The sequence below is a fragment of the Pseudomonas fluorescens genome, from assembly GCF_000967965.1.
Lineage (GTDB): Bacteria > Pseudomonadota > Gammaproteobacteria > Pseudomonadales > Pseudomonadaceae > Aquipseudomonas > Aquipseudomonas grandcourensis.
Window position 1 is genome coordinate 1 of the sequence record NZ_LACC01000024.1, and the last position, 114,506, is coordinate 114,506.

The 114,506-nt window shown below is 60.7% G+C and carries 104 protein-coding genes and 2 pseudogenes (1 of these 106 running past the window's edge); 67 read left to right on the plus strand and 39 right to left on the minus strand.

Annotated features, from left to right (window positions below; translation table 11 throughout):
- Positions 1–520: 520 nt before the first annotated feature.
- The 9 genes from VC35_RS19365 (at position 521) to VC35_RS19405 (ending at position 10,465) form a co-directional block, all read left to right on the plus strand.
- Positions 521–1,339 carry an ABC transporter substrate-binding protein gene (locus VC35_RS19365; protein ID WP_046042020.1) on the plus strand — a complete coding sequence of 273 codons (819 nt, stop codon included), beginning with the start codon at positions 521–523 and terminating at the stop codon, positions 1,337–1,339.
- A 10-nt stretch (positions 1,340–1,349) separates the two neighbouring features.
- Positions 1,350–3,128 carry a cis-3-hydroxy-L-proline dehydratase gene (lhpI, locus tag VC35_RS19370; RefSeq protein ID WP_046042126.1) on the plus strand — a complete coding sequence of 593 codons (1,779 nt, stop codon included), beginning with the start codon at positions 1,350–1,352 and terminating at the stop codon, positions 3,126–3,128.
- On the plus strand, positions 3,121–3,786 hold the full coding sequence (locus VC35_RS19375; RefSeq protein WP_046042021.1) for an amino acid ABC transporter permease: 666 nt from the start codon (positions 3,121–3,123) through the stop codon (positions 3,784–3,786). The genes lhpI and VC35_RS19375 overlap by 8 nt, the downstream gene beginning before the upstream one ends.
- Before the next feature lie 10 nt (positions 3,787–3,796).
- Positions 3,797–4,447, plus strand: a complete 651-nt coding sequence (locus VC35_RS19380) for an amino acid ABC transporter permease (RefSeq protein WP_046042022.1) — start codon at positions 3,797–3,799, stop codon at positions 4,445–4,447.
- A complete protein-coding gene (locus VC35_RS19385; RefSeq protein ID WP_046042023.1) occupies positions 4,440–5,162 on the plus strand; it encodes an amino acid ABC transporter ATP-binding protein in 723 nt (240 codons plus the stop codon). Before VC35_RS19380 ends, VC35_RS19385 begins: the two co-directional genes overlap by 8 nt.
- A gap of 115 nt (positions 5,163–5,277) precedes the next feature.
- Positions 5,278–6,306, plus strand: coding sequence for a trans-3-hydroxy-L-proline dehydratase (locus VC35_RS19390; RefSeq protein ID WP_008018645.1), 1,029 nt, complete (start codon positions 5,278–5,280; stop codon positions 6,304–6,306).
- Between the two features lie 126 nt (positions 6,307–6,432).
- Positions 6,433–7,350, plus strand: coding sequence for a dihydrodipicolinate synthase family protein (locus VC35_RS19395; RefSeq protein WP_046042025.1), 918 nt, complete (start codon positions 6,433–6,435; stop codon positions 7,348–7,350).
- A 73-nt stretch (positions 7,351–7,423) separates the two neighbouring features.
- The gene (abaF, locus tag VC35_RS19400) at positions 7,424–8,821 is read left to right on the plus strand and encodes a fosfomycin efflux MFS transporter AbaF (RefSeq protein WP_046042026.1); all 1,398 of its coding nucleotides are present in this window, start codon (positions 7,424–7,426) and stop codon (positions 8,819–8,821) included.
- A gap of 63 nt (positions 8,822–8,884) precedes the next feature.
- Positions 8,885–10,465: an aldehyde dehydrogenase (NADP(+)) gene (locus tag VC35_RS19405; RefSeq protein WP_046042028.1), complete on the plus strand. Its 1,581-nt coding sequence runs from the start codon at positions 8,885–8,887 to the stop codon at positions 10,463–10,465.
- Positions 10,466–10,608: 143 nt separating this feature from the next.
- Here VC35_RS19405 and VC35_RS19410 read toward each other — a convergent pair whose 3' ends face one another.
- Positions 10,609–11,616 (minus strand): Ldh family oxidoreductase, encoded by a 1,008-nt coding sequence (locus tag VC35_RS19410; protein ID WP_046042029.1) that lies wholly within the window; start codon positions 11,614–11,616, stop codon positions 10,609–10,611.
- A gap of 376 nt (positions 11,617–11,992) precedes the next feature.
- Here VC35_RS19410 and mexE point away from each other — a divergent pair, with 376 nt between their 5' ends.
- Genes mexE through VC35_RS19425 form a run of 3 tightly spaced genes read left to right on the plus strand, consistent with a single transcriptional unit; the run spans position 11,993 to position 17,859 of the window.
- Positions 11,993–13,246, plus strand: coding sequence for a multidrug efflux RND transporter periplasmic adaptor subunit MexE (gene mexE, locus VC35_RS19415; protein ID WP_046042030.1), 1,254 nt, complete (start codon positions 11,993–11,995; stop codon positions 13,244–13,246).
- Positions 13,247–13,258: 12 nt separating this feature from the next.
- The gene (locus VC35_RS19420; protein WP_046042031.1) at positions 13,259–16,438 is read left to right on the plus strand and encodes an efflux RND transporter permease subunit; all 3,180 of its coding nucleotides are present in this window, start codon (positions 13,259–13,261) and stop codon (positions 16,436–16,438) included.
- Positions 16,438–17,859 (plus strand): efflux transporter outer membrane subunit, encoded by a 1,422-nt coding sequence (locus VC35_RS19425; RefSeq protein WP_046042032.1) that lies wholly within the window; start codon positions 16,438–16,440, stop codon positions 17,857–17,859. Before VC35_RS19420 ends, VC35_RS19425 begins: the two co-directional genes overlap by 1 nt.
- A 197-nt stretch (positions 17,860–18,056) precedes the next feature.
- On the opposite strand, the gene VC35_RS19430 is transcribed toward VC35_RS19425, so the two are convergent.
- Genes VC35_RS19430 through VC35_RS19440 form a run of 3 tightly spaced genes read right to left on the minus strand, consistent with a single transcriptional unit; the run spans position 18,057 to position 21,352 of the window.
- Complete coding sequence (locus VC35_RS19430; RefSeq protein ID WP_046042033.1) at positions 18,057–19,022, minus strand: HlyD family secretion protein; 966 nt, start codon at positions 19,020–19,022, stop codon at positions 18,057–18,059.
- 4 nt (positions 19,023–19,026) lie between these two features.
- The gene (locus VC35_RS19435) at positions 19,027–19,227 is read right to left on the minus strand and encodes a DUF1656 domain-containing protein (RefSeq protein ID WP_032829912.1); all 201 of its coding nucleotides are present in this window, start codon (positions 19,225–19,227) and stop codon (positions 19,027–19,029) included.
- Positions 19,217–21,352 (minus strand): FUSC family protein, encoded by a 2,136-nt coding sequence (locus VC35_RS19440; protein WP_046042035.1) that lies wholly within the window; start codon positions 21,350–21,352, stop codon positions 19,217–19,219. Before VC35_RS19440 ends, VC35_RS19435 begins: the two co-directional genes overlap by 11 nt.
- A 215-nt stretch (positions 21,353–21,567) precedes the next feature.
- Between VC35_RS19440 and VC35_RS19445 the strand changes: the two genes are divergently transcribed.
- The 3 genes and pseudogenes from VC35_RS19445 to VC35_RS19450 all read left to right on the plus strand — a co-directional run bounded on the left by VC35_RS19445 (position 21,568) and on the right by VC35_RS19450 (position 24,571).
- Positions 21,568–22,623 (plus strand): tetratricopeptide repeat protein, encoded by a 1,056-nt coding sequence (locus VC35_RS19445; protein WP_046042036.1) that lies wholly within the window; start codon positions 21,568–21,570, stop codon positions 22,621–22,623.
- 116 nt (positions 22,624–22,739) lie between these two features.
- Positions 22,740–22,895, plus strand: a pseudogene (locus VC35_RS29565) (ATPase domain-containing protein); the annotation flags it as partial.
- A 5-nt stretch (positions 22,896–22,900) separates the two neighbouring features.
- Entirely contained in the window at positions 22,901–24,571 is a 1,671-nt protein-coding gene (locus VC35_RS19450) for a response regulator (protein ID WP_080925341.1), read from the plus strand.
- Positions 24,572–24,575: 4 nt separating this feature from the next.
- Here the strand turns inward: VC35_RS19450 and VC35_RS19455 are convergent, their stop codons facing one another.
- The 5 genes from VC35_RS19455 to VC35_RS19475 all read right to left on the minus strand — a co-directional run bounded on the left by VC35_RS19455 (position 24,576) and on the right by VC35_RS19475 (position 31,117).
- Positions 24,576–24,953 carry a response regulator gene (locus tag VC35_RS19455; RefSeq protein WP_007970583.1) on the minus strand — a complete coding sequence of 126 codons (378 nt, stop codon included), beginning with the start codon at positions 24,951–24,953 and terminating at the stop codon, positions 24,576–24,578.
- Positions 24,954–25,030: 77 nt separating this feature from the next.
- On the minus strand, positions 25,031–26,212 hold the full coding sequence (locus tag VC35_RS19460) for a hybrid sensor histidine kinase/response regulator (protein ID WP_046042040.1): 1,182 nt from the start codon (positions 26,210–26,212) through the stop codon (positions 25,031–25,033).
- Entirely contained in the window at positions 26,206–26,799 is a 594-nt protein-coding gene (locus VC35_RS19465) for a chemotaxis protein CheB (protein ID WP_046042041.1), read from the minus strand. The genes VC35_RS19460 and VC35_RS19465 overlap by 7 nt, the downstream gene beginning before the upstream one ends.
- A complete protein-coding gene (locus VC35_RS19470) occupies positions 26,796–27,611 on the minus strand; it encodes a CheR family methyltransferase (protein ID WP_404942364.1) in 816 nt (271 codons plus the stop codon). Before VC35_RS19470 ends, VC35_RS19465 begins: the two co-directional genes overlap by 4 nt.
- A 17-nt stretch (positions 27,612–27,628) precedes the next feature.
- On the minus strand, positions 27,629–31,117 hold the full coding sequence (locus VC35_RS19475; protein WP_046042043.1) for a response regulator: 3,489 nt from the start codon (positions 31,115–31,117) through the stop codon (positions 27,629–27,631).
- A 259-nt stretch (positions 31,118–31,376) separates the two neighbouring features.
- On the opposite strand from VC35_RS19475, the gene VC35_RS19480 reads away from it, so the two are divergent.
- The 12 genes from VC35_RS19480 to VC35_RS19535 all read left to right on the plus strand — a co-directional run bounded on the left by VC35_RS19480 (position 31,377) and on the right by VC35_RS19535 (position 43,794).
- Positions 31,377–31,739: a response regulator gene (locus tag VC35_RS19480; RefSeq protein ID WP_046042127.1), complete on the plus strand. Its 363-nt coding sequence runs from the start codon at positions 31,377–31,379 to the stop codon at positions 31,737–31,739.
- 74 nt (positions 31,740–31,813) lie between these two features.
- Positions 31,814–33,112 carry a glycosyltransferase gene (locus VC35_RS19485; RefSeq protein WP_046042044.1) on the plus strand — a complete coding sequence of 433 codons (1,299 nt, stop codon included), beginning with the start codon at positions 31,814–31,816 and terminating at the stop codon, positions 33,110–33,112.
- A 109-nt stretch (positions 33,113–33,221) separates the two neighbouring features.
- Entirely contained in the window at positions 33,222–34,127 is a 906-nt protein-coding gene (locus tag VC35_RS19490; RefSeq protein ID WP_046042045.1) for an AraC family transcriptional regulator, read from the plus strand.
- 255 nt (positions 34,128–34,382) lie between these two features.
- Positions 34,383–35,693, plus strand: coding sequence for an ABC transporter substrate-binding protein (locus tag VC35_RS19495; RefSeq protein ID WP_046042046.1), 1,311 nt, complete (start codon positions 34,383–34,385; stop codon positions 35,691–35,693).
- Between the two features lie 184 nt (positions 35,694–35,877).
- Entirely contained in the window at positions 35,878–36,804 is a 927-nt protein-coding gene (locus VC35_RS19500; RefSeq protein WP_046042047.1) for a carbohydrate ABC transporter permease, read from the plus strand.
- A gap of 8 nt (positions 36,805–36,812) precedes the next feature.
- Entirely contained in the window at positions 36,813–37,643 is an 831-nt protein-coding gene (locus VC35_RS19505; RefSeq protein ID WP_046042049.1) for a carbohydrate ABC transporter permease, read from the plus strand.
- Positions 37,644–37,677: 34 nt separating this feature from the next.
- Positions 37,678–38,781: an ABC transporter ATP-binding protein gene (locus tag VC35_RS19510; RefSeq protein WP_046042051.1), complete on the plus strand. Its 1,104-nt coding sequence runs from the start codon at positions 37,678–37,680 to the stop codon at positions 38,779–38,781.
- Positions 38,782–38,797: 16 nt separating this feature from the next.
- Positions 38,798–40,270, plus strand: a complete 1,473-nt coding sequence (locus VC35_RS19515) for a mannitol dehydrogenase family protein (RefSeq protein ID WP_046042052.1) — start codon at positions 38,798–38,800, stop codon at positions 40,268–40,270.
- Between the two features lie 74 nt (positions 40,271–40,344).
- A complete protein-coding gene (xylB, locus tag VC35_RS19520; RefSeq protein ID WP_046042053.1) occupies positions 40,345–41,850 on the plus strand; it encodes a xylulokinase in 1,506 nt (501 codons plus the stop codon).
- Positions 41,851–41,856: 6 nt separating this feature from the next.
- Positions 41,857–42,801: a carbohydrate kinase family protein gene (locus VC35_RS19525; RefSeq protein ID WP_046042054.1), complete on the plus strand. Its 945-nt coding sequence runs from the start codon at positions 41,857–41,859 to the stop codon at positions 42,799–42,801.
- Between the two features lie 240 nt (positions 42,802–43,041).
- Positions 43,042–43,308, plus strand: coding sequence for a DUF2790 domain-containing protein (locus VC35_RS19530; protein WP_046042055.1), 267 nt, complete (start codon positions 43,042–43,044; stop codon positions 43,306–43,308).
- A gap of 90 nt (positions 43,309–43,398) precedes the next feature.
- The gene (locus VC35_RS19535) at positions 43,399–43,794 is read left to right on the plus strand and encodes a hypothetical protein (RefSeq protein ID WP_046042056.1); all 396 of its coding nucleotides are present in this window, start codon (positions 43,399–43,401) and stop codon (positions 43,792–43,794) included.
- Here VC35_RS19535 and VC35_RS19540 read toward each other — a convergent pair.
- Complete coding sequence (locus VC35_RS19540; protein WP_046042057.1) at positions 43,791–44,057, minus strand: DUF1652 domain-containing protein; 267 nt, start codon at positions 44,055–44,057, stop codon at positions 43,791–43,793. The two genes, VC35_RS19535 and VC35_RS19540, sit on opposite strands and share 4 nt — an antisense overlap.
- Positions 44,058–44,335: 278 nt before the next feature.
- Here VC35_RS19540 and eco point away from each other — a divergent pair, with 278 nt between their 5' ends.
- A complete protein-coding gene (eco, locus tag VC35_RS19545) occupies positions 44,336–44,818 on the plus strand; it encodes a serine protease inhibitor ecotin (RefSeq protein WP_046042058.1) in 483 nt (160 codons plus the stop codon).
- Positions 44,819–44,869: 51 nt separating this feature from the next.
- Here eco and ilvA read toward each other — a convergent pair whose 3' ends face one another.
- From ilvA to lpxO, 4 genes are all read right to left on the minus strand, one after another.
- Positions 44,870–45,883 (minus strand): threonine ammonia-lyase, biosynthetic, encoded by a 1,014-nt coding sequence (ilvA, locus tag VC35_RS19550; protein WP_080925342.1) that lies wholly within the window; start codon positions 45,881–45,883, stop codon positions 44,870–44,872.
- Positions 45,884–46,087: 204 nt separating this feature from the next.
- On the minus strand, positions 46,088–47,251 hold the full coding sequence (locus VC35_RS19555) for a PQQ-dependent sugar dehydrogenase (RefSeq protein WP_046042059.1): 1,164 nt from the start codon (positions 47,249–47,251) through the stop codon (positions 46,088–46,090).
- A 67-nt stretch (positions 47,252–47,318) separates the two neighbouring features.
- The gene (locus VC35_RS19560) at positions 47,319–47,678 is read right to left on the minus strand and encodes a hypothetical protein (protein ID WP_046042060.1); all 360 of its coding nucleotides are present in this window, start codon (positions 47,676–47,678) and stop codon (positions 47,319–47,321) included.
- A 229-nt stretch (positions 47,679–47,907) separates the two neighbouring features.
- A complete protein-coding gene (gene lpxO, locus VC35_RS19565) occupies positions 47,908–48,807 on the minus strand; it encodes a lipid A hydroxylase LpxO (RefSeq protein WP_046042061.1) in 900 nt (299 codons plus the stop codon).
- A 488-nt stretch (positions 48,808–49,295) separates the two neighbouring features.
- Here lpxO and VC35_RS19570 point away from each other — a divergent pair, with 488 nt between their 5' ends.
- Complete coding sequence (locus tag VC35_RS19570) at positions 49,296–50,882, plus strand: ABC-F family ATPase (RefSeq protein WP_046042062.1); 1,587 nt, start codon at positions 49,296–49,298, stop codon at positions 50,880–50,882.
- A 282-nt stretch (positions 50,883–51,164) separates the two neighbouring features.
- Positions 51,165–52,352, plus strand: coding sequence for an MFS transporter (locus VC35_RS19575; protein WP_046042063.1), 1,188 nt, complete (start codon positions 51,165–51,167; stop codon positions 52,350–52,352).
- 32 nt (positions 52,353–52,384) lie between these two features.
- Here VC35_RS19575 and VC35_RS19580 read toward each other — a convergent pair whose 3' ends face one another.
- Positions 52,385–53,422, minus strand: a complete 1,038-nt coding sequence (locus VC35_RS19580; protein ID WP_046042064.1) for an alpha/beta hydrolase family protein — start codon at positions 53,420–53,422, stop codon at positions 52,385–52,387.
- A gap of 167 nt (positions 53,423–53,589) precedes the next feature.
- Positions 53,590–54,201 (minus strand): FMN-dependent NADH-azoreductase, encoded by a 612-nt coding sequence (locus VC35_RS19585; RefSeq protein ID WP_046042065.1) that lies wholly within the window; start codon positions 54,199–54,201, stop codon positions 53,590–53,592.
- A gap of 131 nt (positions 54,202–54,332) precedes the next feature.
- On the opposite strand from VC35_RS19585, the gene VC35_RS19590 reads away from it, so the two are divergent.
- Together VC35_RS19590 and VC35_RS19595 are read left to right on the plus strand one after the other, a co-directional pair.
- Positions 54,333–55,241, plus strand: coding sequence for a LysR substrate-binding domain-containing protein (locus VC35_RS19590; RefSeq protein WP_046042066.1), 909 nt, complete (start codon positions 54,333–54,335; stop codon positions 55,239–55,241).
- Complete coding sequence (locus VC35_RS19595) at positions 55,238–55,597, plus strand: MmcQ/YjbR family DNA-binding protein (protein ID WP_046042067.1); 360 nt, start codon at positions 55,238–55,240, stop codon at positions 55,595–55,597. Before VC35_RS19590 ends, VC35_RS19595 begins: the two co-directional genes overlap by 4 nt.
- A 12-nt stretch (positions 55,598–55,609) precedes the next feature.
- Here VC35_RS19595 and VC35_RS19600 read toward each other — a convergent pair whose 3' ends face one another.
- Together VC35_RS19600 and VC35_RS19605 are read right to left on the minus strand one after the other, a co-directional pair.
- Positions 55,610–56,038 (minus strand): DUF1294 domain-containing protein, encoded by a 429-nt coding sequence (locus tag VC35_RS19600; RefSeq protein WP_046042068.1) that lies wholly within the window; start codon positions 56,036–56,038, stop codon positions 55,610–55,612.
- The gene (locus tag VC35_RS19605; protein WP_046042069.1) at positions 56,035–56,865 is read right to left on the minus strand and encodes an undecaprenyl-diphosphate phosphatase; all 831 of its coding nucleotides are present in this window, start codon (positions 56,863–56,865) and stop codon (positions 56,035–56,037) included. Before VC35_RS19605 ends, VC35_RS19600 begins: the two co-directional genes overlap by 4 nt.
- Positions 56,866–57,159: 294 nt before the next feature.
- Between VC35_RS19605 and pnuC the strand changes: the two genes are divergently transcribed.
- The 8 genes from pnuC (at position 57,160) to VC35_RS19645 (ending at position 63,415) form a co-directional block, all read left to right on the plus strand.
- Positions 57,160–57,723, plus strand: coding sequence for a nicotinamide riboside transporter PnuC (pnuC, locus tag VC35_RS19610; RefSeq protein ID WP_046042070.1), 564 nt, complete (start codon positions 57,160–57,162; stop codon positions 57,721–57,723).
- Entirely contained in the window at positions 57,720–58,244 is a 525-nt protein-coding gene (locus VC35_RS19615) for an AAA family ATPase (RefSeq protein WP_046042071.1), read from the plus strand. Before pnuC ends, VC35_RS19615 begins: the two co-directional genes overlap by 4 nt.
- Before the next feature lie 392 nt (positions 58,245–58,636).
- The gene (locus VC35_RS19620) at positions 58,637–59,038 is read left to right on the plus strand and encodes a hypothetical protein (protein ID WP_263290370.1); all 402 of its coding nucleotides are present in this window, start codon (positions 58,637–58,639) and stop codon (positions 59,036–59,038) included.
- 1 nt (position 59,039) lies between these two features.
- Positions 59,040–59,618, plus strand: coding sequence for a hypothetical protein (locus tag VC35_RS19625; RefSeq protein ID WP_046042073.1), 579 nt, complete (start codon positions 59,040–59,042; stop codon positions 59,616–59,618).
- A gap of 64 nt (positions 59,619–59,682) precedes the next feature.
- Positions 59,683–60,537 carry a hypothetical protein gene (locus VC35_RS19630; RefSeq protein ID WP_046042074.1) on the plus strand — a complete coding sequence of 285 codons (855 nt, stop codon included), beginning with the start codon at positions 59,683–59,685 and terminating at the stop codon, positions 60,535–60,537.
- A gap of 61 nt (positions 60,538–60,598) precedes the next feature.
- On the plus strand, positions 60,599–61,279 hold the full coding sequence (locus tag VC35_RS19635; RefSeq protein WP_046042075.1) for a C39 family peptidase: 681 nt from the start codon (positions 60,599–60,601) through the stop codon (positions 61,277–61,279).
- A 44-nt stretch (positions 61,280–61,323) separates the two neighbouring features.
- Positions 61,324–62,067 carry a hypothetical protein gene (locus VC35_RS19640; protein WP_046042076.1) on the plus strand — a complete coding sequence of 248 codons (744 nt, stop codon included), beginning with the start codon at positions 61,324–61,326 and terminating at the stop codon, positions 62,065–62,067.
- Between the two features lie 46 nt (positions 62,068–62,113).
- Complete coding sequence (locus VC35_RS19645; RefSeq protein ID WP_046042077.1) at positions 62,114–63,415, plus strand: transporter; 1,302 nt, start codon at positions 62,114–62,116, stop codon at positions 63,413–63,415.
- A gap of 54 nt (positions 63,416–63,469) precedes the next feature.
- On the opposite strand, the gene VC35_RS19650 is transcribed toward VC35_RS19645, so the two are convergent.
- On the minus strand, positions 63,470–64,795 hold the full coding sequence (locus tag VC35_RS19650) for a sigma-54 dependent transcriptional regulator (protein ID WP_046042078.1): 1,326 nt from the start codon (positions 64,793–64,795) through the stop codon (positions 63,470–63,472).
- A gap of 342 nt (positions 64,796–65,137) precedes the next feature.
- Between VC35_RS19650 and VC35_RS19655 the strand changes: the two genes are divergently transcribed.
- The 3 genes from VC35_RS19655 to nhaB all read left to right on the plus strand — a co-directional run bounded on the left by VC35_RS19655 (position 65,138) and on the right by nhaB (position 68,560).
- Entirely contained in the window at positions 65,138–65,404 is a 267-nt protein-coding gene (locus VC35_RS19655) for a hypothetical protein (protein ID WP_007970062.1), read from the plus strand.
- A 285-nt stretch (positions 65,405–65,689) separates the two neighbouring features.
- The gene (locus VC35_RS19660; RefSeq protein WP_046042079.1) at positions 65,690–66,979 is read left to right on the plus strand and encodes an NHL repeat-containing protein; all 1,290 of its coding nucleotides are present in this window, start codon (positions 65,690–65,692) and stop codon (positions 66,977–66,979) included.
- A 78-nt stretch (positions 66,980–67,057) separates the two neighbouring features.
- On the plus strand, positions 67,058–68,560 hold the full coding sequence (gene nhaB / locus VC35_RS19665) for a sodium/proton antiporter NhaB (protein ID WP_046042080.1): 1,503 nt from the start codon (positions 67,058–67,060) through the stop codon (positions 68,558–68,560).
- 47 nt (positions 68,561–68,607) lie between these two features.
- Here the strand turns inward: nhaB and zwf are convergent, their stop codons facing one another.
- Both zwf and gnd read right to left on the minus strand, forming a co-directional pair.
- Entirely contained in the window at positions 68,608–70,131 is a 1,524-nt protein-coding gene (gene zwf, locus VC35_RS19670) for a glucose-6-phosphate dehydrogenase (protein WP_046042081.1), read from the minus strand.
- Complete coding sequence (gene gnd / locus VC35_RS19675; RefSeq protein ID WP_046042082.1) at positions 70,128–71,108, minus strand: phosphogluconate dehydrogenase (NAD(+)-dependent, decarboxylating); 981 nt, start codon at positions 71,106–71,108, stop codon at positions 70,128–70,130. The genes zwf and gnd overlap by 4 nt, the downstream gene beginning before the upstream one ends.
- Before the next feature lie 272 nt (positions 71,109–71,380).
- Here gnd and VC35_RS19680 point away from each other — a divergent pair, with 272 nt between their 5' ends.
- Positions 71,381–71,563 carry a DUF6026 family protein gene (locus VC35_RS19680; protein ID WP_046042083.1) on the plus strand — a complete coding sequence of 61 codons (183 nt, stop codon included), beginning with the start codon at positions 71,381–71,383 and terminating at the stop codon, positions 71,561–71,563.
- 206 nt (positions 71,564–71,769) lie between these two features.
- Positions 71,770–71,979 carry a hypothetical protein gene (locus VC35_RS19685; protein WP_046042084.1) on the plus strand — a complete coding sequence of 70 codons (210 nt, stop codon included), beginning with the start codon at positions 71,770–71,772 and terminating at the stop codon, positions 71,977–71,979.
- Between the two features lie 81 nt (positions 71,980–72,060).
- Here VC35_RS19685 and VC35_RS19690 read toward each other — a convergent pair whose 3' ends face one another.
- From VC35_RS19690 to zapE, 3 genes are all read right to left on the minus strand, one after another.
- On the minus strand, positions 72,061–72,552 hold the full coding sequence (locus VC35_RS19690) for a GNAT family N-acetyltransferase (protein WP_046042085.1): 492 nt from the start codon (positions 72,550–72,552) through the stop codon (positions 72,061–72,063).
- Between the two features lie 116 nt (positions 72,553–72,668).
- Positions 72,669–73,250: a DinB family protein gene (locus VC35_RS19695; protein ID WP_046042086.1), complete on the minus strand. Its 582-nt coding sequence runs from the start codon at positions 73,248–73,250 to the stop codon at positions 72,669–72,671.
- A 26-nt stretch (positions 73,251–73,276) separates the two neighbouring features.
- Positions 73,277–74,395, minus strand: a complete 1,119-nt coding sequence (zapE, locus tag VC35_RS19700; RefSeq protein ID WP_046042087.1) for a cell division protein ZapE — start codon at positions 74,393–74,395, stop codon at positions 73,277–73,279.
- A gap of 157 nt (positions 74,396–74,552) precedes the next feature.
- Between zapE and VC35_RS19705 the strand changes: the two genes are divergently transcribed.
- Complete coding sequence (locus VC35_RS19705; protein ID WP_046042088.1) at positions 74,553–75,605, plus strand: aldo/keto reductase; 1,053 nt, start codon at positions 74,553–74,555, stop codon at positions 75,603–75,605.
- Between the two features lie 114 nt (positions 75,606–75,719).
- Here VC35_RS19705 and speB read toward each other — a convergent pair whose 3' ends face one another.
- Positions 75,720–76,679 (minus strand): agmatinase, encoded by a 960-nt coding sequence (speB, locus tag VC35_RS19710; protein ID WP_046042089.1) that lies wholly within the window; start codon positions 76,677–76,679, stop codon positions 75,720–75,722.
- Between the two features lie 20 nt (positions 76,680–76,699).
- Positions 76,700–77,791 carry a polyamine ABC transporter substrate-binding protein gene (locus VC35_RS19715; RefSeq protein ID WP_046042090.1) on the minus strand — a complete coding sequence of 364 codons (1,092 nt, stop codon included), beginning with the start codon at positions 77,789–77,791 and terminating at the stop codon, positions 76,700–76,702.
- Between the two features lie 101 nt (positions 77,792–77,892).
- Here VC35_RS19715 and VC35_RS19720 point away from each other — a divergent pair, with 101 nt between their 5' ends.
- From VC35_RS19720 to VC35_RS19730, 3 genes are all read left to right on the plus strand, one after another.
- Positions 77,893–78,786 (plus strand): LysR family transcriptional regulator, encoded by an 894-nt coding sequence (locus VC35_RS19720; protein WP_046042091.1) that lies wholly within the window; start codon positions 77,893–77,895, stop codon positions 78,784–78,786.
- A 164-nt stretch (positions 78,787–78,950) separates the two neighbouring features.
- The gene (locus VC35_RS19725; protein ID WP_046042093.1) at positions 78,951–80,057 is read left to right on the plus strand and encodes an enoyl-CoA hydratase/isomerase family protein; all 1,107 of its coding nucleotides are present in this window, start codon (positions 78,951–78,953) and stop codon (positions 80,055–80,057) included.
- Positions 80,058–80,060: 3 nt separating this feature from the next.
- On the plus strand, positions 80,061–81,212 hold the full coding sequence (locus tag VC35_RS19730) for an acyl-CoA dehydrogenase family protein (RefSeq protein WP_046042094.1): 1,152 nt from the start codon (positions 80,061–80,063) through the stop codon (positions 81,210–81,212).
- A 124-nt stretch (positions 81,213–81,336) separates the two neighbouring features.
- Here the strand turns inward: VC35_RS19730 and VC35_RS19735 are convergent, their stop codons facing one another.
- The 6 genes from VC35_RS19735 to VC35_RS19760 all read right to left on the minus strand — a co-directional run bounded on the left by VC35_RS19735 (position 81,337) and on the right by VC35_RS19760 (position 88,119).
- Positions 81,337–82,110: an enoyl-CoA hydratase gene (locus VC35_RS19735; RefSeq protein WP_046042130.1), complete on the minus strand. Its 774-nt coding sequence runs from the start codon at positions 82,108–82,110 to the stop codon at positions 81,337–81,339.
- Between the two features lie 30 nt (positions 82,111–82,140).
- Positions 82,141–83,268, minus strand: coding sequence for an acyl-CoA dehydrogenase (locus tag VC35_RS19740; protein WP_046042095.1), 1,128 nt, complete (start codon positions 83,266–83,268; stop codon positions 82,141–82,143).
- A gap of 142 nt (positions 83,269–83,410) precedes the next feature.
- The gene (locus VC35_RS19745) at positions 83,411–84,604 is read right to left on the minus strand and encodes an acetyl-CoA C-acyltransferase (protein ID WP_046042096.1); all 1,194 of its coding nucleotides are present in this window, start codon (positions 84,602–84,604) and stop codon (positions 83,411–83,413) included.
- Positions 84,605–84,616: 12 nt separating this feature from the next.
- Positions 84,617–85,378 carry an SDR family NAD(P)-dependent oxidoreductase gene (locus VC35_RS19750; RefSeq protein WP_046042097.1) on the minus strand — a complete coding sequence of 254 codons (762 nt, stop codon included), beginning with the start codon at positions 85,376–85,378 and terminating at the stop codon, positions 84,617–84,619.
- 16 nt (positions 85,379–85,394) lie between these two features.
- Complete coding sequence (locus VC35_RS19755) at positions 85,395–87,059, minus strand: AMP-binding protein (RefSeq protein WP_046042098.1); 1,665 nt, start codon at positions 87,057–87,059, stop codon at positions 85,395–85,397.
- Positions 87,060–87,195: 136 nt separating this feature from the next.
- Positions 87,196–88,119: a carbon-nitrogen hydrolase family protein gene (locus tag VC35_RS19760; protein ID WP_046042099.1), complete on the minus strand. Its 924-nt coding sequence runs from the start codon at positions 88,117–88,119 to the stop codon at positions 87,196–87,198.
- An 84-nt stretch (positions 88,120–88,203) separates the two neighbouring features.
- Between VC35_RS19760 and VC35_RS19765 the strand changes: the two genes are divergently transcribed.
- Entirely contained in the window at positions 88,204–89,112 is a 909-nt protein-coding gene (locus VC35_RS19765) for a LysR family transcriptional regulator (protein WP_046042100.1), read from the plus strand.
- A gap of 9 nt (positions 89,113–89,121) precedes the next feature.
- On the opposite strand, the gene VC35_RS19770 is transcribed toward VC35_RS19765, so the two are convergent.
- Positions 89,122–89,376 (minus strand): hypothetical protein, encoded by a 255-nt coding sequence (locus tag VC35_RS19770; RefSeq protein ID WP_007970091.1) that lies wholly within the window; start codon positions 89,374–89,376, stop codon positions 89,122–89,124.
- Between the two features lie 164 nt (positions 89,377–89,540).
- On the opposite strand from VC35_RS19770, the gene VC35_RS19775 reads away from it, so the two are divergent.
- Positions 89,541–89,858, plus strand: a complete 318-nt coding sequence (locus VC35_RS19775) for an ElaB/YgaM/YqjD family protein (protein WP_046042101.1) — start codon at positions 89,541–89,543, stop codon at positions 89,856–89,858.
- A 57-nt stretch (positions 89,859–89,915) separates the two neighbouring features.
- Here VC35_RS19775 and VC35_RS19780 read toward each other — a convergent pair whose 3' ends face one another.
- Positions 89,916–90,956, minus strand: coding sequence for an Ldh family oxidoreductase (locus tag VC35_RS19780; protein WP_046042102.1), 1,041 nt, complete (start codon positions 90,954–90,956; stop codon positions 89,916–89,918).
- A 233-nt stretch (positions 90,957–91,189) separates the two neighbouring features.
- On the opposite strand from VC35_RS19780, the gene VC35_RS19785 reads away from it, so the two are divergent.
- The gene (locus VC35_RS19785) at positions 91,190–96,022 is read left to right on the plus strand and encodes a dermonecrotic toxin domain-containing protein (protein ID WP_046042104.1); all 4,833 of its coding nucleotides are present in this window, start codon (positions 91,190–91,192) and stop codon (positions 96,020–96,022) included.
- Positions 96,023–96,238: 216 nt separating this feature from the next.
- Positions 96,239–97,240, plus strand: a complete 1,002-nt coding sequence (locus VC35_RS19790) for a FecR family protein (protein ID WP_046042105.1) — start codon at positions 96,239–96,241, stop codon at positions 97,238–97,240.
- Between the two features lie 57 nt (positions 97,241–97,297).
- On the opposite strand, the gene pvdQ is transcribed toward VC35_RS19790, so the two are convergent.
- Complete coding sequence (gene pvdQ / locus VC35_RS19795; RefSeq protein ID WP_046042106.1) at positions 97,298–99,646, minus strand: bifunctional acylase PvdQ; 2,349 nt, start codon at positions 99,644–99,646, stop codon at positions 97,298–97,300.
- A 249-nt stretch (positions 99,647–99,895) separates the two neighbouring features.
- On the opposite strand from pvdQ, the gene VC35_RS19800 reads away from it, so the two are divergent.
- A complete protein-coding gene (locus VC35_RS19800) occupies positions 99,896–100,267 on the plus strand; it encodes a fe2+ zn2+ uptake regulation protein (protein WP_046042107.1) in 372 nt (123 codons plus the stop codon).
- 8 nt (positions 100,268–100,275) lie between these two features.
- Here VC35_RS19800 and VC35_RS19805 read toward each other — a convergent pair whose 3' ends face one another.
- Positions 100,276–100,464: a hypothetical protein gene (locus VC35_RS19805; RefSeq protein ID WP_007970993.1), complete on the minus strand. Its 189-nt coding sequence runs from the start codon at positions 100,462–100,464 to the stop codon at positions 100,276–100,278.
- Positions 100,465–100,620: 156 nt separating this feature from the next.
- On the opposite strand from VC35_RS19805, the gene VC35_RS29570 reads away from it, so the two are divergent.
- The gene (locus tag VC35_RS29570; protein ID WP_185754815.1) at positions 100,621–100,758 is read left to right on the plus strand and encodes a hypothetical protein; all 138 of its coding nucleotides are present in this window, start codon (positions 100,621–100,623) and stop codon (positions 100,756–100,758) included.
- Positions 100,759–100,765: 7 nt separating this feature from the next.
- Here the strand turns inward: VC35_RS29570 and VC35_RS19815 are convergent, their stop codons facing one another.
- Entirely contained in the window at positions 100,766–101,692 is a 927-nt protein-coding gene (locus VC35_RS19815; protein WP_046042109.1) for a LysR family transcriptional regulator, read from the minus strand.
- A gap of 117 nt (positions 101,693–101,809) precedes the next feature.
- On the opposite strand from VC35_RS19815, the gene VC35_RS19820 reads away from it, so the two are divergent.
- The 8 genes and pseudogenes from VC35_RS19820 (at position 101,810) to VC35_RS19850 (ending at position 106,470) form a co-directional block, all read left to right on the plus strand.
- Positions 101,810–102,805 carry an aldo/keto reductase gene (locus tag VC35_RS19820; RefSeq protein WP_046042110.1) on the plus strand — a complete coding sequence of 332 codons (996 nt, stop codon included), beginning with the start codon at positions 101,810–101,812 and terminating at the stop codon, positions 102,803–102,805.
- A 211-nt stretch (positions 102,806–103,016) separates the two neighbouring features.
- Positions 103,017–103,463, plus strand: a complete 447-nt coding sequence (locus VC35_RS19825) for a DUF411 domain-containing protein (protein ID WP_046042111.1) — start codon at positions 103,017–103,019, stop codon at positions 103,461–103,463.
- Positions 103,463–103,897, plus strand: coding sequence for a YqaA family protein (locus VC35_RS19830; RefSeq protein ID WP_046042112.1), 435 nt, complete (start codon positions 103,463–103,465; stop codon positions 103,895–103,897). The genes VC35_RS19825 and VC35_RS19830 overlap by 1 nt, the downstream gene beginning before the upstream one ends.
- 85 nt (positions 103,898–103,982) lie before the next feature.
- Positions 103,983–104,180, plus strand: a pseudogene (locus VC35_RS19835) (alpha/beta fold hydrolase); the annotation flags it as partial.
- 11 nt (positions 104,181–104,191) lie between these two features.
- Complete coding sequence (locus tag VC35_RS30045) at positions 104,192–104,314, plus strand: alpha/beta fold hydrolase (protein ID WP_185754816.1); 123 nt, start codon at positions 104,192–104,194, stop codon at positions 104,312–104,314.
- A 303-nt stretch (positions 104,315–104,617) separates the two neighbouring features.
- Positions 104,618–105,160 carry a tetratricopeptide repeat protein gene (locus VC35_RS19840; RefSeq protein WP_046042114.1) on the plus strand — a complete coding sequence of 181 codons (543 nt, stop codon included), beginning with the start codon at positions 104,618–104,620 and terminating at the stop codon, positions 105,158–105,160.
- 66 nt (positions 105,161–105,226) lie between these two features.
- A complete protein-coding gene (locus VC35_RS19845) occupies positions 105,227–105,709 on the plus strand; it encodes an RNA polymerase sigma factor (protein ID WP_404942365.1) in 483 nt (160 codons plus the stop codon).
- A complete protein-coding gene (locus tag VC35_RS19850) occupies positions 105,709–106,470 on the plus strand; it encodes an anti-sigma factor (protein WP_046042116.1) in 762 nt (253 codons plus the stop codon). The genes VC35_RS19845 and VC35_RS19850 overlap by 1 nt, the downstream gene beginning before the upstream one ends.
- A 22-nt stretch (positions 106,471–106,492) precedes the next feature.
- Here the strand turns inward: VC35_RS19850 and VC35_RS19855 are convergent, their stop codons facing one another.
- The gene (locus VC35_RS19855) at positions 106,493–107,794 is read right to left on the minus strand and encodes an ATP-binding protein (protein WP_046042117.1); all 1,302 of its coding nucleotides are present in this window, start codon (positions 107,792–107,794) and stop codon (positions 106,493–106,495) included.
- Positions 107,795–107,798: 4 nt separating this feature from the next.
- Positions 107,799–108,500, minus strand: a complete 702-nt coding sequence (locus VC35_RS19860; RefSeq protein WP_007985461.1) for a response regulator — start codon at positions 108,498–108,500, stop codon at positions 107,799–107,801.
- A 221-nt stretch (positions 108,501–108,721) separates the two neighbouring features.
- Between VC35_RS19860 and VC35_RS19865 the strand changes: the two genes are divergently transcribed.
- The 4 genes from VC35_RS19865 to VC35_RS19880 all read left to right on the plus strand — a co-directional run.
- Positions 108,722–109,879: an efflux RND transporter periplasmic adaptor subunit gene (locus tag VC35_RS19865; RefSeq protein ID WP_046042118.1), complete on the plus strand. Its 1,158-nt coding sequence runs from the start codon at positions 108,722–108,724 to the stop codon at positions 109,877–109,879.
- A gap of 15 nt (positions 109,880–109,894) precedes the next feature.
- Positions 109,895–112,993 (plus strand): efflux RND transporter permease subunit, encoded by a 3,099-nt coding sequence (locus VC35_RS19870; protein WP_046042119.1) that lies wholly within the window; start codon positions 109,895–109,897, stop codon positions 112,991–112,993.
- 180 nt (positions 112,994–113,173) lie between these two features.
- Positions 113,174–113,815 carry a DUF1345 domain-containing protein gene (locus VC35_RS19875; RefSeq protein ID WP_046042120.1) on the plus strand — a complete coding sequence of 214 codons (642 nt, stop codon included), beginning with the start codon at positions 113,174–113,176 and terminating at the stop codon, positions 113,813–113,815.
- A 75-nt stretch (positions 113,816–113,890) separates the two neighbouring features.
- Positions 113,891–114,506, plus strand: the 5' portion of a protein-coding gene (locus VC35_RS19880; protein ID WP_046042121.1) for an AraC family transcriptional regulator. The gene runs 224 nt beyond the window's last position; only the first 616 of its 840 coding nucleotides appear in the window; its start codon is at positions 113,891–113,893; its stop codon lies off the right edge, out of view.

Consider the following 114,506-nt stretch of genomic DNA (forward strand, 5'->3'; position numbering starts at 1 on the left):
CCATCGGCCATCCATGGCCGGGGGCGGCTAACCCGGCATCCATGCCGGGTTGCCCACTGCGCAGAACCTGCGCTCGGCCTCACGAGGGGGCGCACACCGCAACAGCGTCCGAGGCGGCCTACCGGCCGGCCTGATCGCGATCATCGTCGTGTTTCTTCCGCAGAAATTGGCGTATGTCCGTTAATAGCATCTGTACGCGGTCGGTGTAGGAGCTAGCGAAGCCTGCGATCCTTTGATCTTCAGCAATCGTTCTGACATCGGTGGTTCAACGCCGCACACAGCATTGACCAGTGTTCCTTAAAGGGGCGCCCGCGCTACCGCTGCTCCCATATGTAACACCTGCCCCCGATACCTTGGCGTCACCGTGCCTCGGGTTGCACCGCTACAAAACCTCTACGCCAAGGCCTGACAACTAATTCACCCCTCGGACTGGAATTAGGCACGCTGATTGCTATTGTTAATATCGTATACGAAATCCCCAATACGATTTTCAACAGCACTTCACATCAACGAGGCCTCTATGAAAAACCCCGCATTTGCCGTAGCCCTCAGCGCTGTTCTCAGTACCTCCTTTATCGCCACTGCCCAGGCCGACAAGCTCGACGACATCATCGGCTCGGGCAAGCTGCGTTGCGCCGTGACCCTGGACTTCCCGCCCATGGGCTTTCGCGATGCCAGCAACTCGCCTGCCGGCTTCGATGTGGACTATTGCCGCGACCTGGCGAAGATCCTCGGGGTCGAGGCCGAAGTGGTGGAAACGCCGTTCCCGGATCGCATTCCGGCACTGGTCTCCGGGCGGGCTGACGTGATCGTCGCGTCCACCTCCGACACCCTCGAACGCGCCAAGACCGTTGGCCTCACCGTGCCCTACTTTGCCTTCCAGATGGTGGTGCTGACCCGCGACGACACCGGCATCAACGGCTTCGACGACCTCAAGGGCAAAGCAGTGGGCAACACCAGCGGCACCTATGAGGCCATCGCCTTGGAGAAAGACGTGAAGAACTGGGGCTCGGGCAGTTTCCGAGCCTACCAGTCGCAGAGTGATACCCTGCTAGCCGTCGCCCAAGGCCACATCGATGCCACCGTGGTCACCAACACCGTGGCCGCCGCCACCCTCAAGTCGGGCAAATACAAAAACCTGAAAGTCGCCGGTAACGCCCCGTACGTCATCGACTACGTGTCCCTGGGTGCCAAGCGCAGCGAGTTCGGCCTGCTCAACTACCTCAACCTGTTCGTCAACCAACAGGTGCGCACCGGTCGCTACAAGGAGCTGTTCGTTAAATGGGTTGGCACCGAGATCCCGCCGACCAACCTGACCGTACCTCAGGTCTACTACTGAGATGTCCGGCATGCCTAGGCCAATGTCTCTGACCGGGCGCAGCCTGGTGGCGGGTGCCGCGCAAGGCGCCCTGCTGTTCGCCGATGTCGGCTTGAGTTTCTGGGGCGGAGTCGATCCCTGCACGGGTGAAGTCATCGACCGCCATCACCCGCTCAGCGGCCAACACCTGGCCGGCCGCGTGCTGGCGATTCCCAGTGGTCGCGGCTCGTGCACCGGCAGCAGTGTGTTGATGGAACTGATCAGCAACGGCCATGCACCGGCAGCACTGGTGCTGGCCGAACCCGACGAGATCCTGACCCTGGGTGTGCTGGTGGCGCAGACTATTTTTGCCCGTTCCCTGCCGGTGCTGTGCATCGGCAGGGAGGCCTTCGCCGCTTTACGCGGCCAGGCTTTCGCCCGAGTCGAAAATACAACGCTGAGCCTGTTCGATCACCTGCCGAGCGATGCCTGGCAGGGACTCGACAGCCCATTACCCAACACCGACACCACCGCCTCGATCGCGCTCACTGAGCACGATTGGGCGCTGCTCGACGGCCAGCATGGCAAAGCCGCGCAGATGGCCATGCAGATCGTTCTGCGCATGGCCGAACTGCAAGGTGCCAGCAGCCTGGTGGATGTCACTCAAGCGCACATCGACGGCTGCATTTATACGGGACCGGCGAGCCTGCGTTTTGCCGAACAATTGGTGCAATGGGGCGCCAAAGTACGAGTGCCCACCACCCTCAATTCAATTTCCGTCGACCAGCGCCGTTGGCGCGAACTGGGTATCGACCCGGCACTGGGTGAACCGGCCAGTGCCTTGGGCGATGCCTATATGGCGATGGGCGCACAGCTCAGTTTCACCTGCGCGCCGTACCTGCTCGACACTGCACCGAAGGCTGGCGAGCAAATCGTCTGGGCGGAATCCAATGCGGTGGTCTACGCCAACAGCGTGCTCGGTGCACGCACCCTGAAATACCCGGATTACCTGGACATCTGCATCGCCCTCACCGGCCGCGCGCCGCTGATCGGCTGCCACCTGGACGCTCAACGCAAGGTCCGGTTGCAGATCGAATTGCCCGCCCTCGGTGAACTGGACGATGCCTTCTACCCGTTGCTGGGTTATCACATCGGTGCGCTGGCCGGCAGCCGCGTGCCGCTGGTGCTGGGACTGGAAAAACGCAAGCCGAGCCTGGACGACCTCAAAGCCTTTGGCGCGGCTTTCGCCACCACCTCGGCGGCACCGCTGTTCCATATCGCCGGGGTCACCCCGGAGGCCATTGACCCGGCGCAGGTGCTGGATGCGGACACTTCCATTCCCGTGGAAAAAATCCGCTTGAAAGACCTGCTGCTCAGCTGGCGCGAACTCAACAGTGCTCGCGATAACCGGGTGGATGTGGTGTCGCTGGGTAACCCGCACTTTTCCCTCAGCGAGTTCGCTCACCTGGCGCGACTGTGCCGGGGACGGCACAAACACCCGGATGTGGTGCTTGCCATCACCTGCGGCCGTGCGGTGCTGGAGCAGGCCCGCGAGGCCGGGCACATCGCCGTGAACGAAGCTTTTGGCGCGACCTTGGTCACCGACACCTGCTGGTGCATGCTCGGCGAACCCGTAATCCCCCTGGCGGCTAAAAACCTGATGACCAACTCGGGCAAATACGCCCACTACGCACCGGGCCTGGTCGGCCGCAAGGTGCACTTCGCCAGCCTTGCCGAATGCGTCGACGCCGCCTGCACCGCCACAGCCAGCGGACGTTTGCCGGCCTGGTTACAACCTGCTGCCCTACTGGAGAGCCCTGCGCATGTTTGACTACAGCTTCCAATGGCGCTCCGCCCTGCGCGCCCTGCCGGACATGCTTGCCGGTGCCATCGTCACCTTCGAAACCGCCGCACTGTCGATGATCTTCGGCGTGCTGATCGCCTTGGCCCTGACGGTGATGCGCGAAGCCAAACACCCGTTATTGCGCGGTTTCGGCAACGGCTGGGTATCGATCGCGCGCAACACCCCGTCGCTGTTCCAGATCTACATCCTCTACTTCGGCCTCGGCTCGCTGAACCTTCATGTCAGTTCATGGTTCGCCCTGCTGGCCGGGATCACCTTCAACAATGCAGGGTATCTGGCGGAGAACTTTCGCGGCGGCCTCAAAGCGGTTCCCCACACACAAGTGCGTGCGGCGCGTTCCCTCGGCATGAGTGCCTTCCAGGCCTATCGCATGATCATCGTCCCGCAACTGCTGCGGATCGTGTTCTACCCACTGACCAATCAGATGGTCTGGGCGGTGCTGATGACCTCGCTGGGGGTGATCGTCGGGCTGAACAATGACCTGACGGGGGTGACCCAGGAATACAACGTCAAAACCTTCCGCACCTTCGAATACTTCGCCATCGCAGCGGGGCTGTATTACCTGATTGCCAAGGCAATCGTTGCGGCAGCCCGGCTGATGGCCTGGCGGTTGTTCCGTTATTGAGGAGCTGTCCATGTTTTCCACCGATTTTTCCTCCAATGACCTGATGTTCCTGCTCAACGGTGCGTGGGTCACGATGCAACTGACCTTCTGGTCGATCATTCTCGGCTCCGTGGCTGGGTTGTTCTTCGGCCTGCTGCGCGCCTTGTTGCCTCGGGCCAGCCTGCCGCTGGCGTGGGTGCTGGACGTGTTTCGCAGCGTGCCGTTGCTGATCCAGTTCGTGCTGTTCAACTCGCTCAAAAGCATCGTCGGTTTGAACATCAGTGCCTTCAGCGTCGGCTGCATTGTGCTGGGGGTGTATGCCGCGGCGTACTTCACCGAGATCGTGCGTGCCGGCGTACTGGCGGTGCCGTTTACCGTGCGCCGGGCCAGTCGTTCGTTGGGCCTGAGCTTCTTGCAGGACTTGCGCTGGATCGTCCTGCCAATGGCCACTCGGGTGGCGTTCCCTGGCTGGCTGAACCTGGTGCTCGGCGTGATGAAAGACACCGCGCTGGTGATGTGGATCGGCATCGTCGAACTGCTGCGCGCCTCGCAAACCATCGTCACCCGCATCCAGGAACCTCTGCTGGTGCTGTGCATCGCGGGCCTTATCTACTACGTCATGAGCCTGGTGGTCGCACGCCTGGGCGCTCGTCTGGAAAGAAGGTGGCAAGAAAATGATTGAGATCGACAACGTACATAAATCCTTCGGCAACCTCGAAGTGGTCAAGGGCGTCAACCTGACGGTGAACAAGGGCGAAGTGGTGTCGATCATCGGCGGCTCCGGCTCCGGCAAATCGACCCTGCTGATGTGCATCAACGGCCTGGAACCGATCCAGAAAGGCAACATCCGCGTTGACGGCGTCGAGGTCCATCACAGCGCCACCGACCTCAATCGCCTGCGGCAGAAAATCGGCATCGTGTTCCAGCAATGGAATGCCTTTCCGCATCTGACGGTGCTGGAAAACGTCATGCTCGCACCGCGCAAAGTGCTGGGCAAAAGCAAGGCCGAAGCTGAAGAGTTAGCGGTGAAGCAACTGACTCACGTCGGTCTGGGCGACAAGTTCAAGACCTTCCCTGGCAAGCTGTCCGGTGGACAGCAGCAACGCATGGCCATCGCCCGGGCCCTGGCCATGTCGCCGGATTACATGCTGTTCGACGAAGCCACTTCGGCACTCGACCCGCAACTGGTCGGCGAAGTGCTGGACACCATGCGCATGCTTGCCGAAGACGGCATGACCATGGTGTTGGTGACCCACGAAATCCGCTTTGCCCGGGACGTGTCCGACCGTGTGGCGTTCTTCCGCAATGGCCTGGTGCATGAGATTGGTTCGCCGGATCAGGTGATTGGCAATCCGGTGCATGCGGAAACAGCGGCGTTTCTCAAATCGGTGAAATAACTAACGGCCCAATCGCGAGCAGGCTCACTCCTACAGGGTTAGCGGTGCATATCGAACAGTGTAGGAGCGAGCCTGCTCGCGATGAGGCCCGCACGGACAAAACAAGGATCAAGTCATGCGTTCATCAAAAGTCATTCATGTAGTCAGCTGCCACGCCGAAGGCGAAGTCGGCGACGTGATCGTGGGCGGTGTCGCCCCGCCGCCCGGCGCCACCGTGTGGGAACAGTCGCGCTGGATCGCCCGGGACGAAACCCTGCGCAACTTCGTCCTCAACGAACCCCGCGGCGGCGTGTTCCGCCACGTCAACCTGCTGGTCCCGGCCAAGGACCCACGGGCGCAGATGGCCTGGATCATCATGGAACCGGCGGACACCCCACCGATGTCCGGCTCCAACTCGTTGTGCGTCGCCACCGTATTGCTCGACAGCGGCATCCTGCCCATGACCGAGCCGCAAACCCGCCTGGTGCTGGAAGCGCCCGGCGGCCTGATCGAAGCCGTGGCCGACTGCCGGGATGGCAAGGTGCAACGGGTGGAAGTGAAAAACGTGCCGTCCTTCGCTGATCGACTGGATGCGTGGATTGAAGTCGAAGGCATCGGCTCGCTGAAGGTTGACACCGCTTATGGTGGCGACAGTTTTGTGATTGCCGATGCCAAAGGCCTGGGTTTCTCCATCCGCCCGGATGAAGCGGCCGATCTGGTGGCGGTCGGGCTGAAAATCACTCGAGCGGCCAACGAACAACTGGGCTTCGTGCATCCGCTGAATCCCGAGTGGTCGCACATTTCCTTCTGCCAGATCGCCGCGCCCATCGTCCATGAGAACGGCATCGCCACCGGCGCCAATGCGGTGGTGATTCAACCGGGCAAGATAGACCGCTCCCCCACCGGCACTGGTTGCTCGGCGCGCATGGCGGTGTTGCAGGCCAAAGGCTTGATGCAGGTTGGCGAGCGCTTTGTCGGCCGTTCGATTATCGGCTCCGAGTTCCACTGCCGCATTGATTCGCTGACCGAAGTCGCCGGCCGCGCCGCGATTTACCCGTGCATTTCCGGCCGGGCGTGGATCACCGGCACCCATCAATTGCTGCTCGACCCAAGCGATCCGTGGCCACAAGGCTATCGCCTGTCCGACACTTGGCCCGGCGCCTGATCACGCAATCCCTGAACCCCCAGACCAACGGCCAGTAAAAACCCCTGAAAACCAAAAAAAACACTAGCCGAGCATGGTCATTTTAAATATCGTATACGAAATACAATTAACGAACCGGAGGCAACAATGAGCAAGCGCATTAACTGGAGTGGCGTCTTCCCCGCAGTGACCACTCAATTCAACGATGACTTCTCCATCAACCTGGAAAAAACCCATCAGGTGATTTCCAACGTGATCCGCGACGGCGTGTCCGGCCTGGTGGTCTGCGGCTCGGTAGGTGAAAACACCTCGCTGAGCGCCGAAGAAAAAATCGCCGTGACTGAAGTGGCCGTCGATGCCGCCCGTGGTCGCGTGCCGGTGATTTGCGGCGTGGCAGAGTTCACCAGCATACAAGCGGCCAAGGTCGCCAATGCCGTACGCCGGGTCGGCGTCGATGGCGTGATGCTGATGCCGGCGCTGGTCTACGGTTCCAAGCCGTTCGAGACCGCCGAGCATTACCGCTACGTGGCGAAAAACGCCGACGTGCCGCTGATGGTCTACAACAACCCGCCTATCTATAAGAACGACGTCACCCCGGACATCCTGATTTCCCTGGCCGACTGCGACAACGTGGTGTGCTTCAAGGACTCTTCCGGCGACACCCGCCGCTTCATCGACGTGCGCAACGAAGTCGGTGACCGTTTCGTGCTGTTCGCCGGCCTCGACGACGTGGTGCTGGAAAGCATCGCCGTGGGTGCCGAAGGTTGGGTCTCGGGCATGTCCAACGTGTTCCCGAAAGAGGGCGAAACCATCTTCCGCCTGGCCAAGGCCGGTCGTTTCGCCGAAGCCATGCCGATCTACGAATGGCTGATGCCGATCCTGCACCTCGATGCCCGTGCCGACCTGGTGCAGTGCATCAAGCTGTGTGAAGCCATCGCCGGTCGCGGCAGCGCTTTGACCCGTCCGCCACGCCTGGCCCTGCCGGAAGCCGACCGCGTATTCGTCGAGCAGATCATGGCCAAGGCGTTGGCGAGCCGCCCGGAACTGCCGGACGTCGGTCTCTGAGTGATTGCCGGGCGGGCCTTTACCGGCCCGGCCCGGCTGCCCGTTTTTTCGCGCCTTAACAAGGTACGTCAGCATGTCGAATCCTCAGCACACGCAAAGCGCAACCACACCCTCGGGACTCAAACGCGTAGTGGCCGCCGCCATGGCTGGCACCGTCGCTGAATGGTATGAATTCTTTCTCTACGGCACCGCCTCGGCGCTGGTCTTCGGTCAGCTGTTCTTCCGCCAGACCGACAGCCCCGTCGACGGCATCATCGCCGCCTTCGCCTTGTACGCGGTCGGCTTTCTCGCCCGGCCGTTGGGCGGTTTGGTATTCGGTCACTACGGTGACAAATTCGGCCGCAAACGCCTGCTGCAACTGAGCCTGGTAGTGGTCGGCATCACCACCTTCCTGATGGGTTGCCTGCCTGGCTTCGACCAGATCGGTTACGCAGCCCCGGTGCTACTGGTGCTGTTGCGGTTGATCCAGGGCTTCGCTTTCGGTGGCGAATGGGGCGGCGCGATTCTGCTGGTGTCCGAACACTGCCCGGACAATCGTCGGGGCTTCTGGGCCAGTTGGCCGCAAGCCGGGGTGCCGGCCGGCAACCTGGTGGCCACGGTCGCCCTGCTGCTGTTGTCGTCGAACCTGTCAGAACAACAGTTCCTTGCCTGGGGCTGGCGCGTGGCGTTCTGGTTCTCGGCGGTAGTCGTGTTGATCGGTTACTGGATTCGCACCAGCGTCGATGACGCGCCGATCTTCAAGGAAGCCCAGGCCCGTCAGGCACAGACCAAACAGCAACAGCTCGGTGTAGTGGAAGTGCTGCGTCATCACTGGCGTTCGGTGCTGGTGGGAATCGGCGCACGCTTTGCCGAGAACATCCTCTACTACACCGTGGTGACGTTCTCGATTACCTATCTGAAACTGGTGGTGCACAAGGACACTTCGCAAATTCTGCTGCTGATGTTCGGCGCGCACCTGGTGCACTTTTTCCTGATCCCGCTGATGGGCTATCTGTCGGACATCGTCGGGCGCAAGCCGGTGTACCTGACCGGCGCGGTGCTCACAGCGTTCTGGGGTTTCATCGGTTTCCCGATGATGGACACCGGCAACAACTGGCTGATCATGGCCGCCATCACCCTGGGCCTGGCCATCGAGTCGATGACTTATGCGCCTTACTCGGCGCTGATGGCTGAAATGTTCCCGACCCACGTACGCTACACCGCTCTGTCCCTGTGCTACCAGGTGGCGCCGATCTTCGCCGGTTCCCTGGCACCACTGATCGCCATCACCTTGCTCAACAAGTACCACAGCTCGACTCCGATCGCCTGGTATCTGGTGGGCGCTGCGCTGATTTCCGTGGTGGCTGTCGGGGTGACCCGCGAGACCCGTGGCAAGTCATTGCGCCAGGTGGATGCCGAGTCGGCGGCGCGGGTTGCTGCCGTGGACGCAGCCGTGCCAGCCACCCCGCGCCGGGGTGACTCTTTGGCTTGATGGCCCTGAAAGATCGCAGGCTGCGGTCTTTTGCCCTTACCCTTTCCAGACCGGAGATTTTCAATGCTCGAAATCCTTGGCCACAACTACATCGGCGGAGCGCGCAGCGCCGTCGGCGGCATCATCCTGAACAGCCATGACGCCAGCACCGGCGAAGCACTGCCCTACTCTTTCGTGCAAGCCACCGCGCAAGAAGTCGATGCGGCCGTCCAGGCCGCTGCGGCCGCCTATCCGACCTTTCGTAATTTGCCGGCGACGCGCCGGGCGCAATTCCTTGAAGCCATCGCCGCGCAACTGGATGCCCTGGATGACGAGTTCGTTGCCCTGGTGACCCGTGAGACCGCCCTGCCCAGCGCCCGGATTCAGGGCGAGCGCGGCCGCACCAGCGGCCAGATGCGTCTGTTCGCTCAGGTCCTGCGTCGGGGCGACTTCTACAGCGCGCGCATCGACCGTGCCCTGCCGGAGCGTCAGCCGCTGCCACGGGTTGACCTGCGCCAGTACCGGATCGGCGTCGGCCCGGTGGCCGTGTTCGGCGCGAGCAATTTTCCGTTGGCCTTTTCGACTGCTGGCGGCGATACCGCAGCGGCCCTGGCCGCCGGTTGCCCGGTGGTGTTCAAGGCCCACAGCGGGCACATGGCAACCGCCGAATGCGTGGCCAATGCGATCCTGCGCGCCGCCGAGCAGACCGACATGCCCAAGGGTGTGTTCAACATGATCTACGGCGCTGGTGTCGGTGAAGCGCTGGTCAAGCACCCGGCGATTCAGGCCGTCGGTTTCACCGGCTCGCTCAAAGGTGGCCGTGCCCTTTGCGACATGGCCGCCGCACGGCAACAACCCATCCCGGTGTTCGCCGAGATGAGCAGCATCAATCCAGTGTTGGTATTGCCCGAAGCCTTGCGCGCGCGGGGCGAGAAAATCGCCGGTGAACTGGTGGCATCGGTGGTCCAGGGTTGCGGGCAGTTCTGCACCAATCCGGGGTTGGTCATTGGTATTCGCGCCCCTGAATGGACGGCGTTCTCTGCCCGAGTAAGCAACCTGATGGCCGCACAACCGGCGCAAACCATGCTCAATGCTGGCACCCTCGACAGCTATGAAAAAGGGCTGCGGGCCTTGCTCGAGCATCCGGGCGTGACGCACCTGGCGGGCCACGACCAGTTGGGCAATCAGGCGCGGCCGCAACTGTTCAAGGCCGACGTCAGCCTGCTGCTCAATGGGGATCCGCTGCTACAGGAAGAAGTGTTCGGGCCGACCACCATTATCGTTGATGTGGCGGACAAGGTTGAGCTGCGGCAGGCGTTGAACAGCTTGCACGGGCAACTGACTGCGACATTGATTGGCGAAGCATCGGATCTTCAGACCCATGCAGACCTGCTGGTACTGCTGGAACAAAAAGTCGGCCGGGTACTGTTCAACGGTTACCCCACCGGGGTCGAAGTCTGCGATGCCATGGTCCATGGCGGGCCTTACCCTGCAACCTCCGACGCCCGTGGCACGTCGGTTGGCAGCCTGGCCATCGAGCGATTCCTGCGTCCGGTGTGCTACCAGAACTGCCCGGACGCCTTGCTACCCGACGCCTTGAAAAATGCCAACCCGCTGGGGATTGCACGGCTGGTGGATGGCAGCAGCCAACGCGACTCAATCTAGAAAACCGCACAAAGAACTGTGGGAGCGAGCCTGTAGGCGAAAGGGCCATCAGCTTCAGCCTCTTCGTTGACTGACACGCCGCCTTCTCGAGCAAGTCGGATCGCCGCACCGCCGCTCCCACAGGATTGAGCACGTTGATTCAATCAGGCGAGCAAGGCCTTGAGGTCGTTGTACAGCGCCTCGGGAATTTGCACGCCTTCCACCAGGCTGCGTACCCGCGCCGCGTAACGTCGTTGCGACGGTAAGCGTGCGCCCTGCCCTTCAATGCCCTGGAACAATGTTTCGGCCCGGGCCAAATGTTCTTCAGTGGCGTCCCCCAGAAAGCGCCGAGGGTCCAGGGCGATGATCAACTCGCCATGGTACGGCGACGACTTGCTGCCCCCGTCGTAAGCCAACGACTCGGCACTGGTCAGGTCACCAATCAGCGGCCCGGCAATCAACTCCACCATCGCCGCCAGCGCCGAACCCTTGTGCCCGCCGAACGTCAGCATCGCGCCGCTGTCGAGCACCACGTTGGCGTCGGTGCTCGGCTGGCCTTGGGCGTCGACGCCCCACCCTTCGGGAATCGCCTTGCCGGCACGCCGGTGCAGTTCGATATCACCACGGGCAATCGCGCTGGTGGCGAAGTCGAACACAAACGGATCTTGCCCCGCACGCGGCCAACCGAAGGCAATGGGATTGGTGCCGAACACCGGCAGTCGTCCTCCAGCCGGCGCCACCCAGGCGTGGCTCGGATTACACGCCAGTGCCACCAGACCGGCAGCCGTCAGCTGCTCGATCTCCACCCACAGCGCCGAGAAATGTACACAGCGGTTGATTGCCAACGCCGCAATGCCGTTGGCCCGGGTTTTCTGCGCCAGCAACGGCAACCCCGCCTGAAACGCCAACTGCGAAAACCCACCACCAGCATCCACCCGCACAATCGACGGCGCCTGGTCGATCACCTGTGGCTCGGCATCGGCTGACACCTTGCCGGTCCGCAGGGAATTCACACACCCCAGAATCCGGTACAAACCGTGGGAGGCACAGCCATCACGTTCGCCAGCAATCACCGTCGCCGCCACCGCTTGTGCATGGGCCAGATTAAAACCGTTGTGCAACAAGATCGATTCGGCCAACTCACGGGCTTCGATCAGGGTCAGTCGGATCATGGTCATCTCCTTGGACAGACCGGTCAGAGTGGTCTATCCGAGGCGTTATGGCTTGATGGGTTTGGGCATTGGCGGTGACGAAATTGGCATAGCGCAGGCCGTTGGACCCCGTTAATCCAATGGCTGATGAGATCCAGTGTGGGAGCGAGCCTGCTCGCGAAGGCCACACCTCTGTTTCAAGACTGATTGATGCTTTTGCGGCAACACAGAATTGCCATCGACCTGATTGATAGACCTCTGCGCAAGGCGCAGGCTAGAGAGCTGATTTGGCCTCTCATATCATTCCGAATGATAGTTACCTTCGCCCCATTCGATTCGTGAGATACAAACCCGCCGCGCATCATTCGCCAATCTCAATACATTGGCGGATGCATCCATGGAACAGTCACTCAAACATTTGCGCTTCCCGTTGGCTTTGTTGGCCGTAGTGGTGATCAGCGCCTGCGGCAAGGCCCCGGAAACCGCCGCCAGCATGCCTGCGGCCAAGGTCAGCGTGGCCAAGGTGCTTGAACAACCGGTCAACGAGTGGGACGAATTCACCGGCCGCCTCGAAGCGCCGGAAACCGTCGAAATTCGTCCACGGGTCTCCGGCCAGATCGATGAAGTGGCGTTCACTGAAGGCGCCCTGGTCAAGAAAGGCGACCTGCTGTTCCAGATCGACCCGCGTCCGTTCCAGGCTGAGGTCCGCCGCCTCGAAGCCCTGGTTGCACAATCGCGCGCCAATGCCACCCGCAGCGAAAACGAAGCCCAGCGCGGTGAGCGTCTGCGCACCAGTAATGCCATTTCCGCCGAGCTGGCCGATTCGCGCACCAGCGCCGCCCAAGAAGCCCGTGCCGCCGTCGGTGCCCTGCAAGCGCAACTGGACCTGGCCAAACTGAACCTGAGCTTCACCCGCGTGACTGCTCCAATCAGCGGCCGCGTCAGCCGTGCCGAAATCACCGCCGGCAACCTCGTAACTGCCGACACCACCCCACTGACCAGCGTGGTCTCCACCGACAAGGTGTACGCCTACTTCGACGCGGACGAGCGTGTATTCCTCAAGTACACCGAGCTCGCTCGCCAGGGCAAGCGAGGCGCCACGACCCCGGTCTACATGGGACTGTCCAATGAAGACGGCAACCCGCACCAGGGCGTGATGAACTTCGTCGACAACCAGGTCAACCCGAAGACCGGCACCATCCGTGGCCGCGCCGTGTTCGACAACAGCGATGGCAGCTACACCCCGGGCCTGTATGCACGCCTGAAACTGGTGGGCAGCGGCACCTACAGCGCCATGCTGATCAATGACGAAGCGGTCGGCACTGACCTCGGCAAGAAGTTCGTGCTGGTGATGGATGCCGACAACAAGACCGCCTACCGCGCGGTGGAGCTGGGTCCGAAGATCGAAGGTCTGCGCATCGTGCGCAACGGCCTGAGCAAGGACGACACCATCATCGTCAAGGGCCTGCAACGGGTACGCCCTGGTTCACCGGTCACCCCTGAAGTGATTCCGATGGCCAGCGAACAAACCCTCGCGGCACTCGCACAACAACGCCAAGCGCTGGAAGCCAGCAACCTGCCCCAAGTCGCGCCTGCCAAGGTTGCGCCGGGTACGGCTGTGAAACTGGCTGCCACGACCCCACGCGGTTAAGGGATTTTTACGATGAATTTTTCCCAATTCTTCATTTCGCGGCCGATCTTCGCAGCGGTGCTGTCGCTGCTGATCCTGATCGCCGGTGCGATCTCGCTGTTCCAGCTGCCGATCAGCGAATACCCGGAAGTGGTGCCGCCGACCGTGGTGGTCCGCGCCAACTTCCCGGGTGCCAATCCCAAGGTCATCGGTGAAACCGTGGCCGCGCCCCTGGAGCAGGCCATCACCGGCGTTGAGAACATGCTGTACATGTCCTCGCAATCCACCGCTGACGGCAAGATCACCCTGACCATCACCTTCGCCCTGGGTACTGACCTGGACAACGCGCAGGTGCAGGTGCAGAACCGCGTGACCCGCACCGAACCGAAGCTTCCCGAGGAAGTGACGCGCATCGGTATCACCGTGGACAAGGCGTCACCCGACCTGACGATGGTGGTGCACTTGACCTCGCCGGACAAACGCTACGACATGCTGTACCTGTCCAACTACGCCCTGCTCAACATCAAGGATGAGCTGGCGCGCCTGGGCGGTGTCGGTGATGTGCAGTTGTTCGGCATGGGCGATTACTCCCTGCGTGTGTGGCTCGATCCGAACAAGACCGCTTCGCGCAACCTGACCGCCACCGATGTGGTCACGGCGATTCGTGAACAGAACCGCCAGGTAGCGGCCGGTGCCCTGGGTGCGCCTCCTGCACCAAATGCCACGGCATTCCAGTTGTCGGTCAACACTCAGGGCCGTCTGGTGTCCGAGGAAGAGTTCGAGAACATCATCATTCGCTCTGGCGACAACGGTGAAATCACTCGCCTCAAGGACATCGCCCGCGTCGAACTGGGCTCCAGCCAATACGCCCTGCGTTCGTTGCTGAACAACCAGCCGGCGGTGGCGATCCCGATCTTCCAGCGCCCTGGCTCCAACGCCATCGAGATCTCCAACGAAGTGCGGGCCAAAATGGCCGAGCTGAAGAAGAGCTTCCCCGAAGGCATGGATTTCAGCATCGTCTATGACCCGACGATCTTCGTGCGCGGTTCGATCGAGGCGGTGGTTCACACCCTCTTCGAAGCGCTGATCCTCGTGGTGCTGGTGGTGATCCTGTTCCTGCAAACCTGGCGCGCCTCGATCATTCCATTGGTCGCTGTGCCGGTATCGCTGATCGGTACCTTTGCCGTGATGCATCTGTTCGGTTTCTCGCTCAACGCCTTGTCGCTGTTCGGCCTGGTGCTGGCGATCGGTATCGTGGTGGACGATGCCATCGTGGTGGTGGAGAACGTCGAACGGAACATCGAACTTGGATTGACCCCGGTCGAAGCCACCAAGCGCGCCATGCGTGAAGTGACAGGTCCGATCATTGCCACGGCGCTGGTGCTGTGTGCGGTGTTTGTTCCGGCGGCGTTCATTTCCGGCCTGACCGGCCAGTTCTACAAGCAGTTCGCCCTGACCATCGCGATTTCCACGGTGATCTCGGCCTTCAACTCCCTGACCCTGTCGCCGGCCCTGGCCGCGGTATTGCTCAAGGGTCACGACGCGCCGAAAGACCGTTTCTCCAAGGTGCTGGACAAGATTTTCGGTGGCTGGTTGTTCCGTCCGTTCAACCGCTTCTTTGAAAAGGCCAGTCATGGTTACGTCGGCACCGTTGCCCGTGTGATCCGCTCAAGCGGCATCGCCCTGCTGCTGTACGCCGGCCTGATGGTCCTGACCTTCTTCGGCTTCTCCAGCACCCCGACCGGTTTCGTACCCGGCCAGGACAAGCAATACCTGGTGGCCTTCGCGCAACTGCCGGATGCCTCGAGCCTGGACCGTACCGAAGACGTGATCAAGCGCATGTCCGAGCTGGCGCTGAAACAGCCTGGCGTGGAAAGTGCCGTGGCCTTCCCTGGCCTGTCGATCAACGGCTTCACCAACAGCCCGAACGCCGGCATCGTGTTCGTGACTCTGAAACCGTTCGACGAACGTAAAGACCCGAGCATGTCCGCCGGTGCGATTGCCGGTGCCTTGAACGGCCAATACGCGAACATCCAGGAAGCCTACATGGCGATCTTCCCGCCGCCGCCGGTACAAGGCCTGGGCACCATCGGTGGTTTCCGTCTGCAGATCGAAGACCGGGGCAACCTGGGCTACGAAGAGCTGTACAAGGAAACCATGAACATCATCAACAAGAGCCACAGCGTTCCGGAGCTGGCTGGCTTGTTCACCAGCTACACGGTGAACGTGCCCCAGGTCGATGCCGCCATCGACCGCGAGAAAGCCAAAACCCACGGCGTGGCCGTCAGCGACATCTTCGACACCCTGCAGATCTACCTGGGTTCGCTGTATGCCAACGACTTCAACCGCTTCGGTCGCACCTATCAGGTCAACGTCCAGGCCGAACAACAGTTCCGCCTCGAATCCGACCAGATCGGCCAGCTGAAAGTGCGTAACAACAAGGGCGAGATGATCCCGCTGGCGACCTTCATCAAGGTCAGCGACACCTCGGGCCCGGATCGCGTGATGCACTACAACGGTTTCATCACCGCTGAAATCAACGGTGCGGCAGCCCCCGGCTACAGCTCCGGCCAGGCCGAAAAAGCCATCGAGAAACTGCTCAAGGAAGAACTGCCCAACGGCATGACCTACGAATGGACCGACCTGACCTACCAGCAGATCCTGTCCGGTAACACTGCGCTGTTCGTGTTCCCGCTCTGCGTACTGCTGGCGTTCCTGGTACTGGCGGCTCAATACGAAAGCTGGAGCCTGCCACTGGCGGTGATCCTGATCGTACCGATGACCCTGCTGTCGGCCATCACCGGGGTGATCGCTTCCGGTGGCGACAACAACATCTTTACCCAGATCGGCTTGATCGTATTGGTGGGGCTTGCCTGTAAGAACGCGATCCTGATCGTCGAGTTCGCCAAGGACAAACAGCTGGAAGGCCTCAACCCGCTGGCCGCGGTCCTGGAAGCTTGCCGCCTGCGTCTGCGGCCGATCCTGATGACTTCCTTCGCATTCATCATGGGTGTTGTGCCCCTGGTGTTCTCCAGCGGTGCCGGTGCTGAAATGCGTCATGCCATGGGTGTAGCGGTGTTCTCTGGGATGCTCGGGGTGACCTTCTTCGGTCTGTTGCTGACGCCGGTGTTCTACGTACTGATCCGTAACTTTGTCGAGCGCGGCCAGGCACGCAAAGCCGCCAAGGCCGCCCTGAAGCTGGAGTCGCATTGATGAGTTTGAAAGCCTTCCTGCCGAGCCTGCTGGTACTGGCCCTGAGTGCCTGTGCCGTGGGCCCGGACTACAAGACGCCAACCACCGAGGCGGCCCACATCACGGCCGCCACCGATGGCGCCGCCGGCCAGAAGAATTTTGACCGTTCGCGTTTCGAAGGCATCTGGTGGCAGCAGTTCGAAGACCCGACTCTCAACCAGCTGGTGACGAAATCCTTGCAAGGCAACCGTGATTTGCGCGTCGCCTTCGCCCGCTGGAAAGCGGCGCGGGCGATCCGCGACGACGTCAGCAACGACGCCATGCCGACCATCACCAGTCGCGTCAGCAGTGACCTGGGCAAAGGCCAGATTCCGGGCCAGACCACCGACCGGGTCAACAGCGAACGCTATGATCTGGGCCTGGACATGGCCTGGGAAATCGACTTGTTCGGTCGCATCCAGCGCAACCTGGAGTCGGCCAACGCCGAGCAACAGGCGTTCGAGGCCGACCTGTACCAACTGCAAGTCACCATGATTGCCGAGCTGGTGGATTCCTACGGTCAACTGCGCGGCGCGCAGTTGCGGGAGAAAATTGCCCTGGCCAACCTGGAGAACCAGCAGGAGTCGCGCAAGATCACTGTCAGCCTGCGTGATGCCGGCGTCGGAGACCAGCTCGATGTGGAGCGCGCCGATGCGCGACTGGCGTCGGTCGAAGCCAGCGTGCCGCAATTGCAGGCCGAGCAAGTCCGGCAGAAAAACCGTATCGCCACCCTGCTGGGTGAACGTCCGGACATGCTGAGCGTGGACCTGAGCCCGAAAGACCTGCCGGCGATCGCCAAGGCTTTGCCGATCGGTGATCCGGGTCAACTGCTGCAACGCCGTCCGGACATTCTCAGTGCCGAACGCAAACTGGCTTCGGCCACGGCGCGTATCGGCGTGGCCAAGGCGGATCTGTTCCCTCGGGTCAGCCTCAGCGGCTTCCTTGGCTTTACGGCCGGGCGCGGTTCGCAGATCGGCTCCTCGGCGGCCAACGCCTGGGCGCTGGGTCCGAGCATCACCTGGGCTGCGTTTGACCTGGGCAGCGTCAAGGCCCGTTTGCGCGGCGCCGACGCCGATGCCGAAGGCGCCCTGGCGACCTACGAGCAACAAGTGTTGCTGGCCCTGGAAGAATCGGAAAACGCTTTCAGTGACTACGGCAAACGCCAACAGCGCCTGATCTCGCTGATTCGCCAGAGCGAGTCCAGCCGCTCGGCTGCCGACCTGGCGGAGATCCGCTACCGCGAAGGCACCGCCGATTTCCTCGTGCTGCTCGACGCCCAGCGTGAACGCCTGGCGGCCGAAGACACCCAGGCCCAGGCTGAAGTCGACCTGTATCGCGGCATCGTCGCGATCTACAAGGCCCTCGGTGGCGGCTGGCAGCCGGAGACGGTGGCCAGCAGGTAATGCGGTTTTAAAGCGCTCCTTTGGTTGGCCGCAACCAACCAATTTCCTTGCCCTGCGTCTCATTCGGTCGCGGGGCTTTTTTTTGAATCCGCCACCAACCCATGTAGGAGCGAGCCTGCTCGCGATAGCGGTGTGTCAGTCGACATCATCTTCGAATGTGAGTCCGTCATCGCGAGCAGGCTCGCTCCTACAGGGGGTCAGTGCTGGTCTTTGGAGCTGTGGTTTTCCTGGACGGTCACAGTGGCGGTAGTCCCCGCTCTCAGGTTGTTTTTACCGGCATAGTCGGCATCGATCTCGATCCGCACCGGCACCCGTTGCGCCAGTTTGATCCAGGTGTAACTGGGGTTGATGTTGGCCAGCAGACGGCCACCGGGCAGGTTTTCCCGGTCGGCGATGGCGAAGGCAATGCTCTGCACTTTGCCGCCGAACGTTTCGCCACTCATCAACTCGATCTTGACCCGATCACCCTCCCCGATCCGCGGCAACTTGGTTTCTTCGAAGTAACCGCTGACATAGAACGATTCACTGTCCACCAGCGCCAGCAAGGGACCGCCGGCCGAGGCGTAGTCGCCCTCCCGGGTCAACAGGTTGGTGACATAGCCGGTCACCGGGGAGACGACATGGGTACGCTGCAAGTCGAGCTCGGACTGGGTCAAGGCCGCTATAGCCAGTTGCACGTTGGCCTGGGCCAACACCAGATTGGCCTGGTTACGCAGCAGGTCTGCCTGGGCCACAGACACATCGGTGTTGGCCTTCTCCCACTCTTCACCGGAAATCGCCGAACGATCCTTGAGCGTGCGCCGACGCTGCTCCTCGCTCTGGCGTTGTTTGAGCAAGGCTTCGCTGGCGGTAATGGCCGCCTGGGCCTGCCCCAGCGAAGCTTTCGCCACCTCCACCGCGCGTTTGGAATGCTCCACCGCGAGGGTGTAACGCGCCGGATCGATCTCCAGCAGCGCCTGGCCTTTGTTCACATGCTGGTTGTCCTGCACGGCCAGGCTGACGATTCGCCCCGAAACGTCGGCGGACAAGGTCACCACATCGGCACGCACCCGGGCATCCCGGGTCCAGGGCGCGCGGGTGTAATGCTCCCAGGCGAACCAGCCCAGGATGAAGGCCAGCAGTACCACCGCTACCGTCGAGAGTCGGGAAAGGATGTTCTTCAAGGCATCAGGCTCCCATGACCAGAATCAGCGTGGCGCAGACGCAGGCGTACAGCGCGCCTTCGAACAACGCCTCGTGCCAGACGAACTGCAGCACGCCGAGGCGCCGCAACGTCCAGTCCAGCAGCAGGAAAATCGGCAAGCCCAGCAGCAGCGCCTGGGCAATCGGGGGCAGATAGGCACCACCCACTTCCAGATCAATGGGCAAGGACAGGGTCTCCTTCAAGGCCTGAGGGTTGAAAGTAGCCGCGATAGCGTTCGACGAACGAGACCACGATCAACAGCGCCACGCGCATGCGAAACACCGACCACAAGTGCTCATGGACATCGGTATGCAGGGCATCCAGGTCGTCGCCCAGGGTGTGAAGGCTATCAAGCACCAGCGCCACTTCGACCCCGGGCCGGCCGGCGACCAGCCTGCCTGTTTCCCGGACTGTCGAAAACAGGCGACTTTGCAGATCCGGGCTCAGCAGTGCGTTGTTCTGCCCCTGCTGTCTGAGCTGATTCAAGGCAATACCCAGTGCCATGCAGGCCAGGCTGACTTGAAACAGTTCGCGCGATTGTGGCTCCCGGGTCGCGGGCAGTAGCCCCAGCATCATGGTCAGGCGGTCAACCATGCGGCTCTCGAAGGCAAACTGCTGCTCATCGGTCGCCGAGGTTTTCAGCAAGGCGTACACCTGCTCGCCGTTCTCTTTGTGGAGCCGGCGCATGCGCAAATCCGGCATGTACGGAAAGATCAGCGCATAGACACTCAAGGCCAGTACGGTCGCGCAGGTATAGGCCCCGGCAAACTCGAACCACTGGATGGCGGTGTTTTGCCCGATCCCTACGTTCAACGGGCCAAGCAACAAAAACGTCGTGAGCCCCAGGCCAATGCCGGTACCTGTGGTGGGTGGGCTGGCCAATCCCACCGCTACGGCGTAGAGCAAGGGCACCAGCAGCAACGCAAGCATCTCGAAATTGCTGATCATCGGCACAAACAGAAACTGAAGGAGCGCCGAGGCCACCAGTGCCAGCCCGAATCCCCGGGCATAGCTTTGCACCGCCAGCAGCGGCCGGGGAAACGTCGACATCAGCGAGCACAGGATGCCCAACAGCACCATCCCGCCTCGGGCACCGTCCCAGCCGGTTTCGATCCAGATCAGACCGGCGATCAACAGTGCGGAAAAGGCCCGGATGGCGTTCATGGTCGCCAGGGTAAAGTCCAGGTGCAGCGGGTTTTCCCGCCCGCGATACACGCTGCTGGCCGGACGCCCGCTCTGGATGGCATCGCTCAATTCCAGAATCTGCTCAAGCTGCTGTAGCAGGCGCGCCTGTTCCCAGCGCAGCGACCAGGCCAGCGAGCGCAAGGTGGCCGGTAGCGGCTCGGTCAATTGTTCGGCCCTGTAGGCGAGCTCATCAAAGCGTTGTTGCAGCGAGGTGAAATGGTGGCGCTTTTCACTGGACAGCGAACGCCCCTCTTGCGCCAGCTCATCGAGAAAGGCCAGTTCTTCGGCGCGCAGCCGTTGAATCTCTTCAGGCAACTCGCCCTCCCAGCGCTCGGTCAACAGCAGCCGCTGGTGGCGCAAGGCAGTCAGCCGCGCGGTCAATAGCACCAGTTGGTTGCCCAGCAGTTGCACCAGACCGTTGGCACTGCGTAACCGTGGTGCATCGAAGTACATGTGTCGACGCACGCCCTCCAGGCCGCTGATCTGGCCCAGCAGCTGCATTTGCCGCTGTTGGAAGTCAGCCTCGCTCTCCTCTGTGCGGATGACGGCGCTGGCGTGGGTCGCCAGCAACCGGGTGATTTGATCGATCCTGGCGAAGTAATCCCGGGCCACGGCCTCTGGCCTGGCGGTGAGCAGGCTGACCACGCACACGCAGGCAACCGCCAGCAAGGTTTCGGTGAGGCGGGTCACCGCCAGTAAAAAGGTGCCGTCCTGATCGGGAATCGCCAGCAACGCGATGACCACGGCGGTGTAGCCACTGAGTACGAATGCCCCGGAACTGGTGTAGCGCAACAGCGTGCCACCGGCAGTGCACAGCGCCAGCCACAGGGCCAGGGTGGTGATGAACGGCAACGGTGCCTGGGGAAATATCGCCATGATTGCCACCGCTACGACGGCCCCCGTGGTGGTACCGATGACTTGGCCAAAACTGCGGGCCAGCACCATGCCGCCCAGTGGCTGGCTGATGATGACCACGGCCATGATCGACCACTTGGGCTGGTCCAGGTCGAACAGAAACGCCAGGTACAGGGTCAACAACCCGGCCGCGATGGTTCGCAGGGCAAACAGCAACACCCCGGGACCGGGGTTGAGCATGGCCTTGAAGTACTGCAACAACCCTTGCATGGGAACACTCGTCGAGACACCTCCAGCAAGCGTAGTCACTGCTGCGGGGCCTCGACAGGTTTTGCTGTCGACGCAGCTTGCAGGTCCATCGATAGTCGGCTGAAGGGCTGTTCAACCGTTTGAATCAAGCGTGAACGTCGTCAAGGTTTGACTCAAGGCCTGGCCTGACCGAAGCTGGCGCCTTTGCAAAAGCTTGCCAGCTTCCGGATTCCTGCATGCCCAAGTCCCGCCGCATTCTGTTTATCAGCCTCTTCGCCCTGCTCGTCATCGGTTTTGCGTGGTTTTCCCTGCGCGATACCACCCCGGTGGTTCCCGAAGCCATCCAGCATGGCTACAGCGAAGCGCTGGCGGCTGCCCGTGCCGGTCAACCGGGTGCCGCGCGGGTGCTCTATCAGCAATTGGCCCGTCCGGACCTGTCCCCCAAGCGTCGTATCTGGTTGCATGCCGAACTGCCCAACTACCCAAGCTCGGTGGCCCTGAAGCTGGCGGATGCCGACTTGCAGAACGAGTCGCCCGACGTACGTATCGCGGCGATCAGGAGCATCAGCGGCCTGGTCCCGAACGGCCAGCGCAGTCTGCTGCTGGGCCCATTGCTCGAAGACAGCGAACAAAGCGTGCGGCTGGAAGCCATCAACGCGCTGCTGGGGTTGTCCCCGGATGACCTGGGTTTGTATTTCGGGCCGCTGGAACAAGCCATCGATGCCTGGGAGCAAGTGCTCAGGAGCGAGCCACAAAGCGCTGAAAACCAATACCAGCTGGCCCGACTGCATTTGCACAACGCCGAACTCAAGGAAGCGCAACAGGCGCTGGACAACACCCTGCGCCTGGCGCCGGACAACCTGCCGGCGCTGGTGCTGCAAATCGAAGTGCTGGATAAACAGGGCCAAAACGACGCCGCCCGGCAACTGTTGGCCAGGCAACTGCAGGCACAGCCCAACTCCGCCTACCTGCAACATGCCCTGGGGCTCTGGCTGCTGCATCACGAGCAAAGCGAATTCGCCCTGCTCGGCCTGTCCAAGGCCGTCGAACTTGAGCCCAATAACCGCGATTACCGCTACGACCTGGCCACCACGTTGCACGGTGAGCAGGAGCTCGAAGCGGCGCAGAAACAGTTGCAGGAAGTCGTTCAGCGACATCCCAACGATCGCAAGGCTCGGGTGCTGCTGATCAATTACTGGAAGGAAAGCGGGCAGCTGCAAAACGTGCAGGTCCTGTTGGCCCAACTCGAACAGATGAACCCCGATGATCCGGCGTTGCAACAAGGGCTTTGACCCCGACTGAAATTTCGTTGAACCGTCGTCCTGGCCAGGGGTCAAGTGAAAAGGCAGCCTATTGCCATACGTCGCAATGGCAGCCTCGTTGACCTTGGCCATATGAGGACGCTTGTTTGTCTCTATCCAACGATTTGAACCGAGCCAAGGCCGCCACCGGTATCGAAGGTCTGGACGATATCCTCAACGGCGGATTGTCCCGTGGTCGTGTGTGTTTACCGGGAGGCGAGTTCCGCCAGGACGCCTTGTCCCATGGATGGCAACTGGACAATATCCCGTGAAGGCCGTACAAGCGCCACCCGAACGCGCCATCATCCTTGCACCGCGGGGGCGCGACGGCCAGATTGCCTTGATGATGCTCAAAAAAGCAGGGTTCCACGGGGTGATCCGTCACGATCTGCCGGGATTGTGCGCCGAAGTGGAGCACGGTGCCGGGCTGTTGCTGATCTCTTGCGAGGCACTGTTGGGCCGTGATCTCGAACCGCTGATCCGGCTGATTGAACAACAGCCCGCGTGGTCGGACCTGCCGATCGTGTTGATGACACACCATGGTGGCCCGCAACAGAACCCGGCATCATGCTTCGGCGCGCAATTGGGCAACGTCACCTTCCTTGAACGACCTTTTCACCCTGTCACACTGATCAGTCTGGTCAACACCGCCTTGCGCGGGCGTCGACGACAGTACGAAGCCAGGGATCGCCTGATTGACTTGAGCCAAAGCAAATTGCGCCTGCAAAACACCCTCGAAACCCTTGAACAGCAGGTGGAGGAGCGCACCGCGCAACTGCGCCACAACGAAGAAGTGCTGCGCCAGTCGCAGAAAATGGAAGCCGTCGGCCAGCTCACCGGCGGCATCGCACATGACTTCAACAACATGCTGACCGGCATCATCGGCAGCCTGGAGTTGTTGCGTCGACGTCTGGCCCGGGGGCGAACCGAAGACCTGGACAGCCTGATCGACCTGGGGGTGACGTCGGCCAACCGCGCGGCAGGCCTGACGCACCGCCTACTGGCGTTTTCCCGGCGCCAGTCGCTGGACTCCAAACCCGTGGAGATGAACAGCCTGGTGATCTCCATGGATGAACTGCTGCAACGCAGCATCAACGAAACCATTTGCCTGGACATGCAACTGGACGAACAGCTGTGGGTGGCCGAAGCCGACCCCAATCAACTGGAAAGCGCCCTGCTCAACCTGGTAATCAATGCCCGCGATGCCATGCCCGATGGCGGCAAGCTGCTGGTCTCGACCTCCAACCAGCACTTTGACGAGGACTTCACTCAAGGCCAGAGCAATCTCGATGCGGGTGACTACGTGGTACTCAGCGTCACCGACACCGGCTGTGGCATGCCGCAAAGCACCATCAACCGCGCCTTCGACCCCTTCTTCACCACCAAGCCCATCGGCCAGGGCACCGGGCTGGGGTTATCGATGATCTATGGTTTCAGCAAACAGTCTGGAGGTCACGTCGCCATCCACAGCGTCGTGGGCGAAGGCACCACGGTGAGCCTGTTTCTGCCACGTTTTGGTCGAGACCTGCCCCTGGATCATCCATTGGACGTCGAACATTCACCTTTCGCCAACAATGGCGAGACGGTGTTGATTGTCGAAGACGATCCGGCGGTGCGGGTGCTGGTCAGTACAGTGTTGAGCGATCTGGGTTATGCCTTCGTCGAGGCCTGTGATGGTGATAGCGCCGTGCCGATACTCGATTCGCCTCAGCGCATCGACCTGCTGATCAGCGATGTCGGCCTGCCCGGCATGAATGGCCGGCAACTGGCGGAAATCGGCCGACAACTGCGGCCCGACCTCAGGGTGCTGTTCATCACCGGCTACGCCGAACACGCCGCGGTGCGCGGCGGGTTCCTCGATCCGGGCATGCAGATGATCACCAAGCCGTTTACCTTCGACCTGTTGACGGCCAAGGTCAGGGAGATGATCAGGGTCTGAACGCTTACGAAAGCATGTCCTGCATCAATTCCTGCAATTTATCCAGATCGAAGGGTTTGTCCAGGATCGGCGCCTTGCGTGTGATCGGGCTGTCGGTTTCTCGGATTTCCTGGGCATAGCCGCTGATGAAAATCACCTTGAGTTCCGGTCGCAGCTTCACGGCGGGCTCGGCGATCTGCACGCCGGAGATTCCTCCGGGCAGGCGGAAGTCGGTGATCATCATGTCCAGGTGCGGTTTGCTCGCCAGGATCTCGAAAGCCTGTTCGCCGTTTTCGGCCTGCAACACGCGGTAACCTTCGCCCGACAGATAAGCGGACAGCACCATCAGAATCGAGGGGTCGTCCTCGACGACGAGTACTACATCTTGTGCATCTTCGCTCATGGGAAGCCTTTGTTCGGTCAATTGCTGCTGATACGACCGTGGGGTCGATCAGAGGTTGCGTTTACCTGGCTGTTTTCCTACAGCGGCAGACAAACGCGAAACAAGGCGCCTTCGCCAATCCTGCTCTGGACGGTAATAGTACCGCCATGGGCGGCCACAATCTGTTCTGAAATAAACAACCCCAGGCCCAGACCGGCGACGGCGTGTTTGGCCGATACCCGCTCGAACTGCTGGAAGATCCGCTTCTGATTTGCCTCGCTGATGCCGATCCCTTGATCCTGCACGTCCATCAGCGCCTGGCCACCTTCACTGTAGACCTTCACCGAGATCGGGCTCTTGGCTCCGTAGCGCAAGGCGTTGGTCAACAGGTTGGAAATGACCTGTTCAATACGAAACTCGTCCCAGTTTCCGATCACCGGTTGCGCGGCATCGAGCGAGACCGAGGCCTCGGCGGCGTCGATCTGCTGGGAAAAGTTGTGCAAAACGTCGTGAACCAGCGTCGAAAGGTCAACGCGCGTCGGACGGATCGACAACTTGCCGGTGCGAATGCGCGAGACATCGAGCATGTCTTCGATCAAGCGGATGAGGCTTTTGATCTGCCGCTCGTCGCGGTCGACCATCGCGTGCATCTTGTCCAGGGTAAACGCGGCGGCGTTGTCCCGGGCCAGGTGCATCTTGCGTAGCTGGGTTTCAAGGATCAGTCCGTTGAGCGGCGTGCGCACTTCGTGGGCGACGATGGACATGAAGTCATCGCGCATGCGCACCGCCTGCTCCAGTTCCAGTTGAGTACTTTGCAGTTGCTTGAGCAGGGTCTCCTGTTCGCGGCGACTTTGCTCAAGGGCCAGCACTTGCTCCTTCATCGCCTTGCTCTGGCGATACAGGTCGACGAACACACTGACCTTGCTCTTGACCGCCTGGATGTCCAGCGGCTTGTGCAGGAAGTCCACGGCTCCGCTTTCATAGCCCTTGAACGCGTAGTTCAGTTCACGCCCGGCGGCGCTGACGAAAACGATCGGGATGTTCCTGGTCTTTTCCGTGCCACGCATCAACTCGGCCAACTCGAAGCCATTCATGCCGGGCATCTGCACATCGAGGATGGCCAAGGCGAATTCGTGTTGCAACAACAGGGACAAGGCTTCGTCGGCGCAAAGGGCCTTGTAGACGATGCGGTCCTCACGCTTGATCAGTGCTTCGAGCGCCAGCAGATTCTCCGGTAGATCGTCCACGATCAGCAGTTTGGCCTTGATATTACTCAGCATGCGATTCGTTCCAGTTCGACAAGCAAACGGCCGATGCCACGTACAGGAAGTATGTGGTCCGGCTGGTGCATCTCCAGGGCGGCCTGGGGCATGGTGGCGACCTGAGCCTCTTGCGGGTCTTGCACGATGGTCAGGCCACCGCGCTGCTTGACCAGGGCCAGGCCGCGCGCGCCATCGCGGTTGGCGCCGGTGAGCAGTACCGCCGCCAGATTGGCGCCGTACGCATCGGCGGCCGATTCGAACAGGTAATCGATGGCGGGTCGCGAATGATGCACGCGAGGCTCCAGGCTCAGGGAAAAGCTGCGGTCCCGCTCCACCGACAGGTGATAACCGGGCGCGGCGAAATACAGTGTGCCGGCTTTGACCGGGGTCTTGTCGCACGCTTCCAGCACCGGCAGGGCAACCCGGCGAGAGAACACGTCCGCCAGCTGGCTGCGGCGCTCGTCCGGCATGTGCAGCACGACAATGATTGGCAGTGCGAAGCCTTCGCGCAGCGGGCCGAGGATGTTCAACAGCGCCTCGACGCCACCGGCGGAGGCACCGATCACGATCGCTTCGATCGCCGGCAACTTCGTTGCACTGTTCATGATTTTCGATAGATCCGTTCTTGTTTGACCAACGGTTCGAACTGATCGCCGAAGGCTGAGAAATCCGGGGTTTCCTTACTGCCCAGTACCAAAAAACCGCGATGGCAGAGGGACTCATGAAACAGTCCGAATGCCCGATCCTGAAGTTTTTTATTAAAGTAAATCAGTACGTTACGACATGAAATTAATTGAGTTTCGGAAAATACGCTGTCCGTTGCCAGGCTGTGATCGGCGAAGGTCACGTTCTCGCGCAGGGTCTTGTCGAAAATCGCGTACCCATAGGCCGCCGTATAGTAGTCGGCAAACGAACTCTGGCCACCGGCCTGCTGGTAATTAGCAGTGTAGGCGCGGACGTTCTCCATCGAGAAAATCCCTTGCTTGGCCTTTTCCAGCGAGCGCGGATTGATATCGGTGGCATAGATGATCGTGCGGTCCAGCAGGCCCTCTTCGCGCAACAGAATGGCCATCGAATACACCTCCTCACCGGTGCTGCATCCGGCGATCCAGACTTTGATCGAGGGGTAGGTTCGCAGCAGCGGCACCACTTCCTTGCGGATGGCCAGGAAGTGCGAGGGGTCGCGAAACATCTCGCTAACCGGAATGGTCAGCAACTGCAGCAGTTGCATGAACGCGGCGGGGTCGTGCAGGACCTTATCCTGCAATGCCGAGATGGTGTTGCACTCGAACTGGCTCAACGCATGGTTGACCCGGCGCTTGATCGAAGCGCCGGAGTAATCTCGAAAATCGTAGCTGTACTTGAGGTAGATCGCCTCGATCAACAACCGCAGTTCGATTTCGCTGTTTCGCTCCACTGAAAAACTGCCCTCCACTAGATCCGTTCCATCTTCGGTAACCACACGCGAATCAGCGAAAACAGGCGATCGAGATCGATGGGCTTGGCCAGGTAATCGTTGGCGCCGGCCTGCAGGCAGCGCTCCTGATCGTCCTTCATGGCCTTGGCCGTCACCGCGATGATCGGCAGCTTGCGCCAGCGCGGGTCCTTGCGGATTTCAACGGTGGCTTCAAAGCCATCCATTTCCGGCATCATCACGTCCATCAACACCAGATCGATGTCTTGCACCTCATTGAGTCGTTCAATCGCTTCGCGGCCGTTGCGGCCAATGACCACGACTGCGCCCTTATGCTCCAGGGCGCTGGTGAGGGCGAAAATGTTGCGCACATCGTCATCCACCAGCAGCACCTTGCGGCCTTCGAAGACCTTGTCGCGGCTGCGGGCGACCTTGAGCATCTTCTGCCGTTCATGGGACAACCGTGATTCGACTTTGTGCAGAAAAAGCGTCACCTCATCCAGCAACCGCTCTGGCGAGCGTGCGCCCTTGATGATGATCGAACGCGAATACTTGCGCAGTTCGGCCTCTTCATCCCGGGTCAGGTTGCGCCCGGTATAGACGATGACCGGCGGAAAGGAGCAGATGTCTTCGGTGGACATGCGCTTGAGCAAGTCATTGCCGAGCATGTCCGGCAACTTGAGGTCGATGATCATGCAATCGAAGACCGACGTGCGCAGCAGGTCCAGCGCCTCCTGAGCCAGGCCAACGGCGGTGATCTCGATGTCATCGTCGCCGATCAGGCGGGCAATGCTGTCGCGCTGCAAGTCGTCGTCCTCGACCAGCAGCACGCGCTTGACCTTCTGGGTCAACTTGGCCTCGAGGCGTGCAAACACGTCCTTGAGTTCCTCGCGGGTGGTCGGTTTGACCGCATAGCCAATGGCGCCCATGTGCATCGCCGCCTCGACCCGGTCTTCGACCGAAATCACATGCACCGGGATGTGCCGGGTTTCGGCGTGTTCCTTCAGGCGTTGCAGCACGGTCAGGCCGGAATGATCCGGCAGGCGCATGTCCAGCAGGATCGCATCGGGGATGAACGCCTTGGCCAGTTCGTAGCCTTCGTCGGCACCGTGGGCCACCAGGCATTGATAACCCAGTTCATGGGCCAGGTCGTAGAGGATGTGCGCAAAGTTCGCCTCGTCCTCCACCACCAGAATGCAGCGGGTGGTGAACGGCCCCTTGTTGCGATCGTCGTCGAAACGCGGAATGTCAACTTCGGCCACCAAAGGCGACAACGTAGGCGGCAATACACTCGGCGCTGCCGCAGGAGCGGCTCGCATCGGTTCGACAGGCACTTCGCCAGGTTCCACGTACTGCTGCGGCAAGACCAGGGTAAACACACTGCCCTGCCCCGGCGTGCTGGTCACACTGATGGAGCCGCCGAGCAAGGCCGCCAGGTCACGGGAAATCGACAAGCCCAGCCCGGTGCCGCCGTAACGCCGATTGGTGGTGCCATCGGCCTGACGGAACGCTTCGAAAATGCTTTCGTGCTGATCCACATCGATGCCGATTCCGGAATCGCGGATGCTGAACACGATGCCGTCATTCGGCGCCGTGGCGACGGACAGGCCGACGCTGCCGCTTTCAGTGAACTTCACGGCGTTGGACAACAGGTTCTTGAGCACTTGCTCCAGGCGCTGGCGGTCGGTGAACAGCATCAGCGGCGCACCGCCCTGCACATCCACCTGGAAATCCAGCTGCTTGTCCGTGGCCAATGGCTGGAACAGGCCGCGCAGGCCATCCACCAGCCGGGCGACGCTGGTGTTCTCTGGATGGATCTCCAGCTTGCCGGCCTCGACCTTGGAAATATCCAGAATGTCGTTGATCAGGTGGAGCAAGTCATTGCCGGCGGAGTAGATCGACTCGGCGAATTTGACCTGCTCGGCAGTGAGGTTTTCTTCCGGGTTTTCCGCCAGCAACTTGGCCAGGATCAACGAGCTGTTGAGCGGCGTACGCAACTCATGGGACATGTTGGCGAGGAATTCGGACTTGTACTTGCTCGAGCGCTGCAATTCTACTGCGCGATCTTCGAGCTGGATCTGGGCCTGATTGAGTTCGGTATTCTTCAGATCCATGGCGTCGCGTTGCTCGGCCAGTACTTCTGCCTGCTCGGCGAGTTGTTCGTTGGTCTGCTCCAGCTCCACCTGCTGGGTTTCCAGGTGAGCCTGGGACTCTTTGAGAATCCGCGACTGCTCTTCAAGCTCTTCGTTGGCGGTCTTGAGTTCTTCCTGCTGAACCTGCAATTCTTCGTTGAGTTGCTGGGTTTCGGCCAGTACCTCCTGCAAACGCTGGCGATAGCGTGCCGCCTCGATCGAGGTGCCGATGTTGCCGGCTATCAGCTCAAGCAATTCAACGTCACGGTCCGTCAGTGGACGCAGAAAGCCCAACTCGATCACGCCATTGATCCGCTCGTCGTCGCTGGTTGGCACCACCAGCACACTGCGGGGCAAACCGTCACCGAGGCCCGAGCTGACCTTGAAGTAATCCCCCGGGACCTCGTCCAGGCGAATCAGCCGTGCCTGCTGCGCCACCTGGCCGACAATGCCTTCGTCGCTGTAGATCTGCTGTTCACGATCCTCCTGCTCACGGGAAAAACCGTAGGTGGCGATGCGCCTGAGGCCGCCGTGGTCTTCGCGCACATAAATGGCCGCCACGGCGGTGCCCAGGTACTGCGCGCAGAATTGCAGGATGTTGCGACCCAGCATGCTCAGGCTCAATTGTCCCAGCACTTGCTCGGCCAGCTCGGTCTGGCCGTTGCGCAGCCAGGCCTGTTGCTCCAGGTGATGGGCGCTGGCCTGTTGGGCGGCAAGGTTGACGCTGTAGTTCTGCGACAGGGTCAACAAATCGCGGCGCCCGACATACGACAGCAACCCGCTGACCCCGGCTATGAACAACAGGTAGAGGCTGATGCTCGTGATCGTGGTGCGCCGCACTTCATCATTGCGCGATGCGCGCAACTGTTGCTCGGTGTCGATCACCGCCTCGAACTGCTTGCGAATTTCATCGGTCAGACGTTTGCCGCGTCCGGCCTTGACCACGGCGCGATAATCGCCGTTGCTGCGCTGCAAATCGATCATCGATTGCGCGTAGTTGGTCCACTCCTGCTGCAAGGCCTGCAACCGTAACAAGCGATCAGTCTGCACCGGATTGTCGGCGGTCAGTTCGAGCAAGGAGTTGAGTTCCACGGCGATGCGCGGCTTGGCGGTTTCGTAGGGATCGAGGAAGTGTTCTTCGCCACTGAGCAGGAAACCGCGCATCCCGGTTTCCAGGTCCACGGTCAACTTCACCGCTTCATTGGCGTTATTGATCACCCGGTCGGTGTGTTCCACCCACTGGATCGTCGACAACAAATAGGTGATCAGCGACACGAAGAACACGGCGCTGATGAGACCCAGACCCAACGGCAGGCTGATGTTGCGACTCAGGAGTTTACGAAATCGTTGCTCATCAACCGAGGACGCGGAGGTCATGGGGCAGGCCTTGTCGAACTGTCAGAATGCAAGGAGTTTGCCCCAAAACTGGCACATTGATCCAATTTTCTGACATGTTTGCGCGCAAGGTCCTACATTCCGCTGCTCCCGTTCCAGTGCACGGGTTATCCTTGCCTGACCTGCGCCGCCAATCCTTTTTCCAACGCATTGGGAACTTGTCGGGATCCGCCACTTGCTCATGCAAGAGGCCGGTGATTTCCAGCGCCCGGCAATGCCAATCTTTTTCGGGGACTCGACTATGTCATCCGCCAACGCCTCCACCATCCTCGTCGTCGAAGACGATGCCATCGTGCGCATGCTGATCGTCGACGTACTGGAAGAGCTGGAATTCAAGGTGCTGGAAGCCGATGGCAGCGAACAGGCGCTGGAGACGCTCAAGGACGTGAGCCAGCAAATTGACCTGATGATGACTGATGTTGGCCTGCCGGTCATGGACGGCCGCGAACTGGCCACCCTCGCCCGCACGTTACGCCCCGACCTGCCCATCCTGTTCGCCAGCGGTTATGCCGAAAACATCGAAGTGCCTGTCGACATGCACGTGATCGGCAAACCCTTCTCCATTGATCAGTTGCGCGACATGGTCAAAGGCATTCTCGGGTGACCCTGCGCTGTGCTGTGGTTTAATGCGCGGCTTTTTCGTCCCTGCCCTGTCTTCGCTTCAAGGAAATCCTGTACATGATTGAGCCCCGCGCAACCAAAGTCCTGGTCATTGGTTACGTCTGGCCCGAGCCCCGCTCTTCCGCGGCCAGCGGGCATGTCATGCAGATTCTCGAGGTTTTCCTGGAACATGGCTGGGACATCACGTTCAGCAGCCCGGCAGGCTTCGGCGAGCAACGCGCAGACCTGACAGCGTTGGGTATTCGCGAAGTCTCCATCGAGCTGAACAACAGCAGTTTCGACGCATTCATCAGCGAACTGGCGCCGGACATCGTGCTGTTCGATCAATTCATGATGGAGGAACAGTTCGGCTGGCGGGTCGAGAAGCATTGCCCCGATGCCTTGCGCGTGCTCGAAAGCTGCGACCTGCAAAGCCTCCGGCAGGGTCGGCATCAACGCCTCAAGGAGCGCTTGAAGGCCAGTGACGACAACAATGACTTCAGCGACCTGTTCGCCCCAGCGTCGCGCGACGAATTTGAACACATGGCCAATACCGATATGGCGAAGCGCGAAATCGCCTCATTTTATCGTTGTGATTTGACGCTGATGGTTTCCGAAGTGGAAATCGAATTGCTGGCCGAGCAGTTCCGGTTTCCCCGCTCCCTGTTGCACTGGTGCCCGTTGATGGTCGATGTTCCGACTCGTGCGCCGGTACCCTTTGAAGACCGGGCACACTTTCTACATATCGGTAACTTTCGCCATGCACCCAACTGGGATGCGGTGCTCTGGTTGAAAACCGCTATCTGGCCGCTGATTCGCGAGCAGATACCCGGCGCTCAATTGCATATCTATGGTGCCTACACACCACCCAAGGCGACTGCCCTGCATAACCCGGCCCAGGGTTTTCATGTCATGAACTGGGCAGAAGACGCCTTGCAAGTCATGTCGTCGGCGCGGGTTTGCATGGCGCCTCTGCGTTTTGGCGCGGGAATCAAAGGCAAGATTGTCGATGCGATGCTCTGTGGCACACCGAATGTGACGACGCCAGTCGGCGCCGAGGCGATGCATGGCGAAGAGGCATGGCCCGGTGCAGTGACCCGTTCGGCACGTGAGTTCGCCGATCATGCCGTGCAACTGCACAACGACAAGACTCGCTGGCAGGATGCCCAGGCGCACGGACAAACCCTGCTTGCCGGCCGCTACCGCAAATCCGTTCATGGCCCGGCCTTGATCCAGCGGCTGGTCGATTGCCAACGGGATATGGTCAACATCAGACGAGATAACTTTACCGGCAGCATGCTGCGTCATCACCAGCACAAGAGCACTCAATACATGGCGCAATGGATCGAGGCGAAAAACCGACTGAATCAGGAGTAGCTCGCCCTCCTTGAGCGCGCCTTGCACGAACAGACGCATCGGCGGTAGTAGCGCTATCGATCCGGCAAGAGGCATGATCCGGACGGGATAACAACACAAGCGCCCTGACATGACCCGCACCGCCAGAGTCACCGATCCTTCCTATGAGTTGATGGACGACCACAACGGCTTGTCCATCATCTACCGCCAGCATGGTTTCCCCTGCCCGCTGGTGCGCTGGCATTTCCACAAGGAATACGAGCTGCACCTGATCGTCGCCAGTTCCGGCAAGGTGTTCATCGGCGACTACATCGGCAACTTCTATCCGCAAACTCTATTCCTGACCGGTCCCAACCTGCCCCACAACTGGATCAGCCAGGTCGCCGAGAATGAAGTGGTGCCCAAGCGCGACATGCTGGTCAACTTCACCGACGAGTTGTTCGACAGCGGCTATCAGGTGTTCGCCGAACTCAAGGCCCTGGCACCGCTGCTGGAGCGCGCGCAGTACGGCATCGAGTTTCGTTGCAAGCACACCATCGGCAAGGCGATGGATCTGATGCAGCGCATTGCCGATACCACCGGTGTGACCCGTCTCGGGCACTTTTTCATTCTGCTGGAATTGCTCGCGGCCACCGACGACTACCAATTGCTCTCTGGCGCCACAACCCCGCAACTGGCCGACGAGCACAACATCGATCGCACCAACCGCGCAGTGGATTACATTTTTGCCCACTACGCCCGGGATTTGACGCTGGAGGAAGTCGCAGATCATCTGGGCATGAAACCGACTTATTTCAGCCGGGTATTCAAGCAGGCCACCGGGCGCAATTTCATTGAATTCGTCAATCGCCTGCGCATCAGCAAGTCCTGCGAGTTGCTGGCCGATGGCGACAAGCCGGTGACCGATGTCTGCTTCGAATCGGGCTTCAACAATATTTCCAACTTCAACCGACGCTTCCAGCAACTCAAGGGCATGACGCCTTCGCATTACCGGCGGTTGGTGGTGCAGCGGTTGACCGAGCAAAACCTGGGTTGACCCCTCACATCCCACAGGTACAGCGCTAAGCCTTGAAACCTGTACGGATTCAATACCCCTCCTTCGCTGAAAAGCTCTTCCCAGCGCCCAACACCCAACACTTCAGTGCAAAAAAGTATCGATCAAGGTGCGATGGATGATTTGTCTCGCCTGCCATTGAAGGATGTAATCAGCACAGATTCTTCCCTCCGCAGGAAGACACAAAAACAATAACTGTCCTTCTGTCTCCCGCCGGGTGCAGAAAAGGAGTGCACGATGCAACCTTCGGTAAAAGCCCTGCTTGCCCTCACCTGCATGACCCTCAGCAGCGTCACCCTTGGTGCGCAGACCCTGACCATCGCCACCGTCAACAACAGCGACATGATCCGCATGCAAAAGCTCTCGAAAACCTTCGAGGCCGAGCATCCGGACATCAAGCTCAATTGGGTGGTCCTCGAAGAAAACGTCCTGCGCCAGCGCCTGACCACCGACATCGCCACCCAAGGCGGGCAGTTCGACGTGCTGACCATCGGCATGTACGAAGCCGCACTCTGGGGCGCCAAGGGCTGGCTGGAGCCGATGAGGGATTTGCCGGCCAGCTATGCCCTCGACGACGTGTTCCCGTCGGTGCGCGAAGGCCTGTCGGTCAAAGGCTCGCTGTACGCCCTGCCGTTCTACGCCGAGAGCTCGATTACCTATTACCGCACCGACCTGTTCAAGGACGCTGGCCTGACTATGCCCGAGCGTCCGACCTGGGAGCAGATCGGTGAATTCGCCGCCAAACTGAACAAACCCGAGCAGGAACAGTACGGTATCTGCCTGCGGGGCAAGGCTGGCTGGGGCGAGAACATGGCGCTGATCAGCACCGTGGCCAACGCCTATGGCGCGCGCTGGTTCGATGAAAAGTGGCAGCCGGAATTCAACGGCCCCGAATGGAAAAACGCGCTGAACTTCTATGTCGACACCATGAAGCAATCCGGCCCGCCGGGGGCGTCGAGCAACGGATTCAATGAAAACCTGGCGCTGTTCAACAGCGGTAAATGCGCGATCTGGGTCGATGCCAGCGTCGCCGGCTCGTTCGTCACCGACAAGTCCCAGAGCAAGGTCACCGATCACGTCGGCTTCACCTATGCGCCGCATCAGGTCACTGACAAGGGCTCGGCCTGGTTGTACTCCTGGGCGCTGGCCATTCCGACCAGTTCCAAGGCCAAGGACGCGGCGAAAACCTTCAGCGCCTGGGCCACGTCCAAAGAATACAGCGCACTGGTCGCGGAAAAAGACGGCATCGCGAACGTGCCACCGGGCACCCGGGCCTCGACCTACAGCGAGGCGTACATGAACGCCGCGCCGTTCGCCAGGGTCACGCTGGAGTCGCTCAAGGCCGCGGACCCGAGCAAGCCGGGCGCCAGGCCTGTGCCGTACATCGGCATCCAGTTGGTGACCATTCCCGAGTTCCAGGGCATTGGTACCCAGGTCGGCAAATCCTTCTCGGCGGCGCTGATCGGCCAGACCACGGTCGACCAGGCCTTGGCGGCAGCCCAGCAAACCACCGAGCGCGAGATGAAGCGCGCGGGTTATCCCAAGTAACCCTTCAGTACTCATTTTTGTGGCGAGGGAGCTTGCTCCCGCTGGGCTGCGAAGCGGCCCCAAACCCAGCAACAGTGTCTTTTCTGACAGGACACTTTCGCCAGGTTTACGACTGCTTCGCAGCCGAACGGGAGCAAGCTCCCTCGCCACAAGTAACTCGCCGAATAACGAGCAAGTGATCACCATGAATACATCAACTGCCAAAGCTCACATGGACATTGCCCAACCCCAGCGCAAAAGCCGCGTGGCCAATCCCGGCTGGTTCCTGGTCAGCCCTTCGGTGGCCTTGCTGCTGTTGTGGATGATCGTACCGCTGGGTATGACCGTCTACTTCTCGACGATTCGCTACAACTTGCTCAACCCCGGCGAGAACGAGTTCGTCGGGCTGGAAAACTTCACCTACTTCCTCACCGACTCGGGCTTCCTGCCCGGCGCCACCAACACCTTGTTGCTGGTGGGCAGCGTGCTGCTGATCAGTGTGGTGTTCGGCGTGCTGATCAGTGCGCTGCTTGAGGCCAGTGAGTTTTTCGGTCGCGGCATCGTGCGGGTGATGCTGATCTCGCCGTTTTTCATCATGCCCACGGTGGGCGCGCTGATCTGGAAGAACCTGATTTTCCATCCGGTGTCGGGGATTCTCGCCTACGTCTGGAAGCTGTTCGGTGCGCAACCGGTGGACTGGCTGGCGCACTACCCGCTGCTGTCGATCATCATCATTGTCTCGTGGCAATGGCTGCCCTTCGCGATCCTGATCCTGATGACCGCCATGCAGTCCCTCGACCAGGAACAGAAAGAAGCCGCGCGCCTCGATGGTGCCGGGCCCATCGCGATTTTCTGGCACCTGACCCTGCCACACCTGGCGCGTCCGATTGCGGTGGTGGTGATGATTGAAACCATCTTCCTGCTCTCGGTGTTCGCCGAAATCTTCACCACCACCAACGGCGGCCCCGGCTACGCCTCGACCAACCTCGCCTACCTGATCTACAACCAGGCGCTGGTGCAGTTCGACGTCGGCATGGCCTCGGCGGGCGGCCTGATCGCCGTGGTCATCGCCAACATCGCCGCGATCATCCTGGTGCGGATGATTGGCAAAAACCTGACCGACAAAGCCTGAGGCCTGCCATGACTCTTCAACAATCCCGTCGTTTGCAAAGCCTGCTGCTCGGTACGTTGGCCTGGGCCATCGCCATCGTGATTTTCTTTCCGATCTTCTGGATGGTACTGACCAGTTTCAAGACCGAAATCGATGCCTTCGCCACACCGCCGCAGTTCATCTTCATGCCGACGCTGGAGAACTACCTGCACATCAACGAGCGCAGCGACTATTTCAGCTTTGCCTGGAACTCGGTGGTGATTTCCTTCAGCGCCACGGCCCTGTGCCTGCTGATCGCGGTGCCGGCGGCCTACTCCATGGCGTTCTACGAAACCCAGCGCACCAGAGGCACGCTGCTGTGGATGCTCTCCACCAAGATGCTGCCGCCAGTGGGTGTGCTGATGCCGATCTATCTGCTGGCCAAGAGTTTCGGCCTGCTCGACACGCGGATCGCGCTGATCGTGATCTACACGCTGATCAACCTGCCGATCGTGGTCTGGATGATTTACACCTACTTCAAGGACATCCCCAGGGACATCCTCGAAGCCGCGCGGCTGGACGGCGCGACGCTGGCCCAGGAAATGCTGCGGGTGTTGCTGCCCATCGCCAAGGGCGGCCTGGCATCCACGGTGCTGCTGTCGCTGATCCTGTGCTGGAACGAGGCCTTCTGGTCGCTGAACCTGACCTCATCGAAAGCCGCACCATTGACCGCATTGATCGCTTCGTACTCAAGCCCCGAAGGGCTGTTCTGGGCCAAGTTGTCGGCTGTCTCGACCCTGGCCTGTGCGCCGATCCTGATCTTCGGCTGGGTCAGCCAGAAACAACTGGTGCGCGGCCTGTCGTTCGGCGCCGTGAAATAGCCCTCAAAAGAATAAGCACAAAAGGAGCGCCACCATGGCCAACCTGAAAATCAAGAATCTGCAAAAAGGCTTCGAAGGCTTTTCCATCATCAAGGGCATTGACCTGGAAGTGAATGACAAGGAGTTCGTGGTCTTCGTCGGCCCGTCGGGGTGCGGCAAATCCACGCTGCTGCGACTGATCGCGGGGCTGGAGGAAGTCAGCGGCGGCACCATCGAGCTCGACGGTCGCGACATCACCGAAGTGAGCCCGGCCAAGCGCGACCTGGCGATGGTGTTCCAGACCTACGCCCTGTACCCGCACATGAGCGTGCGCAAGAACATGTCGTTCGCCCTCGACCTGGCCGGCGTGGCGAAAGCCGAAGTGGAGAAGAAGGTCAGCGAAGCAGCGCGCATCCTCGAACTGGGGCCGATGCTGGAGCGCAAGCCCAAGCAACTGTCCGGCGGCCAGCGCCAGCGCGTGGCGATTGGCCGGGCCATCGTGCGCAACCCGAAAATCTTCCTGTTCGACGAACCGTTGTCCAACCTCGATGCTGCCCTGCGGGTACAGATGCGACTGGAACTGTTGCGCCTGCACAAGGAACTGCAAGCCACGATGATCTACGTGACTCACGATCAGGTCGAAGCGATGACCATGGCCGACAAAGTGGTCGTACTCAATGGCGGCAAGATCGAGCAAGTCGGTTCGCCGCTGGACCTCTATCACCAGCCGGCCAACCTGTTCGTCGCCGGTTTCCTGGGCACGCCGAAGATGGGTTTCCTCAAAGGCAAGGTCACCCGCGTCGACAGCCAGGGCTGCGAAGTGCAACTGGACGCCGGAACCCGCGTCAGCCTGCCCTTGAGCGGCAGGCATCTGAGCGTCGGGAGTGCGGTGACGCTGGGCATTCGCCCGGAGCATCTGGAGCTGGCCAAACCCGGCGATTGCACCTTGCAGGTCACCGCCGATGTCAGCGAACGCTTGGGCAGCGACACCTTCTGCCACGTCCGGGTGGCATCCGGCGAAGCCCTGACCCTGCGCGTTCGCGGCGATCTGGCCAGCCGCTACGGTGAAACCCTGAGCTTGCACCTGGATGCGCAACACTGCCATTTATTCGATGCCGACGGCGTGGCGTTGACCCGCCCGCTGCGCGTTGCTGCCTGATTTCAGAGAGCCTGCGATGAAACTGAATAAACACAACCTCAGCCGCCTCGCCCCTGAAGTGGTCCTGCCCGCCTACGCCCTGGGCGAGACCCGCCAAGGCATCGCACACATCGGCGTCGGCGGTTTCCACCGAGCCCATCAGGCTTACTACACCGACGCCTTGATGAATACCGGCGAAGGCCTGGACTGGGCCATCTGCGGTGTCGGCCTGCGCGCTGAAGACCGCCGCGCCCGTGACGACCTTAGGGATCAGGATTACCTGTTCACCCTGTTCGAACTCGGCGATAGCGACGACACCGAAGTGCGGGTGATCGGCGCCATCCGCGACATGCTGCTGGCCGAGGACGGTGCCCAGGCATTGATCGACAAATTGGCCAGCCCCGAGATCCGCATCGTCTCGCTGACCATCACCGAAGGCGGGTATTGCATCGACGACAGCACCGGCGAGTTCATGGCGCACTTGCCGCAGATCCAGCATGACCTGGCGAACCCTGACGCCCCGAAAACCGTGTTCGGTTTCCTCTGCGCCGCACTGGCCAGGCGCCGCGCCGCCGGCACAGCGGCCTTCACCCTGATGTCCTGCGATAACCTGCCGCACAACGGCGCCGTCACCCGCAAGGCCCTGCTGGCTTTCGCCGCCTTGCACGACAGCCAATTGCGCGACTGGATCGACACCAACGTCAGTTTCCCCAACGCCATGGTCGACCGCATCACGCCGATGACCAGCACCCACCATCGCTTGCAACTGGCGGACCAGCATGGCGTGGACGATGCCTGGCCGGTGGTCTGCGAACCCTTCGCGCAATGGGTGCTGGAAGACCGGTTCGTCAACGGTCGCCCGGCCTGGGAAAGGGTCGGCGTGCAATTCACCGACGACGTCACGCCCTACGAAGAAATGAAGATCAAGCTGCTCAACGGCAGTCATCTGGCGCTGACCTACCTGGGGTTCCTCAAGGGTTACCGCTTCGTCCACGAGACCATGAACGACCCGCTGTTCGTGCGCTACATGCGCACCTACATGGATCTGGACGTGACGCCACAGCTGCCGGCGGTGCCAGGAATCGACCTGACCGAGTACAAGAACACCCTGGTGGCGCGCTTCTCCAATCAGGCGATTGCCGACCAGCTTGAACGGGTGTGTTCGGACGGCTCGTCGAAGTTTCCGAAATTCACCGTACCGACCATCAACCGCTTGATCGCCGATGGCCGCGAGACCAAGCGCGCGGCGTTGGTGGTGGCGGCGTGGGCGCTGTACCTCAAGGGCGTGGATGAGCATGGCGAGACCTACGCGATTGCGGATCCACGGGCGGCATTCTGCCAGGCGCTGGTGGCCGATGATGTGTTGATTACCCAGCGTTTGCTGGCGGTCGAGGAGATTTTTGGTACGGCCATTGCGCGCTCGCCGGAGTTTGTCGCGGCGTTTGAGTGGTGTTGCAACAGCTTGCGGGAGGTTGGGGTTTCGCGGACGTTGGAGCGGGTGCTGGCTTAAGGTCGGTGGTGTAGCGACTGCCGTCTTCGCGAGCAGGCTCGCGATAAGGGCTTACTGATATCCAAGGATCTTGCATGACAACCCAACAACTATTCCTCGGCATCGACTGCGGCACCCAGGGCACCAAAGCGGTCATCCTCGACGCCGTCAGCGGCGAGGTGCTGGGCCAAGGCGCAGCCACCCACACGATGATCAGCGGCCCCAACGGCCGTCGCGAACAGGACACCGGCCAGTGGCTGGAAGCCTTCGCCACCGCCACCCGCCGCGCCTTGCTCGCGGCCAAAGTCGATGGCCAGTCTATTCTCGGCATTGGCGTGTCCGGCCAGCAACATGGCCTGGTGCTGCTCGACGATCAGGGCAAGGTGTTGCGCCCGGCGAAACTCTGGTGTGACACCGAAACGACCCCGGAGAATGACCGACTGCTCGCGCACCTGGGTGGTGAAAAGGGTTCTCTGGAACGCCTCGGCGTGGTCATCGCGCCGGGCTACACCGTATCCAAGCTGTTATGGACCAAAGAGCAGCATCCCGAGGTGTTCTCCCGGATCGCCGGCATTCTGCTACCCCATGATTACCTCAACCATTGGCTAACCGGCCGCAGTTGCAGCGAATACGGCGATGCCTCGGGCACCGGGTATTTCAATGTGCGTACGCGCCAGTGGGATTTGCAATTGCTGCGTGACATCGACCCCAGCGGACGCCTGCAAGCGGCGCTGCCGGAGCTGATCGATCCCCACCAGGCAGTCGGTACAATTCTGCCGGGCATTGCCGAATACCTGGGCATCAACCCGAAGGCCCTGGTCTCCAGCGGTGGCGGCGACAACATGATGGGCGCCATCGGCACCGGCAACATCCAGCCCGGTGCAATCACCATGAGCCTGGGCTCGTCGGGCACGGTGTACGCCTATGCCGATCAGCCGTACGTCGCCGTGGATTCCGCAGTTGCCACGTTCTGTTCTTCCAGTGGCGGCTGGCTGCCTTTGATCTGCACCATGAACCTGACCAATGTCACCAGCCTGATTCGTGACCTGCTGGACCTCGACATCGATCAGTTCAACGAACTGGTTGCCCAGTCGCCGATAGGTGCCGAGGGCGTTTGCATGCTGCCGTTCTTCAACGGAGAGCGGGTGCCTGCCCTGCCCCATGCCAGTGCCAGCCTGTCGGGGCTGACCATGACTAACCTGACCCGGGCCAACCTGTGCCGCGCGGTGGTCGAAGGCACGACGTTCGGTTTGCGTTACGGACTGGACCTGCTACGCCACAATGGCTTACAAAGCCGCAGCATTCGGCTGATCGGCGGCGGGTCAAAAAGTGCGGTCTGGCGGCAAATCGTCGCCGACACCATGAATACGCCGGTGATCTGCACCGAACAAAGCGAGGCTGCGGCCTTGGGTGCGGCGATTCAGGTGGCCTGGTGCGTATCCCGGGCGAACGGGCGCGAAGACAGCCTGGCGCAATTGTGCGAGCGCTGCGTGAAACTCGACCCGGTCAGTGAAACCCTGCCGGTCGCCGACAATGTGCAAGCCTGCCAGCAGGCGTATGAACGCTATCAACAGCAAGTCGCAACCCTAATTAAAGAGTGAACAACTATGTACCTGGTGTGTGGCGAAGCGCTGTTCGATTTTTTCAGTGAAAACGACGCCAGTGGTGTGGCGTCCAAAGTGAATTTCAAGGCCATTGCCGGTGGCTCGCCGTTCAACGTGGCGGTGGGCTTGCGCCGCTTGGGCGTGGACGCGGCGCTGTTGGCCGGGTTGTCCACCGACTACCTGGGCCGGCGCCTGCTGCAAGTGTTGCAGGATGAGGGCGTGTGCCAGGACTACCTGCTGGATTTTGCCGCGCCGACCACACTGGCGATGGTCGCGGTCGGGGCCAATGGCTCGCCGCAGTACAGCTTCCGTGGCGAAGGCTGCGCGGATCGACAATTGCAACCGGAGCACCTGCCGACACTCGGGCCTGAGGTACGCGGCCTGCATATCGGCTCGTTTTCCCTGGTAGTGCAGCCGATTGCCGATACACTATTGGCATTGGTGCGTCGGGAAAGCGGCAAGCGCCTGATCAGCCTCGACCCCAACGTTCGCTTGAACCCGGAGCCGGACATCCGCCTGTGGCGTAACCGGATCGCGACGCTGGTGGAGCTGGCTGATCTGATCAAGGTCAGCGACGAGGATCTGCATCTGCTTTGCCCCGGCCAAGACCCGGCGCAGGTGATCGAAGGCTGGTTGCAGCACCGCTGTCAGCTAGTGTTCCTGACCCGGGGTGGCGAAGGCGCGAGCGTGTTCAGCCGGACTCACGGTTCGTGGTCGGCTCCTGCCTGTGCGGTAAAAATCGCCGACACCGTGGGTGCGGGCGATACCTTTCAGGCGGCCCTGATTACCTGGCTGACTGAACAGCAACTGGACTCGGTAGAGGGCGTGAAGCAACTTGGCCGCGAGCAGATCGATCGCATGCTGAAGTTCGCGGTGCAGGCGGCGGCGTTGACGTGCAGCAAGACCGGGCCGGATTTGCCTTATCGCAAGCAACTGGATTTGCGCTGAGTTCAAAGGCCTCATCGCGAGCAGGCTCGCGATGACTTTCCATCAGGCGCCCTATGGTCTTAACTGATACACAGGATCGCGCATCCGCGGCAAGCGGTGTTCAGCCGGGTTAACCCTCGCTTAACCGTGCGATCCAACACTTCACTGGACCGCACGCTCTCAGACTGTTCTGACGCCCAGTGCGGCAAGTTCGACAAGCGACACATCGAACTGACATCCCGTCCGCACCGGAGATCGCTGATGAACACTCGCACCCTGCTGGTTACCGCCGCCTTCGCCTGCACCGCGTTTGCCGGCCTGGCTCAGGCCAATGACACCACAACTTCCCAAGCCGTGCCCTATCACTACGGCATGCCATTGCATGTCAGCAAAGTGATTTCACTGACCGAGCCGGACACCATGGAGTGCAAAGTGGTGAAGGCCGAGATGAAGTACATCGATGACACGGGAAAACCCGCAGAAATCACCTACCGTAAACTTTCCGACGCTTGCGAGAACCAGGGCTGACTGAATAGTCTGATTTGGTACTTGGCAGTATTCCTTTGAGGGTTGCGGCGCTATGCTCTAGCGCCCCCTCTCTGCCCGCAAGGATTGGCCATGCAGTTGTCGTTTCGCACGTTATCGATGTTTACCGCCGCTTTATGCCTTGTTCTGAGCCTGGTCTGGGGCCTGACACCGCAATGGTTATTGTCGTTCTGGGATATCGAGTTTTCATTCGCGGTGGGATTGGTCGCGCGACGCACCGCCGTGCTGTTTGGGGCGTTGAGCGTGTTCTCTTTTCTGGTTCGCAACGCGCCCCCTTGCGAAACCCGCAAAGCGCTGAGCCTCGGCTTCGTCGTCGGCGCCTGGGGATTGGCCGTGCTGGGTTTTGCCGAATGGCTCAGTGGCCATGTCGGGCCGGGGATTTTGCTGGCAGTCGGGTTTGAACTGGCGCTGGGCCTGGCATTCTTCCAGACCCGGCGCGTGTCCGTCGAACTCGAAACAGCAGGCTAGAGCGCTTTACCCAGCATAGAGTGCGGATCGACCTCGATGTGATGCTGTCGGGAACGCAGTTGGGCAATCAACTCGTTGATTTCCCGACAACCATTGAGCCCGGAGGCATCGATGCCGGTGACCAATAGATCGAGCTGATCGGTTTTCCCGTCTGCATAGACCTTGACGGTCATCGACAGATCCGGCGACAGCGTGCACTGGCAGCGCTTGGGCAGAAAACTGCTTTCGATGATGTTGCGAATTTCCAAGGCAGAAAGAAACATGGCGACTCCCTCCTTTGTGAGACTGCCCGACGATCAATGCTTGCTCATTTGAAATCCCGGCAAGCTTCAAGGACAGCTACAGCATAAAACATACCCCGGATTTCGCAGTGCAGTTCATCGGCAATTCAAGGTTAAGGCGAGTTACCTGTAAAGCCTGTCATGCAGTTTGCAATAATCGGACTTGGCGACCCTGCAATTTGAACACCGGGCGTCCCGGGTTTGCATTCACTGCACACGACAGTGAAAATGCCGCCCTTCACTTCAAGCAAGGAGGCATCATGAGTTCGTTGACCGTTAACGCTTGCACTGCGCTAGTCGCACTGGGGCTTGCAGGCGTGGCCCACGCCGCCAAACTCGAAGACACCGCACCCTATCCGAAGGCCGAAAGCGGGTTCACCCGCCAGGTGATCCACCTCGCGCCACAGACCCGGGAAAACGACTTCCAGGTCGAGATCCTGGCTGGCAAGACGATGACCGTCGACTGCAACAATCCGCGTCTGGGCGGCATTCTCGAGGAGAAGAACCTCGAGGGGTGGGGCTATCCGTTCTATCGCCTGGAAAAAGTCATTGGCCCGATGAGCACGCTGATGGCCTGCCCGGCCGGCACGAGCAAGCAGGGTTTTGTACCGGTGGTCGGTGACGGCTTCCTGGTGCGTTACAACAGCAAGCTGCCGCTTGTGCTGTACGTGCCCAAGGACATCGAAGTGCGCTATCGGATCTGGTCGGCGTCGACCAAGGTCGAGAAAGCCGTTCAGGAGTAACCAGGCTAGCCGGCGGACCCTCGCGGCCTCCGCTGTCTACCTGCCCAGGCATCATGTCGAGGCGCCACTCAATGCGGCGCGCTCGGCCACATGCCCCAGGCTGTCGAAGTTGATATTGGCACCCGAGTCGATCGCCACCAGTGTCTGCCCCAAGGCACCGGTCTGCGCGACGTATTTCTTGATCCCGGCCACGGCCAGCGCCCCGGAAGGTTCGGTGATCGAGCGGGTATCGTCGTAGATATTCTTGATCGCCGCGCAAAGCTCGTCGTTGCTGACCGTCATGACCTCATCGACGCAAAACCGGCAGACCTCAAAACCGTAAGCGCCGATCTGTGCCACCGCCACCCCATCGGCAAAGGTGCCAACGCTCGGCAACACGACCCGTTCGCTGGCATGCATCGCCGCTTGCAGACACGCGGAATGTTCCGACTCGACGCCAATGATGCGAACTTCCGGCCGCAAGTATTTGACGTAAGCGGCGATACCCGCGATCAGTCCGCCACCGCCCACCGGCACGAAGATCGCGTCCAGCGGACCCTGATGCTGGCGCAGGATTTCCATGGCCACCGTGCCTTGCCCCGCGATCACCTCCGGGTCGTCGAAGGGCGAAACGAAGGTGCGACCGGTTTCCCGGGCCAGATCCAGCGCATAGGCCAGTGCAAACGGAAAGCTTTCGCCGTGCAACACCGCATCGGCGCCGCGACTGCGCACCCCGACGACCTTCAATTGCGGCGTCGTGCAGGGCATGACGATGGTGGCGTTGATCCCCAGTTCCCGCGCGGCCAGCGCCACGCCCTGCGCATGATTGCCCGCAGAAGCCGTGACCACGCCGCGAGCCTTTTGCGCTTCGCTCAATTGCACCAGCTTGTTGTAGGCGCCGCGGATCTTGAAGGAAAAGGTCGGTTGCAGGTCTTCGCGCTTGAGCAGGACCTGGTTGCCCAAGGCTTCGGACAAGGCCGGCGCCGGTTGCAACGGCGTGCGCACGGCCAGTTCATAGACTGGCGCTGCAAGGATTTTTTTGACGTAGCGTTCCAGCAGGGCTTGTTGATCGGCGGTAAAACTCATGGTCGTCTCCTGACATTGTTCGGGGCCCGGGAGACAGAAAGTAAAAACCCGCCTCTAGGGCGGGTTGGGTGCTGCAGTCGTGAGCTAGCCCGCCAAATGAGGAATGGCGGTAATAATGCTTGGCTGGCAGCGCAATACGGTGGAAGTCATGGCTCGAAATTAGCCGGACGTTGATGGCAAGTCAATGGCAAGTTTTTAGATGCCTTAGTTAGCCGGCAACTTCAAACCCACCTTGTACAACCCGCCGTTCTCCTCATCGGTCAATACATACAAGTAGCCGTCCGGCCCCTGCCGCACATCGCGGATGCGTTTTTTCAAATCCCCGAGCAAGCGTTCCTCGTGGATCACCTTGTCGCCATCGAACTCCAGGCGGATCAGTTCCTGGCTGACCAGCGCGCCGATAAACACGTTGCGCTGCCAGGCCTTGAAACGATCGCCATCGTAGAACGCCATGCCGCTCAGGCCCGGGGACTTTTCCCAGACATGATTCGGGGCAACGGTGCCTTCGACGGTCTCACCCTTGGCTTCGGGAATCGGTTCACCGTTGTAGTTGATGCCATGGGTGGCCAGCGGCCAGCCGTAATTCTTGCCGCGCTCGATGATGTTGACTTCATCGCCGCCCAGAGGGCCGTGTTCGTTTTCCCACAGCGTGCCGTTCCACGGGTTGAGCGCCGCACCTTGCGGGTTACGCTGCCCGTAGGACCAGATCTCCGGGCGCACGTTGGCCTGGCCGACAAAGGGGTTGTCCTTGGGCACCGTGCCGTCCGGGTAGATGCGCACCACTTTGCCTTGCAGCTTGTCGAGGTCCTGGGCGGTCGGGCGGTCGTTGTTTTCCCCCAGGGTCACGAACAGATAGCCGGCGCGGTCGAACACCAGCCGCGAGCCAAAATGGTTGCCAACCGAGAGTTTGGGTTCCTGACGCAGGATCACCTGGAAATCCTTGAGCGCCGTCATATCGTCGGAGAGCCGCCCGCGGCCCACCGCTGTGCCAGCCTTGTCGCCCTGACCGCCACCTTCGGCATAGGACAGATAGACCATCCGGTCCTGCTTGAAATCCGGCGACAACGCCACGTCGAGCAATCCACCCTGCCCCTTGGCCCAGACCGTGGGTACACCATTGAGCGGTGCCGACAACTTGCCTTCGGCGGTCACCAGTCGCAGATTGCCGGGCCGTTCGGTTACCAGCATGCCTTTACTATCCGGCAAGAACGCCAGGGCCCAGGGGTGCTCCAGCCCCGTCACGATGGGGGTGACCTCAAGGGTGCCGTCTTCGCTTTTCATCGTCTGGGTGGGCGCGGCAAGCACAGGGACACTAGCGCTGATCAATACGCTGGCACAGAGGATTGCCAATAAGTTCTTACGCAACATGCAGGATTCCTTTTCTGATGGAAATGGGGCCTGGTGAAAAATAGCGGTCAGACGTCATACCTGCCACTCAACGGTTGCTGGTACCGGTGTCTCGTGGGGGAGGATTGGGAATGAATTTCGGTGGGCTGGCGGGAGCTGTCCGGTCGGGATAGCGATTACCGATACCACCGTTGTCCAGCGTCGGCGATCGCTGGACCGGCACGGTATTCGGCCCGCGTATGGCCGGGGCGCTGGGTTGAGTGCCTTGCATGCTGTTGGGATTGGCCCGCTGAATCGGACTGTTGTAAGGGTTGTTGCGGGTGCTGCCCGGCAGGTTCTGGGCCAACTGCAACGAAGCAAGGGCATCGGCCTGGGCCTGGGCCTGGGCCAGTGGGCCCAATACGGTACTCAAGGCCAGCGCAATGGCGCCAAACACATATCGGTTCATGGGGTGCCTCTCTGCGTCCGCGTGGATAAGGACTTCGATACCACGCTACGCCCGAGGTTCGGATTTGTTAACAAAAACCTCCCCGGCACGATGCAACACGACGTTGATCCGGCCTCTTCGCGAGCAGGCTCGCTCCCACAATGGACGGTGGGCATTCATGACATTTGTGGTTAGCTCATAACCTGTGTGAGTGTGGCTAGCGATGAGGCCGGCCGCCCGAACACCCGGCTCAGATCAGAATGAACACCACCAGCAACCCGGCAAAGATCGACCACTTTTGGAAGTAGTAAAGCTTGCGGTTGCGCTTTTTCAGTTCCTTGCCGTGCAGGCGCACCTTGTAGACCTTGCTGAACAGCCGGTTGAGCCCGCCGGTCCGGTCTCCGTCCTCGTTCGGTGCACCTGCCGCCGACATGACATTGCGGCTGAACCAGCGATTGAATGCCGCTGCCCAGCGATACTTCATCGGCCGCTCGATGTCGCAGAACAAAATGATGCGATTGTGCGGCGTGGTGTTCTCTGCGTAATGAATGTAGGTCTCATCGAACATCACGGCTTCGCCATCGCGCCAATGGTAGTTCTGGCCATCGACATTGATGTAGCAACCGTCGGCGTTGGGTGTGTCCAGCCCGAGGTGATAACGGTACGAACCGGCATACGGGTCGCGATGGCGCACCAGCCTGGAGCCCGGTGGCAACTCGGCGAACATCGCCGCCTTGATCGAGCCGATGCCCTGCACCAGTTCGGTGGTGCGCGGGCAGAGTTTCATGGCCGACGGATGGCTATCGCCATACCACTTGAGATAGAAGCGCTTCCAGCCGGTCTTGAAAAACGAGTTGAAACCGACGTCATCGTATTGGTTCGAACGCTTGATCTCTCCTGCGTGAAGCAAGTTCTGGCCTTCGGCACGAATTTGTTCCCAATGCGCCTGCAGCGGGCTCAGGTCGGGAAAGTCAGCTGGATCGAGATACGGTTTGTTGGGGATTTTCGAAAACAGATACACAAAGCAGTTGATCGGCGCCAGAAACGTCGAGTGATCACTCAACTGGCGACCCAGCTTGTGGCGCACTCGGCCACGCAGGTGGACATACGCAATAGAGACAACGTAGATAACGGCAATGATCAGCTTCACGGAAATCGTCACAGGTCGGAAGTAAACAAACTGCGCCCTTTACCGGCATGCCGGTCCCCGGGTCTTGTGGAGCGGCTGAATACGAAACAGCGGCCCCTTGGTGCCATCGAGCCACGCCGATGGTCGGCGTTCAACTGACAGATGGCATTTTAGCCACAGTCTGTAACCAATAGTTAACCTGCAACTGTGAAAATGTGTCCGCAAAAACCGCCAAAGCGTTGCAGAGGCCTCATCGCCCTATCGTTTAAAGAGCCAGACCAGTACAATCGCCGCCAAACTTTACGCGCCCCCAGGTTGAGAGCGGGAAAATCCCCTTTCAGCGCACGTTGACTCGGGCCAGGCGCGCCACATGCTGCTGTCCACTTAATGCCAGATGGATCTTCCACTGCCGATCGGGATGAATGTCCCGGGGTCCGAACAGTGGAAACGGGTACTGAACCGGTACTGCCGCAACCCTAGCTACTCTGAATGCTTCGCAGGAAAAACCTTTGATTTCTACAGCTAACATCACGATGCAGTTCGGCGCCAAGCCGCTCTTCGAAAACGTCTCGGTCAAATTCAACGGTGGCAACCGTTACGGTCTGATCGGCGCCAACGGTTGCGGCAAGTCGACCTTCATGAAGATTCTCGGCGACGACCTCGAGCCGTCCGGCGGCCAGGTCATGCTGGAGCCGAACGTGCGCCTGGGTAAATTGCGCCAGGACCAGTTCGCCTACGAAGAATTCACCGTGATCGATACCGTGATCATGGGTCACGAAGAACTGTGGAAGGTCAAGGCCGAGCGCGACCGCATCTACTCGCTGCCGGAAATGAGCGAAGAAGACGGCATGGCCGTGGCCGAGCTGGAAACCGAATTCGCCGAAATGGACGGCTACACCGCCGAATCCCGTGCCGGTGAACTGCTGCTGGGCCTGGGTATTCCCCTGGAACAGCATTTCGGCCCGATGTCCGAAGTCGCGCCAGGCTGGAAACTGCGGGTATTGCTGGCCCAGGCATTGTTCTCCGATCCTGAAGTGCTGTTGCTCGACGAACCGACCAACCACCTGGACATCAACACCATTCGCTGGCTGGAAACCATTCTCAAGGCGCGTAACAGCACCATGATTATCATTTCCCACGACCGTCACTTCCTCAACAGCGTCTGCACCCACATGGCTGACCTGGACTACGGTGAGCTGCGCCTGTTCCCGGGCAACTATGACGAGTACATGACTGCGGCAACCCAGTCCCGCGAGCAGTTGCTGTCGGACAACGCCAAGAAGAAAGCCCAGATCTCCGAACTGCAGACGTTCGTCAGCCGCTTCTCGGCCAACGCCTCGAAAGCCAAGCAGGCCACTTCCCGCGCCAAGCAGATCGACAAGATCCAGCTGGCCGAAGTCAAGCCATCGAGCCGCGTGAGCCCGTTCATCCGTTTCGAACAGACCAAGAAGCTGCACCGCCAGGCCGTGACCATCGAGCAGATGTCCAAGGGCTTCGACGGCAAGACCCTGTTCAAGAACTTCAGCTTCACCGTTGAAGCCGGCGAGCGCCTGGCGATCATCGGCCCGAACGGTATCGGCAAGACCACCCTGCTGCGCACCCTGATGGGCGAGCTGACCCCGGACGCCGGTTCCGTGAAGTGGACCGAAAGCGCGGAGCTGGGCTACTACGCCCAGGACCACGCCCATGATTTCGAAGACGACGTCAGCCTGTTCGACTGGATGGGCCAGTGGACTCAGGGCGAGCAGATCATCCGTGGCACCCTGGGTCGCATGCTGTTCTCCAACGACGAGATCCTCAAGTCGGTCAAGGTCATCTCCGGTGGTGAACAAGGCCGCATGCTGTTCGGCAGGCTGATCCTGCAAAAGCCGAACGTTCTGGTGATGGACGAACCGACCAACCACCTGGACATGGAATCCATCGAAGCGCTGAACCTGGCGCTGGAAAACTACCCGGGCACGCTGATCTTCGTCAGCCACGACCGTGAGTTCGTATCGTCCCTGGCCACCCGCATCATCGAGTTGAGCCCTAACGGCGTGACCGACTTCAGCGGCACCTATGACGATTACCTGCGTAGCCAGGGTGTGGTGTTCTAAAGGCAGCCATCAGTTTTAAGCTGCAAGCTACAAGTTAAGAGCCCTGTCCATGTGACGGGGCTTTTTGCATTCCGGGCCAAGGTTTTTTGTTGGTGCATGAATCATCGCGAGCAAGCTCGCTCCCACAGGGGAATGCATTTCAAAATGTGGGAGCGGGCTTGCTCGCGAAGAGGCCATGAGGAACAGTGATAATGTCACGGCAAAAGTAGTTAGCCTGCTTTCTTTTATCCCAACGCCGCGCCATGATGCAGTTCTCCCACCGCCGCCCGCGAACGAGCCCTCATGTCTGTGCAGCAAGTGCCCCCGCAAAGCTCCATGGCGATCACCCTGCAGATCGTCTCCATCGTCTTCTATACCTTTGTTGCCTTCCTTTGCATCGGACTGCCGATTGCGGTATTGCCGGGTTATGTCCACGAGCAACTTGGGTTCAGCGCTATCGTGGCCGGGCTGACCATCGGCTCGCAATACCTCGCCACCCTGCTCAGCCGCCCCATGGCCGGGCGGATGTCCGACAGCGTTGGCACCAAGCGCGCCATCATCTATGGCTTGTCGGGGATTGTGCTCAGCGGTGTGCTGACCTTGCTGTCGACCCTGTTGCAAGGCCTTCCCTTGCTCAGCCTGCTGATCCTGATCGCCGGGCGCCTGCTGCTGGGGATCGCCCAAGGGTTGATCGGCGTCGGCACCATCAGTTGGTGCATGGGCCAGGTGGGCGCCGAGCATACCGCGCGGTCGATTTCCTGGAACGGCATCGCGTCCTATGGGGCGATTGCCATTGGCGCGCCGCTGGGCGTGGTCATGGTGCAACAACTGGGTTTCGCCAGCCTGGGCATTGCCCTGTCGCTGCTGGCCCTGGCTGCACTGCTGCTGATTCGCAACAAGCCTTCGGTGCCGGTGGTGCGCGGTGAACGCTTGCCGTTCTGGGCCGTGTTCGGACGCATTGCGCCGTTTGGCGCGAGCCTGAGCCTGGCGTCCATTGGCTATGGCACCCTGACGACCTTTATCACCTTGTATTACGTCAATCGCGGCTGGACTGGCGCGGCCTACTGCCTGACCGTGTTCGGCGTGTGTTTCATTCTGTCGCGGCTGCTGTTCATATCCGCCATCAGTCGTTTTGGCGGGTTCACATCAGCCATTGCCTGCATGTGCATCGAGACAGTTGGCCTGGTGCTGTTGTGGCTGGCACCGTCGACCGGGTACGCGCTCATTGGCGCCGGCCTGACCGGATTCGGCCTGTCCCTGGTGTACCCGGCACTAGGTGTCGAGGCCATCAAACAGGTGCCCAACTCCAGCCGGGGCGCGGGACTGAGTGCTTATGCGGTGTTTTTCGACCTGGCGCTAGCCATCGCCGGCCCGTTGATGGGTGCAGTGGCGTTGAACCTGGGTTATGCGTGGATTTTCTTCAGTGCGGCGTTGTTGTCGGTGACGGGCCTGGGGCTGACGTTGCTGCTCAAGAGCCGTTCGATGACGTAAGCCTTGGTACTGACCACAGGGTTTTGTGCAAACTACTGATCGGCAGTCTGCATCCCGGCCCGGGTCGGCCTGCCCAGGGTGCGCGAGAAAAAGCTTCCGGCTTCGGAGATCAGATTGCGGTGAATGTCTTGCCGGTCGACGCCATCGGCATCGGTGCACAGCGCGGGCATGATCACGATCTGCTCGTCATTGCACGGCGCCATGAAGATGAAGTGCCCTGCCCCGGCCAGCAGCTTGAAGTCAGGCGCTGTCGGCAGTTTGCGCGCCAGTGCCGCAGCGTTCTTGTCGACAGCCACCAGCTTGTCGCCATCACCGCTGTAAAGCAGTACCGGCACATGCACATCGGCCAGGGTGTGGCGGCCGAACTTCAGGCTCAACGGCGCCATCAGCATCAAGGCGTGGACGCGAGGATCGGCCACCGGTTGCAGGTCATCGCGGTCGACAATCAATTCGCCCTGGGTGTTGCAGGCATCGTGGTCATCCGGGCGCTCCTGGCAGTACCGGCGCAGGCGATCCAGGTCCGGGGTGGCGCCGGATAGAATCAATGCGGTCTCGCCACCGGCCGAATAACCGATGACCCCCACCTGGTCGGCGTTGACGAACGGCGACAGCATACGATCGCCCAAGGTCGCGGTAATGGCTTCGGAAATCTGGATCGGCCGGCCGTACAGGTTACTCAAAGTACCGAGTCGGCTGTGGTCCCTGGAGTTGTCACCGGGGTGAATCACCGCCACCACGACAAAACCTTTGCGCGCCAGCGACGTGGCAAGGTCGTGCAGGGCCAGGGGGGTGCCGGTGTTTCCGTGGGACAGCATCAGCATCGGGAACCGGCCGATGGCGACCTTGATGTCCTCCCCGGCTTCGACGGTGTAACCCTCGAGCTTGCTGGTGTGCTCCCGATCACTGGAAGGATAGAAGGCGATGGCGCGCATCGGCTGCAGGTCCAGCGGGTCGAGAAAAGTCATCTCGTGGAAGCCGACGCTCCAGTGAGGATGTGGTGCAGGTGCGGCGCGCACTGTATTCAGGCTGCTGAGCAGGCAAATCAGTAAAGCTGCACAAAGACGCATCATGGATGCCCCACCTTGTTACCGGACTTGAGACGTACGCCCTGGACTGCATAACTCGGGCCACAATCTGAAACGACCAGAAACAAAAAACTCCGTAGCTGGTACTTGCGTAACCAGAATACAGAGTTTTTTGGGGTTTACCTGAACGGTTGCTTACTTTTACGCAAGCCTTACGCAGCGGCGAACAACTGCTCGCTGATCTGCGTGTGGGCAGCGCTCATGGCTTTGTTGCGCACGTCGTCACCGTAAGCCAGGCCTTCGGCGCGGACGATTTCGATGTCGGTGATGCCGATGAAACCGAACAGCAACTTCAAATACTCTTCGTGGGCAACACCGGTTGCCTGACCGGCGTGCATACCACCGGAAGTCGAAACGATCACGACTTTCTTGCCACCGCACAGGCCTTCAGGGCCAGCTTCGGTGTAACGGAAGGTTTGACCGGCCACCGCGATGCGGTCGATCCAGGCTTTCAGTTGAGTCGGGATGGTGAAGTTGTACATCGGTGCAGCAATCACCACGGCATCGGCAGCCAGGAATTCGGCCAGGGTCGAGGCGCTCAGTTCGGCTTCGTGCTGTTGTGCGGCGTTGCGCAGTTCAGCGGTGGTGCCGGCGGCGACCAGGGTGGTGGCGGAGAAGTGGCTGATGGCGTCGGCGGCCAGGTCGCGGTAGGTCACCACGGCGGTTGGCTCGGCGGCTTGCCAGGCTTTGACGACTTCACCGCTCAACTGACGGGATGCCGAGTTGTCGCCCAGGATGCTCGAATCGATATGCAGCAGTTTCATGTGGGATCTCCAAGTGAGGATCGCCCACAAGGGCGATCTGATGGGACTAATCCTACAGGCGAAACCAATAGCTGATTAGGCGGTAACAATGCGATAGTTCGTCCCACAGATAGAACAATCGGATTCAGATCATGCAAGACCTCAACGACCTGTATTACTTCGCCAAAGTCGTGGAAGCCGGGGGATTCGCCGCGGCCGGGCGTTTGCTGGGCATTCCCAAGTCCCGATTGTCACGGCGTATCGCCGAATTGGAAGAGCGCCTCGGCGCACGGCTGCTGCAACGCACCACACGACAGCTGAAACTGACCGCCGTCGGTGAACGCTACCTCAGGCACTGCCAGGCGATGTTGCTGGAGGCGGAAATGGCCGACGAGGCCGTGGCCAGCATGTCCAGCGAGCCCCGCGGGCGTTTGCGGGTGTCCTGCCCCGTCGGGCTGGCCCATGAAATATTGCCGGGGGTGATCAGCGACTTTCTGGAGCGGTTTCCGCAAGTCCAGCTGGAGGTGATGTTACTCAACCGGCGGGTCGACCTGGTGAACGAAGGCATTGACGTGGCCCTGCGCGTACGGGAACTGGGCGACGAAGACCCGCTGCTGGTCACCCGCCGCCTGCGTCAGGCGCAGATGCTGATGGTCGCCAGTCCCGGCTTCCTCGTTGGCCGTGAGATCACCCATCCCGAAGATCTGAAAAGCCTGCCGGTGCTCGGCGCTCTGGAAGCCGACCGCATGGTGCATATCCGCATGCTGGATCAAAAAGGCAAAAGTTGTGAACTGGCGCTCGAGGCCCGGCTGGGCATCGATGACTTTATTGTGCGCAAGGCCAGCACCCTCTCTGGACTCGGCTTTACGATGCTGCCCATGATGTATTGCGAGCAGGAACTGGAAAACGGCTCACTGGTGCAGTTGTTGCCCGACTGGTCGCTGCCCGGTGGCTGGTTGCAAGCGGTCTATCCTCATCGACGCGGAGTGATGCCGGCAGTACGCGCCTGGATTGACCATCTGGTCGAGTCATTCAATGCCTGTGGAGAACGAGTGTTATGAAAGCCGGACGGATGAGCGAAGAGGATGTCGCGAAATTCTGCCTTACCCTGCCCGGAGCACGGGAAGACTATAAATGGGGCGGCGTGCGAGTATTTTCGATTGCCGGGAACAAGATGTTCGCCTTGCAGGGCTTGCGAGGTGATTCCCTGGCCTTCAAGGTCGACAAGGATCTGTTTCTCGGTCATTGCGACCGCCCGGGGATTCATCCGGCGCCTTATCTGGCGCGCGCCCAGTGGATCATCATGGAAACGCCCTACCCGCTCGGCAGCGAAGAACTACAGGGCTTGCTGCGCCGCTCCCACCAATTGGTGGTCAGCAGGCTGCCAAAGCGCACTCAAGTCGGCCTGTTGCTTTAGCGCCTTGTCTTATCAGAACAAGGCGAACAGGTGTGCGCCAAGGAACAGGTGATCGATCCAGAACACCTGGTGCATCAGCACGATGATCCAGAACACCAACTGGTAGGAGACTTTGCGGGTTTTGTGCCGAAACGCTTGCTGGGCCAGCAAAGCGCCGGGCCAGCCACCGGCGAGTTCCAGCGCATGCAGGACATTCTCCGGCGTCCGCCATTGCTCGGCGCGGGCCTTGCGCTTGTCGCTCCAGTACAGGAAAAACGTCACGACGCTGACGATGCCGTAGGCCGCCAGGGGAATCAACGACACCCCGTGCAGCCATGACGATACCGAACCCGAAAGCGGCAACGCGCACAGGATTGCGAACACCAGCCACTTCAGCCGAGGATGGCGGATCTGTCCCCCGGGCTGGCGCCCGGGGTTATTGCGCGAGCTTGAGTCACTCACGGCTTGGCCGCGCTCCAGTCGACCCAGCCGAATTGCCAGGTCGCCAGGATGATCAGGCCGAACACAATGCGATACCAGGCAAACGCCGCATAACTGTGGTTGGCGATGAACTTGAGCAACCCGCGGACCGCGATCATCGCGAAGACGAACGCCGTGACGAAACCGATCGCGAACACCGGGAAGTCCGCCGGGACAAACAGGTGACGGTATTTATAGCCCGAGTACACCGCTGCGCCGACCATGGTCGGCATCGCCAGGAAGAACGAGAACTCGGTGGCGGTCTTGCGCGACAGGCCGAACAGTAACCCGCCGATGATCGTCGAGCCCGAACGCGAAGTGCCCGGAATCATGGCCAGGCACTGGGCGAAGCCGACTTTCAGGGCGTCTTTCCAGGTGATGTCATCCACCGTTTCGGCGTGGACTTCATGCTGCCGGCGCTCGGCCCACAACATGATGAACCCGCCCACGACCAGCGCCGTTGCCACGGTGATCGGGTTGAACAGGTACTTGTGGATCAGGTCGGCGAAGATCACACCCAACACCACGGCCGGCAAGAACGCGATCAACAGGTTCGCGGTAAACCGCCGTGCGCCCGGCTGGGTCGGCAGGCCGATGACCACGTCGAAGATCTTGCGTCGAAACTCCCATACCACCGCCAGGATGGCACCCAGCTGGATAATGATGTTGAACGCCATCGCCCGCTCGCCCCCGAAGCCGAGCAGGTCGGCCACGATGATCTGGTGGCCGGTACTGGAAATGGGCAGGAACTCGGTCAGCCCTTCTACAACCCCAAGAATCAATGCCTGAAAGGCGGTCCAAAGATCCATCAATCCCCCAAAAGGCTATGCGCGCCGGCATGCCCCGTTAGTATTTTTCAAAAGCTTGAGTTGCGATCAGCCTAGCTGAAGCCCGCGCATCAAGGATCACCACAGAACCGTCAAAATCCTGTGAAAAAACAATCCTGATCCGGGATTAACCGTGCGGGGCCGAAATCCTATCAGACAAGTCCGATTAGCGCTGCCGCGTTATCGCGTGCCAATGAAGCACACCTTGCGCCACGGGATTCCCGACGCCAATCCGGTTACAATCCGCCCCCTTTTCGATTTTCCCAAGGAGCCTCCATGTCCGGGCTTGAACTGTTTGCCGCCGCCCTCGGTGTCATTGCCGTCTGGCTGACGGTCAAACAGAACCCCTGGTGCTGGCCCATCGGCCTGGTCATGGTGCTGCTCTATAGCTGGATCTTTTTTGAGGTGAAGCTGTATTCGGACATGTTGCTGCAAGTCGTCTATGCCGCCCTGCAGCTTTACGGCTGGTGGCAGTGGACACGGGTAGGTGAAACGACCCATGGCCGTGAAGTCAGTCGACTCGATGCCCGCCCCATGGCGTTGAGCCTCGCCATTGGCGCACTCGGCAGCCTGTTGCTGGGGGCGGCCATGGCCCACTGGACAGACGCGGCACAACCCTGGCTCGATGCAGCACTGACCGGATTCAGCCTGGTGGCGCAAGTCTGGATGGCGCAAAAACGTCTCCAGTGCTGGCCACTGTGGATCACCCTGGATGTGATTTTCGTCGGGTTGTTCATCTATAAAGACCTGTACCTGACCGCCACCCTGTACGGGTTGTTCACCGTTATTGCCGTGCTCGGCTGGCGTGAATGGCGCGCCGATCCGGCGTTGCGCGCATGAAAGTCCTGGTACTCACCGGCCCTGAATCCAGCGGCAAAAGCTGGCTGGCGGCCGAGTTGCAACAACGTTTCGGCGGGGTTCTGGTCGACGAGTATGTGCGCTGGTTCATCGAGCAGAATCCGCGGGACACCACCTTGGCCGACATTCCGGACATCGCCCGCGGTCAATTGGCATGGGAGGACGAAGCGCGGGCGCAACAGCCGCCGTTGCTCATCCTCGACACGCACCTGCTGAGCAATATCCTCTGGAGCCAAACCCTGTTTGGCGACTGCCCCGCCTGGATCGAACAAGCACTATTGGATCGGCATTACAACTTGCACTTGCTGCTGTCGCCGGAACACGTCGAATGGACGGATGACGGCCAGCGTTGCCAGCCCCGATTGAGTGAACGCCAGGCATTTTTCGACCAGACCCTGGCCTGGCTCGAGCGCCACGCACAACCGGTTCAAGCACTCCACGGAAATTGGGCCGAACGCCGATTCCAGGCACTGGACGCCGTAACCCGATTGCTCGGTGCCTGACCGGCGTTTGGGGCAAATTCCCCACCATCCCCCCCTGCCCCGGGGGAAAAGTGTCCGGCCCTGAAACACCTTCCCTACCTCAAACCACCCATTTCAGCGCCCTTCACCGCTTGAACATCAGATTTGTTAAGTCATTGATACAACGTCGCTGAAACCCTTGTTCCAGAGCGGTTTATCCACATTAGCAGGCTTCCTGCGCAGGGTTTTGTCTCACCTTTGAAACATTCTCGACAAAGGGAATCCGGCCAACATCCATAAGCCATTGAATCAATTAGATATTCAAAAACCGGCACAGCTTTCGCTCTCACCTTCATAAAGCCGACAAGGGTCAGCCCACATGAGAAGGTAACACCGTCGTGGGGATACTCAATAAACAAGCCTTGACGTGCCTGATGCTGATCGCGAGCGCTGCAGGCACGGTTTTCAGTTTCGACGCTAAAGCCGAAGGCAATGGCGTCATCGTGCTTGATCGCACCATTCACTCAACCCCTATCGGTCGCAGCGGCGGCAGAGATCCAAACCCCAACACCCTCAATGCCAACCCATCGGCCCGCGTCACCGGCGAACTCAGCGACGCCGACATTGCCGGGGTCACCACCGGAACGGCCCTTAACCACAGCAACGGGCAAAACCTGGGTGGCCTGCAAGGCCTCAACGTCGTCACCAACCCCAACGGGATGCCCGGCATGTCCGTCGGCCACGGTGGTGGCAGTGGCAGCGCGATTTCCGGAACCATCAACCGCGCCATGGGCAGCGGCCTCGGCTCACTGGGCAAAATGGCGGGGGGCCAATGAGATGAGTCGATCCCTGCTGTTACTAGCCCTGCTCGGCTGCACCGGCGTGATGGCCGATTCGGGCGTCAGTTCGGTGAACACCGCCACCCTCCGGGATTCCGGTACTCAATACCGCGGCAACTTCAACGTCAACCAGGCGGCTGGCGATCAACAGCAGCAGGCCAACGTCCGCGCGATCGCCATTGATACCCAGGCCGGTGCGACCACCAACGTCCAGCAGAAAATCACCACGCCCGCCAATCCGTCGATGGATGCAACGGCCACCATCGGCGGCGCCGCCTTCAGTAATGGCAATGGCGTACTGGGCGTCAACCAGGGCGCCGGGGCGAACAACCAGATGGCCAACGCCATGCGCGTCAGCATCAGCGCTGCACCGCAAGCCATCGACGATAGTGCCCTTTCTCAACAGAACGTGGCGTTGTTACCGAACTCGGAAGCAACTGGCACCCCAAACGGCAGTCGCCAGGTCGTGACAAGCGACCAGGCCTTCACCGGCAGCCGGGGCGTGATCCAGGTGAACCAGAGCGCCGGGGTGGGGAACCGAATGGCTAACACCCTGAGCATCCGGGTCGCTGACTGACCCCGATACAGTGCGATCAAGGACGTACCAACACTTGACCAACTAATGAGCACGGAGAAACACCATGAACCCGACAACTGCTCTCAAACCACTGGCTTTCGCTCTGGCAGCAGTGATGGCATTCGCAGCACAAGCAGGCGGTCTGGATGATCACGAGCAGGGCAACGGCCAGAGCAATGGACAGGGCAACAACCATCAGCCCAAAGGCCCGACGCTGGAACAAATTCTGCAGATTACAGCAGGCGCCGGGGCCGTCGTGATGGACTCGCAGGAAAGCAGTGACAGCAGCGTATTGAACCGGGACACCAGGAACGACGCTAAAGTCGATAACTCCCTGAACAACTCCAACGGCAACATGGGAGCCAACGTTGCAGCCGGTAACGGCAACCAACAAGACAATGCCGCCGCCCTTGCCACGGCTGACGAAAGCTTCATCTTCGGCACCGCGGTCGCCGTCTCCAGCGCGACTCAGAAGAGCACCGGCAACGCCGCCAGGAACCACTCCAACACCAACAATACAACGCTCAATAATTCAGGCAACAGCGGTTCCGGCAACATCGGCATCAACGTGACCACCGGCGAGTTCAACCAACAGAAAAACAACCTGGCGATTGCCGTTTCGGGCGGTCGCGTAGCACAAGCGGCGGCGGCGGCCAACCAAAGCACGTCCGGGCTGAACGTCACCAATAACGGCCACACGACTGATTTCGTAGCCGTAGGTGTATTGGGTCTGTCTGGCGTAACCACTCAACAAGTGATAACGCCAGAGGGTTGGAAACCCCCTGTAACCAACAATGCTTCGATAACGGGTTCGATGAACAACTTCTCCGGCAACGGCGGAGCCAACGTATCGTCTGGTGTGGGCAACCAGCAAAGCAACTCGCTGTCCATCGCCGCGGGCTGCAAGTCTTGTCAGTAATCGCGATTGCAATGGAAGCTCCGGCGACGGGTTTTTTCCACAGTCCCAAGGCGTATCGATCATGCGTAAGACTGTCCTTTTCGCCCTGCTCTGCCTGTCTGGCCTGACCCAGGCTGCACAGATGCCGGTCGCCGCCCTGCCGGGTGGTGTGCTGGTGTATAAGCACGTACAGAGTTTACGCGAGCGCAAGTTCAGCGACATCGTCGAACAGAAAACCGATTTCAGCTGCGGTGCCGCCGCGCTGGCAACGATACTGCGCCAGGCCTATTGGCTCGACGTCGATGAAGAGCACATCATCAAAGGCATGCTGGTCACCGCAGACCAGGAACTTGTGCGTACCCAGGGTTTTTCCATGCTGGACATGAAGCGCTACATAGAACGCATCGGCATGCGCGCCCGGGGCTACAAGATCCCGCCGGAAAGACTCGAAGCAGTGACGATTCCGGTGGTGGTATTGATGGAAATTCGCGGCTACAAGCACTTCGTGGTGTTGCAGCGGGCGGACAAGAACTGGGTCTATATCGGCGACCCGGTACTCGGACACAAACGCTACTCCCATGATGACTTTGTCAAAGGCTGGAATGGCATTATCTTCGCCATTGTCGGTCCCGGTTACGAAAAAACCAATGCGTTACGCAGTCCTCCGGAACCGCTGACAGCCAAGAACAAGATGGATAACTTCAACCCGGTCAAAGATGCTGAATTGATGGATTTTGGTTTCATACAGAGCGACTTCTTTTAATCGCCAATAAGATGATAGGGGGCAGGACGCTCCGGGAGCAGCAAATGAAAACCTCGTATTGGGTGGTCGCTGCCTGTCTGGCAGCGACCACTTCAGGTTTTGCTGAAGAGTTCAGACCCATCGAAATCAAGGACCAGGAACTGGCCGAGTTGCGTGGCCGGTATGTGATGCCGGGGCGGGTCATCAGCTTCGGTGTTGTCATGAGCAGCACCTGGCGCAATGCCAGTGGTGATCTGATCGGAGCCTCCAGCTCGATGCAGCTTCAAGCTGCAACGGTCAAACCCGAGTTCTATGTTTCAACCATCAAGCAATCCGGTCATGGCGGTTCGCCCAAATCGGGTAGCGGTCACGTGTCGGGGGGCGATGGGCTGAGCACTTCCCGGGGCATAACCCAGGTCACACGGGCCGCAGGCGATGGCAACAGCGCAAACAACAACATTGCCATCAACGTCAAGGAGGCCAGCACGGCCCCTGCACTGGTGCCGAGCCAGGGCCAGGCGCTGATAGCCGGTCAAACCATTACCGGCAGCAATGCCGCAGGCAGTGTCGCCGTATCCGCGACCAGCGGCGGTGTTCAGATGGCCATTACCGCCAACAACAACCAGGGCACAAGCCTGCAACAAGTCGCCCAAGGCGGGTTGCTGCAAAACACCCGGTTGCTGGGCAGCAGCAATATGGTCGACAACATGACTCAACTCAACGTAGTGCTCAACAATAATGGCCCGAGTGCGGGTGCATTGGACTGCGACCTCAACCAACTCGCTGCATTACGGACCATGGGCTATTGAACTACGCTGAGTCTGGACCATTGGGCACAAATGGACGGCTTATTTCATGTACCGATCAGTATCACTGCGTGCAGTCGCATGCTTGAGTGCTCTACTTCCCGCTGCGATGTTGCAGGCAGCACCTGACCCGGAAATGGAGGCTCTCAAACAAGAGCTCCTGGAGTTGAAACAACGTTACGAAGTACAGCAAAAAGCCCTGGCGGTGCTCGAACAACGGGTCCGCCAGGTTGAGGACCAGCCCGCTTCCCCCCCTCCCAAACGCCTGGCCAAGTCGCCAGCGGACCTCAAGGGCAATCCAGGCGTCGGCACCGGCACCGCGGCGGCCTCGGGGGGTGCCGCCGGGGGCAGCGGCAGCTCTTATGGACAATCGCTGGCCAATGACTCGCAACCGGCGCAAAGCGTTTCGAACCTGTATGACGAGGCCAGCGGGTTCTTCGGCGGCGGCAAGTTCAGTTTCGAAACCGGGATAACCTACTCCCGATACGATACCCGCCAACTTGTGCTCAATGGTTTTCTCGCCCTGGACTCGATCTTCCTCGGCGCCATCAACCTGGACCGGATCAAGTCCGACACCTGGACGCTTGACCTCACCGGCCGCTACAACTTCAACAATCGCTGGCAGTTCGACCTTAACGTACCGGTGGTCTACCGTCAGTCCACCTACCAGTCCGGTGGCGGCAATAACGGCACCGCAAACGTCACGACCGAAGATACCGTCAAGCAAGACCCGACCATTGGTGACGTCAACTTCGGTATCGCCTACAAATTCCTCGACGAGTCGGCCAACACGCCGGATGCCGTGGTGACCTTGCGCGTCAAGGCGCCTACCGGCAAAGACCCGTTCGGCATCAAGCTGGTTCGGGTGGCCGATAACTCAAACCTGGCCGTGCCTGAATCCTTGCCTACCGGTAATGGCGTCTGGTCGATCACGCCAGGGATCTCGCTGGTCAAGACGTTCGATCCGGCAGTGTTGTTCGGCAGCCTGTCCTACACCTACAACCTGGAAGAGTCTTTCGACGACATCAGCTCCAACCCGGCGCTCAAGACACCGGGCAAAGTTCGCATTGGCGACAGCTTCCAGATTGGCGCCGGTATTGCGTTCGCCTTGAACGAAAAGATGAGCATGTCGTTCTCGGTCTCTGACCTGGTGCAACGCAAAAGCAAGCTCAAGGAAGATGGCGGGGATTGGCAGTCGGTGGTCTCCAGCGATGCCAACGCCGGTTACTTCAACATCGGCATGACCATTGCGGCCACCGACAACCTGACCATCGTGCCCAACCTGTCCATCGGCATGACGGACGATGCCCCGGACTTCCAGTTCAGCCTGAAACTCCCTTACTACTTCTGACCCAAACAAAAAAACCGCTGCAATTGCAACGGGTTTTGGGTTTCCCACCGGGATTCAGCGAATCTGGTGCTTGTGCAACAACCGGTAGAAGGTCGGACGCGACACACCCAGTACTTTGGCCGCGACACTCAGATTATCGCTGTGGCGATTCAATACATCGCACAACGCCTGGCGTTCGGCCCGGGACTTGTATTCTTCGAGGGTACCCATCGGTGCGGCGATTGCATGCTGACTGATCAATCCCAGATCTCGGGCCTCAATCTGCCGGCCTTCGGCCAACACCAGGCCGCGACGGACGCGGTTGGCCAGTTCGCGAACATTGCCTGGCCAGTCGTGCTTGCCCATGGCAATCAACGCGTCGTCGCTGAAACTGCGTGGGCGGCGCCCGGTTTCATGGCTGTAGAAATGGGAAAAGTGGTTGGCCAGCACCGCCAGGTCGCCATGGCGCTCGCGCAGCGGAACAGTCGCCACTTGCAGTACGTTCAAGCGGTAGTACAAGTCTTCGCGAAAGCGTTTTTTCTCGATGGCGGCTTCAAGGTCGACGTTCGTCGCCGCCAGAACCCGCACATCCACAGGAATCGGCTGACTGCCGCCGACCCGCTCGATATGTTTTTCCTGGAGGAACCGCAACAGGTTGGCCTGCAACTCCAGCGGCAGGTCACCGATCTCGTCGAGAAACAGAGTGCCACCGTTGGCGGCTTCTATCCGTCCGACCTTGCGTTGGTGCGCGCCGGTAAATGCGCCTTTCTCATGGCCAAACAGCTCGGACTGGATCAAGTGTTCGGGGATCGCCCCACAATTGATCGCGATAAAGGGTTTGCTGTGACGTTGGGACAGACGATGCAGGGTTCGTGCGACCAGTTCCTTGCCAGTGCCGCTTTCACCGCGAATCAACACGGGAGATTCGGTTGGAGCCAGTTTGCTCAACAGTTTTCGCAGTTCACGGACAGGTTTGCTGTCGCCCAGCAATTCGTGCTCGGGCTGGTCAACATGGACCGTACCCTGCCCGCGCAAGCGTGCCATGCCAAACGCCCGGCCCAGCGTGACCTGAACCCGGGACACATCGAACGGCAAGGTATGAAAGTCAAAAAACCATTCACAGACAAAGTCGCCGACATTTTGCAATCGCAGTACTTCCTGGTTGAGTACGGCTATCCACTCGGTGCCGCTGCGGCTGATCAATTCCTTGACAGCCTCCGGGTGCGCAAGGTGAGAGGGCTGCAAGCGCAGCAAGCCCACATCACAGGTTCGGTCAACGGCGTTTTCCAGCGTGCAGCTGTCAACGTCCCAACCGATCGAGCGCAATCCAGGGAGCAGGCGATAGCAATCGTCACACGGGTCCACCACTAACAAACGTCGTAAGGCAGGCGCATCGCTCATGACTGTTCCTTGGCGCCAAATTTACGAAATTTTATTAAAAACAGTCATTTGGCAGACCTAACTGTAACATTAGCAAGAATTTGACAGGGCCTTGTACTGTTTGACTATAGGACTGCCATAAAACCAGTTATAAGTTGCGACTATGTTAGTCACCTAACGACTCTTTCCTTTCATTCAGCTTTCAACGTCAGGCTCATTCTTGAGCCTGTGAAATAAAGTGGAAATTTCTTTTGATTGTGTGTGACCCGAACCCCGGTTGCGGGCATCAGTACAAGTAACCAGCTGAACGGTAAGCCCAACCGTCGGCCTATCACTTGATTGGGCACACAGAGAGAAGACCCTATGAACGCCCCGCTCCGTATCAACGAAGCACTTCTGATTGCCGACCGCGCATTTAAACCATTCAAATGTGTGGCCTGGGCTCCACAAGACGGTAATGGCGAACTCAGCCTGACCGTAATCGACCGCACCAGCACCAGCATTGGCCGTAAGCAGATCCCAAGCAGCGCCTATTCCGATCCCGCGCAACTCGAACTGCTGCTGGAACAGGCTCGCGCCGAATTGAGCGAGGAAGGTTACACACTGCAGTCGTGGTCAATGCCGCACTAATCGTTTTGCGGATTACTCCGGGGTAATCCGCGCCCTTTTCCTGTGTTTAGTTCGCAGGTTTTTCTGGCCGCGCGCACTACTTGACACTCTTAATTCGAACTTTGCATGCACCTGATACTTTGCAGGCTCGCCATTGGTTCGAAAAGACACTGTTGTGGCACACAGCGACTCTCCGTCTGTTAGTTCTTGCAGTTGTGCATCTCCCCGTTCAGGGATTGAATATTCTCCTAATACAGTCGCCCTCCAAACTTCTGGATCAGGACGACTCGCAAGGAGATGCGGTGCATGTCAAGCCAGTCCGCTTTTGCCTACTCCGCCACCCGGAACAACGTAGGGGCCCTCGATACGACGTTTGCCGCCAACGGCAAAACCCAGGTCTATTTCGCCGACAGTCTTTTCAGCCTGGCCAATGACGTTGCGATCGATGCCCAAGGTCGCTTGCTGGTAGCCGCAAAAGTCGGCATGGCCGATGGCAGCCGCTTTGGCCTGGCCCGTTTACTCGCCGATGGTTGCGCAGACCTGACGTTCGGCAAACAAGGCAGTGTCATCGGGCAATTCGAACCGGGGTTCGAAGCCATGGCCACCAAGGTCCTGGTCTTGCCCGACGGCAATATCCTGCTGGCCGGCCTGCAATATGAAAACGCGCACCGCACGCTCCCGTCCCTGGCATTGCTGGATCAGGATGGCCGCCTGGTGCAAGGTTTTGGCGATAATGGCCGCCGTGTCGTGCGATTGCCTGGCGGTCTGTCCCTGGGCATGCGTGATAAATGGCTCCCTCCCGGTGTGCCGGGCGCAGAAGCCTGCGATGTGGCCGTACAGCAAGACGGCCGGATCCTGATCCTGGCCAACCATCACTTCGAACTGGCCGATCACGTCGGCATGTTGATACGACTGGATGTCGAAGGCTCGCTGGACTACTCGTTCAACGGCCGCGGCTTCGTGATGGTCCGGCACCTGCTGATGAATACCTGGCTCAGCAGCCTGACGGTACAACGCGATGGTCGAATCCTGGTCGGTGGATCGATCAACTTCCCTGAAGAAGGCTTGCTGGCACGCTATCACCCGGACGGTCGCCTCGACGACCGTTTTGCCGTGGACGGATTCATGACCTTCAAGGCGCAAGGACATGGCGCCCGGGTCAACCGGGTGGTTCAGCAAAACGAAGGCGACATCCTGTGTTATGGCAGCAGTTGCGAGCCAATGCACTGCCTGACATACAAAATGCACAGCAACGGCCGACCCGACACTCATTGCAACGGAGGACACCCGCAACGGCGGGATATCGGTTACAGCGGATGCCAGTGGACCGCCGCGCAGCTACAGCCCGATGGCAGTGTGCTGACGGCGGGCGCCACCATCGGCGGCGTCGAAGCAGACTTCATTCTCGGGCGATGCCTGCCCAACGGCCTTCCCGATCGCCATTTTGGCAAAGGCAGCGGCTATACACGTACCCGTCTCGGCCCCAGCCTGGATACCGCCACCTGTGTCGCCGCGCAAGCCGATGGAAACATCGTCGTTGGAGGCTATTCGCTGCACGGAAACTACAAGGCGGTCGTCGCTCGCTTCCAGGGATAAACACCGGCATTTTTCCTGCGCTTGATCTTCTGGTGCGCTTGCGGCAAGTTGCGCGCTTCTCAAGACAAGGAGCAGCCGATGTCCGGTTCAATGGCCCAGGCGTTCGCGCACAACTTTCTCGGGCACTCGCCCCGTTGGTACAAGGCCTGCATCGTCGGCTTTCTCATCCTCAATGCCCTGGTGCTCTGGACCGCAGGCCCGGTGGCTGCCGGCTGGCTACTGGTGCTGGAGTTCATCTTCACCCTGGCCATGGCGCTCAAATGCTATCCGCTGATGCCCGGCGGCCTGCTGTTGATTGAAGCCCTGCTGCTGAAGATGACCACGCCCCAGGCGCTGTACGACGAGTTGCTGCACAACTTCCCGGTGATCCTGCTGCTGATGTTCATGGTGGCCGGTATCTATTTCATGAAGGACCTGTTGCTGTACCTGTTCTCGCGCTTGTTGCTCGGGGTCCGCTCCAAGGCCCTGCTGGCCCTGATGTTCTGCTTTCTTTCGGCCTTTCTGTCGGCGTTCCTCGACGCCCTGACCGTGACCGCCGTGATCATCAGTGCCGCCGTAGGCTTTTACTCGGTGTATCACCGCGTTGCCTCGGGCAACGATCCGCGCCAGGACAGCGAGTTCAGCGACGACCAACATCTGCCCACCCTGCATCAGGGTGATCTGGAACAGTTCCGCGCCTTCCTGCGCAGCCTGCTGATGCACGGCGCCGTGGGCACCGCGCTGGGCGGTGTCTGTACGCTGGTCGGCGAACCGCAGAACCTGCTGATCGGCCATGAAATGGGCTGGCACTTCTCCGAGTTCTTTACCCGGGTTGCGCCGGTATCCCTGCCGGTACTGGTTGCCGGGCTGGTAACCTGCGTCCTGCTGGAAAAACTGCGCTGGTTCGGATACGGCACGCTGCTGCCGGATAACGTCCGTGCGGTGCTGGCCAACTACGCCGCCGAAGACAATGCCGAGCGCACCACGCGCCAACGCGCAGCGCTTCTGGTGCAAGGCTTTGCGGCATTGATTCTGATTGCCGGGCTGGCGTTCCACATCGCCGAAGTGGGCTTGATCGGCTTGATGGTGATCGTGCTGATCACCGCCTTCACCGGTATCACCGACGAACACCGCCTGGGCACCGCGTTCAAGGACGCCATGCCGTTCACCTCATTGCTGGTGGTGTTTTTCGCCGTGGTCGCGGTGATTCACGATCAGCAACTGTTCGCCCCGTTGATCCACTGGGTGCTGACGCTTCCGGCAGACCAACAACCGGGCATGCTGTTCATTGCCAACGGCCTGCTGTCCGCCATCAGCGACAATGTGTTCGTGGCGACCATTTACATCACCGAAGTGAAGCGCGCTTTCATGGCGGGCGAGATGACCCGTGAGCACTTCGAAACCCTGGCCATCGCGATCAATACCGGCACCAACCTGCCGAGCGTGGCGACGCCCAACGGTCAGGCGGCATTCCTGTTCCTGCTGACCTCGGCGATCGCACCGCTGGTGCGCCTGTCTTACGGGCGGATGGTCTGGATGGCATTGCCGTACACCGTGGTGATGGGCTTGCTCGGGTGGTATGCGGTGAGTTACTGGCTCTGACACTGCCGCCTCCTGTGGGAGCGAGCTCGCTCCCACAGGAGATAGTGTTATCCGAGGCGGTGCCAGACGCGGCCGTCACGGGTGAGCAGCTCTTCGCCGGCCTTGGGGCCGTTTTCCCCGGCGGCATAGCTCTGCACGCTTGAGTCCTGCTGCCAGGCATCCAGGAACGGCTGCACGGCGCGCCAGCCGTTCTCGATGTTGTCGGCGCGCTGGAACAGCGTCTGGTCGCCCGTCAGGCAATCGTAGATCAGGGTCTCGTAGCCGGTGGACGGCTGCATCTCGAAGAAGTCCTTGTAGGCGAACCCCAGTTCGATGTTGTCCATTTTCAGGGCCTGACCGGGACGCTTGGCCAGCAGGTCGAACCACATGCCTTCGTTCGGCTGGATCTGAATGCGCAGATAGGTCGGCTGCAGCTCATCGACCTCGGTATCGCGGAACTGCGCATAGGGCGCCGGCTTGAAGCAGATCACGATCTCGGTGTCACGCACACTCATGCGCTTGCCGGTCCGCAGGTAGAACGGCACGCCGACCCAGCGCCAGTTATCGATCATGACCTTGAGGGCCACATAGGTTTCAGTATTGCTGTCGGGGGCGACGTTGTTTTCCTGGCGATAGCCCGGCAGTGCCTTGCCGTCGATCTCACCGGCGGCGTATTGGCCGCGCACCGAGTTGGCGCGGGCCTCCTCCACCGTCCAGGGCCTGATCGCGCCAACGACCTTGGCTTTCTCGCCGCGCACCGCATCGGCGCCAAACGCCGCGGGCGGCTCCATCGCCACCATCGCCAGCAGCTGGAACAGGTGATTGGGCACCATGTCCCGCAGCGCGCCGGTGTGCTCATAGAAACTGCCACGGGTTTCCACGCCGACGGTTTCGGCGGCGGTGATCTGCACGTGGTCGATGTAGTGATTGTTCCAGAACGCTTCGAACAGACTGTTTGAGAACCGGCTGACCAGGATGTTCTGCACGGTCTCCTTGCCCAGGTAATGGTCGATGCGGTAGATCTGCTTTTCCGTCATCACCTTGAGCAGACAAGCGTTCAAGGCTTCGGCCGTATGCAGGTCGGAGCCGAAGGGTTTTTCGATCACTACCCTTCTGAAGGCCTCGGGGGTTTCTTCCAGCAAGCCGGCCGAACCGAGGCGGCGCACCACTTCACTGAAGAAACGCGGCGCGGTGGCCAGGTAGAACACCGCATTGCCGGTACCGCTGTCGGCGATTTTCGCCGCCAGCGCTTGATAAGTGCTGTCGTCCAGGAAGTCGCCCTGGACGTAGCTTATGCCTTTGGCGAGCTTGGCCCACAGTGCCGGGTCAAGGGCTTGATCGCCCTTGCCGGTCCTGGTGGCCACCTCGTTGCGAATGAAGTCCTCGAGTTTTTTCGCGAAGCCTTCATCGCTGATGGCGTTGTGGTCAACGCCGATGATCCGCAGTCCATTCCCGAGTAAACCGTCACGGCTGAGGTTGTACAGCGCCGGCATCAGCAGGCGCTTGACCAGATCGCCGTGGGCGCCGAACAGGAACAGCGTGGTCGGCGGCGCGGGTTCAGCCTTGGATTTCCTGCGGATCGCGTGGGTCATTTTTTCGAGGTCTCCACATGGCCGCCGAAGCCGAAGCGCTGGGCCGAGAGAATCTTGTCGCCAAAGGTGCCTTGCCCACGGGAACGGTAGCGGGAGAACAGCGAGTTCGACAGCACCGGCACCGGCACCGCTTGCTCCATGGCAGCTTCGATGGTCCATTGACCTTCACCGCTATCGGCCACGGACCCGGAGAAACCGTCGAGTTTCGGATCGCCGGCCAGGGCGTCGGCAGTCAGGTCCAGCAACCACGAGGACACCACGCTGCCACGGCGCCACACTTCGGCGATATCGGCGACGTTCAGGTCAAAACGCTGGTCTTGCGGCAGGCTCTCGCTGTTTTTGGTCTTGAGGATGTCGAAGCCTTCTGCAAACGCCTGCATCATCCCGTATTCGATGCCGTTGTGGATCATCTTCACGAAGTGCCCGGCACCAGCGGGACCGGCGTGAATGTAACCACGCTCGGCACGATCGTCGTCGGACTTGCGGTCCTTGGTGCGCGGGATGTCGCCCATGCCCGGGGCCAGGGTTGCGAACAGCGGGTCGAGGCGTTTAACGGTCTCGGCATCACCGCCGATCATCATGCAGTAACCGCGTTCCAGGCCCCAGACGCCGCCGGACGTACCGACGTCGATGTAGTGCAGGCCTTTTTCCGACAGGGTCTTCGCCCGGCGGATATCGTCCTTATAGAAGGTGTTGCCGCCGTCGATGATGGTGTCGCCGGCTTCGAGCAAGGTGCTCAGGGTGTCGATAGTTTCTTCGGTCGGCGCGCCGGCCGGCAGCATGACCCAGACCGCACGCGGTTTGGCCAGGCCAGCGACCAGTGCTGGCAGGTCGGTGACGCCGGTGGAGCCCTCTGTGGCCAGGGCTTCGACAAAGGCGGTATTGCGGTCATAAACAACGGTGGTGTGCCCGTTGAGCATCAGGCGCCGCGCAATATTGCCGCCCATGCGGCCCAGTCCAATAATCCCGAGTTGCATGTGCTGATGCTCCCTACTACAAATAAAAGTGTGTCAAAGGTTATAGCCCAACGCGACTCATGAGGTTAGTCCAGAGCGTTGGCGTGAAGTTTCCGGGCATTGTGCCCGATCCTGATGGTTAACGTCGGGAATCAAACCGAAGACACAACGACCATGAAAAATAAAAAAGTTCCCTTTGGGGGCAAAAGAAATCAAAATTGGCGCCGATAGTAGGTCAGCCCCGGATTTCGAGGCGTACCTACAGTTGAGACACGCCATTTGCGAGGTGAGCAATGGGCACAGTACATACCGCACTGCCAGCACAAACCCTTTACGTCACAATCCGTCGCGATGAATTGCGCCAGTTGAAAGACGAACGCGATCAGTTGAAGCAGGAACTGGCGCATTTGCGGCTGTTGCTGCAAACCGGCCAGACGCAGCCCCTGGCTGTGACGCAACGCGCCCCACTCGCCTGACCCCCTCCTTTCAAGCGGGAGCAGTCTGCACTGCTTCCGCACCGGCTCGCGACCTTCTCCGAGCAGGCTTCCCGTCCCGCGATAGCCACGAAGGCCGTTGGTGAAGTTAATTCCCATTTAACGGATTCGGCGGATAATGCCATTTCGACACTGCTTCATTGATTCATGGACGAAAGGCATCCGACATCTGTAGTGGGAGGCAAACCATGAAACGCACCGCAATGATTCTCGCCGGCCTGATGGCCTTGGGCTCAACCAGTGCTTTTGCCGAAGGTGGAGCCGAACGCATGCGCTATTACTACGAAAGCCTGCGACTGGCCCAGCAAGAAGCCCTCGGCCACCCTGTCCAGAGCACTGAGCTGCGGGTTCCGGACGATCAAACCGCACAAATGACTGAAACCTACAGACCGAAATGATCCATGGGCTTCTGACTGCGGCGCCATGGCCACAGAAGACTGTCGGGCGTCCTGACGGACGCCCTTTTTTTGCCAGTTGAATCAGAGGCTCTTGGTCCAGAACAGCATCCGCCCATGGGCCGGGTCGAACATGCCGGGGGCGAAACCGGCTTTTTCATAGGAACCCTGGGCCACGGCATTGCCCTCCAGCACTTCCAGGGTCAGCTTGCAGCAGCCACGCTGACGGGCGATGTCCTCGACCTTTTGCAACATCCTCTGGCTCAAGCCCAGGCCGCGAAATTTTTTCACCACCGCCACATCGTGCACATTGACCAGCGGCCGGCAGGCAAAGGTCGAGAATCCCTCGAAGCAATTGACCAGCCCGGCCGGTTCGCCACCGACAAAGGCCAGCACACTGAAAGCGTGGGGGCGCCGGGCAAGCTCGGCCGGGAGTTGTTCCAGTACATCGGCCGGCAACGGCTGGCCGCCGCCCATCGGGTCCTCGGCGTAGTGGTTCAACACCAGGCAAATAGCTTCGGCATGCACCGGATTGGTGTAACTGGCCTGAAGCACAAGAATTTCTGCGGAGTCCATTTCCATCCTCGATCACACATAAAGTAGCCCCCAGCATGTATTCACGCTGAAGTGCCGGCAGACCATAGCGCGAGCACCGTGGTACCGACAATCGCAACCGAGGAAATCTTTGGCACTCAAGCGCCCCAGATCAACGCCTCCGTCCACCCCAGTTCGACAAAATCCTCGGCCCGCAAGTGCGACTCACCGGCGCAGAAAAACTCGTCGAGTTGTGGTGGCTGGACCGAGGTGCCGCTGAGCATGGCGTGAACCTGGCCGCGGTGATGGATCTGGTGTTCAAACAAATGGGACAGCAGGCGCAAGCGACTGTCGTATTGCGGAGTGTCCCGGGCGATGGTCACGATTTTGCCGAGGTCGGCATCGCGCATCTGCTCGCAGTAGGCGATCAGCCGGCGGTCGACGTGGGCCTGTTCGCCAACCAGGTCCGGCGCCATGAGACAGGGTTCGTCTTCCTTGAAAAACACCCGGCAATCGGGATGCGGATCATCGCCGCGCAGTTCGCGCTCCAGGGCGTCCACATAAAACCAGTCACAGGTGAGGATGTGGTTGAGGGTGGCGCGGATCGTCGGGAAGAAACTGACCCTGGGTGCGCTCAGTTCCTGCGGGCTCAACTGACGCCAGGCCTTGGCCAGTCGGTGATTGGACCAGGCGTTCTGATAGGCCATGGTCAGCAAATGGTGCGACAGGGGCTGATTCATCTTCGCTGCTCCCGATCAAATCCGGATCAAACTTCGGCAAACCGCTGCAGTTGCATTTCCTGCAATCGACTGAGGGTACGGCGGAACGGGAATTCCAGATAACCCTCAGTGTAAAGCGATGCCATCGGTACTTGCGCTTCAAGGTACAGCGGCACCTTGCGGTCGTAGCACTCGTCCACCAGGGCAATGAACCGTCGCACACCGTCGTCATGCACTGACAACTGCGGCAACTCGCGATCTCCCGCGTCCACCCGCTCGACACCGTCCTCGGTACCGCGGGCAATGCGTCCGGCGCGTTTCTGTGCGCTGAGGTTGGGCACGTCACTCAACAGAATAGCGCCGTAGGTATCGCACAGGGCGATGAAATCCATGGCCGCGAAGGGTTGCTCGCACAGCGCGGCGTAACGGGTCCAGAGCACCGTCGGGCTGGCCTTGACCACCTCGAGGGTGCGGTAACCGACCTCTATCGGCTCGCGAGAGACTGACTGGCCTGCGCTCAACATCTGGAACACTTCACCCAGCGCGCCGGGCCTGCCGGATTCGGCCACCCAGTAACGTTGCGAACCGGCCCCCGGATGCAGGCGGTGGTCTTCCCCGCCATCCACTGCAATCACCTGCATGTGTTGCTTGATCGCCGCGATGGCGGGCATGAAACGGTCGCGATTGAAGCCGTCGGCGTACAACTGGTCCGGCGGCAGATTGGACGTGCAGACCACCACCACACCCTGTTCGAACATCACCTGGAACAGGCGCCCGAGAATGATCGCGTCGCCGATGTCATTGACGAACAACTCGTCGAAACACAGCACCCGCACTTCTTCGGCCAGTTCACGGGCCAACGCCTTGAGCGGATCGGCAGTGCCGGTCAGTTGAAACGAGCGCTGGTGCACCCAGCCCATGAAGTGGTGAAAGTGCTGACGCCGCGCCGGTACTCGCAGGCTTTGGTAGAACTGATCCATCAACCAGGTCTTGCCCCGCCCCACCGGCCCCCACAGGTACACGCCGGAAATGTGCGCGCGGCCTTCGTGCAGCGCCTCGTGGCATTTTTGCAGGGCCCACACGGCATGTTCCTGGGCCTCGTCCTGGACGAAGCCCTTTTGTTCAATGGCATGCTGCCAGGCGCTTAAGGGGGAATCGATAGTCATGGGCGGCAGTATGCCATTGCGCATGAATAACGCGACCAGTGATCGGCGATTTTATGCAGAAAGGAAAAGCGCCTTGACGATTTAGATTCCAGCATCATATTTAATAGATGTTGATACAAATCTATAGCCTCTGTCGCCATCCCTCTGGAGTCATCCCATGCATTACAGAGTTTTCGGTCGTAAAACCGGCTTGCGTGTTTCCGAACTGGCGTTGGGCGCCGGCAACTTTGGTACCGGTTGGGGTCATGGCGCCGAGCGCGACGAAGCCAGGCGCATTTTTGATGGCTACCTGGAAGCCGGCGGCAACTTCATCGATACCGCCAATGGCTATCAGGGCGGGCAGTCCGAGGCCATGCTCAGCGAATTCATCGCCGCAGAACGGGATCGCCTGGTCATCGCCACCAAATACACCCTCGGGACTACACCGGCGGCCGGCATTTCCCACACTGGCAACAGCCGCAAGAACATGGTGCGCGCCGTGGAAGAAAGCCTGAAACGCCTGAAGACCGAGCATATCGACCTGTTCTGGGCCCACATGAGTGATGGCGTAACGCCCATGGAAGAGATCCTGCGCGGGTTCGACGACCTGGTCAGTGCCGGAAAGATTCATTACGCCGGGCTGTCGAACTTTCCCGCGTGGCGTATCGCCCGTGCCGACCTGCTGGCCGAGGTGCGCGGTTTTGCGCCGATTGCCGCGATCCAGGTCGAGTACAGCCTCGCCGAGCGCACCGCTGAGCGTGAACAACTGCCGATGGCCGAAGCCCTGGGCCTGGCCGCGACCTTGTGGTCGCCGCTGGGTGGCGGCTTCCTGACTGGCAAGTATCGCAACAGTGAGGGCGACAATCGCGCGAACAAGCTCGGCGTGCTGATTCACGCCGAAAAAAGCGCCCGCGAAACCGCCCTGCTCGACACCTTGATCGATGTCGCCGCAGAACTGGACGCCAGCCCGACCCACGTGGCCATTGCCTGGTTGCGGGAGAAGGCCCGGCGCTCGACCACGGCACTGATCCCGATCCTCGGCTCCCGGACCCGGGAGCAACTGGACGCCACGTTGGGCGCGCTGAATGTGCAGTTGAGCACCGAGCAACTGGCACGACTGGACGGCGTCAGTGACGTGGCCAAGGGCGTGCCGCACGAATCCATTTCCGGTTCGTTCGCGCGGTTCAGCGGGGGGCAGATCCTCGACTTGCCAATCGTTCCGGTGGCCTGACACCGCCAAAACTGTAGGAGCGAGCCTGCTCGCGATGAGGGCGGAACATTCAACATCTATGTTGGCTGAACGACCGCTATCGCGAGCAGGCTCGCTCCTACAGGGTTAGGCGTATTACCGATCAACCTTATGCCTGGCCGCATACAGACAAAGCATCTCCATCGCCAGCGTCGCCGCCGCCAGTGACGTGATCTCCGCGCTGTCATAGGCCGGAGCCACTTCCACCACGTCCATGCCCACCAGGTTGATCCCGCGCAGACCGCCGAGAATCTCCAGCGCCTGCACCGTGCTCAAGCCGCCGCACACGGGTGTTCCGGTGCCTGGGGCGAACGCCGGATCGAGGCAGTCGATGTCGAAGGTCAGGTAAACCGGGTTGTCGCCGACCCGCGCGCGAATCGCCTCGACAATCGCTTCGCAGCCACTGCGATGCACCTGCCACGCGTCGAGCACTTGAAAGCCTTGATGATCGTCGTTGGTGGTGCGCAAACCGATTTGTACCGAGCGCGACGGGTCCACCAGCCCTTCCCTGGCCGCGTGCCAGAACATGGTGCCGTGGTCGATGCGCTTGCCCTCTTCGTCCGGCCAGGTGTCGCTGTGGGCGTCGAAGTGGATCAGCGACAGCGCTCCGTGCTTGCGGGCATGGGCCTTGAGCAGCGGATAGGTGATGAAATGGTCGCCGCCAAAGGTCAGCATCGCCGTGCCGGCATTGAGGATGCGCTCAGCGTGGGCCTCAATCATTTCGGGCGTCGACTGCGGCGAGCCGTAATCGAAATCGCAATCGCCGTAATCGATGACCGCCAGGTGATCGAACGGATCAAACGTCCACGGCCAGTGCCGTTCCCAGGCGATCCCGGCAGAGGCGGCGCGAATGCCCCGTGGTCCGAAGCGTGCGCCGGGGCGGTTGCTGGTGGCCGTGTCGAACGGCACGCCACTGACGGCCACATCAACGCCACGCAGGTCACGACTGTAGCGGCGACGCATGAAACTGGTGATACCGGCGTAGGTACTTTCAGCGGCCGTGCCGTATAGGCTGTCACGGGTGATGGCTTGATCGTTCTGCATCGGGACGTCCATTGAAGGCTCCTTCTCTTTTCTTATTGGCGGCTACGGAAAGTGGTCCACAAGCGGGTGCGCTGGCGCATGTCCTTGAGGCTCATGCTGCGGTCGGCGTACAACCGCTCCCGCACATCGGCCATCGGGTAGATGTCCGGATCGGTGCGCACCGCTTCATCCACCAGCGGCGTGGCGGCCTGATTCGCCGTGGCGAAGAACAAAGTGTTGGTCAGTGCGGCCACGGACTCGGGGCGCAACATGAATTCGATAAAGGCACGGGCGGCTTCGGGGTGCGGCGCGTCCTTGGGGATCGCCAGGTTGTCCTGCCACACGATGGTGCCCTCCCTGGGAATCCGGTAGGCGATTTCATAGGGTTTATTGGCCTTGCGTGCCTGGTCGGCGGCCATGCTCGCGTCGCCGTTGTAGGTCAGCGCCAGGCACACGCTGCCATTGGCCAGGTCGCTGATCTGCCGCCCGGTGGCGACGTACAGCACGTTCGGCTGTAGCTGATGCAGCAACGCCTCGGCGGCTGACAGATCGTTCTTGTCCGTGCTGTAGGGATCTTTACCCAAATAATGCAGCGCCAGTCCGATCACCTCCTGAGGCGAGTCGAGAATGGCGATGCCGCAGTCTTTCAACTTGTTCGCGTACTCGGGTTTGAACAGTAGGTCCAGGCTGTTGAGCGGCGCATCCGGCAAGCGCTGTTTGACCGCCTCGACGTTCATGCCCAGACCCAGGGTGCCCCAGGTGTAAGGCACGCCATAGCGGTTGCCCGGGTCGACGGCGGCGAGTTTTTCCAGCAAGTCCGGATCGAGGTTGGCGTAACCCTTGAGCCCTTCGTGGGGAATCGGTTTCAACGCCCCGGCCGCAAGCCCCCGGGCCAGCACGCTGGAGGACGGCACCACCACGTCATAACCGCTGCCGCCGGTGAGCAACTTGGTCTCCAGTACTTCCGAAGAGTCGAAGGTGTCATAGCGCACATGGATACCCGTCTCCTGCTCGAACCGTTGCAGGGTTTCGGGGGCGACGTAATCGGCCCAACTGTACAGATTGACCACCTTGTCTTCGGCCTGGGCCGAGGCGGCCATGGCAAGGAACAGCGCGGGTAAACACAGCTTGAACTTGGGAGCCATGACGAACACCTGACCAGAGGAAGTGGTTGCAGGATGCGTCGTCGGATACATTGGTAAAATATCAAGTTAATTAACCTGACTTTATTACGGAGTAATGTTTGATGCTCGGCCAACTCCACGATCTGGATCTGCAATTGTTGCGGCTGTTTGTCAGCGTGGTGGAGTGCGGCGGCTTCAGCGCCGCCCAGGGCGAGTTGGGGTTGAGCCAGTCGAGCATCAGCCAGCAAATGGCCAAACTGGAAACCCGCCTGGGCTATCGACTATGCAGTCGCGGCAAGGGCGGGTTCAGGATCACGCCAAAGGGCGAACAACTGCTCAGCGCCACCCGTGGATTGTTCCAGTCCATCGAAGCCTTCCGGCATCAATCCAACGGCGTGGCCGGGCGCTTGATCGGCGAAGTGCGCCTGGGCCTGTCCGAAGCCCTGGATCAATCGGTGCTGCAACGGGTGGCCGAGGCGATCCGGTGCTTCCGTGAACGGGACGAATCCGTGCGCATCGAACTGATCAGCGCCATGCCCGGCGAAATGGAGCGCTTACTGCTGCAACAGCGCCTGGACCTGGCCATCGGCTACTTCTCGCAAGTGCAAAGTGCGTTTGACTACCGCCAACTGTTCATTGAGACCCAGCATCTGTATTGCGCCCCCGGCCATCCGCTGTTCACCAACCCGGCCCCCAACGATCAGGACCTGCAGGCCTGCGACCGGGTCGATCACCCCTACCGTTTCCTGCGCAGTGACGAACCCTTCCAGGGCAAGTTGTGTTCGGCGCGCTCCGAACAAGTGGAAGGCACCCTCGCCTTCATCCTTTCCGGCAAGCATGTCGGTTACTTGCCCAGCCACTTCGCTCGCGGCTGGGAAGACAAGGGTTTGCTCAGGGCCGTGCGCCGAGGCGACATGAGTTTCGATGTCGCGTTTCATCTGGCCCGGCATCGGGCACAGGTGGCCGGCGAGGCGCAGAAGGCGTTCGAAGAGGATCTGCTCGCGGCGTTTGCCTGAATTCGCCTTGGTCTACGCTGTAACAGTATCGGACACCGACATGCAAAAATGCACAGATAACCTGCAGTTATCCGGGTTGTACAAGGCAAATTTGCACTGATACGATCCGCCATCGCTCGCGCGCGAGCATCTCGATAAAGAACAATAAAAGCAGGGAGTTAGTGATGACTGCTCAGGTTTTTTCTCCCGGGACTCAGTCCATGGATGCCATGCAGAACGAAGTGCTGGCCGAGGTTCGCAACCACATTGGTCACCTGACCCTCAACCGCCCCGCCGGCCTCAATGCCCTCACCCTGGACATGGTGCGAAACCTGCACCGCCAGCTCGACGCCTGGGCACAGGATCCGCAAGTCCATGCCGTGGTCTTGCGCGGTGCCGGGGAAAAAGCCTTCTGCGCTGGCGGCGACATTCGCTCGCTGCATGACAGCTTCAAAAACGGCGACACCCTGCACGAAGATTTCTTCGTCGAGGAATACGCCCTCGACCTCGCGATCCACCACTACCGCAAACCGGTGCTGGCCCTGATGGACGGTTTTGTCCTCGGCGGCGGCATGGGCCTGGTGCAAGGCGCAGACTTGCGCGTGGTCACCGAGAAAAGCCGCCTGGCCATGCCGGAAGTCGGCATCGGCTATTTCCCCGACGTCGGCGGCAGTTACTTCCTGCCGCGCATCCCCGGTGAGCTGGGGATCTACCTCGGTGTCAGCGGTGTGCAGATTCGCGCCGCCGATGCGCTGTATTGCGGCCTGGCCGACTGGTACCTGGAAAGCGACAAACTGGGCACGCTAGACGAGAAACTTGACCAGCTCGAATGGCACGATACGCCACTCAAGGATCTGCAAGGCCTGCTGGCGAAATTCGCCGTGCAACAACTGCCCGACGCGCCACTGGCGACTTTGCGCCCGGCCATCGACCACTTCTTCGCCCAAGCCGACGTGCCGAGTATTGTGGAGCAACTGCGTCAGGTAACGGTCGCGGACAGCCATGAGTGGGCCGTCACCACCGCCGACCTGCTGGAAACCCGCTCGCCGCTGGCCATGGCCGTGACCCTGGAAATGCTCCGTCGCGGACGCGAGCTGCCGTTGGAACAATGTTTCGCCCTTGAGCTGCACCTGGACCGCCAGTGGTTCGCGCGCGGCGACCTGATCGAAGGCGTGCGTGCCTTGCTGATCGACAAAGACAAGACACCACGCTGGAACCCGCCCACCCTCCAGGCGCTGGACGCCGAACACGTGGCGAGCTTCTTCAGCGAGTTTGACCAGAGCGAGAGCTGAGCCATGCACGATATTGAATTGAGCGAAGAACAAGTCATGATCCGCGACATGGCCCGGGATTTTGCCCGCGGCGAAATCGCGCCCCATGCCCAGGCCTGGGAAAAGGCCGGCTGGATCGACGACGGTCTGGTGAAGAAGATGGGCGAACTGGGCCTGCTGGGCATGGTGGTCCCCGAGGAATGGGGCGGCACCTATGTCGACTACGTGGCCTACGCCCTGGCGGTAGAAGAGATTTCCGCCGGCGACGGTGCTACCGGCGCCTTCATGAGCATCCACAACTCCGTGGGCTGCGGACCGGTGCTCAACTACGGCAGCGAAGAACAGAAACAGACCTGGCTGGCGGACCTTGCCAGCGGCCAGGTCATCGGCTGCTTCTGCCTGACCGAACCCCAGGCCGGTTCCGAGGCGCACAATCTGCGCACTCGCGCCGAACTGCGCGACGGCCAGTGGGTGATCAACGGCGCCAAACAATTCGTCAGCAACGGCAAGCGCGCCAAGCTGGCGATTGTGTTTGCCGTGACCGATCCGGACTTGGGCAAACGTGGCATCTCGGCGTTCCTGGTACCGACCGATACCGCAGGTTTTATCGTCGACCGCACCGAACACAAGATGGGCATCCGTGCTTCCGACACCTGCGCGGTGACCCTGAACGACTGCACCATCCCCGAAGCCAATCTGCTGGGCGAACGCGGCAAAGGCCTGGCCATCGCCTTGTCCAACCTCGAAGGCGGCCGCATCGGCATCGCCGCCCAGGCGCTAGGCATCGCCCGCGCGGCGTTTGAAGCGGCCCTGGCGTATTCCCGTGATCGTGTGCAGTTCGGCAAAACGATCAATGAACATCAGAGCATCGCCAATTTGCTGGCCGACATGCACATGCAATTGAACGCCGCTCGGTTGATGATCCTGCACGCCGCACGCCTGCGCACGGCCGGCAAACCCTGCCTGTCGGAGGCGTCACAAGCCAAGCTGTTTGCGTCGGAAATGGCGGAAAAGGTCTGCTCGTCCGCCATTCAGATTCATGGCGGCTATGGCTACCTGGAAGACTATCCGGTGGAGAAGTACTACCGGGATGCGCGGATCACGCAGATTTACGAAGGGTCGAGCGAGATTCAGCGGATGGTGATTGCCCGTGAACTGAAGAATTATCTGGTCTAAGAGCTTAAAAGCTTCGCGAGCAGGCTCGCTCCCACAGGTTCCGAGGGTGTACACAATATGTGTGAACGACCGAGAACACTGTGGGAGCGCGCTTGCTCGCGATAGCGTCAGCAGGAACGCCGCATTACTTACCTTGGAATTCAGCCTCACGCTTGGCAATAAACGCCGCCATTCCTTCCTTCTGATCCTGCGTCGCAAACGCCGCATGGAACACTCGGCGCTCAAAGCGCACGCCTTCGGCCAGGCTCACTTCAAAGGCACGGTTGACGCTTTCCTTGACCATCATCGCAATCGGCAGCGACTTCTTGGCGATCATCGCCGCGACTTTCAGTGCTTCATCCAGCAGCTCATCGCTTGGCACGATACGCGCCACGATGCCGCAACGCTCCGCTTCCACGGCATCGATCAAGCGGCCGCTCAGGCACATTTCCATGGCCTTGGCCTTGCCCACGGCGCGGGTCAGACGCTGGGTACCGCCCATGCCCGGCAGCACGCCGAGGTTGATTTCCGGCTGGCCGAATTTGGCGTTGTCGCCGGCCAGAATGAAGTCGCACATCAACGCCAGCTCACAACCGCCACCCAGGGCGAAACCGTTGACCGCCGCGATGATCGGCTTGCGGCGGTTGGCCACGCGGTCGCTGTCGCTGAACAGGTCGTCGATGTAGATCTGCGGATAGGTCAGCTCGGCCATTTCCTTGATGTCGGCACCGGCGGCGAAGGCTTTTTTCGAACCGGTCAGGACGATGCAGCCGATGTTCGAGTCAGCCTCGAAGCCATCGAGGGCCTGGTTCAGTTCGCTGACGATCTGCGCGTTCAACGCATTCAGCGCTTGTGGACGGTTGAGGGTGATCAGGCCAACGCGGCCGTGGGTTTCCAGCAAAATCGTTTCGTAGCTCAGCTCTTTGTCGCTCACAGGGGGGACTCCTTCTTATAAGTTGCGCGAAATGACCATGCGCTGAATATCGCTGGTGCCTTCGTAGATCTGGCAGACCCGCACGTCGCGGTAGATCCGCTCCAGCGGGAAGTCGTTGAGGTAACCGTAGCCGCCAAGGGTTTGCAGCGCCGAGGAGCATACCTTCTCGGCCATTTCCGAGGCGAACAGTTTGGCCATCGACGCTTCGACCAAGGCCGGTTTGCCACTGTCGCGCAGGGCGGCGGCGTAGTGCACCATTTGCCGCGCCACGGCAATCTGGGTCGCCATGTCCGCCAGGCGGAAGGCCACGGCCTGGTGCTCGATGATCGGCTTGCCGAAGCTCTCGCGTTCACGGGCGTAGTCTCGCGCCGCTTCGAACGCGGCGCGGGCCATGCCCACCGATTGCGAAGCGATGCCGACGCGGCCGCCTTCAAGGTTGGCCAGGGCAATCCTGTAGCCTTCGCCCTCCTCGCCCAAACGGTTGGCCAGCGGCACCTTCACGTCTTCGAAGAGAATCTGGCAGGTGTCGGACGCATGCTGACCGAGCTTGTCCTCGACCCGTGCAACGGTGTAGCCCGGCGAATCGGTCGGCACGATAAAGGCACTGATGCCGCGTTTGCCAGCGCTCGGATCGGTCACTGCAAACACGATCACCACCCCGGCATTCTGCCCGGAAGTGATGAATTGCTTGCAGCCGTTGAGTACGTAGTGATCGCCTTCCAGGCGGGCACGGGTTTTCAGGCCGCTGGCGTCGGAACCGGCTTGGGGCTCGGTCAAAGCGAAAGCGCCGAGCATCGCACCGCTGGCCAGCGGTTTGAGGAAGCGCTCTTTCTGCTCATCGGTGCCGTAGTTGAGGATCGGCACACAGCCCACGGAGTTGTGCACGCTCATGATGGTCGAGCAGGCGCCATCGCCGGCGGCGATTTCTTCCAGCGCCATGGCGTAGGCCAGGTAACCGGTGTCGCATCCGCCCCACTGCTCCGGCACCAGCATGCCGAAGAAGCCCAGCCCGGCCATCTCGCCGATAGCTTCCTTGGGAAAGCGATGCTCACGGTCCCACTCGGCAGCGAACGGCTTCAGCCGTTCCTGGGCAAAGTCCCGGGCCATGTCGCGGATTTGTTGTTGGTCGTCATTGGGGATCATGGTGAATCCTTGAATCTGGTTACGACGCAGAACCCTGTAGGAGTGAGCCTGCTCGCGAAGAGGCCGTGTCAGTCGACATCATCGTCGGATGACACACCGCTTTCGCGAGCAAGCCCGCTCCCACTTGGGATTGGCGTCAGTTTCAGTAGAGGCATTCCACAGCCATCGCCGTCGCTTCACCGCCACCGATGCAAATCGCTGCCACGCCGCGCTTCAAGCCTTTCTGGCGCAGGGCCGAAAGCAGGGTCACCAGAATCCGCGCGCCGGACGCCCCGATCGGGTGACCGAGGGCGCACGCACCGCCGTGCACGTTGAGCTTCTCGTGGGGGATTTCCAGATGAGTCATCGCGGCCATGCCGACCACGGCGAAGGCTTCGTTGACTTCCACCAGATCAACGTCGTTGAGCGACCAGCCGGTTTTTTTCATCAATTTCTTGATCGCACCGATTGGCGCCACCGGGAACAGGCCCGGGGTGTCGGCGAATGCGGCGTGGCCATGAATCACCGCCAAGGGTTTCAGGCCTTGCTTCTGTGCCTGCGACTGGCGCATCAGCACCAATGCCGCCGCACCGTCGGAGATCGAACTGGAGTTGGCCGCCGTCACCGTACCGCCATCGCGGAACGCAGGCTTCAACGAAGCGATCTTGTCCAGCCTGGCTTTTGGCGGCTGCTCGTCATGGCTGATCACAACCTGCTCTTTGCCGACGGTTACGGTCAGCGGGACGATTTCGTCCTTGAAGCTGCCGTCCTTGATCGCCTGCTGCGCGCGAGTGGTCGAGGCAATGGCGAACGCGTCCTGGGCTTCACGGCTGAAGCTGTTGGTTTCGGCGCATTCTTCGGCGAAGGTGCCCATCAGGCGGCCCTTGTCGTAGGCGTCTTCGAGGCCATCGAGGAACATCGAGTCCTGCACCCGGCCATGACCCATGCGGTAGCCGGCACGGGCGCGGTCCAGCAGGTAAGGTGCGTTGGACATGCTTTCCATGCCACCGGCGACCACGACGTCGGCACTGCCCGCCACCAACATGTCATGGGCCAGAATCGCCGCTTCCATGCCGGAGCCGCACATTTTGTTCAGGGTGGTGCAGCGGGTCGATTTATCCAGCCCCGCGCCCAGCGCCGCCTGACGCGCAGGGGCCTGGCCAAGGCCGGCCGGCAGCACGCAGCCGAACAACACTTCGTCTACAGAATCGCTGGCAACGCCAGCGCGTTCCACCGCTGCTTTGATGGCCGCCGCGCCGAGTTGCGGCGCGGTCAGGCTTTTCAGTTCGCCCTGGAAACCGCCCATCGGGGTGCGGACGGCGCTGACGATAACAATTGGATCGTTGGAAATAGTCATGACAAATCCTCCTTACTTGGCGGCCATGCGCAAGGCACCGTCGAGACGGATCACCTCGCCATTGAGCATGCTGTTTTCAATGATATGCCTGACCAGCCCGGCGTACTCGGCCGGTTTGCCCAGGCGCGGCGGGAATGGCACGCCAGCGGCCAGGGAATCGCGGACTTCCTGGGTCATGCCGGCCATCATTGGCGTCTCGAAGATGCCCGGGGCGATCGTCATTACACGGATCCCGAAACGCGCCAGCTCACGGGCCGCCGGCAAGGTCAGGCTGACAATCGCCCCCTTGGACGCCGAGTAAGCCGCCTGGCCGATCTGACCGTCGTAAGCTGCGGCAGACGCGGTGTTGATGATCACGCCGCGCTCGCCATCGGCATCCGCTTCGGTTTCAGCAATCGCTGCGGCGGCGAGGCGCAACATGTTGAAGCTGCCGATCAGGTTGACGTTGATCACTTGGCTGAAACTGGCCAGCGCGTGTGGACCGTTCTTGCCGAGAATCTTCTCGCCACGCACGATGCCGGCGCAATTGACCAGGCCATTGAGGCCGCCAAAGGCTTTGACCGTCGCCTGTACCGCAGCTTCGGCCGCCGCTTCGTTGCTGATATCCGCCACCACGCTGTGTGCACCAAGGCGCTGGGCCTGGGCTGCAACGGCTTCGGCGTTCATGTCCACCAGCATCACTTTCGCGCCAGCGGCGACCAGCACCTCGGCGGTGGCTGCACCGAGGCCGGAAGCGCCACCGGTGACGATAAAAATCTTGTTCTGGATCTGCATCATTATTTCCCTGGATTCAAGCTGGAAGGTTCTTCGCCGCAGCCTCTTGAGCCTTGGCGATTTCCTGGTTGCGCAAGATAAAGCGCTGCAATTTGCCGCTTGGGGTTTTCGGCAACTCGCTGACAAATTCGATTTCACGGGGGTACGAGTGCGCCGCCAGACGCTTGCGCACGTGTTGGCGCAGCTCTTCGGCCAACTCGGGGGCGGCGCGGTATTGCGGGCTGAGCACGACGAAGGCCTTGACCAGTTCAGTGCGCTCCGGATCGGGCTTGCCGACCACTGCAGCCTCGACCACCGCTGGGTGTTCGATCAGCGCACTTTCCACGTCGAACGGACCGACCCGGTAGCCGGAGGTGGTGATCACGTCATCACTGCGACCGACGAAGCTGATGCTGCCGTCCGGGTTCCACTCCACGGTGTCGCCACTGAGGTAGTAGTTGCCGACAAAGGCCTTGGTCGGCCCGCCTTCGTAGCCGGCGAACCAGCACATCGGCGACTGGCTGCGGTCGATGGCGAGGATGCCCGGCTGGCCAACGCCGAGTTCCTTGTATTCATCGTCCAGTACCACAATGCGGTGGCCCGGCGAGGCAAAACCGGCGGCGCCCATGTGGATCGGGTGCTCAAGGCCGTGGTGGTTGCACAGCACCATGCCCAGTTCGGTCTGGCCGTAGTGGTCGTGGATAACCACGTCGAGGTTGTCGGCGAACCAGCGGATCACTTCCGGGTTCAGCGGCTCGCCGGCGCTGCTGACGATACGCAGCTTGCCTTTGATCGACTTGGCGAATTCATCGCCGCCGGCAATCAGCAAACGGTAGGCCGTCGGCGAACCGGTGAGGTTGGTGATGCCGTATTTGTTGATCACCCGGCAGGTGCTTTCGAGGGTGAACGGGCCATCGTAAAAGGTGATCGGATGGCCCATGGACATTGGCCCCGTGACCCCGAAATAAATACCGTAGGCCCAACCCGGATCGGCGACGTTCCAGAAGGCATCTTCCGGGTGCAGATCCACCGCATCGCGGGTGTAGCTCTGGAACGCAACGATGGCCTTGAGCGGCACCGACAGCGCTTTCGACGGGCCGGTGGTGCCCGAGGTGAACATCAGCAGGAACGGATCTTCGCCGGTCAGCAGCACCGGTTCACAGTCGGCGGAACAATTGGCCAGTTCGGCCCAGAAACTGGAATCGCCACGCACCAGGCCCTGCCCTTTGGGGCCGGTGACAGTAACGATGGTCGGGCAATCGGCGACTTCGGCGAGTTTCGACCGGTTCACTGCATCGGTCACTACCACTTTGGCGCCAGAGCTGCCCAGGCGGTGCTCGATGGCCTTGGGCCCGAACGCGGTAAACAGCGGTTGATACACCGCGCCGATGCGCCAGGTGGCGAACACGGTGATCAAGAGTTCGATATTGCGGGGCAACAGGCCGGCGACCTTGTCGCCTTTCTTTACGCCCTGGGCCAGCAGGTAGTTGGCGAAACGCGCGGCCTTGTCCTGCAAGTCGGTGAAGGTGTACGTCGCACCAGTGCCGTCGCGTCCTTCCCAGAACAGCGCGATGCGACCCGGCAAGGCATGCCGGTCACAGCATTCGACACAGGCGTTGAGGGCCGTCAGATCGCCTGCGAGTGCGGCATCGACGGTGTGCTGATAATTGAACTGAGAAGTAGCAGACAAGTAATCGCGCATTGCCAGAATCCCTCTGTGTTTTTTATTAGGTTGGGGGAACCGTAATCAACAGGGAAATACTCGCTCTGTGCGGGTTAGCGGGCAATGGTCAAAGTTATCAAGTTGCCTGACTGCTTTGGCCAAAGCCCGCAGGGCATCAGGAGGTGAAGCGCACTCCGGGTTTGGCGCGCTCGTCCACGGTCAGCTCGAACACATCCGGCCGGGCGTAGTGCCCGACCACGTCATAGTCGTAGCGGGCGCGTACCAGGTCGTCGGTGTCAATTTGCGCGGTGAGCAACCCAGCGCTGTCGCGCAGAGGTCCTGCGAGGATGTCGCCCATGGGACCTACGATCACACTGCCGCCAGCAATCAACGGCCGCTCCGCCGGCCAGTTGGCAATGTCCAGGCCCAGGGCTTGGGGCGATGCCTGGACCTGGCAGGCGCTGACCACGAAGCAGCGCCCTTCATGGGCGATGTGGCGCATGCTGACTTGCCACATCTCCCGCTCGTCCACGGTCGGCGCGCACCACACCTCCACGCCCTTGGCGTACATCGCCGTGCGCAGCAGCGGCATCATGTTTTCCCAGCACACCACCGCACCGACGCGCCCGACCTGGCTGTCGATCACCGGCAAGGTCGAGCCATCGCCCTTGCCCCAGATCAGGCGTTCGGTGCCGGTGGGCATCAGTTTGCGGTGTTTGGCCACCAGTCCGGCCTGCGGATCGAAGTACAGCGCAGTGCAGTACAAGGTGCTGCCGGCGCGCTCGATCACACCGATCACTAGATTCGCTCCGGTGCGTGCCGACAGCGCCGCCAGCGCCTCGGTTTCCACACCAGGTACGTCGATGGCATTGGCAAAATAACGGGCAAAGGCTTCGCGCCCTTGCGGCAGGCGATAGCCCAATTGGGTGCCAAAGCCCTCGCCCTTGGGATAACCGCCCAGCAGCGCTTCCGGCATCACCACCAACCCGGCACCGGATTCGGTGATCGCGTTTTCATAGGACAGGATCTGTTCCAGGGTTTCAGCCTTGCCACCGGGCAAGGCGCCGATTTGCAGGGCCGCTACGATTGATTTGGGCATCTCGGAAACTCCATTCGCATCAGGTGTTGCTCATTCTCCGGCGTCAGGCAATCATCAATAAAGACCGATTCACTGCTGAATGATATGAGCCAAATGAATATCACCGACGTCGACCTCAACCTGCTCAAAGTCTTCGAAGCACTGCACGAAGAGTCCAGCGCCAGCCGTGCCGCACTACGCCTGGGCGTGACGCAATCGGCCGTCAGCGCGGCCTTGCGTCGGTTGCGCGAGCTGTATGGCGATCAGTTGTTCGTACGCACAGGGCGCGGCCTGGCCCCCTCGCTCAAGGCCAACCAGCTCAAACCGGTGGTCAGCGATGCCCTGAACAAATGCCGGCAGAGCCTGGCGATGGTCGACCCGGCTGCGCAACAGTACGAAGGTCGCTCGGTCACCGTGGGAATGTCGGATGATTTCGAGATTGCCTACGGCCGGCGGCTGATCGAAGAAATCGCCCGTAGCGCGCCTAAACTGCGGCTGATTTTCCGCCAGACCCACAGCCAGATCGTCGCCCAGGCGCTGATGGAGCGCAGCATTGACCTGGCAATTACCGCGGGTGGGTTTGCCGAGCGGCTGCTCAGCCGTCAGGTGCTGGGGGAAGGTGGTTATCTGTGCCTGGCGGACCCGTCGAGCTTGGTCGAGGGCCAGCAGAGCATCGGTCTCGAGGAGTTTGTGGCCCGCGAACACATTCTGGTGTCGTCCGGCGGTTTTATCGGGATTACCGATGAAGGATTGGCGGCGCTGGGGCTCAGTCGGCGAGTGTGCGCCTCGACCACGCATTTTGCCGCGTTGCCGCATTTGCTCAAAGGCAGCCGGGCGGTGGCGACCATTCCGGCCCATGCCGCCCAAAGCATCGCAACACTCAGCGGGCTGGCGCTGCTGCCCTGCCCCCTGGCCTTGCCGCGCTACCCGATCGAACTGGGCTGGCGTACCAGCACCCAGCTCGACCCGGTGCTATTGAAAGTGCGCGAGGCGATTGTCGCGAGCTTCGCCTGACAGCCGATGTTACTTGTTGGCCGCCATCAGGCGATTGACTTCACTGCGCACCATGTTGGCGTATTCAGGGGGCGACATGCCGTCCAGTTCGGCGCGCACCCATTCGGCCCACTTGCCTTTGCGCTTGGCCCGTTCGCCAAACAACCGCGCGGCCTCACCCTTGGCTTTGCCCAGGTTGTTTTGCCAGAGTTCGAACAGACGGGATTTCTCGTCTTCAAGCGCAGCGCGCTCGGCGAGGGGTTTGTCGGCCAGATTGAAGCTCATGGGAATTTCCTGCTGCGTAAAATAGGCGACATCTTACACTGTAGGACGAAAGGTCCTGCGCCGGTTTTTCAGGAAGATGACCTCCCCGGGCAAAATAGCTGCAACTTTTCCAACAACGGCAAACTCCATTGTTCACTGTCCACTTACCTGCAAGGAGTACTTCAATGGCCCGCAAAACCACCCTGCAAGCCGCCGAAGATCAAATCAAGGATCAAGCGTTCAGCGAGCTTCAATCGCTGATCGAAGAGTCGGAAAAACTGCTGAAAAGCAGTGCCTCACTGGTCGGGGAAGAAGCGGAGACCCTTCGCGGACAAATCGCCCTGAAACTCCAGCAGGCCAGGAATTCGGTGAGCAGCGTACGCGACCGCACCCTGCCCGCGGTCGAGGCTACTGAAACCTATATCGGCGGGCATCCATGGCAAACCGTGGCGATTTCAGCCGGGTTTGGCCTGGTGGTGGGGTTGTTGTTGGGGCGTCGCTAAGCATTCCGATCAAACACCGCAAACCTTGCAGGAGCGAGCTTGCGCGCTCCTGCAAGATCAGAGCCCCGCCAGCTCCCGCAAGTTCGCCAGTGTCCGCCCATCCAGTTCAATGCCATTGGCCAGCGACTTCGCGCGCTGATGATGACGCCGATCACCCGGCAAACGCTTCAGGCCGACACCGTGCATTTGCCGCACCAGTTCCTGGCTGCGCTCGGCAAAACTCTGCCCCGCCGCTTTGGCCGGATCGATCACGATAAGCAATTGGCCAGTCCAGGGTGTCTTGGCGCCAGGGTGGTTCTTCCAGTCGAACTCGAAGGAAAAATTGCCGCCGGTCAGTGCCGCCGCGAGCAACTCGACCATCATCGACAACGCCGAGCCCTTGTGCCCGCCGAAAGGCAGCAACGCGCCGCCCTCAAGAATCGCCTTCGGGTCCGTGGTCGGCTGGCCGAGGCTGTCCACGCCCATCCCTTCCGGCAAGCGCTCACCCTCGCGGGCGGCAATTTGCACATCGCCGTGGGCAATGGCGCTGGTGGCCAGGTCGAAGACAATCGGCGAGCCATCGGCCCGCGGCGCAGCGAAGGCAATCGGGTTGGTGCCGAACAGCGGCCGGTCGGCACCGTGGGGCACCACGCAGGTCATGCTGTTGACCACGCTCAATGCCACGAGGCCTTCATCGGCGAAGGGTTCGACATCCGGCCACAAGGCCGCGAAATGGTGCGAGTTACGGATCGCCAGCACCGCGATGCCGGCACTTCGGGCCTTCTGCACCAGTAGTTCGCGTGCCGCCGCCAGGGCCGGCTGCGCAAAACCGTTGTTGGCGTCGACCCGCACAAACCCAGAAGCCACATCTTCGACCACCGGAACGGCCTGGCCATTGACCCAGCCGCTTTGCAGCGTCGAAACATAACCTGGAATGCGGAATACCCCGTGACTGTGCGCGCCGTCGCGCTCGGCACCGGCGCAGTTTTGCGCCAGCACCCGGGCAACCTCGGCCGACGTGCCATGACGCAGAAAAATCTTCTCCAGCAAAGCGCTCAGCGCTTCGAGTGACAGGTGTGGCGAAACTGCGGTAGAGGCGTGATCGTGTGGCGCAGACATCTGAAGCTCCAGACTAATTATTGGAGGGAACAACAGCGTACAAAGACCCGCCGATTAACAACGCGCGGCGTGCGACCTGTCAACCTTTCGCTCAGGGCAATGAGATATATCCCTGTCACGAATACCCCCGCCCCGTGCGTTAACTATTTACCACCCGCGTCAACGCACCGGCTTTTAGTCTCGATGCTCAATCCACAGGCGCCTTTGAGTGGCCCCTTGAACGAGACTCGACGATGTCTACACCAGTAACTCCGTTGTTCTTCCCCGAGGCGCTGACGTCGCGCGGCCTCTGGAGAGAACTTGGCCAAACCCACGGGCTGACGCAAAGGGACTTCGAATGGTTCAGCCATATCGAACTGGCCACCCAGGCACTGCGCGATGAGCAGACGCCGCCCATGCTGGCGAAGAAAATCCTGCTGAAAATCCCGGGCCTGGAACCCATGGCGCTGGCCGGCAGTTTTGTGCTGACCGCGACGCCCGATGACAATGGCTTGATTTTCTACACCCCGTACGCCGGAATAAAAAAGTTCGCCAACCGAACGGACCTGACCGAACAACTGCTGACGCAACTCAAGGCGGCCAGCGAAGACAGCGACCTGCTGGCCTTCATGGCGCTGTCTCAACGCAAGGCAGTGGTGGACGCCGCCGACATCGAACTGAACTTTCAAACCATCGATGGCGACGTGTTCGAAGAACAGCGCAATACCCTCTCCACCCATCAGCAACTCAACGACCAGGCCCTGCTCGACGAGTTGAAAGCGCTGCCGTCCCTGACATCGCTGCTCGACGCATTGCTCAATGAACAGCTGGCAGCGGCTTTCCCCGGCCTGGATCAGCGCCAGACCCAAGTGAACTTCTACCAGGCAACAACGCCAGAGAACGCTGACGAAAGCCATCCGGCGCGACGCTGGGCCAACTCCCTGTCCCTGAGTGAGGCCGTCCTCCTGCACTATCGCCATCAGCGTTGGCCAGCCGGGTCTTCCCCTGAGTTTTCCCATTCGAAAAAGTCCCCGGCAAAAACCGACCAGCCACTTTGGGAGGCCGCCGTCACGACGATCTCACGTCACCTGATCAGCCTGCTGATCGGGCAGCTCGAAGGTTTCTGGGATGCGGCGAGCGCCGATGGTGCATCGCGTCGCCAGTTCTTCGGCAAGGCCATCGCCGATCAGGCGCGAGTGCAACTGCTGCTCAAGCGCGAAGCCGGGATCATCACCCCTGAGCAGAGCCAGGATTTGCACGCGTTGATCTCGACGGCCAGCCGGACGAACGAATCAATGACGGTCGAAACCGTGCGCCTGTGGGAGTACCAGGCCAACTATGTGGAGTTGGCCGGCTCACTGATGGTCAGCGCCGGCAATGCGTTTCTCTACACGCCCACCGCAGGCCTGCAGGTGCTCGAGGACTATCAGGACTTGCGCGATACGGTGCTGAGCAAGTTCAGCGCGGCCGGTCACGAGGATGAACTCTATGGCCTGCTGAGTCTGGAGGAGCGCCAGCGTTTCATTGGTTTTGACCGGCCGAATGTGACCGGCGAAGTGATTTCCGGCGCGATCTTCCCCAGGCTCTTCGACGGGATCATCGGCAAGCAGCTGCAGAACATGGATTACGCCCTGCAAGTGTTCCGTCACAGTGACGGCGTCGTAGACATCCACGCCCTGTTCGACAAAGCGCTGGATATCCGCTCGATGATCAGCGAGCGACTGCTGACGCAGGCTACCGACGGACGCTGGAGCACGCGCCCCGTGTTATCCGGCGATCAGCATCCCTCCATGGTACTGGCCGATACGGCGGCCGCTTTCGTCAAGACCTTCAGCGACATAGAAACACTGATCAACGCAGACTTTGCAGCACAACCGTTTGCTACTCTGGCCCTGCAACAGGACTATCTGCAAAACATCAAACCCCACCTGGCCCATGCACTGTCCGTTGGCCTGCGTGGCGAGGCCAGCCTGCGGGTGCTCGGCGCGACACTGCGGGATGCGGATCGGGCCATTGTCGAAACGGTCTTCAACCCGGACCTGCCCAACCGGCAAAACCGCCTGTCACTCAAGGGCTTTCGACCCGATGCCTACTCGTTGACGCTGGAGCGCTCCGGCCAGGAGGATGTCCTGCCGTTGGCCCATTGTCTGCTGCTGACCGAGCGTGGCGGACTCGATCCCTCCCATTCCGGCCGGACGATCCTGTGGACACCCGCCGAGGGCCTGGAAGTCTTTGACACCGTCACTCATGCAAGGCTGGAACTGAACCGTCGCCTGCTCGAACCGCAACTACGCCTGGCGTTGCTGGAAAACCTTACCCCGGCCCAGCGCGTCTTTCACCAACGCTACTCACTCGGACCGTTGCGGCTGATTGAAGGGTCTGTGTTGGAACGGGTCGCGCAATCGTCCATCGAGCACTTCCTGGCTCGCTGTGAACACGTACGCACGTTCGACCTGAGCGACACAAAGCAGAAAAAAGCCCTTGAAGACCTGACCACAGCGGTGCTCAACACCAACCTGCGAAGAGCCTCGTCTATTGCCCGGGCGATCAGCCAGCAGCAGTCCCTGCCCGCCTGGCTGGGAATGGCTCCGCTGCAAGAGCAGCGACTGCACCTTGAACTGCTGGAGCAATACCGCAACAGCGTTGTTGAGGACAAAGACTATTTACACGGGATCACCCCCCTCAAGTCGTACGTGCATGAAACGTTGACGTCGTTGCTTCGCATCCGCTTCCCCGCAACAGCGCTGGATCCTGACAATATTGAAATCACCCCGGACCTGACCCTGGTCGGCCCCGCCCGGAGCCTCACCGAGTTCGCCTTGCACCACGTCAACATTGCGCAAGGCACCGGGTTCAAGGTCAGGTCGGCAACCACCCAAGCCCTGCCCGAGGGGCTGGACCAGGCGGCTGTCCGCCAACTGCTGCTGTCACTGGACATTACGCAGAACTATGCCAAAAACGTCACCGACAACTTGTCGAATCAAGCGGCGGACTTTGAAAAACGGATCCTGCGCTTCGTCAAACAATTGCCCTGGCAACTGCTGCAACACGCCCACGAACTCAAACTGCAACAGCGGCTGTCCGATAGTGGCTTCGATTTGCTTCGGCAAGTGCTGGACATGCCGGACGCCATCGCCCGGGCGACTGTAGAAGGCGCACACGCAATTGCCCGGCCACTGCAACTGATCAAAACCAGCGGTGCCGCTACCGTCAAAGCGCTGGGCCTTTACCTGATTGGCCCAGGCTCGGGCAAGTCAGGCCCGCAAATCCTTTTTGCCCCTTACCACCCCGCTGGTTCACCGTTCATTGAGTTCGGCAACGAGGCCAGCGTTGTCGCGGCGCTCAACACACCGGGGCCATTGCAAGACATGTTGCTACGTCGCCTGCCGGACAGTGAGCAAACGGCGTTTCGCAACCTGTTCGAGTCCACTGTCGGCCAGTCGAGCGAAATCACCCTCGCGTCCAACCCCATCGGTGGCAACCTGCTCACCCATTTGTTCCATGACAACACCAGACTGTTGGTGAAGATGCTCGGCAGCCAGGCAAACGCTACCGCTCAGTCGGACTGGGAAGCCGTCAAACATCTTTTCGGCTCCGGCATCGAGCGCATTTCGGGCCTGCTGCCGGGCAAACTCGCGTATGTACAGTTTCTTTGGAAGGCCTACAAGGACGCCCTGAACTCAGCCGAAGCCCTGCAGGACCATCACTGGACAACCGCGTTGCGCGATTTTGTTGCCGGCGCGGCACAAATCCTGTCATTGGGCCGGTTGTCGCTTGAGGGATGGGCCGAAAGCGCCCAGGCAACCGGCGAAGCCGTTGCTCCATCGGTTGTCACCCCCGTGATCGCGCAACCCTGGTCGAAGATTCTGTCGACAGCAGCAATGCGTACCCGGCTGCAACCGTTCGAAACCACGGTTGAACTCAAGGACCTGGCGAAAAACAGCAGTGACGGCACCTATCTGGAACCGGGCAGCCAGAAAGCCTTCGCCGCCATTGCCGGCAAGGTGTACGGCGTGAGCAAGGCCGGCGCGGTCTGGCAAATGGTCAAAGGCACGCAAGAAGGCCCCGTGTTACACACTGCTCCTGACAACCAACTGGTCATCGACCCGGATTTCCACACCGTTCACTTCGGGAAAGTCGTCTCGAAAATGCGCAATCAGGATGTCAATTCCTATGTTGCCAGGGAGGTACTGAATATCGAGGCCCGGGGGATGGACGAAATCCGGGCCAAACATCCCGATAAGGCCCGCATGATCGTGCAGGCCATCGACATGGCTCGCTATTACGCGTTCAACAGTCTGCACAACCTGGTGCAACTCAGGAAACTCGCCCCGGGCACACGGCTCGATACCTTCCTCAAACAGTTCTTTGATGTTGACCAGGTCAACAACGCCCTGATCGAGAAAATCAGGCAGGCCATCGTCCCTATCTGCAACGCGCTGGTCGATCCCGACGAAGACTGGATGAATTCGCAACGCTTTATCGTCGGTTCAAACCGGAACTCGAAGGACAACCTCGTTGCGTTTGTCGTGCAGAAGGATCTACAGCGCAATGTGCACTTCACGGAAAAATTCTTCGATCAACAACTCGACTGGTACAAATCCCGCCTGACACAGCCCTTCGATCTCGACGGCCACGGCCAGGCCGCGACCTTGATACACGAGTTCGCTCATTTGTTTTCCGGGGCAGTGGACATTGCATACCTTGAGGCCAGGTTGCCATTCAGCGATTTGGTAGCGTCGGTCACCGCCAAGGACGCAGAAAAGAAACAGTCTCAGCTGGACTTCCAGCGAGAAGCCTTGTCGATGGATACCCCAGAGGAGGAACTGTTCGCACGCTGGAACAGCGGACTGCAATCCTGGATCAGCCTGGATTCGATACCGGGTTCTTATCACGTTGGTGAGACTATCCTGAAGCTGACGGGCAGCCAGACCATGGATGAGGCACGAGACGCTTTTTTAAGCGCGAAGGATTCGAAGCAGCGCATCGACGTCATTTTGCACAATGCCGACTCGATCGCTTTCTTGATCTGCGAAATGGGCCGGCAACTGGACCCGATACCGGTCGCTACGCCCCCTAAACCCTGATCCCGGCGTAATAACGCGCAGATCCCCGGATCTGCGCGCTACAGCAGTGTTTGATTTGATCTTTTTTTCACGCACCCCTGTGGATACTGCTACTCGATAGCAGGTGTTCCAGAGGCGAGGCGTTGAAAAAAAATTACACATTGATGGTTAAATGCCATGACTGATGTTCTCGCAGACTTCCCCCAAGGTTAGAATGCAGGAAACCAGGAAGGGCCAATGACCGATCACACGCTTTCGGAAGCCGAATACGACGCCATCACCGATGCCGCTGCGCATTGGTGCATGCGTCTGCACGCCAGTGACTGCACCGAGCAAGAGCGCCAGGCGTTCGCGCAATGGCGTAACGCGCATCCGCTCCATGCCTTCGAGTACGAGGCAATGCTGGAGATCTGGGATGTCGCTGGCGACCTGCCCCGTCCCGAACCTGTCGTGCCGCTGGTTCGCACTCAAGCCGAAAACCCGTGGCGACGCCTGGCTATTGCCGCGGCGATATGTGCCCTGGCACTGCCTTTGGCCGGTTATGGCGGCTGGCACCTGGGCTGGGTACCGAACGCGTACCAGCATTTCGAAGCGACCGACAATGTTCGAACGGTCACCTTGAAAGACGGCAGTCAGGTGGAACTGAACCTGGGCAGCGAGCTGACGTACAGCAACTACAAGGATCAGCGGCAAGTCACGCTGAAAAAAGGCGAAGCCTTCTTCAGGGTCAGCCATGACACCCGCCACCCCTTCGTGGTCAAGGCCGCCGAAGGCCGTATTCGCGTGACCGGCACCCAATTCAACGTCTGGATGTATGAAGACCAGGTCAAGGTCAACCTGATCGAGGGTTCCGTACTGGTCAGCAGCAACGCCAACCTGCCCGGCGACGGTTTGCGCCTTGACCCGGCGATGCAGGCCAGTTATCGCCACGGCGACTTCACCCCCCGCATCAGCCAGACCTATGACAATGACAGCTCGCTGGCCTGGCGCCAGGGCAAGCTGGTGCTCGACGATCTGGCCCTGAGCGATGCGCTGCCCTTGATCAATCGCTACCTGGACAAACCTTTGATGGTCGCTGACAACAGCACCGGCTCGATCCATATCGGCGGCATCTACAACATCAAAGAGATCAACGGCCTGGTGAAGTCCTTGCCGCGGGTCCTGCCGGTCTACCTGACCCGTAACCAGAACGGCAATCTGGTGGTCAACGCGATTCCGCAAACCTCCCCGAAAAGCTGAAAAGGCCGCCACCCCTGCGGGGTGCGGCCTTCAGCGTTCATGCAAAACTCCAGTCCCTTACTGCGCGGCCACCTTGGCATCCTGCTGACGGATCGTCTGCACCTGATAGGCCGGATCGGACAGGATCTGTTGCTCGGTGAAAGGCAGCACGCTCCATTGCTTCCTGGAAAAGGCCTGCGTTTGATCCCGTGAATACTTCGAGGTCGGGTCGCTGGACAACGAGAACGCCAGCAGCCCTTTGGCCTGCGGTCCGTTTTCGTCGAAGGTCACCACTTGCAGGTAACTCGTGCCGCTGACCACTTCACGCTTGCCATCGCTGCGCGGCACGCTCTGGATGGCGTTGTAGATCCCCAGCGCACCCGGCCCGCCATGGATCGGCGTCTGTTGTCCGCCGCTGCTGGCCACCTGGATATCGCCCCAACGGCTATCGGGTTTCAGTCCTGATGCCTTGACCTGTTCAACTGAACCCAGCATCGCTGCCCGCAGCGCCTTCGCCACTTGCGGGTGATCGACAGCGAGTCCACGTGGAGTATGTTGCGGATCCTGCGGATCGAATGCCACGCGCCATACCTCCGGCACTGACTCCAATGCCTCCATGACATTCTGGAAGTGCACAAAACCCAGACCGCTGCCCAGGTTCGCGTTGCGGTCCCAGGCCTTGAGGCTGGCGCACAGTGGCGCAAGTGTTTTTGCATCGGCACCGAAATCCGTCGCGCAAAATTGCAGCAGGTCCGGCATCACTTGATCCGCCTGATAAACCTGATCGTCCATCACCATGCGTTGCAAGTCCGCAGCCCCGACCTTGCCGGCCTTGGTCAACATACTCAAACGATCCAGGGCAAAACGTGAACGCAACCCCAATGGCTGGCTGTCCTGACTGATCAACGGAGAATAGCCGGTCAGCGGTTGCGCCGGGTTGGCCATCCATGCCGAGTCGTTGGAATGCTGGACAAAATCCTTGCGCAGCAATTGCGGCAACTTGTCCGCCGCATAGATACCCTGTTGTGGCGCCTGCGGGTCGATGCCCCAGGCACAGGCGCTGTTGGAACCGTCGAGAATGATCATCTGCAAGCCAACCCGCGGATCGCTGCATTGCGCCAGCTTGTCGACGCTGACGTTGGGCACCACCGAGAGGTTCATGTACAGCGTCTGCCCCTGATCGTCCGCCGCCAGCGTGTTGACCCACGGAATGCCCTGGATCCTGTGCACCGAGGCCTGGAAATCCTTGAGGTTTTCAGCACGGTTCATCGCGTACCACTGCTGCAGAACGCGGTCGTTATCCAGATTGGCGTCACGCAGGCTATAGGCGTATTGATGATCCCAATCCAGTCTTCCCGGCCATTGCACCACCGGACCGAACTTCGAGCTGTAGACCTCGTGGGAAATCGCCCGGACCTGCCCGTCCGCCTGCCTGACGTTAACGGTCACGGTCTGCTTGTCCAGCGGCAAGGACTGGCCGTCGAGCAGGTAACGGGTCGGATCCTTGGGGTCCAGTTGCAGGCGATACAGCGTGAAATGCCTGGACGAATCCACGGTGTGGGTCCAGGCCAGATGTTGATTGAAACCGATGTTGATCAGCGGCAGGCCGGGCAACGCCGCACCCATCACGTCCAGTTTGCCGGGAATGGTCAGGTGCATCTGATAAAAACGCATGCCGCCCACCCACGGAAAGTGCGGGTTGGCCAGCAACATACCGCGTCCGTTGAAGGAACGCTCGCTGCCGACCGCGACGGCGTTGCTGCCCCGGTCCAGGGCAAAGCGCTGCATCCGCGTGGCTGCCACCTGGAACGCTGCCTGTGCACTTGACGCCTGGGCAACGGCTTTGGGTGGCGTGGCACCGGCCAGGGCTTCGGCAAACTGGCCGACACCACCTTCGACCAACAGGCGCCGGGTCAGCTTGACCAGATCCGACGTGGTGATGTCGCGCACCCAATCGCCCTGGCACTGCGGCGGTAAACCCTGGGCGCGGCGTTCGCTCAAGGAGCGGTTGTACCCCGCCACATAGCCTTCAATCAGCTCACGCACTGGCGGGGTCTGGGCCTGCCAGAAACCGGCGACAGCTTGCGGGGTGTTCAGCCAGGTGAAAAACACATCGCTAACCAGGTTCTCACGCTCCTCAACGGTGAACTGATCCGGCCCGAAATACCGCGAACGTTCGCCATTCACCGTGGTGATCTCGTTGGCCAGCAGGCACAGGTTGTCCTGGGCGTAGGCATAGCCGATGCCGTAGCCGAGCCCGCGTTCGTTGTCGGCGCGGATGTGCGGCAGGCCGAAACCGGTTCTGCGGATGTCCGCGCTCGTTTGCGCAGGCGTACCGCTCGCGCTCGCCGCAAGGTTCAGCCCGAGGCTCAACCCCAGAGTCACACCCGCCAGGCTCAACCTGGTTAACTGGCTGGAAATAATCACGCTCGCTCCTGATCGAAAAATCGATGGCCACGGCTGCGCATACCCACGCGCACCAGGCCTCCCTGTAGGGACGAAGCTCACCACAAAAATTTAGGAAATTACTGTGCAACGACCCATGGTCTGACAGGTTGATCACGCGATGGCGACAAATTTTCTACATTCGAGCCTTCATGATTCGGGCGGCTCATACGTCTAGTCCTGTAAGAGCGCCCATTTTTTTCCTGATCAGGCTCTGAAAGGAGTTTTGCAATGTACAACTCGCAACTGCCAACGGACGGTAGCAATGCGCCAAAGGGTACTTCCTTGGGAGTCGGTGTATTCGAGCCGCGTACCGATCGCCACGGCAACGAGCGGATCCGGATCCTGCTCAAAAGTTTTGGCCTTCGAACCAGTCTGATCCGCCTGAAAGTCATCGACGCCCTGCTGACGGCCGCCGAAAACGACCGCAGCCTTGGCGTGCGCGGCGTGCACAGCCAATTGCTGGAGCTGGATATTCCCCTGTCCTTTCTCAGCGTGCGTGAAGTGCTAAAACGCTTGTGCAGCGAAGGCGTGATTGTCCTCAACCCCGACAAAAGCTACAGCCTGCATCCACAGGCTGCTGCCATCCTGCGCAACCGATGATCGAATGATCAGGGCTTGACCTTGCGGCGCATCACGCCATTGATGACCACCACGATCACCGCCACACCAATGGCGATGTACTGGAACATTTTTTCGCTGATGACGCCGGTGTTCTGCAACCAGGAAAGGCCAAACATGATCCCCAGCACCACCAGGGAGATCAGAATCGAGTATTTCAAACGTTGCGACTGAGTCATTGCGGGTTCCTGAATCTGAAAATGTATCCGGTTTGTATCGACGCGCATGCCAAGCGCTTACCCTGTTTCGGGGATAAGCGGCTACAAGCGGGGTCTCATGTTACAGCCGATGAAGAGTTTTAGCTTCATTGCGGCGATAACCATGAGGACTTTCAAATGTTGCGTCGAATCACTCTGCTGATTCCCCTGTTTGCCATCCTGACCCTGAGCGGATGCATTGTTTTCCCCCACGGGGGCTGGCACCACGATCACTATGACAACCATGGCGGACCGGGTTACTACCAGCATCGTTAACAACCACTCAATGCCCTGAATCCTTGCGGTAAAAGTCATTGCCGGGCTGGGCACACAGTTCCACCAGCCAATCGACAAACACACGCACCCGCCGGGATAACTGGCGGTGCGGCGGATAAAGCGCCGTCATCGGCATGCCCGGTGGCGGCACTTCCCTCAACACTTCACACAAACGCCCCTCCTCCAGTTGCCGCGCTACGTGATAGTACGGCATCTGCACCAGGCCATATCCGGCCTCGCACGCCGCCAGATAGCCATCGGCACTGTTGACCGCCACCTGCTTGGGCAAGTCGACCGACTGCACTTGTCCACCGACAACAAACTCCAGTCCATAGCGTTTTCCGCTGCTGCTGGAGACGTACTCGACCATCTGGTGCCCGCGCAGGTCATCGAGCGTATGGGGCGCAGCGTGCCGCTGCAGGTAGTCGGGGCTGGCACAGGTCACCTGATCCAACACCACCAGCGGCCGCGCCACCAGCGAATCGTCCAGCGGTGAACCACCGCGCAAGACACAATCGACACCTTCGCGAATCAGGTCCACCGGCCGGTCATTCAGGCCGATTTCCAGCTCGATCAAGGGATAGCGGGCGGTGAATTGCGGGAGTGCCGGAATCACAATCAGGCGCCCCACGCCCGCCGGCATGTCCACGCGCAACAACCCCTTGGGATTGTGGCGCGCGGCACTGAACACCGCTTCGGTCTCTTCCAGGTCCGCCAGCAAGCGCACGCAACGCGGGTAATAGGCCGCGCCGTCGAGCGTCAGGCTGATCTGCCGCGTGGTGCGTTGCAGCAGTTGCACCCCAAGGTGCGCCTCCAGTTGCTTGATCAGGATGGTGACCGAGGCCCGGGGCAATTGCAGGCTGTCGGCGGCCTTGGCAAAGCCGCCCAACTCGACGATTCGGGTAAAGACGCGCATGGCGTTGAAACGGTCCATTGCTGGCTCCACCGGCTGACTATTTAGATTTAACGAATAGTGATAGCCGTTTTAGCCGGTTTATCTTGTTTCTGTCGAGGCGAACAATGGCGATTCACTTCACAGGGAGCTGATTTCATGCACACACGTCAATTGGGAAAAAACGGTCCACAGGTGTCGGCCATCGGCCTGGGCTGCATGGGCATGACCGATTTCTACACCACCGGCACCGACACCCGGGAGGCCACGGCCACCTTGCATCGCGCGCTGGAACTGGGCGTCAACCTGCTCGATACCGCCGACATGTACGGCCCGCACTCCAATGAAGAACTGATCGGCAAAGCCATTGCCGGCAAGCGCGATCAGGTGTTCCTGGCCAGCAAGTTCGGGATCGTCCGCGACCCGGCCAACCCCACCGCCCGTGGCGTCAACGGTCGGCCGGAATACATTCGCCAGTCCATCGACGGTAGCTTGAAGCGCCTGGGCGTGGACACTCTCGACCTGTATTACCAGCACCGAATCGACCCGCAGGTGGCCATCGAAGAAACCGTCGGCGCCATGGCCGAACTGGTCAGTGCCGGCAAGGTGCGTTATCTGGGATTGAGCGAGGCCTCGGCGGCGACCCTGGAACGGGCGCACAAGGTTCATCCGATCAGTGCGTTGCAAAGTGAGTATTCACTGTGGAGTCGCGATCAGGAAGAAAACGGTTGTCTGGCGGCCTGCCAGCGCCTGGGCGTCGCATTTGTGCCTTACAGCCCGTTGGGCCGAGGGTTTCTGACCGGCGCATTGAAAAACCCGGATGATTTCGCGGCCGACGATTACCGCCGCTTCAGCCCGCGTTTCCAGGGCGAGAACTTCGCGAAAAACCTGCTGCTGGTGCAACAGATACAAGCGCTGGCGGCAGAAAAAGGCGTGACGGCGGGCCAACTGGCACTGGCGTGGGTGCTGGCCCAGGGTGACTACCTGATTCCGATTCCGGGCACCAAGCAACGCAAGTACCTCGAAGAAAACGTGGCTGCTCTGGATGTAGCGCTGAGCGCCGAAGAACTGCACGCGCTGGAAGCGATCTTTCCGGCAAATGCCACCGCTGGCCTGCGTTATCCGGAAGAAGTCATGAAACTGCTCGACCGCTAAGGGTTGCCGGCCCGTTCGATAAGCGCAACGGGCCGCCTCCCCCATCAAGCCTATCCTGACGATTTTGTAATGTGCCCCTCATCTGCCTGTCAGCGTTGATCTACCATCATCAAGCGGCGGCTCCTTGTAGCACTTCGAAACACTCCTTGAATGCCTGATCCATAAAAATGGTCAGAATGCGTTTTTTTGCCCGTTAGCCGAGACGAATCCCATGCGAAACCCTCTGCGTCTGATCGCCCTGAGTGCCCTGTTCTTGTCCTCCCTGGCCCAGGCCGCCGACCTCATTCCGATCGAGGTTCATCGCGACGCCAATTGTGGTTGCTGCAAAAAATGGATCACCCACCTGGAGGCCAATGGCTTCAAGGTCGAAGACCACGTCGAAGCCAACATGAGCGAGTTCAAGCAGCAGCACGGCGTGCCGCCTCGCCTGGCGTCGTGCCACACCGCGTTGATCAACGGCAAATTCGTCGAAGGTCATGTCCCGGCCGACCAGGTCCTGGCCTCGAGCAAGCGCGACGATCTGCTGGGCGTCGCGGCCCCCGGCATGCCCATGGGTTCGCCCGGCATGGAAATGGACGGCATGAGCGATGCCTATCAGGTCATCGGCCTGAAAAAGGACGGCACTGACGTGGTGGTTGCGGACTATCCCGCCCATTGATGTCCGGCGCGTACTTCGGGCTGTTTTTCGCGGCATTCGGTGCTGCCACGCTGCTGCCGTTGCAATCCGAAGCGGTGCTGGTCGGATTGCTCCTCAGCGATCGCTATTGGCTCTGGGCACTGCTGGCCGTGGCAACCTTCGGCAACGTTCTGGGGTCGCTGCTTAACTGGTGGCTGGGACGCAGCATCGAGCGATTCCGCGACCGACGCTGGTTTCCGGTGAGTCCCCGACACCTGGAAAGAGCCCGGCTGCATTACCAACGCTACGGCCACTGGTCATTGCTGCTCAGTTGGCTGCCGGTGATCGGCGATCCGCTGACGCTGGTCGCCGGGGTCATGCGCGAGCCGCTGGGGCGCTTCCTGCTGATCGTCACCCTGGCCAAAGGTGCCCGCTACGGCGTGCTGGCCGTGGCGACTTTGGGCTGGATGGGTTGAACCATCAAGGGTGGCGATTGCCTGTGTTTAATGCCGCCCCAATCGAATCGATCCAGCATCGGCGGATTTTCCATGGAGCTCTCCCATGTCGCGCCCCTTCTCCCGCTGGTTGCCCAGCCTTTTACTGACCGCCACCCTGCCCGTCATTGCCCACGCCGAAGGACCGGAATACGGCCCCGAGTTGCAAGGTTTTGACTCCCCCTACACCCTCAAGCACTTCGCCTTTGAATCCCAGGGCCAATCCCTGCAAATGGGTTACACGGACGTCGCCGCCCACGGCAAACAAGTGCCAAGATGATTCCCCAGTCCACGCTGGTCGAATTCCCCGGCATGGGCCACGCACCACAGATGGAAGAAGCGGCACAATTCCACCAGGCCCTGCTCGCCTGGCTGAAAAAGACCAACCCAGTGCGTTGAAGAGGAAAGGCTGATGCCAGTGCAGATTGCAGTGCTAGATGATTGGCAGGATGTGGCGCGGGATGTGGTGGCCTGGTCGGCGGGTGCTCCGATTCGTTTGCTGGGTTGATACTCCAATGTGGGAGCAAGCTCGCTCCCACAGGGATCTTCAGCGCACACAACGCTGCGCTATGTGCTTTCCTTGAAAACACCACGCGTAACGAATAATTGTTCATGCTGCGGTGTTCTCATCACATCAACCATGCGCTGCGTCTGGCGGGGCGCAACCTGATCCGAAACCCATGAACCTGTGGAGCAATGCCCATGAATATTCGCTTTGCTGTTCTGATGCCCCCCCTGTTGCTGGCCGTCGGGTTGTCCGGCTCCCTCGCCCTGGCCAACGGTGGTGGCGGCGGTGACGACATGCCCACCAGGCCCAACTGCCCGAAAGGTCAGGTGCTGGATACCAGATCGCATCGGTGCGTCAAGCAGACCAGCAACCTGGTGCCGGACGAAGACCGCACCAACTATGCCTATCAACTGGCCAAGGCCGAGCGTTATGAAGAAGCCCTGGCCCTGCTCGACACGCTGAAACAGCCAAATACGGCAAAAGCGTTGAACTATCGCGGCTACGCCACGCGTAAACTGGGACGTACCGACGAAGGCATCGGCTATTACCTGCAATCAGTGAAACTCGACCCGCAGTACGCGCAGGTCCGCGAATACCTCGGCGAGGCCTATGTGATCAAAGGCCGGCTGGATCTTGCGCAGGAGCAACTACAGCAGATCAAATCCATCTGCGGCAGTACTCAATGCGAGGAGTACCAGGATCTGGCCGAAGCCATCAACGGTTCATCGAAAACCTGACAACCCGAGCGGACGGAGGTCGCCATCGCCAGCGATCAGGCAATACGAACGGAACTGAACCAGCATCTGGCGCGTTTATGGCGCTACGGCCTGCTGCTGTCCCGGCAACGGCATGTCGCCGATGACCTGGTGCAAGCTACTTGCGTGCGGGCGCTGGAACGGGCCGGGCAATACGTGCCGGGAACGCGCATGGACCGCTGGCTGCTGAGCATTCTGCATTCGATCTGGCTCAACGAAGTCCGCGCCCGACGGGTGCGCCAAGGTCAGGGCCAGGTAGACGCCGATCAGGCCTTGTCGTTCGATGGTGAATCCGTGGCCCAGACCCACGTGTTGGCGGCGCAGGTCATCCGTCGCGTCGATGCGTTGCCCGAGACCCAGCGCGAAACAGTGTTTCTCGCCTACGTCGAAGGCTTGTCCTACCGAGAAGTCGCTGACGTCTTGCAAGTGCCCATCGGCACGGTCATGAGCCGCCTGGCCGCCGCTCGGGCAAAACTGGCCGAATACCCACCGTTGCACACGGTGCCCACCCCTAACCGAGGAGAACATTGATGAACACGATACCCTCGGACGAACAACTGGTGGCTTACCTCGACAACCAACTCGATACCGAGCAGCGCGCGCGCATCGACGCGGCCGTCAGTGCCGACCCGATGCTCGGCCTTCGCCTGCAGTGGCTGGATCGCAGCAGCCTGCCGTTCAAGGACGCCTACGATGAGCTCGCCCGACAGGCGCCGGTGGATCGCCTGCAAGCCATGCTCGCCACAATGCCCTCACCCGCCCGCCCCGGGCTCAATCGGCGCTGGTTCCTGGCCGCCGCGGCCGGGCTGCTGGCCGGCGGCGTGCTGGCGGACCGTTTGTTCCTCGGCTGGCAAGCGAGTCAGCAGACACACAACTGGCGCGGCCTGGTGGCCGATTACATGGCGCTCTACGTGCCAGAAACCCTGGATCACTTGCCCGCCGATGAAGCCGCCCAACGGGCACAACTGCACACCATCGATGCGCGCCTGGGCCTCGATCTCGCGCCGGCAAAACTGAGCCTGCCCCGTGCCGAGTTCAAGCGTGCGCAAATCCTCGAGTACGACGGTGCACCCATCGCCCAGATTACCTACCTCGATCCGGTGCACGGCCCCATGGCGCTGTGCGTCACCCGCTCCAACAGCGGCAGCCGCCATTTCGCCCGGGAACAGCGGCGCGAGCTGAACATCGTGTATTGGGCTGACATGGAACACGCCTGGATGCTGATCGGGCATCAGCCGATGGCGGATCTGGAGGAGATGGCGAAGCTGTTGCGCGGGCGGTTGAGCGCGTGAGCAGCGCTATCCCGAGCGCCAGTCAAACCGAAGCCGGCAACCACAAGCGAAACCGCGCTCCGCCCAGCGGCGAGGCTTCCACCGTCAGCGTGCCGCCCTGGGCCTCCAGTGCGCGGCGGCTGATCGCCAGTCCCAGGCCGAAACCACCCGTGGCGCGGTCGCGGCTGCGGTCGAGGCGGTAGAAGGGTTCGAAGATCCGCTCGCGCTCGTCGTCCGGAATGCCGATGCCGTCATCGTCGACCCAGATTTCACAGCCGCTGGCATAGACCTGCACACCGATCTGAATACGTTTCTCGCAGTAGCGCATGGCGTTGCGCAGCAGGTTTTGCAAGGCGCGGGCGGTCAGGCGCGGGTCCAGGCTGAAGCGTTCGAACTGGCCGTGGAGCAGCACGTCGATGACGATTTCCGGGGATTCCTGTTCTTCGTCGACGCTGCCGAGAATGCTGTCGATGAATTCATCCAGCGACACTTCGACCTGATCCGGCAGCCGCGCCGGGTTTTGCAGGCGGCTGTAGGACAGCAGCTCCAGCACCAATTCATCGAGTTCACGAATGTGCGCCACCAGGCTTTGCAGGCGCTCGCGGCTGGCCGCCGGCAAGTCGTCGGACAGGGCCAGCGCCAGGCCGAAATCCAGGCGCGTCAGCGGTGTGCGCAATTCGTGGGACACCGCATTGAGCAAGTCCCGCTGCTGGTTGAGCAGGTTCTCGATATCGCCGGCCATGGTGTCGAACACACTGGCCAGGCTGCCGATGTTGGAACTCGGGGAGATTTGCGTGCGCTCGCCCAAGTGGCCCTTGCCAAAGCGTTCGGCCGCGCCCTTGAGGCGCTCCAGATCACGCCAGTGCGGACGCAGCCACAGCAGCAGGCACGCGAGCATGGTCGCGCCGATCAGGACGTTGATGCTCCAGTACAACAGGTTGACGTCCAGCGGGTCCGGTGGCACGACCATTTGCACCACGGTGCGCTCATTCAGCGGCGCGACCGCCAGCGTGCGCCAGCCCCAGTCCCCCACGCGCACGACGTTCTCGCCGCGGCGCAAGCGCTGCTGTTCATCAGGCGTCAGGCTGCTGTCGTCATTGCTGCTGAGCACGATGTGCAGAGGAGAGAAGTCCTTGTCCATTTCAGCGGCCAGGGTCGGCCACTGTTCGGCCGGGACCCCGTGGAACTGCTTGACGATCAGCGTTTGCAGCCCTCGCGAGTAATCGAGGTTGTAGGTGACAAAGCGCTCGTGGAACACCTTGACCACCAGGTCCGGCACCAGGTAAATCGCGGCGCTGAACGAGACGATGGTCACCAGGTACAAACGGAAGAGGATTCTGAACATCGGCTCAGCATTCCCACTCGGAACGGCTGAACAGGTAACCCTTGCCCCACACGGTCTTGATCTTGCGCGCCTCTCCTGCGTGGTCGTCGAACTTGCGTCGCAGCTTGGAAATCGCCACGTCCACCGAACGGTCGGTGCCGTTGAATTCGATGCCGCGCAGGCGTTGCAGGATCTGGTCGCGGCTCAACACTTCGCCGGCATGCCGGGCCAGCACCACCAGCAGGTTGTACTCACCGCTGGACAACTCCACCAATTGCTCGCGCCAGGTCACGGTGCGTTCGGACAAATCGATGCACAGGTTGCCCATCAGAATGCGGTCGTTGGCGGTCTGCGGCTCGCTGAGGCTGCTACGGCGCAGCAAGGTCCGCACCCGGGCCAGCAGCACCCGCGGCTCGCAGGGTTTGGTGACGTAGTCGTCGGCTCCCATTTCCAGGCCCAGGACCTGGTCGTGGCTGTCGTCGCGGGCGGTAAGCATCAGGATCGGCAAGGTCGCCGAATCGGCACGCAGCAGGCGACAGACTTGCAGGCCGTCGAGGCCGGGCAGCATCAGGTCGAGGATCACCAGGTCCGGCGGATTGAGCCGCGCACGTTCGCGCACATGGTCACCGCGACCGATCACGCTGACGGAATAACCGTTGCGTTCCAGGTAGCTGGCAATCAGTTCGGCGAGGGCGGTGTCGTCTTCGACCAGGAGGATGTTGGGCATGGGGTGTTTCCAGAAAGAGCTGTGGCGCCAGATACGCCGCCATCGCGAGCCTGCTCGCGATAGCAATCTATCTGGCGCAATTGAATTCAAGAACTGAAGGATATAGCCCTCACGCCCATCTGAGTAAAACCCTTACACAATTTCACACAGCACCAACAAAGCTTCACCGCTACCCTCGCCTTCGCCCAGTAGGATGCTGGGGGTCTTTATTGGGGTATTACATGTCGAAGAATCTGCTTGCCAGGCTCAGTCTGATTGCACTGGCGTTGACACTGGGCGCGTGTGACAAGTCCTCGAACGCCGAGGAACAGGCGCCGCTGGCCACGGTTCGCATCGAGACCATCGAAGCGCGGCCACTGACCATCAGCAGCGAACTGAGCGGGCGGATTGCCGCACCGCGCATGGCCGAAGTGCGTGCCCGCGTGGCTGGCGTGGTCTTGCAGCGCACCTTCCGCGAAGGCAGTGACGTGAAACAGGGCGATGTATTGTTCCGCATCGACCCTGCGCCGTTCAAGGCTGACTTGGACAGTGCCGAAGCGGCGTTGCGCAAGGCCGAAGCCAACGCGTTCCAGGCCAGATTGCAGGAACAGCGCTACGCCCGGTTGATCGACGACAAGGCCGTCAGCGGCCAGGACTACGACAACGCCCGGGCCAACGCCCGGCAGACGGCTGCCGACGTCGCCGGCAACAAGGCCGCGGTGGAACGCGCCCGGTTGAACCTCGGTTACGCCACCGTCACCGCGCCGATTTCCGGGCGTATCGGTCGCGCGCTGGTCACCGAAGGCGCACTGGTCGGGCAGAACGAAACCACGCCGCTGGCGCTGATTCAGCAACTGAACCCGATTCATGCCGACCTGACCCAGTCCACCCGCGAACTCAACGAACTTCGCCGCGCCTTCCGTTCCGGCCAGTTGCAGCAGGTCGGCCAGGACCAGGCCAAGGCCACGCTGATTCAGGATGACGGCAGCCTCTACCCGCTGCCGGGCAAGATGCTGTTCAGCGACATCACCGTCGATCCGGGCACCGGCCAGATCATCCTGCGCAGCGAGTTCCCCAACCCCGACCTCGACTTGCTGCCCGGCAGTTTCGTGCGCGTACGCCTGGAACAAGCGGTCAACCAGCAGGGTATCAGCGTGCCGCAACGGGCCATCCAGCGCGACAGCGCCGGCATCGCCCAGGTGCTGCTGCTCGACGCCGAACAGCGGGTCGGGCAACAACCGGTCGAACTGGGCGCGGTGCAGAACGACCGCTGGATCGTCACCGGCGGCCTGAAAGCAGGCGACCGTATCGTCATCGAGGGCCTGCAGCACGCCCGTCCCGGCGAGAAAGTGCAAATCGACGACACCCCTCTTCCACTTGCCCAGGCGACTGGTCAGTAAGCAGGACGCTTCTTTATGCCGCAGTTCTTTATCGACCGCCCGGTGTTCGCCTGGGTGGTTGCCCTGTTCATCCTGCTGGCCGGTGCGCTGGCTATTCCGCAACTGCCGGTGGCGCAATACCCGGATGTTGCGCCGCCACAAATCGAAATCTACGCCGTGTACCCGGGCGCTTCGGCGCAAACCGTGGACGAGAGCGTGGTCAGCCTGATCGAGGAAGAGCTCAACGGCGCCGATCACCTGTTGTATTTCGAATCACAGAGCAGCCTGGGCAGCGCCACCATCAAGGCCACTTTCCAGCCGGGCACCAACCCGGAACTGGCCCAGGTGGATGTGCAGAACCGCCTCAAAGCCGTGGAGTCACGCCTGCCGCAAGCGGTCATCCAGCAAGGTTTGCAGGTGGAGAAAGTCTCCTCCGGTTTCCTGCTGTTGATCACCCTGACCTCCAGCGACGGCAAACTCGACGACGTGGCGCTCAGCGATTACCTGGCGCGCAACGTAATGAATGAGGTCAAGCGCCTGGACGGCGTCGGCAAGGCGCAACTGTACGGCGCCGAACGGGCGATGCGGATCTGGATCGACCCGCAGAAACTGCTGGCCTTCAACCTGACGCCGGCGGACGTCAACACCGCCATCGTCGCGCAAAACGCCCAGGTGTCGGCGGGCAGCATCGGCGATCTGCCGACCCGCACCACCCAGGAAATCACCGCGACCATTCTGGTCAAGGGTCAGCTCTCGACCCCCGAAGAGTTTGCCGACATCGTCCTCAAGGCCAATCCGGACGGCTCGACCGTGCGCATCAGCGATGTGGCGCGGGTCGAGATCGGCAGCCAGGAATACCAGTTTTCCACGCGCCTGAACGGCAAGCCGTCCACCGCCGTCGCCGTGCAACTGTCGCCCGGTGCCAACGCGCTGAACACCGCGACCCTGGTGCGGGCGAAGATGGACGAACTCAAGCGCTACTTCCCGGCGAACGTCGAGTACTCGATCCCGTACGACACCTCGCCTTTCGTCAAGGTCTCGATCACCAAGGTGGTCTACACCCTCGGCGAGGCCATGCTGTTGGTGTTCGCGGTGATGTTCCTGTTCCTGCAAAACATCCGCTACACGCTGATTCCGACCCTGGTGGTGCCGGTGGCGCTGATGGGCACCTTTGCGACGATGCTGGTGCTAGGGTTTTCGATCAACGTGCTGACCATGTTCGGCATGGTGCTGGCCATCGGCATTCTGGTGGACGACGCCATCGTGGTGGTGGAGAACGTCGAGCGGATCATGGCCACCGAGGGCCTGTCGCCCAAGGAAGCCACGCGTAAAGCCATGCAGCAGATCACCGGGGCCATCATCGGCATCACCCTGGTGCTGGTCGCGGTGTTCATTCCGATGGCGTTCATGCAGGGCTCGGTCGGGGTGATCTACCAGCAGTTCTCGCTATCGATGGCCACCTCGATCCTGTTCTCGGCCTTCCTTGCCCTGACCTTGACCCCCGCCCTGTGCGCGACGTTGCTCAAGCCGATTGCCAAAGGCGAGCACCATGAAAAGACCGGGTTCTTCGGCTGGTTCAACCGTCGCTTCGAACAACTGACCGACCGTTATCAGGGCTGGGTCGCCTACGCGTTGAAACGCACCGGGCGCTACCTGCTGATCTACGGCGTGCTGCTGATCGGTCTGGGCCTGGCTTTCAGTCGCTTGCCCTCCTCGTTCCTGCCGGTAGAAGACCAGGGTTACACCATCACCGACATCCAGTTGCCGCCGGGTGCGAGCAAGAATCGCACGGTGCAGGTGGCCGAGCAGGTTGAAGCGCACAACGCCGGCGAGCCGGGCATTCGCGACAGCGTGGTGATTCTGGGTTTCAGCTTTTCCGGCAGCGGGCAGAATGCGGCGCTGGCGTTCAGCACGCTAAAAGACTGGTCCGAGCGAGGCAGCGACGATTCGGCGGCTTCGATTGCCGACAGGGCCAACGTCGCCCTCAGCCAGATCAAGGACGCGGTGACGTTTGCCGTGCTGCCGCCGCCCGTGGATGGCCTGGGTACGTCCAGCGGATTCGAGTTTCGCCTGCAGGATCGCGGCGGTCTCGGCCATGAAAACTTGATGGAAGCCCGCACCGAATTACTCGCGGCGGCGCAAAAAAGCCCGATCCTGATGAACGTGCGTGAAAGCGCCCTGGCCGAAGCGCCGCAGGTGCAACTGGTGGTCGACCGCAAGCAGGCCAACGCGCTGGGAGTGTCCTTCGCCGACGTCGGCAACGTGCTGTCCACGGCCGTGGGCTCGGCCTACATCAACGACTTCCCCAATCAGGGGCGGATGCAGCGCGTGGTGGTGCAGGCCGAGGGCGACCAGCGCAGCCAGGTGGAAGACCTGCTGAAGATCCACGTACGCAACACCCACGGAAAAATGGTGCCCTTGTCAGCCTTCGTGCAGGCCAAGTGGACCCAGGGCCCGGCGCAGTTGACCCGCTACAACGGCTACCCGGCGATCAGTATTTCCGGTGAACCGACCCCGGGCCATAGCACCGGTGAGGCCATGGCCGAGATCGAACGGCTGGTGGCACAAGGTCCGGCGGGCCTGGGCCAGGAATGGACCGGGTTGTCGCTGCAGGAACGTTTGTCCGGCAGCCAGGCGCCGATCCTGCTGGGGCTGTCGCTGTTGATCGTGTTCCTGTGCCTCGCGGCGTTGTACGAGAGCTGGTCCATTCCGACCTCGGTGCTGCTGGTGGTACCGCTGGGCGTGCTCGGTGCGGTGCTGGCCGTGACCTTGCGCGGAATGCCCAACGACGTGTTCTTCAAGGTCGGGCTGATCACCATCATCGGCCTGTCGGCGAAGAACGCGATCCTGATCATCGAGTTCGCCAAGAGCCTGTACGACGAAGGCCACGACCTGATCGACGCCACCCTGCAAGCGGCACGCCTGCGGTTGCGGCCGATTGTCATGACCTCCCTGGCGTTCATCCTTGGCGTGGTGCCGCTGGCGATCGCGACCGGCGCCAGTTCGGCGAGCCAACAGGCCATCGGCACCGGGGTGATCGGCGGGATGATCACGGCGACGCTGGCCGTGGTGTTCGTGCCGGTGTTCTTTGTGGTGGTGATGAAGCTGGTGCGCAAACGCCACAAAAACACCTGACAAAACAATAACCTCTGTAGGAGCGAGCCTGCTCGCGATGGCGGACTATCAGTCAACATCATCGTCGACTGACACACAGCTATCGCGAGCAGGCTCACTCCTACAAGGAGACCTCTGTGGTTTCAAGATTGTGTTCACCTGGGCTAAGGTGTTTGCAAAGCCCCAACCCATCGAGCCTCCATGTCCTTCCTCACCCGCACCCACCCTCGCCTGTCCGCCGCCATCCTCCTGGGCATCGCGGTGGGCATTCTGGTTCCATCGGATTCGCCCATCAGCAAGATCCTCTTCGGCTGGAATGCCGGCGTCTGGATCTACCTGCTGCTGATGCTCTGGCTCACCGTGCGTTCGAAAGCGCCTGATGTGAAACGCATTGCCGAAATCGAAGACGAAAACGCCGGGCTGGTGCTGGCGCTGGTGTGCATTGCGGCGCTGGCCAGCCTGGCGACGATCACCTTCGAACTGGCCGGCAGCAAAGACCTGGAAACCACGCGCAAGCTTTTGCATTACGGCTTCACCGCCCTGACCGTGATCGGTTCATGGCTACTGATCGGGGTCATCTTCAGCCTGCATTACGCCCGGCTTTATTACATCTGGGACGGCAAGGAGCCGGCGCTGCGTTTTGCCGAAGGGCTGACGACCCCCAACTACTGGGACTTCCTGTACTTCTCGTTCACCATCGGCGTGGCGGTGCAAACCTCGGATGTCGGCGTGGCCACGCGGGACATGCGCAAGATCGTGCTCGCGCAGTCGTTGATCGGTTTTGTGTTCAACACCGCGATTCTCGGGTTCTCGATCAACATCGCCGCCGGCCTGTTCGGCTGATGACTGCACAAACGTTCTAGGCATGGCCCTGGCCGAGGCGTTAAATAGTCCGGCAAACCGTTTCGCAGGTGCCCCATGAGCGCTCACAACTGGATCGACCTGGCCCAGGATGCCGACACCGGCATCGAGACCCTGCGCGCGCATTTCGAAGGCCACGCCTACGACCCGCACTGGCATGACAGCTATCTGGTGGGCGTCACCGAGCAAGGGGTCCAGCAATTCAATTGCCGACGGGCCAGGCACCAGAGCACGCCGGGCAAGGTGTTTCTGCTTGAACCGGGTGACATCCATGACGGTGAAGCGCCGACCGCCGACGGTTTCACCTACCGCATGCTGTACCTCGACCCACAGTGGTTGCAGCGCGAACTCGGCGCCGTGTTCGATCATGCCCCCGACAACAGCCAGCTGAGCTTCGCCGCCACTCTGGCCAGCGATGCGCGCCTGGCCCAGGCCACCAGCCTGGCGTTTGAGACCCTGCATCGCGGTGAACTGAAGATCGTCCGCCAGACCGCCCTCGACGGCTTGCTCGAACGCCTGACCAGCCATTTGCACTGGCGCGCCCGCGATGGCCAGGACCCGCGTCTGCCACGGGTGGCGCAGAAAGCCCGGGAATACCTGCATGCCAACGCGCAATACGACATCGGCCTCGATCAACTGGCAGTAGTCACTGGCGTCGACCGCTTCCGCCTGA

What these genes read in the sequence shown, in the direction of transcription:
- VC35_RS19365 (WP_046042020.1), top strand. Translation starts at nt 521, where the DNA reads ATGAAAAACCCCGCATTTGCCGTAGCCCTCAGCGCTGTTCTCAGTACC.
- lhpI (WP_046042126.1), top strand. Translation starts at nt 1,350, where the DNA reads ATGCCTAGGCCAATGTCTCTGACCGGGCGCAGCCTGGTGGCGGGTGCC.
- VC35_RS19375 (WP_046042021.1), top strand. Translation starts at nt 3,121, where the DNA reads ATGTTTGACTACAGCTTCCAATGGCGCTCCGCCCTGCGCGCCCTGCCG.
- VC35_RS19380 (WP_046042022.1), top strand. Translation starts at nt 3,797, where the DNA reads ATGTTTTCCACCGATTTTTCCTCCAATGACCTGATGTTCCTGCTCAAC.
- VC35_RS19385 (WP_046042023.1), top strand. Translation starts at nt 4,440, where the DNA reads ATGATTGAGATCGACAACGTACATAAATCCTTCGGCAACCTCGAAGTG.
- VC35_RS19390 (WP_008018645.1), top strand. Translation starts at nt 5,278, where the DNA reads ATGCGTTCATCAAAAGTCATTCATGTAGTCAGCTGCCACGCCGAAGGC.
- VC35_RS19395 (WP_046042025.1), top strand. Translation starts at nt 6,433, where the DNA reads ATGAGCAAGCGCATTAACTGGAGTGGCGTCTTCCCCGCAGTGACCACT.
- abaF (WP_046042026.1), top strand. Translation starts at nt 7,424, where the DNA reads ATGTCGAATCCTCAGCACACGCAAAGCGCAACCACACCCTCGGGACTC.
- VC35_RS19405 (WP_046042028.1), top strand. Translation starts at nt 8,885, where the DNA reads ATGCTCGAAATCCTTGGCCACAACTACATCGGCGGAGCGCGCAGCGCC.
- VC35_RS19410 (WP_046042029.1), bottom strand. Translation starts at nt 11,616, where the DNA reads ATGATCCGACTGACCCTGATCGAAGCCCGTGAGTTGGCCGAATCGATC.
- mexE (WP_046042030.1), top strand. Translation starts at nt 11,993, where the DNA reads ATGGAACAGTCACTCAAACATTTGCGCTTCCCGTTGGCTTTGTTGGCC.
- VC35_RS19420 (WP_046042031.1), top strand. Translation starts at nt 13,259, where the DNA reads ATGAATTTTTCCCAATTCTTCATTTCGCGGCCGATCTTCGCAGCGGTG.
- VC35_RS19425 (WP_046042032.1), top strand. Translation starts at nt 16,438, where the DNA reads ATGAGTTTGAAAGCCTTCCTGCCGAGCCTGCTGGTACTGGCCCTGAGT.
- VC35_RS19440 (WP_046042035.1), bottom strand. Translation starts at nt 21,352, where the DNA reads ATGCAAGGGTTGTTGCAGTACTTCAAGGCCATGCTCAACCCCGGTCCC.
- VC35_RS19445 (WP_046042036.1), top strand. Translation starts at nt 21,568, where the DNA reads ATGCCCAAGTCCCGCCGCATTCTGTTTATCAGCCTCTTCGCCCTGCTC.
- VC35_RS19455 (WP_007970583.1), bottom strand. Translation starts at nt 24,953, where the DNA reads ATGAGCGAAGATGCACAAGATGTAGTACTCGTCGTCGAGGACGACCCC.
- VC35_RS19460 (WP_046042040.1), bottom strand. Translation starts at nt 26,212, where the DNA reads ATGCTGAGTAATATCAAGGCCAAACTGCTGATCGTGGACGATCTACCG.
- VC35_RS19465 (WP_046042041.1), bottom strand. Translation starts at nt 26,799, where the DNA reads ATGAACAGTGCAACGAAGTTGCCGGCGATCGAAGCGATCGTGATCGGT.
- VC35_RS19475 (WP_046042043.1), bottom strand. Translation starts at nt 31,117, where the DNA reads ATGACCTCCGCGTCCTCGGTTGATGAGCAACGATTTCGTAAACTCCTG.
- VC35_RS19480 (WP_046042127.1), top strand. Translation starts at nt 31,377, where the DNA reads ATGTCATCCGCCAACGCCTCCACCATCCTCGTCGTCGAAGACGATGCC.
- VC35_RS19485 (WP_046042044.1), top strand. Translation starts at nt 31,814, where the DNA reads ATGATTGAGCCCCGCGCAACCAAAGTCCTGGTCATTGGTTACGTCTGG.
- VC35_RS19490 (WP_046042045.1), top strand. Translation starts at nt 33,222, where the DNA reads ATGACCCGCACCGCCAGAGTCACCGATCCTTCCTATGAGTTGATGGAC.
- VC35_RS19495 (WP_046042046.1), top strand. Translation starts at nt 34,383, where the DNA reads ATGCAACCTTCGGTAAAAGCCCTGCTTGCCCTCACCTGCATGACCCTC.
- VC35_RS19500 (WP_046042047.1), top strand. Translation starts at nt 35,878, where the DNA reads ATGAATACATCAACTGCCAAAGCTCACATGGACATTGCCCAACCCCAG.
- VC35_RS19505 (WP_046042049.1), top strand. Translation starts at nt 36,813, where the DNA reads ATGACTCTTCAACAATCCCGTCGTTTGCAAAGCCTGCTGCTCGGTACG.
- VC35_RS19510 (WP_046042051.1), top strand. Translation starts at nt 37,678, where the DNA reads ATGGCCAACCTGAAAATCAAGAATCTGCAAAAAGGCTTCGAAGGCTTT.
- VC35_RS19515 (WP_046042052.1), top strand. Translation starts at nt 38,798, where the DNA reads ATGAAACTGAATAAACACAACCTCAGCCGCCTCGCCCCTGAAGTGGTC.
- xylB (WP_046042053.1), top strand. Translation starts at nt 40,345, where the DNA reads ATGACAACCCAACAACTATTCCTCGGCATCGACTGCGGCACCCAGGGC.
- VC35_RS19525 (WP_046042054.1), top strand. Translation starts at nt 41,857, where the DNA reads ATGTACCTGGTGTGTGGCGAAGCGCTGTTCGATTTTTTCAGTGAAAAC.
- VC35_RS19530 (WP_046042055.1), top strand. Translation starts at nt 43,042, where the DNA reads ATGAACACTCGCACCCTGCTGGTTACCGCCGCCTTCGCCTGCACCGCG.
- VC35_RS19535 (WP_046042056.1), top strand. Translation starts at nt 43,399, where the DNA reads ATGCAGTTGTCGTTTCGCACGTTATCGATGTTTACCGCCGCTTTATGC.
- VC35_RS19540 (WP_046042057.1), bottom strand. Translation starts at nt 44,057, where the DNA reads ATGTTTCTTTCTGCCTTGGAAATTCGCAACATCATCGAAAGCAGTTTT.
- eco (WP_046042058.1), top strand. Translation starts at nt 44,336, where the DNA reads ATGAGTTCGTTGACCGTTAACGCTTGCACTGCGCTAGTCGCACTGGGG.
- ilvA (WP_080925342.1), bottom strand. Translation starts at nt 45,883, where the DNA reads ATGAGTTTTACCGCCGATCAACAAGCCCTGCTGGAACGCTACGTCAAA.
- VC35_RS19555 (WP_046042059.1), bottom strand. Translation starts at nt 47,251, where the DNA reads ATGTTGCGTAAGAACTTATTGGCAATCCTCTGTGCCAGCGTATTGATC.
- VC35_RS19560 (WP_046042060.1), bottom strand. Translation starts at nt 47,678, where the DNA reads ATGAACCGATATGTGTTTGGCGCCATTGCGCTGGCCTTGAGTACCGTA.
- VC35_RS19575 (WP_046042063.1), top strand. Translation starts at nt 51,165, where the DNA reads ATGTCTGTGCAGCAAGTGCCCCCGCAAAGCTCCATGGCGATCACCCTG.
- VC35_RS19580 (WP_046042064.1), bottom strand. Translation starts at nt 53,422, where the DNA reads ATGATGCGTCTTTGTGCAGCTTTACTGATTTGCCTGCTCAGCAGCCTG.
- VC35_RS19585 (WP_046042065.1), bottom strand. Translation starts at nt 54,201, where the DNA reads ATGAAACTGCTGCATATCGATTCGAGCATCCTGGGCGACAACTCGGCA.
- VC35_RS19590 (WP_046042066.1), top strand. Translation starts at nt 54,333, where the DNA reads ATGCAAGACCTCAACGACCTGTATTACTTCGCCAAAGTCGTGGAAGCC.
- VC35_RS19595 (WP_046042067.1), top strand. Translation starts at nt 55,238, where the DNA reads ATGAAAGCCGGACGGATGAGCGAAGAGGATGTCGCGAAATTCTGCCTT.
- VC35_RS19605 (WP_046042069.1), bottom strand. Translation starts at nt 56,865, where the DNA reads ATGGATCTTTGGACCGCCTTTCAGGCATTGATTCTTGGGGTTGTAGAA.
- pnuC (WP_046042070.1), top strand. Translation starts at nt 57,160, where the DNA reads ATGTCCGGGCTTGAACTGTTTGCCGCCGCCCTCGGTGTCATTGCCGTC.
- VC35_RS19615 (WP_046042071.1), top strand. Translation starts at nt 57,720, where the DNA reads ATGAAAGTCCTGGTACTCACCGGCCCTGAATCCAGCGGCAAAAGCTGG.
- VC35_RS19620 (WP_263290370.1), top strand. Translation starts at nt 58,637, where the DNA reads ATGCTGATCGCGAGCGCTGCAGGCACGGTTTTCAGTTTCGACGCTAAA.
- VC35_RS19625 (WP_046042073.1), top strand. Translation starts at nt 59,040, where the DNA reads ATGAGTCGATCCCTGCTGTTACTAGCCCTGCTCGGCTGCACCGGCGTG.
- VC35_RS19630 (WP_046042074.1), top strand. Translation starts at nt 59,683, where the DNA reads ATGAACCCGACAACTGCTCTCAAACCACTGGCTTTCGCTCTGGCAGCA.
- VC35_RS19635 (WP_046042075.1), top strand. Translation starts at nt 60,599, where the DNA reads ATGCGTAAGACTGTCCTTTTCGCCCTGCTCTGCCTGTCTGGCCTGACC.
- VC35_RS19640 (WP_046042076.1), top strand. Translation starts at nt 61,324, where the DNA reads ATGAAAACCTCGTATTGGGTGGTCGCTGCCTGTCTGGCAGCGACCACT.
- VC35_RS19645 (WP_046042077.1), top strand. Translation starts at nt 62,114, where the DNA reads ATGTACCGATCAGTATCACTGCGTGCAGTCGCATGCTTGAGTGCTCTA.
- VC35_RS19650 (WP_046042078.1), bottom strand. Translation starts at nt 64,795, where the DNA reads ATGAGCGATGCGCCTGCCTTACGACGTTTGTTAGTGGTGGACCCGTGT.
- VC35_RS19655 (WP_007970062.1), top strand. Translation starts at nt 65,138, where the DNA reads ATGAACGCCCCGCTCCGTATCAACGAAGCACTTCTGATTGCCGACCGC.
- VC35_RS19660 (WP_046042079.1), top strand. Translation starts at nt 65,690, where the DNA reads ATGTCAAGCCAGTCCGCTTTTGCCTACTCCGCCACCCGGAACAACGTA.
- nhaB (WP_046042080.1), top strand. Translation starts at nt 67,058, where the DNA reads ATGTCCGGTTCAATGGCCCAGGCGTTCGCGCACAACTTTCTCGGGCAC.
- zwf (WP_046042081.1), bottom strand. Translation starts at nt 70,131, where the DNA reads ATGACCCACGCGATCCGCAGGAAATCCAAGGCTGAACCCGCGCCGCCG.
- gnd (WP_046042082.1), bottom strand. Translation starts at nt 71,108, where the DNA reads ATGCAACTCGGGATTATTGGACTGGGCCGCATGGGCGGCAATATTGCG.
- VC35_RS19680 (WP_046042083.1), top strand. Translation starts at nt 71,381, where the DNA reads ATGGGCACAGTACATACCGCACTGCCAGCACAAACCCTTTACGTCACA.
- VC35_RS19685 (WP_046042084.1), top strand. Translation starts at nt 71,770, where the DNA reads ATGAAACGCACCGCAATGATTCTCGCCGGCCTGATGGCCTTGGGCTCA.
- VC35_RS19690 (WP_046042085.1), bottom strand. Translation starts at nt 72,552, where the DNA reads ATGGACTCCGCAGAAATTCTTGTGCTTCAGGCCAGTTACACCAATCCG.
- VC35_RS19695 (WP_046042086.1), bottom strand. Translation starts at nt 73,250, where the DNA reads ATGAATCAGCCCCTGTCGCACCATTTGCTGACCATGGCCTATCAGAAC.
- zapE (WP_046042087.1), bottom strand. Translation starts at nt 74,395, where the DNA reads ATGACTATCGATTCCCCCTTAAGCGCCTGGCAGCATGCCATTGAACAA.
- VC35_RS19705 (WP_046042088.1), top strand. Translation starts at nt 74,553, where the DNA reads ATGCATTACAGAGTTTTCGGTCGTAAAACCGGCTTGCGTGTTTCCGAA.
- speB (WP_046042089.1), bottom strand. Translation starts at nt 76,679, where the DNA reads ATGGACGTCCCGATGCAGAACGATCAAGCCATCACCCGTGACAGCCTA.
- VC35_RS19715 (WP_046042090.1), bottom strand. Translation starts at nt 77,791, where the DNA reads ATGGCTCCCAAGTTCAAGCTGTGTTTACCCGCGCTGTTCCTTGCCATG.
- VC35_RS19720 (WP_046042091.1), top strand. Translation starts at nt 77,893, where the DNA reads ATGCTCGGCCAACTCCACGATCTGGATCTGCAATTGTTGCGGCTGTTT.
- VC35_RS19725 (WP_046042093.1), top strand. Translation starts at nt 78,951, where the DNA reads ATGACTGCTCAGGTTTTTTCTCCCGGGACTCAGTCCATGGATGCCATG.
- VC35_RS19730 (WP_046042094.1), top strand. Translation starts at nt 80,061, where the DNA reads ATGCACGATATTGAATTGAGCGAAGAACAAGTCATGATCCGCGACATG.
- VC35_RS19740 (WP_046042095.1), bottom strand. Translation starts at nt 83,268, where the DNA reads ATGATCCCCAATGACGACCAACAACAAATCCGCGACATGGCCCGGGAC.
- VC35_RS19745 (WP_046042096.1), bottom strand. Translation starts at nt 84,604, where the DNA reads ATGACTATTTCCAACGATCCAATTGTTATCGTCAGCGCCGTCCGCACC.
- VC35_RS19750 (WP_046042097.1), bottom strand. Translation starts at nt 85,378, where the DNA reads ATGCAGATCCAGAACAAGATTTTTATCGTCACCGGTGGCGCTTCCGGC.
- VC35_RS19755 (WP_046042098.1), bottom strand. Translation starts at nt 87,059, where the DNA reads ATGCGCGATTACTTGTCTGCTACTTCTCAGTTCAATTATCAGCACACC.
- VC35_RS19760 (WP_046042099.1), bottom strand. Translation starts at nt 88,119, where the DNA reads ATGCCCAAATCAATCGTAGCGGCCCTGCAAATCGGCGCCTTGCCCGGT.
- VC35_RS19765 (WP_046042100.1), top strand. Translation starts at nt 88,204, where the DNA reads ATGAGCCAAATGAATATCACCGACGTCGACCTCAACCTGCTCAAAGTC.
- VC35_RS19770 (WP_007970091.1), bottom strand. Translation starts at nt 89,376, where the DNA reads ATGAGCTTCAATCTGGCCGACAAACCCCTCGCCGAGCGCGCTGCGCTT.
- VC35_RS19775 (WP_046042101.1), top strand. Translation starts at nt 89,541, where the DNA reads ATGGCCCGCAAAACCACCCTGCAAGCCGCCGAAGATCAAATCAAGGAT.
- VC35_RS19780 (WP_046042102.1), bottom strand. Translation starts at nt 90,956, where the DNA reads ATGTCTGCGCCACACGATCACGCCTCTACCGCAGTTTCGCCACACCTG.
- VC35_RS19785 (WP_046042104.1), top strand. Translation starts at nt 91,190, where the DNA reads ATGTCTACACCAGTAACTCCGTTGTTCTTCCCCGAGGCGCTGACGTCG.
- VC35_RS19790 (WP_046042105.1), top strand. Translation starts at nt 96,239, where the DNA reads ATGACCGATCACACGCTTTCGGAAGCCGAATACGACGCCATCACCGAT.
- VC35_RS19800 (WP_046042107.1), top strand. Translation starts at nt 99,896, where the DNA reads ATGTACAACTCGCAACTGCCAACGGACGGTAGCAATGCGCCAAAGGGT.
- VC35_RS19805 (WP_007970993.1), bottom strand. Translation starts at nt 100,464, where the DNA reads ATGACTCAGTCGCAACGTTTGAAATACTCGATTCTGATCTCCCTGGTG.
- VC35_RS29570 (WP_185754815.1), top strand. Translation starts at nt 100,621, where the DNA reads ATGTTGCGTCGAATCACTCTGCTGATTCCCCTGTTTGCCATCCTGACC.
- VC35_RS19815 (WP_046042109.1), bottom strand. Translation starts at nt 101,692, where the DNA reads ATGGACCGTTTCAACGCCATGCGCGTCTTTACCCGAATCGTCGAGTTG.
- VC35_RS19820 (WP_046042110.1), top strand. Translation starts at nt 101,810, where the DNA reads ATGCACACACGTCAATTGGGAAAAAACGGTCCACAGGTGTCGGCCATC.
- VC35_RS19825 (WP_046042111.1), top strand. Translation starts at nt 103,017, where the DNA reads ATGCGAAACCCTCTGCGTCTGATCGCCCTGAGTGCCCTGTTCTTGTCC.
- VC35_RS19830 (WP_046042112.1), top strand. Translation starts at nt 103,463, where the DNA reads ATGTCCGGCGCGTACTTCGGGCTGTTTTTCGCGGCATTCGGTGCTGCC.
- VC35_RS30045 (WP_185754816.1), top strand. Translation starts at nt 104,192, where the DNA reads ATGATTCCCCAGTCCACGCTGGTCGAATTCCCCGGCATGGGCCACGCA.
- VC35_RS19840 (WP_046042114.1), top strand. Translation starts at nt 104,618, where the DNA reads ATGAATATTCGCTTTGCTGTTCTGATGCCCCCCCTGTTGCTGGCCGTC.
- VC35_RS19850 (WP_046042116.1), top strand. Translation starts at nt 105,709, where the DNA reads ATGAACACGATACCCTCGGACGAACAACTGGTGGCTTACCTCGACAAC.
- VC35_RS19855 (WP_046042117.1), bottom strand. Translation starts at nt 107,794, where the DNA reads ATGTTCAGAATCCTCTTCCGTTTGTACCTGGTGACCATCGTCTCGTTC.
- VC35_RS19860 (WP_007985461.1), bottom strand. Translation starts at nt 108,500, where the DNA reads ATGCCCAACATCCTCCTGGTCGAAGACGACACCGCCCTCGCCGAACTG.
- VC35_RS19865 (WP_046042118.1), top strand. Translation starts at nt 108,722, where the DNA reads ATGTCGAAGAATCTGCTTGCCAGGCTCAGTCTGATTGCACTGGCGTTG.
- VC35_RS19870 (WP_046042119.1), top strand. Translation starts at nt 109,895, where the DNA reads ATGCCGCAGTTCTTTATCGACCGCCCGGTGTTCGCCTGGGTGGTTGCC.
- VC35_RS19875 (WP_046042120.1), top strand. Translation starts at nt 113,174, where the DNA reads ATGTCCTTCCTCACCCGCACCCACCCTCGCCTGTCCGCCGCCATCCTC.